The sequence below is a fragment of the Phyllobacterium pellucidum genome (assembly GCF_013327855.1).
GTDB classification, from domain to species: Bacteria; Pseudomonadota; Alphaproteobacteria; order Rhizobiales; family Rhizobiaceae; genus Phyllobacterium; species Phyllobacterium pellucidum.
Genome location: NZ_JABUMX010000003.1, coordinates 559,036 through 668,079 on the forward strand (window position 1 = coordinate 559,036; position 109,044 = coordinate 668,079).

At 60.2% G+C, this 109,044-nt stretch carries 101 protein-coding genes and 2 tRNA genes (1 of these 103 only partly in view); 57 read left to right on the forward strand and 46 right to left on the reverse strand.

The features are described 5' to 3' along the window. The 9 genes from dnaK to HQ945_RS16080 form a co-directional block, all read left to right on the forward strand. A protein-coding gene (gene dnaK, locus HQ945_RS16040) for a molecular chaperone DnaK (RefSeq protein WP_113279893.1) crosses the window boundary here: on the forward strand, nt 1–340 show its 3' end. The gene continues 1,583 nt to the left of window position 1, outside the view; the window shows 340 of its 1,923 coding nt (coding positions 1,584–1,923); the start codon falls outside the window, past its left edge; the stop codon is at nt 338–340. Between the two features lie 227 nt (nt 341–567). Beyond that, entirely contained in the window at nt 568–4,461 is a 3,894-nt protein-coding gene (locus HQ945_RS16045; protein WP_207719711.1) for a GH92 family glycosyl hydrolase, read from the forward strand. 268 nt (nt 4,462–4,729) lie between these two features. After that, complete coding sequence (gene dnaJ / locus HQ945_RS16050; protein WP_027230874.1) at nt 4,730–5,857, forward strand: molecular chaperone DnaJ; 1,128 nt, start codon at nt 4,730–4,732, stop codon at nt 5,855–5,857. A gap of 84 nt (nt 5,858–5,941) precedes the next feature. Next, on the forward strand, nt 5,942–6,538 hold the full coding sequence (gene pmtA / locus HQ945_RS16055; protein ID WP_113279892.1) for a phospholipid N-methyltransferase PmtA: 597 nt from the start codon (nt 5,942–5,944) through the stop codon (nt 6,536–6,538). A gap of 46 nt (nt 6,539–6,584) precedes the next feature. After that, on the forward strand, nt 6,585–7,169 hold the full coding sequence (locus HQ945_RS16060; protein WP_113279891.1) for an NADPH-dependent FMN reductase: 585 nt from the start codon (nt 6,585–6,587) through the stop codon (nt 7,167–7,169). A 91-nt stretch (nt 7,170–7,260) separates the two neighbouring features. After that, complete coding sequence (pyrF, locus tag HQ945_RS16065; RefSeq protein ID WP_113280024.1) at nt 7,261–7,959, forward strand: orotidine-5'-phosphate decarboxylase; 699 nt, start codon at nt 7,261–7,263, stop codon at nt 7,957–7,959. A 23-nt stretch (nt 7,960–7,982) separates the two neighbouring features. After that, nucleotides 7,983–8,279, forward strand: coding sequence for a DUF1330 domain-containing protein (locus HQ945_RS16070; protein WP_113279890.1), 297 nt, complete (start codon nt 7,983–7,985; stop codon nt 8,277–8,279). Nucleotides 8,280–8,443: 164 nt separating this feature from the next. Continuing rightward, nucleotides 8,444–9,724, forward strand: a complete 1,281-nt coding sequence (locus HQ945_RS16075) for a polyhydroxyalkanoate depolymerase (protein ID WP_091920642.1) — start codon at nt 8,444–8,446, stop codon at nt 9,722–9,724. A 318-nt stretch (nt 9,725–10,042) separates the two neighbouring features. Next, on the forward strand, nt 10,043–10,657 hold the full coding sequence (locus HQ945_RS16080; RefSeq protein WP_027230869.1) for a transglutaminase-like cysteine peptidase: 615 nt from the start codon (nt 10,043–10,045) through the stop codon (nt 10,655–10,657). A 184-nt stretch (nt 10,658–10,841) separates the two neighbouring features. On the opposite strand, the gene HQ945_RS16085 is transcribed toward HQ945_RS16080, so the two are convergent. From HQ945_RS16085 to HQ945_RS16105, 5 genes are all read right to left on the reverse strand, one after another. After that, a complete protein-coding gene (locus tag HQ945_RS16085; protein WP_091920640.1) occupies nt 10,842–12,374 on the reverse strand; it encodes a YifB family Mg chelatase-like AAA ATPase in 1,533 nt (510 codons plus the stop codon). Between the two features lie 112 nt (nt 12,375–12,486). After that, nucleotides 12,487–13,428, reverse strand: coding sequence for a glutathione synthase (gshB, locus tag HQ945_RS16090; RefSeq protein ID WP_091920639.1), 942 nt, complete (start codon nt 13,426–13,428; stop codon nt 12,487–12,489). 115 nt (nt 13,429–13,543) lie between these two features. Next, nucleotides 13,544–13,849: a septal ring lytic transglycosylase RlpA family protein gene (locus tag HQ945_RS16095; protein ID WP_051614846.1), complete on the reverse strand. Its 306-nt coding sequence runs from the start codon at nt 13,847–13,849 to the stop codon at nt 13,544–13,546. A 488-nt stretch (nt 13,850–14,337) separates the two neighbouring features. Beyond that, a complete protein-coding gene (uxuA, locus tag HQ945_RS16100; RefSeq protein ID WP_027230865.1) occupies nt 14,338–15,528 on the reverse strand; it encodes a mannonate dehydratase in 1,191 nt (396 codons plus the stop codon). A 34-nt stretch (nt 15,529–15,562) separates the two neighbouring features. Then, nucleotides 15,563–16,333: a GntR family transcriptional regulator gene (locus HQ945_RS16105; RefSeq protein WP_027230864.1), complete on the reverse strand. Its 771-nt coding sequence runs from the start codon at nt 16,331–16,333 to the stop codon at nt 15,563–15,565. Nucleotides 16,334–16,588: 255 nt separating this feature from the next. On the opposite strand from HQ945_RS16105, the gene uxaC reads away from it, so the two are divergent. From uxaC to HQ945_RS16135, 6 genes are all read left to right on the forward strand, one after another. Next, nucleotides 16,589–17,986 carry a glucuronate isomerase gene (gene uxaC / locus HQ945_RS16110; protein WP_174208284.1) on the forward strand — a complete coding sequence of 466 codons (1,398 nt, stop codon included), beginning with the start codon at nt 16,589–16,591 and terminating at the stop codon, nt 17,984–17,986. A gap of 8 nt (nt 17,987–17,994) precedes the next feature. Further along, nucleotides 17,995–19,479: a mannitol dehydrogenase family protein gene (locus HQ945_RS16115; RefSeq protein WP_113280023.1), complete on the forward strand. Its 1,485-nt coding sequence runs from the start codon at nt 17,995–17,997 to the stop codon at nt 19,477–19,479. Nucleotides 19,480–19,596: 117 nt separating this feature from the next. Then, nucleotides 19,597–20,775, forward strand: coding sequence for an extracellular solute-binding protein (locus tag HQ945_RS16120; protein WP_174208296.1), 1,179 nt, complete (start codon nt 19,597–19,599; stop codon nt 20,773–20,775). A gap of 61 nt (nt 20,776–20,836) precedes the next feature. Continuing rightward, on the forward strand, nt 20,837–21,904 hold the full coding sequence (locus HQ945_RS16125; protein ID WP_091920635.1) for an ABC transporter ATP-binding protein: 1,068 nt from the start codon (nt 20,837–20,839) through the stop codon (nt 21,902–21,904). Nucleotides 21,905–21,909: 5 nt separating this feature from the next. After that, nucleotides 21,910–22,821, forward strand: coding sequence for an ABC transporter permease (locus tag HQ945_RS16130; protein WP_027230859.1), 912 nt, complete (start codon nt 21,910–21,912; stop codon nt 22,819–22,821). A gap of 3 nt (nt 22,822–22,824) precedes the next feature. Further along, nucleotides 22,825–23,670 carry an ABC transporter permease gene (locus HQ945_RS16135; RefSeq protein ID WP_027230858.1) on the forward strand — a complete coding sequence of 282 codons (846 nt, stop codon included), beginning with the start codon at nt 22,825–22,827 and terminating at the stop codon, nt 23,668–23,670. 73 nt (nt 23,671–23,743) lie between these two features. On the opposite strand, the gene HQ945_RS16140 is transcribed toward HQ945_RS16135, so the two are convergent. The 3 genes from HQ945_RS16140 to HQ945_RS16150 all read right to left on the reverse strand — a co-directional run bounded on the left by HQ945_RS16140 (nt 23,744) and on the right by HQ945_RS16150 (nt 30,865). Further along, nucleotides 23,744–25,270, reverse strand: coding sequence for a UxaA family hydrolase (locus HQ945_RS16140; protein WP_113279888.1), 1,527 nt, complete (start codon nt 25,268–25,270; stop codon nt 23,744–23,746). Between the two features lie 134 nt (nt 25,271–25,404). Next, a complete protein-coding gene (locus tag HQ945_RS16145) occupies nt 25,405–27,147 on the reverse strand; it encodes a cation:proton antiporter domain-containing protein (protein ID WP_113279887.1) in 1,743 nt (580 codons plus the stop codon). 220 nt (nt 27,148–27,367) lie between these two features. Continuing rightward, complete coding sequence (locus HQ945_RS16150; RefSeq protein ID WP_207719712.1) at nt 27,368–30,865, reverse strand: GH92 family glycosyl hydrolase; 3,498 nt, start codon at nt 30,863–30,865, stop codon at nt 27,368–27,370. Nucleotides 30,866–31,153: 288 nt separating this feature from the next. On the opposite strand from HQ945_RS16150, the gene HQ945_RS16155 reads away from it, so the two are divergent. Together HQ945_RS16155 and HQ945_RS16160 are read left to right on the forward strand one after the other, a co-directional pair. Further along, nucleotides 31,154–32,113 carry an NAD-dependent epimerase/dehydratase family protein gene (locus tag HQ945_RS16155; RefSeq protein WP_113279886.1) on the forward strand — a complete coding sequence of 320 codons (960 nt, stop codon included), beginning with the start codon at nt 31,154–31,156 and terminating at the stop codon, nt 32,111–32,113. Between the two features lie 61 nt (nt 32,114–32,174). Continuing rightward, nucleotides 32,175–32,810 (forward strand): LysE family translocator, encoded by a 636-nt coding sequence (locus tag HQ945_RS16160; protein ID WP_113279885.1) that lies wholly within the window; start codon nt 32,175–32,177, stop codon nt 32,808–32,810. A 4-nt stretch (nt 32,811–32,814) separates the two neighbouring features. Here the strand turns inward: HQ945_RS16160 and HQ945_RS16165 are convergent, their stop codons facing one another. From HQ945_RS16165 to mepA, 8 genes are all read right to left on the reverse strand, one after another. Further along, nucleotides 32,815–33,759, reverse strand: coding sequence for an adenylate/guanylate cyclase domain-containing protein (locus tag HQ945_RS16165; protein ID WP_174208285.1), 945 nt, complete (start codon nt 33,757–33,759; stop codon nt 32,815–32,817). A 213-nt stretch (nt 33,760–33,972) separates the two neighbouring features. Beyond that, a tRNA-Leu gene (locus HQ945_RS16170) sits at nt 33,973–34,057 on the reverse strand. Between the two features lie 156 nt (nt 34,058–34,213). Next, nucleotides 34,214–34,834, reverse strand: a complete 621-nt coding sequence (locus HQ945_RS16175; RefSeq protein ID WP_027230851.1) for a 2,3-bisphosphoglycerate-dependent phosphoglycerate mutase — start codon at nt 34,832–34,834, stop codon at nt 34,214–34,216. A 24-nt stretch (nt 34,835–34,858) separates the two neighbouring features. Then, on the reverse strand, nt 34,859–35,665 hold the full coding sequence (gene dapB, locus HQ945_RS16180) for a 4-hydroxy-tetrahydrodipicolinate reductase (RefSeq protein WP_425500661.1): 807 nt from the start codon (nt 35,663–35,665) through the stop codon (nt 34,859–34,861). Nucleotides 35,666–35,688: 23 nt separating this feature from the next. Next, nucleotides 35,689–37,518, reverse strand: coding sequence for an ABC transporter ATP-binding protein (locus tag HQ945_RS16185; protein ID WP_091920622.1), 1,830 nt, complete (start codon nt 37,516–37,518; stop codon nt 35,689–35,691). A gap of 194 nt (nt 37,519–37,712) precedes the next feature. Beyond that, nucleotides 37,713–38,741 (reverse strand): glucokinase, encoded by a 1,029-nt coding sequence (locus tag HQ945_RS16190; protein ID WP_027230848.1) that lies wholly within the window; start codon nt 38,739–38,741, stop codon nt 37,713–37,715. 79 nt (nt 38,742–38,820) lie between these two features. Continuing rightward, complete coding sequence (locus HQ945_RS16195; RefSeq protein WP_091920620.1) at nt 38,821–39,249, reverse strand: methylglyoxal synthase; 429 nt, start codon at nt 39,247–39,249, stop codon at nt 38,821–38,823. Between the two features lie 116 nt (nt 39,250–39,365). Further along, nucleotides 39,366–40,331 carry a penicillin-insensitive murein endopeptidase gene (gene mepA / locus HQ945_RS16200; RefSeq protein WP_245273413.1) on the reverse strand — a complete coding sequence of 322 codons (966 nt, stop codon included), beginning with the start codon at nt 40,329–40,331 and terminating at the stop codon, nt 39,366–39,368. Between the two features lie 179 nt (nt 40,332–40,510). Here mepA and HQ945_RS16205 point away from each other — a divergent pair, with 179 nt between their 5' ends. Beyond that, nucleotides 40,511–41,551 carry a zinc-dependent alcohol dehydrogenase family protein gene (locus HQ945_RS16205; RefSeq protein WP_091920617.1) on the forward strand — a complete coding sequence of 347 codons (1,041 nt, stop codon included), beginning with the start codon at nt 40,511–40,513 and terminating at the stop codon, nt 41,549–41,551. Nucleotides 41,552–41,560: 9 nt separating this feature from the next. On the opposite strand, the gene HQ945_RS16210 is transcribed toward HQ945_RS16205, so the two are convergent. The 3 genes from HQ945_RS16210 to HQ945_RS16220 are packed head-to-tail and all read right to left on the reverse strand — an operon-like array spanning nt 41,561 to nt 44,313. Continuing rightward, nucleotides 41,561–42,430, reverse strand: coding sequence for an SDR family oxidoreductase (locus HQ945_RS16210; RefSeq protein ID WP_027230844.1), 870 nt, complete (start codon nt 42,428–42,430; stop codon nt 41,561–41,563). After that, a complete protein-coding gene (gene queG / locus HQ945_RS16215; RefSeq protein ID WP_027230843.1) occupies nt 42,430–43,572 on the reverse strand; it encodes a tRNA epoxyqueuosine(34) reductase QueG in 1,143 nt (380 codons plus the stop codon). The genes HQ945_RS16210 and queG overlap by 1 nt, the downstream gene beginning before the upstream one ends. A 48-nt stretch (nt 43,573–43,620) precedes the next feature. Continuing rightward, the gene (locus HQ945_RS16220) at nt 43,621–44,313 is read right to left on the reverse strand and encodes a glutathione S-transferase family protein (RefSeq protein ID WP_027230842.1); all 693 of its coding nucleotides are present in this window, start codon (nt 44,311–44,313) and stop codon (nt 43,621–43,623) included. A gap of 173 nt (nt 44,314–44,486) precedes the next feature. Here HQ945_RS16220 and HQ945_RS16225 point away from each other — a divergent pair, with 173 nt between their 5' ends. After that, nucleotides 44,487–45,293, forward strand: coding sequence for an undecaprenyl-diphosphate phosphatase (locus HQ945_RS16225; RefSeq protein WP_027230841.1), 807 nt, complete (start codon nt 44,487–44,489; stop codon nt 45,291–45,293). A 38-nt stretch (nt 45,294–45,331) separates the two neighbouring features. Here the strand turns inward: HQ945_RS16225 and HQ945_RS16230 are convergent, their stop codons facing one another. Together HQ945_RS16230 and HQ945_RS16235 are read right to left on the reverse strand one after the other, a co-directional pair. Further along, nucleotides 45,332–46,300: a complex I NDUFA9 subunit family protein gene (locus HQ945_RS16230; RefSeq protein WP_113279883.1), complete on the reverse strand. Its 969-nt coding sequence runs from the start codon at nt 46,298–46,300 to the stop codon at nt 45,332–45,334. Between the two features lie 123 nt (nt 46,301–46,423). After that, on the reverse strand, nt 46,424–47,440 hold the full coding sequence (locus HQ945_RS16235; RefSeq protein WP_113279882.1) for a LacI family DNA-binding transcriptional regulator: 1,017 nt from the start codon (nt 47,438–47,440) through the stop codon (nt 46,424–46,426). A gap of 437 nt (nt 47,441–47,877) precedes the next feature. Between HQ945_RS16235 and HQ945_RS16240 the strand changes: the two genes are divergently transcribed. Continuing rightward, entirely contained in the window at nt 47,878–48,465 is a 588-nt protein-coding gene (locus HQ945_RS16240) for a hypothetical protein (RefSeq protein ID WP_091947279.1), read from the forward strand. Between the two features lie 73 nt (nt 48,466–48,538). Here the strand turns inward: HQ945_RS16240 and rpsA are convergent, their stop codons facing one another. The 4 genes from rpsA to aroA all read right to left on the reverse strand — a co-directional run bounded on the left by rpsA (nt 48,539) and on the right by aroA (nt 53,132). Further along, nucleotides 48,539–50,239, reverse strand: coding sequence for a 30S ribosomal protein S1 (gene rpsA / locus HQ945_RS16245; protein ID WP_027230837.1), 1,701 nt, complete (start codon nt 50,237–50,239; stop codon nt 48,539–48,541). Nucleotides 50,240–50,360: 121 nt separating this feature from the next. Then, nucleotides 50,361–50,999, reverse strand: a complete 639-nt coding sequence (gene cmk / locus HQ945_RS16250) for a (d)CMP kinase (protein WP_027230836.1) — start codon at nt 50,997–50,999, stop codon at nt 50,361–50,363. 347 nt (nt 51,000–51,346) lie between these two features. Next, on the reverse strand, nt 51,347–51,691 hold the full coding sequence (locus HQ945_RS16255) for a hypothetical protein (protein WP_091920606.1): 345 nt from the start codon (nt 51,689–51,691) through the stop codon (nt 51,347–51,349). A gap of 85 nt (nt 51,692–51,776) precedes the next feature. Next, nucleotides 51,777–53,132: a 3-phosphoshikimate 1-carboxyvinyltransferase gene (gene aroA, locus HQ945_RS16260; RefSeq protein ID WP_091947273.1), complete on the reverse strand. Its 1,356-nt coding sequence runs from the start codon at nt 53,130–53,132 to the stop codon at nt 51,777–51,779. 235 nt (nt 53,133–53,367) lie between these two features. On the opposite strand from aroA, the gene HQ945_RS16265 reads away from it, so the two are divergent. The 4 genes from HQ945_RS16265 to HQ945_RS16280 all read left to right on the forward strand — a co-directional run bounded on the left by HQ945_RS16265 (nt 53,368) and on the right by HQ945_RS16280 (nt 56,039). Then, nucleotides 53,368–53,757, forward strand: a complete 390-nt coding sequence (locus HQ945_RS16265) for a TIGR02300 family protein (RefSeq protein WP_027230833.1) — start codon at nt 53,368–53,370, stop codon at nt 53,755–53,757. Nucleotides 53,758–53,906: 149 nt separating this feature from the next. After that, nucleotides 53,907–53,982, forward strand: a tRNA-Ala gene (locus HQ945_RS16270). A gap of 152 nt (nt 53,983–54,134) precedes the next feature. Continuing rightward, on the forward strand, nt 54,135–54,686 hold the full coding sequence (locus tag HQ945_RS16275) for a hypothetical protein (protein ID WP_174208286.1): 552 nt from the start codon (nt 54,135–54,137) through the stop codon (nt 54,684–54,686). A 96-nt stretch (nt 54,687–54,782) separates the two neighbouring features. Continuing rightward, nucleotides 54,783–56,039 (forward strand): acyltransferase family protein, encoded by a 1,257-nt coding sequence (locus HQ945_RS16280; protein WP_174208287.1) that lies wholly within the window; start codon nt 54,783–54,785, stop codon nt 56,037–56,039. On the opposite strand, the gene HQ945_RS16285 is transcribed toward HQ945_RS16280, so the two are convergent. Then, nucleotides 55,976–56,734, reverse strand: coding sequence for an NIPSNAP family protein (locus HQ945_RS16285; RefSeq protein WP_174208288.1), 759 nt, complete (start codon nt 56,732–56,734; stop codon nt 55,976–55,978). The genes HQ945_RS16280 and HQ945_RS16285 overlap by 64 nt on opposite strands. A gap of 102 nt (nt 56,735–56,836) precedes the next feature. Between HQ945_RS16285 and HQ945_RS16290 the strand changes: the two genes are divergently transcribed. Next, nucleotides 56,837–57,514 carry a TetR/AcrR family transcriptional regulator gene (locus tag HQ945_RS16290; protein WP_343051245.1) on the forward strand — a complete coding sequence of 226 codons (678 nt, stop codon included), beginning with the start codon at nt 56,837–56,839 and terminating at the stop codon, nt 57,512–57,514. Here HQ945_RS16290 and HQ945_RS16295 read toward each other — a convergent pair. After that, nucleotides 57,511–58,404, reverse strand: coding sequence for a LysR family transcriptional regulator (locus HQ945_RS16295; protein ID WP_174208289.1), 894 nt, complete (start codon nt 58,402–58,404; stop codon nt 57,511–57,513). The two genes, HQ945_RS16290 and HQ945_RS16295, sit on opposite strands and share 4 nt — an antisense overlap. Before the next feature lie 127 nt (nt 58,405–58,531). On the opposite strand from HQ945_RS16295, the gene HQ945_RS16300 reads away from it, so the two are divergent. Further along, nucleotides 58,532–59,272 (forward strand): SDR family oxidoreductase, encoded by a 741-nt coding sequence (locus HQ945_RS16300; protein ID WP_113279876.1) that lies wholly within the window; start codon nt 58,532–58,534, stop codon nt 59,270–59,272. 60 nt (nt 59,273–59,332) lie between these two features. Here HQ945_RS16300 and HQ945_RS16305 read toward each other — a convergent pair whose 3' ends face one another. Next, nucleotides 59,333–61,174: a peptidoglycan L,D-endopeptidase MepK gene (locus tag HQ945_RS16305; RefSeq protein WP_113280019.1), complete on the reverse strand. Its 1,842-nt coding sequence runs from the start codon at nt 61,172–61,174 to the stop codon at nt 59,333–59,335. A gap of 395 nt (nt 61,175–61,569) precedes the next feature. Between HQ945_RS16305 and HQ945_RS16310 the strand changes: the two genes are divergently transcribed. Continuing rightward, nucleotides 61,570–62,535, forward strand: a complete 966-nt coding sequence (locus HQ945_RS16310) for a DMT family transporter (RefSeq protein ID WP_113279875.1) — start codon at nt 61,570–61,572, stop codon at nt 62,533–62,535. Nucleotides 62,536–62,544: 9 nt separating this feature from the next. Here HQ945_RS16310 and HQ945_RS16315 read toward each other — a convergent pair whose 3' ends face one another. The 4 genes from HQ945_RS16315 to HQ945_RS16330 all read right to left on the reverse strand — a co-directional run bounded on the left by HQ945_RS16315 (nt 62,545) and on the right by HQ945_RS16330 (nt 64,116). Further along, on the reverse strand, nt 62,545–63,018 hold the full coding sequence (locus tag HQ945_RS16315; RefSeq protein ID WP_027230824.1) for an SRPBCC family protein: 474 nt from the start codon (nt 63,016–63,018) through the stop codon (nt 62,545–62,547). A gap of 4 nt (nt 63,019–63,022) precedes the next feature. Then, nucleotides 63,023–63,355, reverse strand: a complete 333-nt coding sequence (locus HQ945_RS16320) for an ArsR/SmtB family transcription factor (protein WP_027230823.1) — start codon at nt 63,353–63,355, stop codon at nt 63,023–63,025. Between the two features lie 82 nt (nt 63,356–63,437). Continuing rightward, nucleotides 63,438–63,632, reverse strand: a complete 195-nt coding sequence (locus HQ945_RS16325; protein ID WP_036813545.1) for an eL24 family ribosomal protein — start codon at nt 63,630–63,632, stop codon at nt 63,438–63,440. After that, nucleotides 63,625–64,116, reverse strand: coding sequence for an OsmC family protein (locus HQ945_RS16330; protein WP_113279874.1), 492 nt, complete (start codon nt 64,114–64,116; stop codon nt 63,625–63,627). The genes HQ945_RS16325 and HQ945_RS16330 overlap by 8 nt, the downstream gene beginning before the upstream one ends. Nucleotides 64,117–64,220: 104 nt before the next feature. Here HQ945_RS16330 and HQ945_RS16335 point away from each other — a divergent pair, with 104 nt between their 5' ends. Beyond that, nucleotides 64,221–65,003 (forward strand): SDR family oxidoreductase, encoded by a 783-nt coding sequence (locus HQ945_RS16335; RefSeq protein WP_027230820.1) that lies wholly within the window; start codon nt 64,221–64,223, stop codon nt 65,001–65,003. Here the strand turns inward: HQ945_RS16335 and HQ945_RS16340 are convergent, their stop codons facing one another. Both HQ945_RS16340 and HQ945_RS16345 read right to left on the reverse strand, forming a co-directional pair. Then, nucleotides 65,004–65,690: a response regulator gene (locus tag HQ945_RS16340; protein ID WP_113279873.1), complete on the reverse strand. Its 687-nt coding sequence runs from the start codon at nt 65,688–65,690 to the stop codon at nt 65,004–65,006. It lies immediately after the preceding gene. Beyond that, nucleotides 65,687–68,365: a sensor histidine kinase gene (locus tag HQ945_RS16345; protein ID WP_113280018.1), complete on the reverse strand. Its 2,679-nt coding sequence runs from the start codon at nt 68,363–68,365 to the stop codon at nt 65,687–65,689. Before HQ945_RS16345 ends, HQ945_RS16340 begins: the two co-directional genes overlap by 4 nt. A 180-nt stretch (nt 68,366–68,545) precedes the next feature. Here HQ945_RS16345 and HQ945_RS16350 point away from each other — a divergent pair, with 180 nt between their 5' ends. Then, complete coding sequence (locus HQ945_RS16350) at nt 68,546–68,839, forward strand: Dabb family protein (RefSeq protein ID WP_091920576.1); 294 nt, start codon at nt 68,546–68,548, stop codon at nt 68,837–68,839. Between the two features lie 7 nt (nt 68,840–68,846). Here the strand turns inward: HQ945_RS16350 and cueR are convergent, their stop codons facing one another. The 4 genes from cueR to HQ945_RS16370 all read right to left on the reverse strand — a co-directional run bounded on the left by cueR (nt 68,847) and on the right by HQ945_RS16370 (nt 73,377). Beyond that, nucleotides 68,847–69,236: a Cu(I)-responsive transcriptional regulator gene (gene cueR / locus HQ945_RS16355; RefSeq protein WP_027230816.1), complete on the reverse strand. Its 390-nt coding sequence runs from the start codon at nt 69,234–69,236 to the stop codon at nt 68,847–68,849. Between the two features lie 7 nt (nt 69,237–69,243). Beyond that, nucleotides 69,244–71,745 (reverse strand): heavy metal translocating P-type ATPase, encoded by a 2,502-nt coding sequence (locus tag HQ945_RS16360; protein WP_113279872.1) that lies wholly within the window; start codon nt 71,743–71,745, stop codon nt 69,244–69,246. Nucleotides 71,746–71,882: 137 nt separating this feature from the next. Next, nucleotides 71,883–72,782 carry a methylated-DNA--[protein]-cysteine S-methyltransferase gene (locus tag HQ945_RS16365; RefSeq protein ID WP_113279871.1) on the reverse strand — a complete coding sequence of 300 codons (900 nt, stop codon included), beginning with the start codon at nt 72,780–72,782 and terminating at the stop codon, nt 71,883–71,885. Between the two features lie 88 nt (nt 72,783–72,870). Beyond that, the gene (locus HQ945_RS16370) at nt 72,871–73,377 is read right to left on the reverse strand and encodes a DUF2244 domain-containing protein (RefSeq protein WP_174208290.1); all 507 of its coding nucleotides are present in this window, start codon (nt 73,375–73,377) and stop codon (nt 72,871–72,873) included. 22 nt (nt 73,378–73,399) lie between these two features. Between HQ945_RS16370 and nth the strand changes: the two genes are divergently transcribed. Further along, nucleotides 73,400–74,158 carry an endonuclease III gene (nth, locus tag HQ945_RS16375; protein WP_425500660.1) on the forward strand — a complete coding sequence of 253 codons (759 nt, stop codon included), beginning with the start codon at nt 73,400–73,402 and terminating at the stop codon, nt 74,156–74,158. On the opposite strand, the gene HQ945_RS16380 is transcribed toward nth, so the two are convergent. After that, on the reverse strand, nt 74,151–74,867 hold the full coding sequence (locus HQ945_RS16380; protein ID WP_113279870.1) for a sulfate transporter family protein: 717 nt from the start codon (nt 74,865–74,867) through the stop codon (nt 74,151–74,153). The genes nth and HQ945_RS16380 overlap by 8 nt on opposite strands. A gap of 154 nt (nt 74,868–75,021) precedes the next feature. Here HQ945_RS16380 and HQ945_RS16385 point away from each other — a divergent pair, with 154 nt between their 5' ends. After that, entirely contained in the window at nt 75,022–76,014 is a 993-nt protein-coding gene (locus HQ945_RS16385; protein WP_027230810.1) for an adenosine kinase, read from the forward strand. Here the strand turns inward: HQ945_RS16385 and HQ945_RS16390 are convergent. The 3 genes from HQ945_RS16390 to hrcA form a co-directional block, all read right to left on the reverse strand. After that, nucleotides 75,974–76,654: a trimeric intracellular cation channel family protein gene (locus HQ945_RS16390; protein WP_091920567.1), complete on the reverse strand. Its 681-nt coding sequence runs from the start codon at nt 76,652–76,654 to the stop codon at nt 75,974–75,976. The two genes, HQ945_RS16385 and HQ945_RS16390, sit on opposite strands and share 41 nt — an antisense overlap. 112 nt (nt 76,655–76,766) lie before the next feature. Next, complete coding sequence (grpE, locus tag HQ945_RS16395) at nt 76,767–77,471, reverse strand: nucleotide exchange factor GrpE (RefSeq protein WP_027230809.1); 705 nt, start codon at nt 77,469–77,471, stop codon at nt 76,767–76,769. Nucleotides 77,472–77,537: 66 nt separating this feature from the next. Next, nucleotides 77,538–78,608, reverse strand: coding sequence for a heat-inducible transcriptional repressor HrcA (gene hrcA, locus HQ945_RS16400; RefSeq protein WP_174208291.1), 1,071 nt, complete (start codon nt 78,606–78,608; stop codon nt 77,538–77,540). A gap of 127 nt (nt 78,609–78,735) precedes the next feature. Between hrcA and rph the strand changes: the two genes are divergently transcribed. From rph to HQ945_RS16465, 13 genes are all read left to right on the forward strand, one after another. Beyond that, nucleotides 78,736–79,452, forward strand: coding sequence for a ribonuclease PH (gene rph, locus HQ945_RS16405; protein WP_113279869.1), 717 nt, complete (start codon nt 78,736–78,738; stop codon nt 79,450–79,452). Nucleotides 79,453–79,464: 12 nt separating this feature from the next. Then, nucleotides 79,465–79,872 carry a VOC family protein gene (locus HQ945_RS16410; protein ID WP_027230806.1) on the forward strand — a complete coding sequence of 136 codons (408 nt, stop codon included), beginning with the start codon at nt 79,465–79,467 and terminating at the stop codon, nt 79,870–79,872. After that, nucleotides 79,869–80,516 carry an RdgB/HAM1 family non-canonical purine NTP pyrophosphatase gene (rdgB, locus tag HQ945_RS16415; protein WP_113279868.1) on the forward strand — a complete coding sequence of 216 codons (648 nt, stop codon included), beginning with the start codon at nt 79,869–79,871 and terminating at the stop codon, nt 80,514–80,516. Before HQ945_RS16410 ends, rdgB begins: the two co-directional genes overlap by 4 nt. A 103-nt stretch (nt 80,517–80,619) precedes the next feature. After that, the gene (gene hemW / locus HQ945_RS16420) at nt 80,620–81,867 is read left to right on the forward strand and encodes a radical SAM family heme chaperone HemW (RefSeq protein ID WP_113279867.1); all 1,248 of its coding nucleotides are present in this window, start codon (nt 80,620–80,622) and stop codon (nt 81,865–81,867) included. An 11-nt stretch (nt 81,868–81,878) separates the two neighbouring features. Beyond that, entirely contained in the window at nt 81,879–82,778 is a 900-nt protein-coding gene (gene rsmI, locus HQ945_RS16425) for a 16S rRNA (cytidine(1402)-2'-O)-methyltransferase (RefSeq protein WP_113279866.1), read from the forward strand. Continuing rightward, nucleotides 82,775–83,140 (forward strand): YraN family protein, encoded by a 366-nt coding sequence (locus HQ945_RS16430; RefSeq protein WP_027230802.1) that lies wholly within the window; start codon nt 82,775–82,777, stop codon nt 83,138–83,140. Before rsmI ends, HQ945_RS16430 begins: the two co-directional genes overlap by 4 nt. A gap of 374 nt (nt 83,141–83,514) precedes the next feature. Further along, a complete protein-coding gene (cysG, locus tag HQ945_RS16435; protein WP_113279865.1) occupies nt 83,515–84,966 on the forward strand; it encodes a siroheme synthase CysG in 1,452 nt (483 codons plus the stop codon). A gap of 18 nt (nt 84,967–84,984) precedes the next feature. After that, a complete protein-coding gene (locus HQ945_RS16440) occupies nt 84,985–85,299 on the forward strand; it encodes a DUF2849 domain-containing protein (protein ID WP_027230800.1) in 315 nt (104 codons plus the stop codon). A gap of 19 nt (nt 85,300–85,318) precedes the next feature. Then, on the forward strand, nt 85,319–86,989 hold the full coding sequence (locus HQ945_RS16445) for a nitrite/sulfite reductase (RefSeq protein ID WP_091947219.1): 1,671 nt from the start codon (nt 85,319–85,321) through the stop codon (nt 86,987–86,989). Continuing rightward, the gene (locus HQ945_RS16450) at nt 86,979–87,734 is read left to right on the forward strand and encodes a phosphoadenylyl-sulfate reductase (RefSeq protein ID WP_113279864.1); all 756 of its coding nucleotides are present in this window, start codon (nt 86,979–86,981) and stop codon (nt 87,732–87,734) included. Before HQ945_RS16445 ends, HQ945_RS16450 begins: the two co-directional genes overlap by 11 nt. Nucleotides 87,735–87,739: 5 nt before the next feature. After that, nucleotides 87,740–88,267, forward strand: coding sequence for a DUF934 domain-containing protein (locus HQ945_RS16455; RefSeq protein WP_425500662.1), 528 nt, complete (start codon nt 87,740–87,742; stop codon nt 88,265–88,267). Between the two features lie 31 nt (nt 88,268–88,298). Beyond that, entirely contained in the window at nt 88,299–89,324 is a 1,026-nt protein-coding gene (locus HQ945_RS16460; RefSeq protein ID WP_113279862.1) for an NAD(P)/FAD-dependent oxidoreductase, read from the forward strand. A gap of 5 nt (nt 89,325–89,329) precedes the next feature. Continuing rightward, nucleotides 89,330–89,677 carry a 2Fe-2S iron-sulfur cluster-binding protein gene (locus HQ945_RS16465; protein WP_113279861.1) on the forward strand — a complete coding sequence of 116 codons (348 nt, stop codon included), beginning with the start codon at nt 89,330–89,332 and terminating at the stop codon, nt 89,675–89,677. 3 nt (nt 89,678–89,680) lie between these two features. Here the strand turns inward: HQ945_RS16465 and HQ945_RS16470 are convergent, their stop codons facing one another. Together HQ945_RS16470 and HQ945_RS16475 are read right to left on the reverse strand one after the other, a co-directional pair. Beyond that, nucleotides 89,681–90,244, reverse strand: a complete 564-nt coding sequence (locus HQ945_RS16470) for a L,D-transpeptidase (RefSeq protein ID WP_174208292.1) — start codon at nt 90,242–90,244, stop codon at nt 89,681–89,683. A gap of 141 nt (nt 90,245–90,385) precedes the next feature. Further along, nucleotides 90,386–91,324, reverse strand: coding sequence for a nucleoside hydrolase (locus HQ945_RS16475; RefSeq protein ID WP_113279860.1), 939 nt, complete (start codon nt 91,322–91,324; stop codon nt 90,386–90,388). A gap of 134 nt (nt 91,325–91,458) precedes the next feature. Between HQ945_RS16475 and HQ945_RS16480 the strand changes: the two genes are divergently transcribed. Next, a complete protein-coding gene (locus tag HQ945_RS16480) occupies nt 91,459–91,881 on the forward strand; it encodes an Hsp20 family protein (protein WP_027230792.1) in 423 nt (140 codons plus the stop codon). Between the two features lie 56 nt (nt 91,882–91,937). Then, entirely contained in the window at nt 91,938–92,195 is a 258-nt protein-coding gene (locus tag HQ945_RS16485; RefSeq protein ID WP_051614838.1) for a BQ00720 family protein, read from the forward strand. An 18-nt stretch (nt 92,196–92,213) separates the two neighbouring features. On the opposite strand, the gene pncB is transcribed toward HQ945_RS16485, so the two are convergent. After that, entirely contained in the window at nt 92,214–93,521 is a 1,308-nt protein-coding gene (pncB, locus tag HQ945_RS16490; RefSeq protein ID WP_113279859.1) for a nicotinate phosphoribosyltransferase, read from the reverse strand. 257 nt (nt 93,522–93,778) lie between these two features. On the opposite strand from pncB, the gene HQ945_RS16495 reads away from it, so the two are divergent. The 4 genes from HQ945_RS16495 (at nt 93,779) to preA (ending at nt 101,066) form a co-directional block, all read left to right on the forward strand. Next, complete coding sequence (locus HQ945_RS16495) at nt 93,779–94,942, forward strand: efflux RND transporter periplasmic adaptor subunit (RefSeq protein WP_113279858.1); 1,164 nt, start codon at nt 93,779–93,781, stop codon at nt 94,940–94,942. A gap of 9 nt (nt 94,943–94,951) precedes the next feature. Beyond that, a complete protein-coding gene (locus HQ945_RS16500; RefSeq protein WP_113279857.1) occupies nt 94,952–98,083 on the forward strand; it encodes an efflux RND transporter permease subunit in 3,132 nt (1,043 codons plus the stop codon). Nucleotides 98,084–98,289: 206 nt separating this feature from the next. Then, complete coding sequence (locus tag HQ945_RS16505; protein ID WP_113279856.1) at nt 98,290–99,744, forward strand: NAD(P)-dependent oxidoreductase; 1,455 nt, start codon at nt 98,290–98,292, stop codon at nt 99,742–99,744. An 11-nt stretch (nt 99,745–99,755) separates the two neighbouring features. Beyond that, entirely contained in the window at nt 99,756–101,066 is a 1,311-nt protein-coding gene (preA, locus tag HQ945_RS16510) for an NAD-dependent dihydropyrimidine dehydrogenase subunit PreA (protein ID WP_113279855.1), read from the forward strand. Between the two features lie 4 nt (nt 101,067–101,070). On the opposite strand, the gene rutR is transcribed toward preA, so the two are convergent. Further along, a complete protein-coding gene (gene rutR, locus HQ945_RS16515; protein WP_027230785.1) occupies nt 101,071–101,724 on the reverse strand; it encodes an HTH-type transcriptional regulator RutR in 654 nt (217 codons plus the stop codon). Between the two features lie 216 nt (nt 101,725–101,940). On the opposite strand from rutR, the gene aptA reads away from it, so the two are divergent. From aptA to HQ945_RS16550, 7 genes are read left to right on the forward strand one after another with little or no spacing between them, the layout of a single operon-like run. Then, on the forward strand, nt 101,941–103,266 hold the full coding sequence (gene aptA / locus HQ945_RS16520; protein ID WP_091947194.1) for an omega-aminotransferase AptA: 1,326 nt from the start codon (nt 101,941–101,943) through the stop codon (nt 103,264–103,266). An 11-nt stretch (nt 103,267–103,277) separates the two neighbouring features. Further along, entirely contained in the window at nt 103,278–104,525 is a 1,248-nt protein-coding gene (locus HQ945_RS16525) for a Zn-dependent hydrolase (RefSeq protein ID WP_113279854.1), read from the forward strand. Between the two features lie 3 nt (nt 104,526–104,528). Further along, nucleotides 104,529–104,990: an endonuclease domain-containing protein gene (locus HQ945_RS16530; protein ID WP_113279853.1), complete on the forward strand. Its 462-nt coding sequence runs from the start codon at nt 104,529–104,531 to the stop codon at nt 104,988–104,990. 47 nt (nt 104,991–105,037) lie between these two features. Then, on the forward strand, nt 105,038–106,492 hold the full coding sequence (hydA, locus tag HQ945_RS16535; protein WP_091947185.1) for a dihydropyrimidinase: 1,455 nt from the start codon (nt 105,038–105,040) through the stop codon (nt 106,490–106,492). Further along, on the forward strand, nt 106,492–107,331 hold the full coding sequence (locus HQ945_RS16540) for an ABC transporter ATP-binding protein (protein ID WP_081815795.1): 840 nt from the start codon (nt 106,492–106,494) through the stop codon (nt 107,329–107,331). The genes hydA and HQ945_RS16540 overlap by 1 nt, the downstream gene beginning before the upstream one ends. Then, nucleotides 107,300–107,803, forward strand: coding sequence for a GNAT family N-acetyltransferase (locus HQ945_RS16545; RefSeq protein WP_228017467.1), 504 nt, complete (start codon nt 107,300–107,302; stop codon nt 107,801–107,803). The genes HQ945_RS16540 and HQ945_RS16545 overlap by 32 nt, the downstream gene beginning before the upstream one ends. Next, complete coding sequence (locus HQ945_RS16550; protein ID WP_091920531.1) at nt 107,800–108,675, forward strand: ABC transporter permease; 876 nt, start codon at nt 107,800–107,802, stop codon at nt 108,673–108,675. Before HQ945_RS16545 ends, HQ945_RS16550 begins: the two co-directional genes overlap by 4 nt. Nucleotides 108,676–109,044 lie beyond the last annotated feature (369 nt).

Below are 109,044 nucleotides of genomic sequence, written 5' to 3' on the forward strand. Positions count from 1 at the left end.
CGAGGCGAAGAACCAGGCGGAAGCTCTGGTCCATTCAACCGAAAAGTCGCTGAAGGACTATGGCGACAAGGTTTCGGCTGAGGACAAGGGCGCCATCGAGACCGCGCTTGCCGATCTGAAATCTGTAATCGAAGGCGATGACGCCGAAGTCATCAAGGCAAAGACCCAGACTCTTGCCGAAGCTTCGATGAAGCTTGGCCAGGCAATGTACGAAGCCTCGCAGGCTGCGGAAGCAGCTGAAGGCGCCGCGGGCGCCGAGGCAACGGCCAAGGCCGACGACGATGTGGTCGACGCCGATTTCGAAGAGATCGACGAGGACGGCAAGAAGAAGTCTGCCTGACGCCTTCTAAAGAACACACGGAAAAGCCCGGCCTTCGTGCCGGGCTTTTTGTTTGCCGGGTTAGACTTTCGCTCAATTGAGAGCCGAGGAGAATAGGACTATCACGCCTATTCAATCGGTTGAATTGCTACTGGGAGGGGCAATCGAACCGGGGCCCGTATTTCGGACCCTTGCCCTCCAAGTTATTTCAGCAGGATTCATTGTTGAATCATCGGAGGAAAGTCATTTTGAGAAAGACATTTATCACCGCCCTTCTTGGGTGCACGATGCTCGCTGGCTGCAACAACGGCGACGACAAGGCCACCACCGGGAACGATCAGGGCACATTCACTTCCCAGATCGAGACGCTGAACAACACCAACGCTGCACTGACAGCACAGGTCGGCGAGCTTAAAGCTGCCAATCAAGGTGCCTCGGACGTTGCAGTCGGGTTGTCCGCGCTTGCTGCCGAGGTAAGCGCGCTGAAGGACGCCAACCTCAAGGCTTCGACGGAGATTGCCGGGTTGTCATCGGAGGTAGGTAACCTGCAAAAAGCGGACAAAGTCGCCGACGCTGCGACGAGTGCGCTTGCCGATCAGCTCAACGATCAAAAGAATACCAGTGAGAAGAATGCGAATTCGCTGGCCGAACTGGCTCGCCAGATCAGCGAACTGCAAGCAGGCGGTAAGACGACCACTGCGTCGCTCGCTGATCTTGCAAAGCAGATCGGCGATGTGAAGACGCAGCAATCGACCTCCGTGACGACGATCGCTGCCCTTTCCAAGCAACTCGATGACTTGAAGACTGGAACGGCAGCCACGACCACAAGCGTCAAAGAGTTGCAGGGCGCGCTGTCGTCGCTGTCGCAGATCGTCAAGACCGTGAAGCTTGAGACCATGCAGCCGCACATCGCGGATCTGCAGGCTGAACTCGGCAAGATACCGCCGACGATCGCGACGCTCGGCACGATGACCGACCGGATAGCGGCCGTAAAAGCCCTCACCGAAAAAGCCAACAAGCAGGAAATGTCGGCCGAAGATGTCGCCGCGATAGACGATCACCTAAAGGACCTTGCCAAGCTCGGTGACAATATTGCCAGCGAGAAAACCAGCATTGCCGACAGTCTTGCCAAAGGTGACGGCATCCTGAAATCCATCCGGGAACTGCCCGCAAACGCAACAGTCAACGACGTGGCCGGCATCGATGACAGTATCGGTGCATTGTTGTCGGCGCTCAAGAGCAATAGCAAGCCCCTGCAGGACCGCGTGGCAGGCTATGACAAGGGCATTGGCGACATCAAGATGAAGATCGGGGATCTTACCGGCCAGAACCTCGCGGAATACGTGAACACGATGCGCGGCGCCCAATCGAGCGGCGACTTCACCCGCGGCAACACGTTCCCCGCTACAGCAGTGCCGTTCGGGTTCAACATGTGGAGCCCCGTCAATCAGAGCGATTCAAACTGGTTTTATCAGTTCAAGACCGGGGAAAACGGCAGTCTGATCGACACCGTTCGGGCGTTCGCGGTCGTCCATGAGCCGAGTCCGTGGATCGGCAACAGGCAATCCCTGGGTATCATACCGATCGACAACGAGACGGTGACTAGCCTCGCCTCAGCAGCCCAGAAATTCGACCGCAAGAACGAGATCGCTCAGGCGCACTATTACAGCCTGATCTTTAACAATGGCACCAGGACCGAGATAACGCCGACCGACCACGCGGCTTATTTCCGCTTTAACGTCCCGGCGGATAAAAAGGTCGTAACGCTTCTCTTCGATACGTTGACCGCCAGCGGTGCGTTTTCATATGATTCGGCCACCGGTGCGATATCGGGTTATACGAACCACGGCTCGCCGCAAATGTATTTCTATGCGGTATTCGATGCTCCCGTTACGAAATCAAAGACCGTATATGGAGACACGTCGTGGGTTCAGTTCGATACGACGGGCAATAAGTCGGTCGGCATGAGAATCGCCACGTCTTTCATTAGCGTGGATCAAGCCAAAGCCAATCTTGAGGACGAAATCGGCGGCAAATCCTTCGACCAGATCAAGGATCTCGCCGAGGCTGCATGGTTGAAAAAGCTTGGTCAAATACGCGTCAAGAATGCAACGGCTGACCAAAAGACGATTCTTTATTCCAATATGTATCGCGCATTCCTTTACCCCAACTCCGCTTGGGAAAAGGAAAAGGGGACCGGCAAGCCCATTTATATGAGCCCTTACACCAGCCCCTCGACGCAAAAGGATGGGAAGATCTGGGTCAATAACGGCTTCTGGGACACCTATCGGACGAACTGGCCGCTCTATTCGCTGCTGATACCGACGCAGGCCGGACAGATGATCGACGGCTTCGTCAATGGTTACAAGGATGGTGGCTGGGTCACCCGCTGGTCTGGACCAGGCTACAATGACAGCATGGTGGCCACGAGTTCGGATATCATCATCGCCGATGCCTATATGAAGGGCGTGCGCAATTTCGACGTCGACGCGGCGTATGCGTCGATGTTGCGGAATGCGACGACCTACAGCCCTGACAGCGCCAAGGGGCGCAAGGGCATGGATAAGTCCATTTTCTACGGCTACACGCCTAAGGAAGTGTACATCAACGATCCGGCTCCCGGCCACGTTGCATGGTCGCTGGAAGCCGACTTGAACGACTTCGGCATCGGCCAGATGGCGAAAGTGCTCAAGAAAGACGATGACTACGCCTATTTTTCCAACCGGGCGATCAACTATGCCAATCTGTTCGATGGGACGTCGACAGGAACGTGGGCGAACGGCTGGTTCCGCACCAAGGATCAAGCCGGCAACTGGGCCTCGGGACCAAGCACGCCCCAGAGCTGGGGTTACGGTTACACGGAAGGCAATGCATGGTCCTACGCCTTCCTGGCGCCGCAAGATGGCCAGGGTCTGGCCAATCTCTATGGCGGTCGTGACAAGCTGAAGGCCAAACTGGACAAGTTCTTTACGACTGCTCCGGGCATGGACGGCGGCAGCTACGGCTTTGCGATCCATGAGGTCAAGGAGGCCGCCAAGGTCCATGAACTTGCCAATGTCGGCGAATACCAGCATTCCAACCAGACGGTCCATCACTCCATCTACATGTACAATTTCGCAGGTTCTCCTTCGAGCGGACAAAAGTACCTGCGCGATGTCATGGACAAGCTCTACTTCTCCGGTTTCGACGCCAACGGCAATTCGACAGGTGAAGGCTATATTGGCGACGAGGACAATGGTGAGCAATCGTCGTGGTACCTGTTGAGTTCCATGGGCATCTATCCCGTCAGCATGGGACGCCCCGAATACGCGATCGGTGCGCCCTATTTCAAGGAAATGACGGTAACCCTGGAAAGCGGCAAGAAGATCGTGGTCAAAGCACCGAATGTCAGTTCTTCCAACCGCTACGTCCAAAGCATGAAGCTAAACGGCAAGGATCTTACACGTAACTACCTGTTGCATTCCGAACTTGTTGATGGCGCGACGCTCGACTTCGTCATGGGGCCTAACCCTTCCCAATGGGGTACCGGCACCAACGACCTCCCGACGTCGATCACCCAGGACAGCAAGGTTCCGAACCCGCTGAAATCGCTGTTGCCGGTCGGCAACTACGACGTCACCGCGAGTACAGTAGATAAAAAGGATGCCATTTTCGATCGTACTTCCGGCACCGCATGGACCAGTAAAGGCGCGGGCTGGATCGAGGCGGCGAAAAAAGCGCCGACAATGCTCGATGCCGTATCGCTCTACACCCTGTCGTCATCGACTGATGCGACGAAGGACCCGACGGGATGGATACTGAAAGGTTCGAATGACGGTTTGGTGTGGGTCACGCTCGACACCCGCGAAGGCCAGGGCTTCGCGTGGCGCCGGCAGACCCGTCCGTTCGCGCTGAAGGCGCCGGCTTCCTACGCCAAGTATCGGCTGGAGTTCACCGGAACCAACGACGTCTCGATTGCAGAGCTCGAGTTGCTTGGCGCGACAGACGTTTCGGCCGCCCCGACGACCGCATCAAACGCAGTTCCGACGCCTTCCGTGGCACCCACGCCGCCCTCGACCTCCGGAGGCTCGACCTCGTCTGCCGGAGGCGCGGGTGGGGGGCTCGCCGATTCCGGAAAGCTCGACGGCCGGCCTCTCCGTTGATTTCAACGCGCCATTGCGACGCGGCGAAACTCTTGTGAATGAAACGAGACGAGCCCGGCCATTGCGCCGGGCTTTCTCGCCCTTGCGAAGAAAATCAAAAAGCAAGGGGGAGATCCCGCCACATTCCCGCGATAATCCGCGAATATGCGGCATTTCTTGCGAATCAATGTAAGTTGGCTATGGCATTCATGGCGGCGAACACCTAAATACCGGCATTAAACAAGCTTCTTAAAGAAGCGTACGCGATTTTCACGGAACGAGTGTCTGGATGAAGGCTGACTATTACGAAACCCTCGGCGTCACGAAAGGCGCTGATGAGAAAGAGCTCAAGAGCGCTTTCCGTAAGCTGGCAATGCAATTTCACCCCGACAAGAATCCGGGAGACGCAGCCGCCGAACACCGATTCAAGGAAATTGGCGAGGCCTACGAGACCCTGAAGGACCCGCAGAAGCGGGCAGCCTACGACCGCTTCGGTCATGCGGCCTTCGAGCATGGCGGCATGAATGGCGGTGGTGGCTTCGGCGGCGCCGGTGGTTTTGCCGATATTTTCGAAGATATTTTTGGCGAGATGATGGGCGGTGGACGCCAGCGCCGCTCCGGCGGGCGCGAGCGTGGCGCCGATTTGCGCTACAATATGGAGATCACACTTGAGGAGGCCTATACCGGCAAGACGGCGCAAATCCGCGTTCCAACCTCGATCACCTGCGACGAATGCTCGGGTACCGGTGCAAAAGTCGGCACGTCGCCCGTCACCTGCAGCACCTGCAGCGGTTCTGGCCGCGTGCGCGCTGCTCAAGGGTTCTTCTCGATCGAGCGCACCTGCCCGACATGCCATGGCCGTGGCCAGATCATCAAGGATCCATGCACCAAATGCTCGGGCCAGGGCCGCGTTACCGAAGAACGCGCGCTTTCCGTCAACATTCCAGCCGGCATCGAGGATGGCACCCGCATTCGCCTGACCGGCGAGGGCGAAGCCGGATTGCGCGGCGGACCGGCGGGCGATCTTTATATTTTCCTCTCGCTGAAGCCGCATGAGTTTTTCCAGCGCGACGGTGCCGATCTCTATTGCAAGGTGCCGATTTCGATGACGACTGCCGCGCTTGGCGGGCAGATCGAAGTTGCGACGCTGGACGGTACGCAGACGCGGGTCAAGATTCCCGATGGTACGCAAAATGCCAAGCAGTTCCGCCTTAAGGGCAAGGGCATGCCGGTGCTGCGCCAGCCTGCCATGGGCGATCTCTACATCCAGATGGCCATTGAAACGCCGCAGAATCTCAACAAGCGCCAGCGCGAGTTGCTCGAAGAGTTCGAGCGCATTTCATCTCAGGATAACAGCCCGCAATCGTCAGGCTTCTTTGCCCGCATGAAAGAGTTCTTCGAAAGTCTAAGCGAGTAGTTTTATTGGATCTTTTCCCGTTGGCGGCCTTGCTTCCGTCACGTGTTGCGGCATAAACTTGTCTAACTGCGACGGAGGATGAGCATGTCGAGACCTTTGGGGAAGAAACTGGCCGAGAAGTTCGGCGAGGAAATCCGGTTCTTCAAGGGTTGGATGCATGGTCCCAAGGCGGTGGGTTCGATTCTTCCAACGAGTTCGATCACCGCCCGGCGCATGGCGAGCGTCGTCAATCCGCATTCCGGGCTTCCCGTGCTCGAACTCGGCCCCGGCACCGGGGTAATCACCCGGGCCATTCTCAATCGCGGCGTCGCCCCGACCAACCTTTATAGCGTCGAATATTCGTCGGATTTTGCCGAGCATCTGCGCGAGGATTTCCCTGGCGTCAACATCATCGAAGGCGATGCGTTCGATCTCGACACCACGCTGGGCGAGAAGCGCGACCAGAAATTCGACAGCGTCATCTCTGCGGTTCCACTCTTGAATTTCCCCGTAAGTGACCGCGTTGCCATCGTCGAGGATCTGCTGCGGCGTATTCCGCACGGGCGGCCCGTCGTCCAGATTACCTATGGGCCGCTTTCGCCGGTGCCTGCCGGGCGCGGCAACTACAAGATTGAGCATCTCGATTTCATCATCCGCAACGTGCCCCCGGCACGGCTCTGGGTCTACCGCAGGGTCGATTGACTCAGCTTAATTGCCCTGCGCTGCCATTTCGATATAGAGGGTTTGAATGCTGCCGAAGATTCTGGTGTTCGCCGGGTCGAACCGTACGGGTGCCTACAGCAAGAAGGTAGCAAACGCTGCGGTCAAGACATTGGCCGAACTCGGCGCCGATGTGACGCTTATTGCGCTTTTCGATTATCCCCTGCCGTTGATGGATGAGGATCTCGAAGAGAAACAGGGAATTCCTGACAATGCCATGAAACTTGGCCGGCTCTTTGCGGCTCATGATGGCATGCTGATTGCCTCGCCCGAGTACAATTCTTCCATTCCGCCGCTTCTCAAGAATACCATCGACTGGGTCAGCCGTATTTCGAAGGATGGCGACAAGCCGCTCAGGCCCTATTCCGGCAAGGTCGTTGGACTTTGCTCTTCATCCGAGGGCAATTTCGGCGGTGCGCGCGGGCTCTATCATTTGCGGTCGGTCCTGATGAATGTCGGGACGCAGATCATCACGGAACAATGCTCGGTGATCCATGCCCATGAAGCCTTCGCCGAGGATGGATCGTTTCGCAACGAGCGCACGGCAAAGTCGATGGAACGGGTCTGCCAATCGTTGATCGACCATACGCGCTTTGCCAAATCCCGCGCATAGTCGGCGTTTTGCGGCCGCTCGCGGCAATATCTGTTTTCAATCGGCTGCATCTGTGCCAATGGGATGCGATCAAAGAAAAAGGATGATTGTCATGACGGATGCGGCTTTGCGCGAGCGCCTGATCGTCGGCCTTGACGTGCCGACGCTCGACGTCGCCGAAGAGGTGATCAGCGAACTCGGCGATACGGTTTCATACTACAAGATCGGCTATCAGCTCGCCTTCGCCGGCGGGCTTGGTCTGGCCAGCGAACTTGCCCGTTCCGGCAAGAAAGTCTTTCTCGACATGAAACTTCTCGACATCGACAACACGGTGGCGAAGGCCGTTGAGAATATCGTTAAAATGGGCGTGTCGATGCTGACGCTGCATGCCTATCCGAAAGCCATGCGGGCCGCCGTCGAGGCAGCACGGGGATCCGACCTTTGCTTGCTCGGCGTGACAGTGTTGACCTCGATGGACCAGCAGGATCTCGTCGATGCTGGCTATGAGCACGACCCGCACACGCTGGTGCTGATCCGGGCCGAACAGGCATTCAACGCCGGCATGGGCGGGATCGTTTGCGCGGCGCCGGAGGCCGAGGCTGTGCGCAAGGTCGTCGGCCCAAAGCTTGCCATCGTCACGCCGGGCATTCGCCCGGCAGGTTCCGCCGCAGGCGATCAGAAGCGTGTGATGGCGCCGGCAGACGCCCTGCGCGCCGGGGCGAGCCACCTTGTGGTCAGCCGCCCCATTGTCGGCGCGGGCGATCGCCGTGCGGCAGCGGAAGAGATTCTGGCTGAAATGGCCAAGGCATAATTGGACATCAAAGGAGCGAGAAAATGCCCAAGGGATACTGGATCGCGCGGATGGATGTAAAAGACCCAGAACGCTACAAGGATTATATCGCCACAGCGAAACCTGCGTTCGAGAAATATGGCGCCAATTTCCTGGCGCGCGGCGGCGCCCATCACGTGCTCGAAGGGCAGGCGCGCGGACGCAACGTTGTCATCGAGTTTCCCTCGCTCCAGGCCGCGCTCGATTGCTATAATTCGCCGGAATACCAAGCTGCCAAGGCTATCCGCCTGACAGTCGCCGAGGGTGAGATGCTGCTGGTCGAAGGCGCCGAAGCCGGCTAACTGCGGCTGCGCCTTTCGATGCGAACATTTTTCTGTTCTCTCATACCTTTGTTGCATTGCAATAGCGGTAAAACCAGCTACGGTCACTGACCCGTCAAGAACATTTTCATATGTGGGCGTCATTGTTCTTGAATTGCAGCTGTGGTGATTGATCGGAAAGTGGAATGTTTTACCAACTTTATGAACTCAACCATGCCGCGCTTCAGCCTTACAGGGCTTTCGCCGATGCCACCAAGCTGTTCTACGATAACCCGCTCAATCCATTGTCCCAGACGGTAGTCGGGCGCTCCATCGCGGCGATGTGTGAGCTCTTCGAGCGCACCACCCGTGCCTACGGCAAGCCGGCATTCGGCCTGCCTACCACGGTGGTTGACGGAGTTGAGACCGACGTCAAAGAGAAGATCGTCTGGAAGAAGCCGTTCTGCAACCTCATCCATTTCAAGCGCGCCCTGCCGGCAAAGCGTGCCGCCGATCCGAGGATCCTGATTGTTGCGCCCATGTCCGGCCACTATGCGACGCTGCTGCGCGGTACCGTCGAAGCGCTTCTGCCGCATGCGGAGGTCTATATCACCGATTGGGTGGACGCCCGCACCGTTTCGCTCACTGACGGCAAGTTCGATCTCGACGACTATATCGATTACGTCATCGAGATGTTCCATGCGTTGGGCGAAGATACGCACGTGGTTGCGGTGTGCCAGCCTTCCGTACCGGTGCTTGCCGCCGTTTCGGTCATGGAAGCCAATGGCGACCGTTTCGCGCCTTCGAGCATGACGCTGATGGGTGGGCCAATCGATACCCGCAAGAATCCGACGGTGGTCAACAAACTCGCCGAGGAAAAGGGCATCGACTGGTTCCGCGACAATGTCGTCATGTCGGTTCCCTGGCCGCATGCGGGCTTTATGCGTGAGGTCTATCCCGGTTTCCTGCAGCTTTCAGGCTTCATGAGCATGAATCTCGACCGCCATATCACGGCGCACAAGGAATTCTTCATGCATCTCGTGAAGGAGGATGGCGACTCGGCAGACAAGCACCGCGAATTCTACGATGAATATATGGCGGTGATGGATTTGACGGCCGAGTTCTACCTGCAGACCGTCGATACCGTATTCGTCCGTCACGCCCTGCCAAAGGGCGAGATGACCCACCGCGGCATCCTTGTCGATCCATCCGCCATTCGCAATGTGGCGCTGCTTACGGTGGAAGGCGAAAATGACGATATCTCCGGCGTAGGTCAGACCAAGGCAGCTCAGACCCTCTGCGTGAATATCCCCAAAGAGATGCGCATGCATTACCTGCAGCCGAAGGTTGGGCACTACGGCGTGTTCAACGGTTCGCGCTTCCGTGCCGAAATTGCACCACGAATCGTCAAATTCGTTAACGATCACGCACGCGTGAACCGCCGGACGAGCAACGTTACGCCGATCGGCAAGCGCGCGGCGGGCTAGAACCTTCGGTCTAGCCTCAGGCAGTGGAGACACAGATCGATTAGTCTGTTCCACGGAAAGAGTGCGAGAAATAATTGTTGTTTTTCAGTGGTTTGAGCAGCGGCTTCGGGCTTCGCCCACAAGGTATGTTGCTTCGGAAGTCATAGAGTTTCGCAGCAATTCCACGTCGGCGCATATCAATCGAACGTGGGGATAGGCGGCTTCTCAAATTTTAACCATATATTAACAATGGCAAGACCGTGGCGCCATTGTGATTGACTCATGTCCCGTCCGGCCATTAACGTTTTGTTAACGAAGGCTGCTGGTGTGGAGTAGGGCATGTTCGGAATGGGGCGGGTTTTGAAGTCGATGGGGATCGCGGCAGCGCTCTTCACGGCCGCATTTGGGGCAAACTCCGCCTCGGCGTCTGAAGCGTTCATGACCACCGGTGGCCTCACCTCACAACCAATCGGTCATTACGAGTTGTGCAAGCGTATGCCGGAAGAATGCTCGATCCGTAGCCGCAATATCATGCCCGAAAAGATGAGCCACGATTTCTGGCAGTTGATCGTCAACGTCAACAGCGACGTGAACCAGAAGATCAAACCGCTCACCGACAAGGAAATTTACGGGGTCGAGGAATACTGGGCCTATCCGGACAAGGTCGGCGATTGCGAAGACTATGTGCTCCTGAAGCGCCGCGACCTGATGCAGCAGGGCATCTCGCCCGCCAATCTGCTGATCACCGTTGTCCGCAAGCCTGATGGCGAGGGTCATGCAGTCCTGACCGTGCGCACCGACAAGGGTGATTTCGTTCTCGATAACCTCGTTGACGGTGTGAAGAACTGGTCGGAGACCGAGTACACCTACCTGAAGCGCCAGGCGACCAACAATACCGGGCGCTGGGTCAGCATCGAAGCTCCGTCCAACATCCTCGTCGGTTCGGTCCAGTAACCGGGCGAGTCCGCGAAACTCGAACTGCCGGACCAAGGGTCCGGCAGTTTTCATTTGCGCCGTCCTTACCTAGGATTCTCGCACCAGAAAGGCGCGGCGGTCGCGCCTGATAAACGTTTCCGCATCTTTCGTGCTGACGCAGGCAAGACGCTACCTGGCTACCCTCAGCAATTCTGCCTCGATCTCACGCTGGCTCGCCCATCCTGTCGGCGATCATGCGATAGGAGATTGCTTCGGCAAGGTGAATGCGCCCGACCGTTTCCTGGCCGTCTAGGTCGGCCAGCGTGCGCGCAACCTTCAGCACACGGTGATAGGCGCGGGCCGAGAATCGCATCTGCTCGCTTGCCTGGTGCAGCAGCGCCATGCCGGAAGCATCGGGTGCGGCGACCGTTTCGATAAGCGCGACGGAGGAATGCGCATTCGTCGTGATCGAGGGAGCGCCGAGTTCTTCGTAGCGCCGCTTTTGAACGGCGCGCGCCCGTGCGACCCGCGCCGCCACTGTGACGCTCGCTTCCGACGCAGCCGGGCGGATGAGATCGCTCGCGCTCACTGAAGGCACGTCGATCCTGATGTCGATGCGGTCGAGCAGCGGCCCGGAAAGACGCGCCTGATAGTCCTGGCGGCAGCGCGGGCCACGCGCACATTGATGGCCGGGCTCGCCCGCCATGCCGCAACGGCAGGGATTCATCGCCGCTACCAGCTGGATCTGTGCCGGATAGACGATGCGGTGGTTGGCGCGCGCGATCAGGCATTCGCCGGTCTCCAGGGGCTGGCGCAGCGAATCGAGGACCTGCGGCGTGAATTCCGGGAACTCATCGAGGAAGAGAACGCCGTGATGGGCGAGCGAGACCTCACCGGGCCGGGCACGGACGCCGCCTCCGACCATCGCCGCCATAGAGGCTGAGTGATGCGGGGCGCGGAACGGACGCCGGTCGGTAAGCTTGCCGCCGAGAAGTTCGCCGGCGATCGACGCGATCATCGACACGTCCAGCAGTTCGCGCGGCAGGAGCGGCGGCAGGATCGACGGGAGCCGTTGCGCCAGCATGGATTTGCCGGAACCAGGCGGCCCGGCCATCAGGAGATTGTGCCCTCCAGCCGCCGCGACTTCGAGCGCGCGCCTGGCGCTTTCCTGTCCGCGGATGTCTGCAAGATCGGGCAGGCCGGTCGCGCTCGTCTGCATGGCCGGCTCGGGCCGGGAGAGAACCTGTGTGCCGCGAAAATGGTTGGCGAGGGCAATGAGGCTGCGCGGCGCAAGGATATCGATTTCGGGTCCTGCCCAGGCGGCCTCAGGTCCACACGGGGCCGGGCATATCAGCCCCCGGTCCTGGCGGTTGGCGGCGATGGCCGCAGGGAGAACCCCCGCCACATGCGTGATGGTGCCGTCGAGCGAGAGTTCGCCAAGGACGACATAGGATTGCAGCACATCGGCGGGGATGGCGCCGAGCCCGGCCATCAACCCCACGGCGATGGGAAGATCGTAGTGACTGCCTTCCTTGGGAAGGTCCGCCGGCGCGAGATTGACGGTCACCTTCTTCACCGGCATCGACAACCCGGATGCATGCAAGGCGGCTTGGACCCGCTCACGGCTTTCAGCGACAGCCTTATCCGGGAGGCCGACAATATGCATGCCCATCTTGCCGGGCGCGATCATGACCTGCACATCGACGGGCTGCGCATCGATACCCTGGAAGGCGACCGTCCGAATGCGGGTGACCATGATTTCGTCCTTGAAAATGCGGGCATGAAAAGAGCTGAGTGCAATAACGCAACATCAGCACATTTCATCCCACATCACAAGAACATTAAGTGAACGGTTCAGGCGGGGAGCCTTAATCGCGTTTGGCCTCGACCGCATCCCAGAACAGCGCGGCAATGTCGGCGCCGCCGAAACGCTTCACCTCGCGTACGCCCGTCGGGGAGGTCACATTGATCTCGGTCATGTAGTCGCCGATCACGTCGATGCCGACGAGAATAAAGCCGCGTTCACGCAAAGCCGGTCCGATGCGCGCGCAGATCTCGCGTTCGCGCTCGGTGAGTTCCGTTTTCTCAGCCCGGCCGCCGACATGCATGTTGGATCGCGCATCGCTATCCGACGGGACACGGTTGATTGCGCCCACGGGTTCGCCATCGATAAGAATGATGCGCTTGTCGCCGGCCCGCACGTCCTTCAGGTAGCGCTGGGCGATGATCGGCTCGCGGAACATCTGGCCGAACATTTCGAGCAGCGAGGTGAGATTGCGGTCACCATCGGCAAGGTGGAATACGCCGGCGCCGCCATTGCCATAGAGCGGCTTGAGGATGATGTCGCCGAACTCCTTGCGGAAGGCGACGATCTCCTGAGGATCCTTGGTGATCAGGGTCTCCGGCATCAAATCCGGAAACTCGGTGACGAAGATCTTTTCGGGACTGTTGCGCACCCAGGCGGGATCGTTGACAACGAGCGTCTGCGGATGGATGCGCTCGAGCATATGCGTTGTCGTGATGTAGTTCATGTCGAAGGGCGGATCCTGGCGGAGCAACACCACATCCATCTCCGACAGGTCGCGGCGGATCGGCTCACCAAGGGTGAAGTGGTCGCCTTCGACATCGCGGACGCTGAGGTCCTCGATACGCGCCGACACGACGCCGTCGCGCAGGCTGATCCGGTCGGGCGTGTAGTGGAAGAGAACGTGGCCGCGCTTCTGCGCTTCAAGGCAAAGCGCGAAGGTCGTGTCGCCGCCGATCCGGATCGATTTGATATGGTCCATCTGGACCGCGACTTGGAGTACCATCGAAAGTCCCCTAAACGAGCAGGAAATGCTCACATGGCGATGTCACGTTCGACGGTCAACGTCAATCCCATCATACGCCAACGCCGCTGGCGCATGCTTGCTTCCAGAGGCCTTATCAGAGCTGAGCCATGCAGATGTTGGTGTGTCCCTGCCCGACAAAGCCGAGCCGGTTGGCGGCACCCTTGGAGAGGTCGATCACACGGCCCTTGATGAACGGCCCGCGATCATTGATGCGCACGACAATGGAACGACCATTGCGCTGATTGGTAACCTTGACCTTCGAGCCGAAGGGCAGGGTGCGGTGAGCGGCGGTCAAATCGGATGGGTTCATCCGTTCGCCGGATGCAGTCTTGGAACGCAAGGCATACCAGGATGCGCCGCCGCAGGCTGAGCCTGCATGTGCTGAAACGGCGCCGAGCATGAGGAATAGCACCGATGCCGAAAGGACGGTGCGGATGCTTGCGATAGATACCATGGTGATGTTCGCACTTGTGGTAGCCCGCGGCAGAACTGCCGGACTGAAGACACACGCATTGAAGATTGACCCCCGGGCAAGTAGATCACGGCGTGAGCGAGTAATTGCTTCTATTTTGGAGAAATGTGGCCCTGAGGTGGCCCGCCAAAGCAAGATCGGTCGAGATCAGCGGTAAAGAGCAGCCAAGTTACTAAAAAAGCTTGTCTTAATATGATTCAAAACGTGATCGGAAATGCTTCTCTATAGAAAGGTATTTCTGCCCGTTTGGCAAAATATGGCGATAATGTGATGGATATTCACCGCATTATTGCGCTCTATTTGCCCAGCAGCACAACCAGACTCATGAATATGGTTAAAATGGATTAACTATAAAGAACTAGAACGCCCCGGCTTGGGAAAGCCGGGGCGCAATATTCGGTAAAAAGTGATCGCTTTTAGACGAGAGCTTGTGGATCAAGGGCGTGAATGATGCCGCGAAGTTCGGCAAGGCCGCGCAAGCGACCGATGGCGGGGTAGCCCGGGGTCACTTCCTTGTTGAGATCGTCGAGCATGCGGTGACCATGGTCCGAGCGGAAGATGATGCTGCGCGACTTGTCGCGTTTGCGGTCCTCGGCAAGGAGTTCGCGCAAGACAGCCACCATATCGACGTCGCCTTCGAGATGCGCTGCCTCGTGGAAGGTGCGCCCGTCCCCCTCGCGCGTCGTTGCCCGCAGATGGGCAAAGTGAATGCGGTCGGCAAAGCGCCGGGCGATTGCGGGCAGATCGTTGTCGGCGCGCACGCCAAGGCTGCCCGTACAATAGCACATGCCGTTGGCGGGCGAAGGCACCGCTTCGAACAGCGCGGCATAGTCAGCCTCCGTAGAGGCGATGCGCGGAAGCCCGAACAGCGGGCGCGGCGGATCGTCGGGATGCAGTGTCAGCTTGACACCGAGATCATCGGCGACGGGGGTCACGGCCAGCAGGAACTCGATGAGGTGCTGGCGAAGCTTGTTGGCATCGATACCTGAATAGGCCTCCAGCTTGTCGCGGAACGCCGGAATCGTCAGCGGTTCGGTGGTCGAGCCGGGAAGGGCGCTGGCGATATTGCGGGTAAGATCAGCGATTTCCTGTGCGCCCATGGCGGCATAGAGCTCGGCCGCGATCTCCTGGTCGGCTTGCGAATATTCACTTGCAGCACCCTTGCGTTGCAGGATGTGCAGATCGAACACAGCGAACATGTTGTGGTCGAAACGCATCGCCGTGGACCCGGTCGGCGTGACGTAGTCGAGTTCGGTGCGGCACCAGTCGACAACAGGCATGAAGTTGTAGCAGATGACCTTGATGTCATTGGCCGCCAGAGCTTCCATACTGGCGATCCAGGCGGCAATTTCGTTCTTCGCCATGCCGCCTGTCCGTTTCACGGCGTCTGGAATTGGAATGCTTTCGACCACTGACCAGGTCAGCTGCGAGCGGCCGTCCGGCGTCGATTCGATCATTGACTTGCGCTCTTGAACCTGAGCGGTGGTCCAGGCTTCGCCGATCGGTACGTCGTGCAGCGCGGAGACGATATCGGTCGCCCCGGCCTGACGCACATTATCCAGCGACACGCCCGCCTTCGGGCCAAACCATCGCCATCCCTGACGCATGCATTCCTCCGTAGTGTGTTTTATCTCGTCCGGATCAGATGAATGATTCCGGGTGGCTTTTTCTCAATTCGTCGACATCGGGGATGACGGCGTCGAGGTGCTTCCGCATGGCAGCGCAAGCTGCCGCCACATCATGGGCCTCAATGGCGTTGCGGATGATCCGGTGCTCGGAAAGCACGTGTTCCATGCGCCCCAGAGCGGGAAGGGTCATGCGCCGCGCCCGGTCGATCTGTACCTTCACCGGCTTCAAGTAGCGCCAGATGCCGGGATGTCCCGAAATGGCAGCAATCGCCTCGTGAAAGGCCTCGTCGGCTTCATGGAATGCGCCCATGTTCTGGCGGTCGGCGAAGAATTGCTGCCGCGCCAGAACCTCGTCTAGACGTTCAATGTCCTTAGCGGTCGCTCGCGATGCGGCCCGCTCGACGGTCGCGCCTTCCAGCGCCTGCCGGATGACGACAGCCTCAGGTATAAGCGCAACAGGAATGCGAGCAACAAAGGTTCCGGACTGGGGAAACACGTCGACAAGGCCATCTTCAACGAGGCGGATCAGCGCCTCGCGAACCGGCGTCCGGCTGACACCGAAGCGTTCGGTGAGCACCTTTTCGTTCAGCGGCGTTCCGGGCGTCATCTCCATCGAAACGATGGCTGCATGGAGTTCGCGATAAATGGCTGTCGCCGTGGTGACCCGGGCAACAGGCGCTGCTCCCCCATGCCGAACGGGCCGCACATTGGTAGCGCCGGGCGTGACGATCGTCTCGGACGCCAAAAGGACGACGCTTTTTTCTCCCGCCTGCTTTGCTGCCATTCAAGCGCTCCATTTCCTCATTTTGGATCCTTCAATCCTCAATGATGGAATTCCACCCAAATTCCTAGATGCTCCGATCCGCCGCGAAGTGACTTTCCGCGCGCGATCGGGTGTTGACATACTAATATATTATTCTCTAGTGTTCGCCAAGGCCAATACCGGCAAATCTCTGAAGATAATGGCCTCGCGGGCATCGGTACCAAGCTTTGGTGTCACTGGGTCCCGATATTGTAGATGCAGCAAGGAAGTTGAAGAATGGCCCTCAACCCCGACCGGTTGTTTCCAATCGAGCCTGACGCGCGCGCCATCGCGCGGCGCTTGTTCGAGACCGTGGAGCGGTTGCCGATTGTCTCCCCGCACGGCCATACCGACCCGCGCTGGTACGCGGATGATGAAGCATTTCCCGATCCGGCAAGCCTCTTCGTCAAGCCAGATCATTATATTTTTCGTATGCTTTACTCACAAGGTGTGCGCCTCGAGACGCTTGGCGTTGCGCGAAAGGACGGCGGGGCCGTCGAGACGGACGGACGCACCATCTGGCAGACGTTTGCGCGGCATTTCCACCTGTTCAGGGGAACGCCTTCCCGCCTGTGGTTCGAGCATGCGCTCGAAGCGGTTTTCGGTATAGATGAGCGGCTCAATGAAAAGAATGCGGATACGCTTTACGACCGGATCGCCGAACGCCTGACTGATCCGGCCATGCGCCCGCGCGCGCTTTACAAGCAGTTCGGCATCGAGGTCATTTCAACCACAGACGCGGCAACAGATGATCTTTCCGCACACGATGCGATCCTGCGCTCAGGTTGGGATGGCCGCGTTGTCCCGGCCTACCGCCCCGATGCGGTCGTCGATGCCGCGCAGCCGGCTTTTCGCTCGAATGTGGAAAATTTCGTCGCGCTGGCTGGCGTTAGTCTCGACTATGCCGGCTACCTCGAAGCGCATCGCCTGCGCCGCGCTTATTTCAAGGCGCGGGGCGCGACATCCACTGACCATGGTCACCCGACGGCCCGCACGGCAAATCTTTCGCCGGCGGAGGCCGCGAGCCTGTTCGATCGCGTTTTGCAAGGAGCCTCTGCTGCCGACGCAGAACTCTTCCGTGCGCAGATGCTGACCGAGATGGCGCGCATGAGCGTTGAGGACGGTCTGGTCATGCAGATCCACCCCGGCTCCTTCCGCAATCACAATCCGGATATTTTCGGCCGCTTCGGAGCGGACAAGGGCGCGGACATTCCGCGCGCCACCGGCTACGTGGAAGAGCTGAAGCCCTTGCTCGATGCATTCGGCAACGATCCGCGGCTGACGCTTATTCTGTTCACGCTCGACGAGACCAGCTACAGCCGTGAACTAGCGCCGCTTGCCGGGCATTATCCGGCCGTGCGCCTCGGACCGGCCTGGTGGTTCCACGACAGTCCGGAAGGCATGCGCCGCTTCCGCGAACTGACGACCGAAACCGCCGGTTTCTATAATACCGTGGGCTTTAACGACGACACGCGCGCCTATCTTTCGATCCCCGCCCGCCATGATATGGCGCGCCGCGTCGATTGCGCATTTCTTGCTCGCCTTGTCGCCGATCACCGGCTCGATGAGGACGAGGCGCAGGAGGTGGCGGTCGACCTCTCTTACCGCCTCGCCAAGCAGGCATACAAGCTTTAGGAATGGACATGACCGAGCAAAATCAACTGTCCGCTGCCACGCTGGCTCGCCTCGGCAAGGATGTGCAAAGGCCGGCTTACGATCGAAATCAGATGAATACCGGGATTGTGCACCTTGGTATTGGCGCGTTCCACCGCGCCCATCAGGCAGTCTACACCGATGCCGTGCTGGCGAGCGGCGACAATCGCTGGGGCATCCTCGGGGTTTCGTTGCGCAGTGCCGACACACGAGATGCGCTGCAACCACAGGACGGCCTCTATACGGTTGCCGTGCGTGATGGCAGCGGCGATCGTTTCAGCGTTATTGGCAGCATCACGAGCGTTCTTGTGGCGCCTGAAAATCCGCAAGCCGTTTTGTCGGCAATGGTCGAACCTTCCGTCAAGATCATCTCGCTGACGGTAACGGAAAAGGGCTATTGCTATGCGCCCGCGACCGCTTCACTCGACGAAAGTCACCCGGATATCGTCCACGACCTTGCGCATCCCGCTGCGCCGCGTTCGGCGATTGGTTTCATCGTAGAGGCACTCGCGCGCCGTCGTGAAAACGGGACGGAGCCGTTTACGCTCCTGTCGTGCGACAATCTTCCGGCAAACGGCGAAACCCTCAAGCGGGTCGTCCTGCGCTTTGCCGAATTGCGCGATCCTGATCTGGCGACGTTCATCCGCGAAAGCGTCGCCTTTCCTTCGACGATGGTTGATCGCATTGTTCCGGCGACGACCGATACGGATCGCACAATTGTCGAGCGGGCGACCGGGCTGCGCGATGCCTGGCCGATCATGACCGAGCCGTTTACGCAATGGGTGGTGGAGGACCATTTCCCATCCGGGCGTCCCGCATGGGAGAAAGTCGGCGTCACCTTCGTTGAAGACGTCGATGCGTTCGAATTGATGAAGTTGCGCCTCCTTAACGGCAGTCACTCGACTCTCGCCTATCTCGGCTATCTTGCTGGGCACGAGACAGTATCCGACGTGATGCAGGCGGAAGGCTTTTCTGCCTTCATCGAAGCGATGATGGACGAAGAGATTACGCCGACCCTGCCGCCGCTTTCAGGCTTCGACCTTTCGTCCTATAAGGCGCAGCTGCGCGAGCGCTTCCGCAATCCGGCTCTGCGCCACCGCACATGGCAGATCGCCATGGATGGCTCGCAAAAACTGCCGCAGCGGCTGTTGAACACGATCCGCAAGCGCATCGAACAGGGCAAGCCCTTCAAACGGCTGGCGCTCGGCGTCGCGGGCTGGATGCGCTACGCCACGGGGACAGACGAGCGCGGACAGCCGATCGACGTTCGCGATCCGCTGGCAAACGATTTCCGCGAACGCACGCATGGCAAAACCTCGGCCGCCGACCTTCTCGACGCCTATCTAGGGATGCAGCAGATTTTTGGCAAAGACCTTGCGGACAATGACGAGTTTCGCCGCGCCGTGGGCGGGGCACTGGAACAACTGCTGCGAGATGGCGCCGCTGTGACTGTAGCAAAAGCTGGAAGAGACTAAAGCCTTGCTATCCTGATCTGATAGATTAATATATCAAATCTCAAAACAGGCCGGTCCGGGAACCCGGTCGCAGTCTCAACGCAGGACATTGGGAAATCCAAAGGGAGGAATAATATGATCCGCATTACACGCAGACAGGCCATTGGCGGTCTGGCAGCAGTCGCCGCGCTACCCGCCACGCGGCTCTTTGCTCAGTCGAAGCTGGCATTGCCGACTTCGCCGGTCGCGATCAACGTCGCTGACGTTGCTGGCAACCTCGCATTGACGCAGGCTGCAATCGAGAACTATGCGAAGGCGAAACCGGAACTGGTTTCCAAGATCACCTTTACCAAGGCGCCGGCACCGGAACTGCCCGGCAAGATCAAGGCACAGCAGGCGGCCAATCGGCTCGATATCGATCTCGTGCTCACCGGTACGGACGCGCTCTCCGCTGGCCTCGAACAGGATCTATGGATCAAGCTCCTCCCCGATCACGCCGCATCGCTGCCTGATCTTGCGAAAATCTATCTTGAACCGGCTCATCGCATGCTGGCTCTCGCCAAGGACCATGGCGTCGTCGTTACCTATTATCCCTCGGGGCCGCTGCTTGAATACATGCCGGATCGGGTGAAAAAAGTACCGACCACAGCCGAGGAACTGTTGGCATGGGCCAAGGAAAACCCGAACAAGTTCCTTTATGCGCGTCCGGCAAATTCCGGTCCAGGCCGTACCTTCCTCATGGGCCTGCCCTACCTTCTTGGCGATAGCGATCCGCGCGATCCGGTCAAGGGCTGGGACAAGACGTGGGCTTACCTCAAGGAACTAGGCCAATATATCGAATACTACCCAACAGGCACCGGCGCGCTGATGAAGGAACTCGGCGAAGGTACGCGCGACATGACGGTGTCGACGACCGGCTGGGATATCAACCCGCGCGTCCTCGGCGTTGTTCCGAAGGAAGCTGCAGTCGCCCCGCTCAAGGGCTTCCATTGGGTCGCCGACGCGCATTACATGTGCGTGCCGAAAGGCGTCGCAGATGAGAAGGTTGCGGTACTCCTCGATCTTATGAGCTTCCTGCTGACGCCCGAGCAACAGGCCTACACCTACGACCAGGGCTACTTCTATCCGGGTCCGGCGGTGAAGGACGTGCCACTTTCCATGGCGCCGCAGGAAAGCCAGGACGCGATCGCCGAATTTGGCCGCAAGGAATATGCCGACTGGATTGCCAACAACCCGATCGAGGTTCCGCTCGAGCCATCGTCGATGGTGGTGGCATTCCGGCGCTGGGATGAGGAAGTCGCAGCCAAGAAGTCATAATTTATTGTTTCATCGGCGCGGCCCGGCGATGCCGGACCGCGCACAGCCATGAGGTTTCCAGATGCTGCTTGCATCATCGCCATTTCGCGAAATTCGTCTCGATCAAATGAGCCGTGCCTTCGGTGCGCATAACGCGCTGAAGAGCGTCTCGCTTTCCATTCGCAAGGGGGAATTTATCGCCCTCCTCGGCCCCTCAGGTTGTGGCAAGTCGACGGCGCTCAACTGCATTGCCGGGCTCCTGGCAACCACGGGCGGCGGCATATTCATCGACGACAAGCGCATCGACACCTTGAAGCCCGAGGATCGCGGGTTCGGCATGGTGTTTCAGAACTATGCCCTGTTCCCGCACATGACTGTGCGCCAGAACATTGGCTTCGGCCTGAAGATGCGCAAAGTCGCGAAGGCCGAAATCGACAAGCGGGTCGAAGAGGCACTGAATCTCGTGCGCCTGCAAGGTCAGGGCCACAAGCTGCCGGGCCAGTTGTCGGGCGGCCAGCAGCAGCGCGTTGCCATCGCGCGCGCCATCGTCATCGAACCTCCGCTCGTCCTCATGGACGAGCCATTGTCGAATCTGGATGCCAAACTCCGGCTCGAAATGCGCGCCGAAATACGCCGCATTCACAATCAGCTCGGCGCAACAACGATTTACGTTACCCACGACCAGGATGAGGCCTTGTCCCTGGCTGATCGCGTCGTGGTCCTGCGCGACGGAGAGATCAGGCAGGTTGGCGTTCCAAGCGATCTCTACGAACGCCCCGATCATCTGGATGTCGCCGAATTCATGGGATACCGCAATCGCCTGACCGGCAAGGTCGTCGCCAAGGAAGGCGACCGCGCAACCGTCACCGTCGGCAATGCGACCTTGACCGGCACCGCCCGTTCATCCCTGAAGCCCGGAGATACGGCCGTCATTGCCGCCCGTGCCGACGATGTCGTTGCCGGCGAAAAATCGGCGCAGACTGTCGAGGCCGTGGTCGAGACGATCGAGTATCGCGGCCGCGAATTTGTCGGGACGGCGCGGACCGCTGGCGGTCTAGAACTTGTTTTCCACGCCGGCCAGACCGCGGAACTCGGCAGTTCCATCTGGCTTTCAGTCGATCCGGCGCGTGCGCTGGCTTTTGCGGCGTGACGGCCATGGCAAGCATTACCGCATCCTCCTCTCCGTCCGAGTATCGCCTGCCGCTGCGCCAGCGGCTGGCGGTGCGCGGCATCGACGGCGTTACGCTTTTGGTCCTGCCGGCATTCTTGTTCTTGCTGGCCGTATTCGTTTATCCCTTCATCTATGGCCTGGTGCTTTCCTTCACGCCCAAGGAAGGCGGCCTCTTTGGCAATTATCAGAAGTTTTTCTCCGACCCGTTTCTCTACGACACGATCCTTACCACGCTGTGGCTCGCCGTACCGGTTACGATCATCAGCATCGCCATTGCCATTCCGGTTGCCCTGCGGGTGCGGCTGCTGAAGCATCAGCGGCTATTGACGACAATCCTGGTTCTTCCGGTCACATTGGGCACGGTGCTCGTCGCCGAAGGGCTCCTGAACTATCTCGGCCCGCAAGGCTGGTTCAGCCGCACCCTCATCCAGTTCGGCATGATCGACCGGCCGCTCAAGCTCACCAACAATTACTGGGGCGTGTTCGCGTCGCTGATCATCACCGGCTTCCCGTTCACATTCCTGCTGACGTTGTCCTACGTATCGGGCATCGACCCGGCGCTGGAACAGGCCGCCGCCACCCACGGCGCAAGCAGCTGGCAGCGCTTCCGCCATGTCATGCTGCCGCTTCTGGTTCCCGGCCTTGCCATCGCCTTCTGCCTGTCCTTCGTCCAGGCCTTCGCGGTGTTTCCTTCCGCGGTCTTGCTGGGCGCGCCTGCGGGACCGACCCGCGTCATTTCGATTGCGGCTTACCAAGCGGCGTTCGAGCAGTATGATTATTCGATGGCATCGGCGATCGCCATGATCATGGCGGCTGTGCAGCTGTTGATAGTCGTCGCCATTCTCGTCATTCGCAACATGTTCTATCGCGGCTCGACCGCTGGCGGAAAGGGCTGATCCATGATCCGCGACACAACAATTGCTGCAAAGCTCTGGATCACCGCCGTTTGGGTACTGGTGGGCTTCTTTGTCCTCAATCTCCTCGCGATGATCACTACCGTGATCTTCTCTTCCTTCGCCACCCGTTGGCTCGGCACGTGGCTGCCGGCCGGATGGACCACGAAGTGGTATTTCACCGCCTGGACCGAGTTCCAGCTCGGCGACGTCCTGCTCGTCACCTTCCAGATCGTCTTCGCCGTGGTCGCCTTGTCGGGGATACTTGGCGTGACCGCAGCCTACGCGCTGGCGCGCAGGGATTTTCCCGGCAAGAAACTGGTCATGCTGCTCTTTCTGTTGCCGCTGCTGGTCCCGCCGATCACCTTCGGTATTCCGCTCGCAACAGTGCTTTATCAGGCAGGCGTTGGCGGCACGTTCTGGGGCGTGGTTCTCGCCAATCTCGTGCCGACAGTGCCCTTCGTCATTCTGGTCATGATCCCGTTCATCGAACAGATCGATCCCAAGATCGAAGCCGCCGCACGCGTCTTCGGTGCGGGAACGTTCCAGCTCTTCATCCACGTTCTCCTGCCGATGCTATTGCCGGGTATCCTTGCGGCTCTCCTTCTCGTGCTCGTGCGCACCGTCGCAATGTTCGAGCTGACGTTCCTAACCGCCGGGCCGACGAGCCAGACACTTGTCGTCGCGCTCTACTATTCGGTGTTTGCGTCCGGCGTTCGCGCCGTGCAATCGATCGACGCCATGGCAGTGGTCTACATGATCACGACGCTGGTCTGGCTGCTCATCGCACTGCGCTTCGTCAACCCGACGCAGATCGTGGCGCGTGCCAAGCATCAGCAAACAGCCGCCTGACCGTACAGGCAGGAACGAAAGGAAACGGGAGCCATTGGCTCCCGTTTTTGTTTCAATCTCGAAGCCTTGTTGGCTACATCGTTGCGCCAATCTGCCAAGGCACGAATTCCGCATCGCCATAGCCGAGCTGTTCGGACTTGCTCGGCGCGCCGGAAGCAACCTTCAGAACCCGTTCGAATATTTCCTGGCCCTTCGCCTCGATAGAGACACCGTCGAGAATGTCACCGCAATTGATGTCCATGTCCTCGATCATCTGGTTGTACATCGGCGTATTGGTGGCAAGCTTGATCGAAGGCGTCGGCTTGCAGCCATAGGCCGAGCCGCGCCCTGTGGTAAAGGCAAGTACATTGGCGCCGCCGGCAACCTGTCCTGTCGCTGAAACGGGGTCGTAGCCGGGCGTATCCATGAAGACGAGCCCATGGGAAGTGACGGGCTCGGCATAGCCGTAGACGGCCTCGAGCGGCGACGTGCCCGACTTCGCAACAGCACCAAGCGACTTTTCGAGGATAGTGGTGAGACCACCGGCCTTGTTGCCCGGCGACGGATTATTGTTCATCTCCATCTTGTTGCGGGCGGTATAATCCTCCCACCAGGCAATGATGGATTGCAGCCGCTCGACCGCCTGCGGGTTCGAGGCGCGCTCGATGAGGAGATGCTCGGCGCCGTAGATCTCCGGCGTTTCGGAAAGAATCGCCGTACCGCCATGCTTGACGAGGAGATCAACCGCAGCGCCGAGGGCGGGATTGGCGGTAATGCCGGAATAGCCGTCGGACCCGCCGCACTGCAAAGCGAGCATGAGTTCCGAGGCGGGAATGGTTTCGCGCCGAACGTTCGCGGCGACTGGCAGCATGTCACGTACGGCGGCAACGCCCGCTTCCATCGTCTTGCGGGTGCCGCCGACCTCCTGGATTGTCAGGCTGCGGAACGTGTCGTTCTCAACGATATTATACGTTTCTTTCCAGCGACCGATCTGGAATGCCTCACAGCCGAGCCCGACCATGAGCACAGCGCCGATGTTCGGGTTGGTGGCGTAGCCCCACTGCGTGCGCTTCAGAACTTCGTAGCCTTCGCCGTTCGTATCCATGGCGCAGCCGCCGCCATGGACGAGTGGTATGATGCCATCGATCGTTGGATATTCATCGAGAAGCCCCGACTTGCGCACCGCCTCGGCGATAAATCGCGCCACCGACGCCGAGCAGTTCACCGAGGTAAGGACGCCGATATAGTTGCGCGTACCGGCACGGCCATTGGCGCGGCGGAAGCCCTCAAACGTGGCGCGCTGCGGCAGCGGCAGCAAACCGCTCCCGTGCGGCGCGTGGCCCGCATCCGCCTCACGCACGAAATCGCTGTAGTTCAGATTATGTTCGTGCACCCATTGGCCAGGCTCGATGAGCTTCGATGCCGAGCCGATGATCTGGCCGAACTTGCGCACAGGCTCGCCCTCGGCAATGACTCGCGATGCCAGTTTGTGGCCGCGCGGCACCCGATCGGCAACCGTGACGCCCTCGATTTTTTGCCCGGCCTGAAACGAGTCGACGGCAACGACGACGTTGTCGCTGGCGTGCAGCCGCAAATGACGAGGGGCGGTAAGCGTGTCCATGAAATTCTCCAGGTTGAATTAATATATTAGTTGGAGAGGGTAGCAGTTTCAATGCGTCATGTTAGCGTTGCCCGCATCATAGCACCGCGTGGACCCTTCGGGGTCGAGAACTTGTGGCCACTGCGCGGGCTGGTTCAGGTCACATCGAGTGACTGGTCGTCCCGATTCCGGCGGGAGACGTTCATTTCAGCACGCTCGCGCGCCATGTTGCTCACGGCCTTGCGCAGTGCCGGGTGACGGGACATGAAGACGTTGAAGTCGCGGCGCTCAAGCACGAGGAACGCGCAAAAGTCGACGGCAATAACATCTGCCGTGCGCCTGCCGCCGCTGAGGAGCGCCATCTCGCCAAAAAAAGCGCCGGCGTCCAGCCGGACATTGTCATCCGCCAGTTCAACCTCGACCGCGCCGGAAGCAATGAAATAGAGCCCGTCCGGACGATCGCCCTTGCGCAGGACGCGCTCGCCGGGTGATGCGGATTTCGGCCGGAACAGTAGCAAGAGTTCCTCCTGCGAATTCTCGTCGACCTGGGAGAAAAGCGGAAATGTCTCGCAAAGCTGCTGCATCTCCAGCTGGTGCTGCCGGTTGCGCTCGTCATTGGCGGCGCGGATCTGCTCGACCGCGTGATTAAGCTTTTCAAACTTCACCTTGCCGTACGTCGCATACACTGTTGGCCAGGTTGCCTGCAGCTTCTTCTGGATGGCCTCACCGGCGAGCAATACCAGCGGGTTGAGCGTGATCGACAGAATCGCCCCGGCGAGAATAAGGTCCTGCCCCTCGCGTGGAAGCAAGCCAAGCGTGACGCCGAGCCCGGCAAGGATGAAGGAAAATTCACCGATCTGGGCGAGACCGGTCGATATGCGCACGCCCATGCCCAAGGGGTAGCGCAGCACGAGCACCACCAAAAAGGCGATCAGCGATCTGCCGATGATGATCAACACCAGAACGGCGATCACCGCGATCGGCTCGCGAACGATGATCGAGGGATCGAAGAGCATGCCGACGGAAACAAAGAACAGAACGGCAAACGCATTTTGCAGCGGCAGGGAATCGGCGGCGGCACGGTGGCTGAGGCGCGATTCACTCATGACGACGCCGGCAAAGAAGGCGCCGAGCGCAAAGGAAACGCCGAAGATTGCCGCGGACCCGTAGGCGATGCCGAGGGCGAGGGCGAGCACGGACAAGGTGAACAGCTCCGAGGAGCCGGTGCGGGCAACCAGCGTCAAAAGCCATGGCACGACCTTCGGCCCGACAAAGACGGCGATGCCGGTAAAGGCTGCAACCTTGAGCAAGGTGATGGAAATCGTTGTGGCAATCGAAAGATCGCTGGCCGCATGGGCGACGGCATGGCCGCCCAGGACTTCCGCAAAGGCCGGCAAGAGCACGAGAGCCAGCACCATCGCCAGATCTTCGACAATGAGCCATCCAACGGCCACGCGGCCGCCGACGGATTCGATCAGGTTGCGCTCCTCCAACGCCTTCAGGAGCACGACCGTGCTGGCAACGGACAGGCTGAGACCAAAGACCAGTCCGGCTCCGAGACCCCAGCCCCATAGCGACGCAAGGCCCATGCCGAGCAGGGTTGCAAGTACGATACGGCCAAGCGCGCCCGGCACGGCAATACCGCGCACGGCCAAGAGATCAGCTGCGGAAAAATGCAGGCCCACACCGAACATCAGCAAAATGACGCCCATTTCCGCCAGCTGGCCGGCCAGCGACGCGTCTGCCATGAAACCAGGCGTGTAGGATCCCATTAGGATGCCTGCGACGAGATAACCGACGAGGGGCGGAAGGCGCAGCCTGTCCGCGGCATAGCCGAGGATGGCGGCGAACACGAAGCCAACGGCAACGGTTGCGATCAATGCGACTTCCTGGTGCACCCTCAGCCTTCGATTGTTTGGTGTTTTCCCACGAGACAGGTTGCGGTCGAACAACCGTGCCGCCTCAGGGTACAACCTAACCTTGATGCTTACATGCTGCCATAAAAATTTTCAGATGCGGATAACAGGTACCGGGCTTTCCCACGCCTGAAGCGATCAAGGATGCCGAGACCACGTTACAAGGAAGAAGCGGGGTCGCCGAAACGGCCCCGCCCTGTTCCTATTGGATAAGCTGAACGCCCGGCAGCGGATTGGCTGTCGGCTTCGAGTAGTCGCCGGCCGGGCCCGAAGGCGGCGTCCACTCCGCACCCCATTCGGTGGGAGTGGTGGATAGGTCGAAGTTCAGCTTGCCACCGTCCTTGATCTTGTCGAGCGGAAGCCAGGTGCCCTGATAGGTCGCCCCATTCAGTTTCATCTCCTTGATATATCGGGCGTCTTCAGCGACCGGTGCGGCGTGGCCGAGCATAGCCGGCCGGTCGGTCGAAATGCGCAGCTTCTTCCCATTCCCGAGCCACATCGAGATACCCTTGAACTGTGGAGTGGAAACCGCAAGCCCAGGCTCGGACGGGATGACAGGATAGAGGCCGAGCGTCGCCAGGACGTACCATGCGGATGTGGCGCCCATGTCGTCATTGCCTGGCAAACCGCCTGCGGCCAGCGAGAAGTTTTTTCGCATGATGGTCGGGATGATGTACTGCGCGTATTTCGGTGCGCCTGCCCAATTATATGCCCAAGGCGTCTGGAAGGACGGTTCGTTGCCAATATAGTACGTCGTGCCGCTTTCACTTGCGTTCAGTTGACCACCCTCCGGCTCCTTGCCGAACGGGTTGGCCTTGTCGAGCGCGAACAGGCTGTGCAGCCGCGTCAACGCTGCCTGTTTGCCGCCGAGCTTGTCCATCAGCGAGGCCCAATCGTGGGCGAAGGCCCAGATGTAGTGGGGCTCCGTACCCTCATGGAACACGCCATCCTCCCATACGCCGGCCTTGTTTTTGGCGCGTAGCTTCAACTGACCAGCCGTCGTGTCGAAGATGTTGGACCAGTTCTTCGAGCGCGCATAGAGCTGGGAGATCTGGTCCTTGTCGGTGGATGCTGTCGGCAGCCGCGACAGGAACGATGCGGCAGAGCGATCGGAGGTCACCATCTCGACCGTTGCCGACGATTCCTTCCAGTCCGCGACTGCGTCCGTCGGGATGTAGCCATATTGGAGCCAGTCCGGCAAGGCGGGCTTATCGGCATTACGGCCGACGCTGAGCTTGTCGTTGCACGCGCTCTTGGGGTCGAAAGTCGACTGGATCACATATTTGCGGGCGGTCTCGGTGTCGAATTTCTTGGCGCCGAATACATACGAGCCTGCAACGACATTCAAGCCATGGTCGCCCTGCATCGGGATTGTGTCTTCAGAGCCGTCGACCCAGTGTGGGAACGCTCCACACTGCTGCGCATCGGCGACGAGCGACTGCATCATATCGCTGGCCTCGTCCGGCGCGATGAGAGCGACAAGTTGCGCGGCCGAGCGATAAGTATCCCACATGGAGAAGCCGGAATAGTGGGTCGTATACCCGGCGTCCTTGCCGTCGATCTTGAACCTGTATTTCGACACGTTCTCGACCTCGCGCGCAGGCAGCGACCCGCTCGCAGCTTTGAGATCGGCCTGTTTCATGCTGCGATAGTCGCCATTGAGATCGCTATACACGGTCGGGCCGCTGAAGACCCGATAGAGGGTGGTGTAGAATTTGGTGAGATTGTTGATCGCAGCCTGTTTGAGATCGGCGCTGGCCAGCCTGTCCGCCTCACCCGGCTTGGCGAGATCGATCTGGATCGTGTTCAACCGCTTGTTCCACATATCGAGCGCCTGCTTGCGCATGTCGTCGAACGACCAGGCGGTGTTTTCGCCTTTCAGGTTTTTTGCTGCATCGCCGAGAAGATTGGCCTTGGCATTTTCGATGCTGACCGAAGAGACGCCGATCTTAATCTGCACCGTCTTGTCCGTATCGCTCAGTGCAAACTGCAGCGTTGCCACGTCACTGCCCGCATCGGCCGTGCCACTGGTGAGGGGCTTATCAAAGGTTGCGTAGAAATAAACCGGTTGGTTCCAGGTGCCATCGCAGAACTTGCTGGCGACAGCGTTCCCGGAGATCGTTCTGGCGTCGACATCGACCTTCAGCCCAGCTTGATCCTTAGGCACACCTGAAGACTTGTTCGAGTTGTTCAACAAGGAATTCAGTATGAAGTAGGCCTTCGTGGCATTGGCATAGGTTACCCGCATCATGCCAGTGCGCGTCGTCGCGGCTGTCTCGACGGTGATGTTGTTATCAAACTTGACCTTGTAGTAGCCGGGTTCGGCGCTCTCATTGTTGTGCGAGTACGAAAGACCCGAAGAGAGGCTCTGCGTCGCCGATTCCGCGGGCAGCATCGCCACGGTACCCTGGCCGCGGCAGCCTGGACCATTCAGATGCGTCAAGCTGAAGAACTGAATTGAGGAGTCGCCGTAGTAATAGCCGCCCGAACCGTAACCCCAACCGTCGCCGCTACCTCTCGTGTCAGGCCCGAAGCTGACCATTCCAAATGGAGTTTGTGCGCCGGGATTGACGTTACCGGAGTGTCCGCCTCCGGTGTCGGTCTTGGACGTCCCAATGAAAAGATTGACATACTTCGTCAGCGGGGCGTCGGAGCGCGGGCGCAGGAATTCGAGGCTTTCTTCCCATGGGCCCGAATAGGGCGCCAGGCGCTTGTCGAGCGTTGCCGTGGTATCGGCGATTTTCTTGGCGAGGGTTTCGAGGGTCTTCGGCAGCGCTTCGAGCTCAGCCGAAAGCTTGGCTGCGGTCTCCTTGTCGCCACTGCCAAGAGCAGCGCTGACCTTCTCGGTGAGCAGACGGGCGTCGCTTGTGCCCTTGTCGAATTCGGCGAGCGACGTCTTGAAGTCGTCGTTGATCGATGCCGCCTGCTTGGCGAAATCGGCGATCTTGGCCTTGTCGTCGGCCGAAAGGCTGGACATCGCCTGAACGGCGGCAATATCCTTCATCGTCTGATTGAGGCGCGGCAGCAGCGCCGCGAAAGACTGGCGGGCTGCGTCAGTGGCCTTCAGGCGGTCGGAAGCTGCCGGAAAGTCGATGGTGCTAATCTTGGAGGCCGTGGCGGAAACGGTCAGCTTGTGATCGGCTTGCTGCAGATCGGACAGTGTCGTGAGGCTCGTCTTCAATGCGGCAAGGTCCGATGCCAGCTTGTCGAGCTGTTCCTTGGTGGCTGCCTTCTTTTCGAGCGCGGCAATGTCGGCGCCAAGGGTGGACTTCACCCCGGCGAGGCCGGTGGTGAGCATATCGAGCTGTTGCTTGGTGGCGGATGACTTGTCGAGGGAGGAAAGGGCGGTGGTGAGCGCGTCAAAGCGCTCCTGCAGCAATTTGAACTCACCGGCCAGCGCCCCGCCCTCCGTCTCGCCTGCACTGGCTTTGGCCTGCAAGGTGGCCAGGTCGGTTGTAATTTTCTGCAGATCGCTCTGCAGTTGGCCAACCGTGACGCTCACCGTGGCCGTGCCGGCAGCCGCCGCCTGCAACTCGCCAACCTTGGCATTGAGCTTGGCATTGTCCTGTTTCAGCGCATCGACATCACTGGCGAAAGTGCTCGATCCTGCACCCTCGGCATCTTTCTTGTCATCCGAATCGCACCCGGCAAGCATGGAGCAGCCGAGCAGGCCCGCAAGCACGGTCCGCGTTATGGTCATGAATTCCTCCAAATGAATAGGTAAACGAAAGCCTTGGTTTAAATCGATTTAGAATATGCGTCAGTTTATAGATCCGCAGGCAATGCCACAGAAGTGGATTGCTGTGCTCTTAATGGAATCAAACGTATATGGCTGCGCCTGGGCCTCCCTTCCCACGCATTCCTCCAGAGTTGGCGACAATAGTCGCGCTGTCATAAAAGCGTCAATTATCCCAAAGTCTAACGGCTCTCCTTCGAATCATTGCGAGCGGGGATTGAACATTGCGCGCCGTCAAAGCAGTCTTGTGACATGAATAATCGAGACGAAATTCTGGTAACGGGCGCCGCGGGTTTCGTAGGCCGTGAAACTGTAAGACATCTGCTGGCCAAAGACTGGCACGTCCGTGGGCTGGTACGTTCCGAAGTGCGAAAGGAATCTGCGCCGCACGCCCGTTTGTCGCTGCATAAGGTGGGCGATATCAGCGCTATTTCCAACTGGTCGCTACTTGTGTCCGGTTGCCGGGTCGTCGTCCATCTTGCAGCGCGAGCGCACAAGACAGGCGAATTTCCCGACGCTTCGCAGGCGCTCTTCCGGCGCACCAATGTCGACGCCACGATTGCGCTGGCGCGCGTGGCGCTCGCCGCCAAGGTAAAGCGTTTCGTCTTCGTGAGTTCCGCAGGCGTCATGGGCGATTTTTCGCAACGCCCCTTTACCGAAGCCGATCTGCCGCAACCTGCCAGCGCCTACGCCATGAGCAAATGGCAGGCGGAACAGGCGCTTCAGGATATCTGCCGCCAAGGCGCCATGGAACTTGTGATTCTCCGCCCGGTCCTCGTCTACGGTCCCGGCAATCCCGGCAATCTGGAGCGTCTCATGCGCTTGATTAAGACCGGCATGCCGCTGCCGCTGGCTTCAGTCGACAACCGGCGCAGTCTGCTCAATGTTGGTCACCTGGCGGCGATCATTGCAGAGGCCGCGCAGTTGCCTGCTGCGGCCGGAAAGACCGTGCTTCTCGCCGATGGCAACGACGTATCGACCCCTGAATTGTTGCGCGCTTTTGCCGAGGGCATGGGCGTCAAAGCGAGGCTTTTCCCTATGCCCTCTTCCTTGTTGCTCACCATGGCGCGATTGTTTGGCAGGTCGCGCGATGCGGAGCGCTTGCTCGGATCATTGCAGGTCGATACGAAATTGAAAACCGAGCTTTTTGGTGCATTTCCGCGTGATGCGACAATCCGCGGTCTCATCGAAACCGGACGATCCGAACGGTAGCGGCCTTGACATTTGAATAGGCATGAGAGTGTTTTACCTTACGCCGAAGATGGGGGGATAGATGACACACCTGACAGTCCTGGCATTTGCCGTGGTTGCCTTCATTGGCATTGCGACGCCTGGTCCGACCGTGATCCTCGCCCTGACGAATGGCTCGCGCTTCGGCGCCAGGACCGCCTGTTTTGGCATGGCGGGGGCGGTGCTTTCCGACTTTGCCCTCATCGGCGCGGTGGCGCTTGGCCTTGGCGCTCTACTCGCGGCGTCCGAGTTCTGGTTTTCCGTCGTCAAGTGGATCGGCGTCGCCTATCTCACCTTCCTGGGTGTGATGCTTATCCGATCAAAGGGAACGCTCGAACTATCCAATATGACTGCACATCCCGCGACATCCGTTTCGGTGCGGTCGGTGTTCCTGAAAAGCTTCGCGGTCGCGGTCACCAATCCCAAGGGCTATCTATTCTTCTCGGCCTTCCTGCCCCAGTTCGTTGATCCAGCTTTGCCGCAGCTACCGCAATACATGGTGTTGGCCGCAACATTCGCCGCCATCGATTTCATGGTGATGTTCGGGTATGCGATGCTCGGTTCGCGCGCTGCGCGCTTTCTGCGCAGGTCCGGTGCAATGTGGCTCGATCGCGTATGCGGCGGGGCCATGCTGATGCTGGCGGCTTCGCTGGCATTCTATCGCCGCGCAAATGCCTGAGGGCTTATGAACGGGCTGCACCCTGCCGGCGCATGGCCCATTTGAGCCCGGCAATCACGGCGAGCGCAAACATCGGCCACACGGCCCAGAATGTGCCCGACCACGAGAACAGATTGATGGCCGCAAGGCCAAGCCCGATGACGGCCAATGTGCCGATGCCGCGGTCGATCATCCTTGTCCCGCGCACCCAGATCAGCGCCGCCAACGTGGCGAGGGCAAGGATCGGCCACTGCGCCCAGAATTCACCTTCCCATGTTAGAAGATTGATGCCCGCGAGCATGGCGGCAATCACTGCGAGCACGCCGAAGCTGCGCCGGGGCGCCGATTGTGCCGTGGACGGCTCCCTTAGGACTGACTGCAAGGGCGCTGGCCGGGCATCGCGTCCGTAGGGGCTTTCCGGCTGCCGCGGCGCGTCAGCGTTGCCGGGTCCGCCGATACGCACCGCATAACTCGGCACGCCCTCTTCGATGTTCTTCACATTGAGCGCGCCGAGAAAATCAAAACCGACCGCAACCTTGTTGCGCACCTGATCATAGACGGTATGCGAGATGACGATGCCGCCCGGCCGAGCGCTCCCTTGCAGGCGCGCAGCGATGTTGACGCCGTCGCCATAAATGTCCTCGCCCTCGGCGATGACGTCGCCGAGATTGAGCCCGATGCGAAACAGCATGCGGTCACCTTCGGAGCGGTCACCATTATAGCCGGCAAGCTCGTTCTGGACGTCGATCGCAGCGCGCACGGCCTCGACCACGCTCGGGAACTCGGCGATCACGCCGTCGCCCCAGGTATTGATCACACGCCCGCCATGCAATGCGATGAGGCCAGCCATCGCGTCGCGATATTGCTTCAGCGTATCGAGGGTGCCTTCCTCGTCAGCCTGCATCAGCCGGGTATAATCCTGGACATCGGCGGAAAAGATGGTCGTCAGCTTGCGGCGCGTTTCGGACATCGTTCACTCTCGTTGCGAGCGAGCGACTGAAGCAAGAAGGCTCCGGTCACGCTATGAGATATAGCGATTTAAGATGGCCGGGTAAATGCGCAAACGGTTCAAATAGCCGCGACGGTGCTCGAAGGTGGCTCCGATCGCTTGGGTCAGAAGCCCAACGTCGGCCTTAACGACATCGAACGGCCAAATGTCGAATGAAATTGAAATATTGGGAAATGGTGCCCAGAAGAGGACTCGAACCTCCACGCCTTGCGGCACACGGACCTGAACCGTGCGCGTCTACCAATTCCGCCATCTGGGCAGCGGGGTCTCATGTAAGGGGCAGCTTTGAGTCTGTCAATCCATTTAGAGCGCTTCGCGTTTAAATAGAACGCGTTGTGCAATTTCGCGCCCTTTGAGCCTCGTTGGTGCCGAAAAAGGCCGGCGCCAGCGCCAGCCTTTGCTAATCACAACACGGTCAGCCCGCCAGCACTTCCTTCGAGGCGACCGTCGAGTCCGCATTCAGCTTGTAAACGATTGGAACGCCCGTCGCGAGTTCTTGCGAGACGATCTCTTCGCCCGTCAGGCCGTCAAGCGCCATGATTAGCGCCCGCAGCGAGTTGCCGTGGGCCGCAACGAGAACGGTCTCGCCACGCAGGACATGCGGCTGCACGTCGTGCAGGTAATAGGGCCATACTCGCGCGCCGGTATCGCGCAGGCTCTCGCCTCCGGGAGGCGAGACGTCATAGGAGCGGCGCCAGATGTGAACCTGCTCCTCGCCCCATTTGGCGCGGGCATCATCCTTGTTGAGACCGGAAAGATCGCCGTAGTCGCGCTCGTTCAACGCCTGATTGCGAATGGTCTCGAGGCCCGTCTGTCCGACTTCTTCCAGGATATGGTCGAGCGTCGCCTGCGCGCGCGAAAGAACCGACGTATAGGCGATGTCGAATTGCAGGCCTTTCGCCTTCAGGCGCTTGCCCGCTTCGATCGCTTCCTTATGGCCGAGTTCCGTGAGGCCCGGATCGCGCCAACCGGTGAAAAGGTTCTTCAAATTCCATTCGCTCTGGCCGTGGCGGACAAGGACGAGGGTTCCGGACATGGGATTACTCCTGTGAGACAATCGTTATGGGTTGAGGCCGAGCACGTCGAGCATCGAATAGAGGCCGGGTTTGCGGCCCTTGCCCCAGAGCGCTGCCTTGATGGCGCCGCGGGCGAAAATGCTGCGATCCTCAGCGTGATGCGATAATGTGATGCGTTCGCCTGGTCCGGCGAGGATCACCGAATGGTCGCCGACCACCGAACCGCCGCGAAGGGTGGCAAAGCCGATCGCGCCAGCCTCGCGCGGGCCGGTGTGGCCATCGCGAACCCGCACGCTGTGCTGGCCGAGGCCGATATCGCGGCCATCCGCTGCGGCCTCACCCAGCAGCAGCGCTGTGCCAGATGGCGCGTCGACCTTGTGCTTGTGATGCATCTCCAGGATTTCTATGTCGAAATCGTCCGAGCCGAGGGCCTTTGCCGCCTGCTTGACGAGAACGCTGAGAAGATTGACGCCAAGGCTCATATTGCCGGACTTGATGACGACCGCATGGCGCGCGGCTGCGTGGATCTTGGCATCGTCTTCCGCCGAGCAGCCGGTCGTGCCGATGACGTGGACGATACGCGCCTGGGCCGCCAGCTCGGAAAATTCAACTGTGGCGCCTGGGGTGGTGAAATCGAGGACGGCCTCGACGCCGACAAATACACCCAGCGCATCGTCGGTCACTTCGACGCCAAGGGTCCCCACGCCGGCAATCTCACCGGCGTCGCGGCCGATATGCGGCGAGCCGGCCCGTTCCACTGCGCCGGCGAGAACGGCGCCGGGTGTCTCGTTGATAAGACGGATGAGCGTCTGGCCCATACGGCCGCCGGCGCCGACCACGGCAAGCTTCATCGGCGTGGCGGGCTGTTCGGCACTCATGTGGCGGTTCCTGTGATTTCTGCGGGCTGCAATTCGGTATCGTCGATGATGGGCGACTCTTCCTTGCCTTGCAACTGGTAGAAACGCGCATAGACGCCGTTCGGAATGGCAAGGAGGCTGGCGTGCACGCCCTCCTCGACCACGCGCCCGGCCTCCATGACGACGATGCGGTCAGCATTGACGATTGTCGAAAGCCGATGCGCGATGACGATCGTCGTGCGGCCGCGCATCACATAGTCTAGCGCCTGCTGCACGCGTTTTTCAGATTCATTGTCGAGCGCCGAGGTCGCCTCGTCGAGGAGAAGGATCGAGGCGTTGCGAACGATGGCGCGGGCGATGGAAAGGCGCTGGCGCTGTCCGCCGGAAAGGTTCGCCCCGTTTTCGCCGATCTCGGTGCCGTAGCCTTGCGGCTGACGCCGGATGAACTCGTCGGCATTGGCGAGCTTTGCCGCCTCGATGACTTCGTCGTCTGTGGCATCAGGGCGGCCATAGCGAATATTGTCGGCGATCGTACCCTCGAAGAGATAGGGCTGCTGCGACACATAGGCGATCGATTGCCGCAGCGAACGCTTGCTGACATGGGCGATATCCTGCCCGTCAATGAGGATACGCCCGCCATCTATGTCGTAGAAACGCTCGACAAGCCCGAACAGCGTCGACTTGCCGGCGCCCGAAGCGCCGACGATGGCGGTGGATTTGCCGGCTTCCGCCGTGAAGCTGATCCCGTGCAGGACCGGGATTTCTCCATAGCTGAAGCGGACATTGTCGAACTTGACCTCGCCGGAGGGCACGGTGATCGGTACCGCGCCAATGCTGTCGGCCTGCCGCGGCTCGATGTCGAGGATTTCGTAGATCATGCGCGCATTGACGAGTGCGCGCTCGAGCCCGACCTGGACCCGTGCGAGACGCCGCACCGGATCATAGGCGAGGAGGACCGCGGTCATGAAGCCGAACATTGCGCCGGGTGGCTCCGCATTGAGAACGGCGCGGTAGCCGGTATAGGCGATCATCGAGGCGATCGCGAGGCCGGCTATGAGGTCGGTGATCGGCGTCAGCCGCTCTTCGACGCGTGCGATCTTGTTGGAGCGCTCCTCGGCGCGGTTGATCAGGGTCGTCACCTTGCCGCGCAATTGCTCTTCCATCGTGAAGGCCTTGACGATGGTAATCCCCTGCGTCGCTTCCTGCATGGCGCCGAGAAGATGCGAGTTCAGCGTCACCGACTCGCGGTGGATGCTACGCAGGCGCTTTGTCAGGTACCGGACGGTGAGCAGCACCGGCGGCCCGATCAAAAGGGCAAAGAGCGAGAGCACCGGGTCGAGATAGATCATGCTGCCGACCATCGAGACGAGGGTCGGAATATCCTTGCCGACTGTGGTCACGATCAGCTGCAGAAGGTCGCGCACGCCTGAAATGTTCTGGTTTATCCGCGCTGCAAGCTGCGCCGAACGATTGTCATGGTAGAAATCGAGCCCGAGACGCATAAGCTGGTCGAAGATGCGGCGCTGATAGCGCGCAACGATATTGTTGCCGATCTTCGCCATGTAGACCGAATAGATATAGGTGGCGACACCGCGAATAATGAACGCGGCAAGCACGCCGAGGCTGATCGGGATGATCAGGTCCGCACGTTGCTCGTAGTAGATCTTGTTGATCACATCACGGAAAATGATCGCGACGAAAGCCATGGCGCCGGCTGTCGCCAGCATGGCTGGCACCGCGACCGCATACGACCCGCGCTGTTCATAAAGGTTCTCGCGCAGAACCCTTCCGATGACGCGGCGCGCCTCGTTCATATCGATCTTTTTCTTCTTGGTCTGACCATCCATGCAGGCGTCAACTCGCTGGTACAAAAAGACTTCCCGGCAAGGGAAGACCCTTGCCGCTGAAATTGTCCCTATAGCCTTATTGATCCGCCTTGCCTATCGGTTTTGGGCCTCGACACCGCGTCTGGGCGCCGAGTGTTGCCATTGTGCTGCGGCCTGCGCCTCCCGTGCGGTCGGCGCGAGAGCCACGAGGCGGTTCAGTCGCGGCGCCAGCGGCGTCCTTCGGTCGAGACGCCGAAACGGGTGGGCGTCCGGGAAAAGGCAGAAAGGCCGCTCAACGCCGCCAGGGGATGAGTAATGATATAGACCGGGGTTTCGCGCAGGATTTCGCCGTGCGGCGCCTTATCCTCGAAAGCCTTGCGGAACGAGGGATCCTTTAGCGGCTGCACGATCTTCTGCACGATGCCACCAGCAAGATAGACGCCGCCACGTGCCATGAAGGTCAAGGCGAAATCGCCGGCAAGGCGGCCGAGATAGATGACAAAAAGCGCCAGCGTTTCCTTGGCTTCGGGCGATTCGCCAGAAAGCCCTGCGGCGGTGATTTCCGCCGGCGTCTGCAGCGTCGCGTCAGTGCCGCTTACCTTGCAGATGGCCCGGTAGATATTCTGAAGTCCGCGACCGCAAAGCAATTGCTCGCCGGAAATGCGCCCTTCGATGTGTTCGACATGCGGGAAGATTTCGAGGTCGCGCGCCGTGCGCGGTCCCATGTCCACGTGGCCGCCTTCGCCGGGCACCGGAACCCAGCTATTGCGCGAACGCACCATGCCGGCGACGCCGAGCCCGGTTCCGGGTCCGAGAACAGCCCGGCTGCCATGGGGGTCGCCCGCACCACCGCCGAGCTTTTCGAGGTGCTTCGGCTCGAGGGAGACGACAGCCAGCGCTTGCGCTTCGAAATCGTTGAGCACGGTAATGTCGCTGAGACCGAGGGTTTCCATCATCTGCCGGGGCTTTACGACCCAGGCACAGTTGGTGAGGTCGATCTCGTCGCCTTCTACCGGACCGGCGATGGCAAGCACAGCGGAGCGGGGCTGGATCGAGGTATGATCGAGAATGGCATTCTGGATCGCCTCGTCGATTGTCGGGTAATCCGCGGTCTGGATAATCGGGAATTCCTTGGGTTCGGCATTGGCATCCACCAGTATCGCAAAGCGCGCATTGGTGCCGCCGATATCGCCGACCAGAATCGGAAATTTCATGATGTGGTCGGTATCTGCCTGTGTCACCATATCGCTTTCCTCGCGTCGCCCCTTCTTGAGTATGACCATTGGATCATACGCTCTTAGCCTTGTCGCTGCACGCTTGCGCTCAAGTGGCGCTCGCCGCAGTGATTGTGTTGTCTGCTGCGTCATCACGCAGCAAGCCTCGTTTTTGCACCAGAACCTCGGCTGTAGCCCGGTTCAATGCCATTGGAATGTCGTAAACACTGCCGAGCCGCATCAGGGCCTTGACATCGACGTCGTGCGGCATCGGTGACATCGGGTCGACGAAGAAGATGAGCCCGTCAATTTTCCCTTCGGCAATGAGCGCGCCGATCTGCTGGTCGCCTCCGAGTGGTCCGCTTTTGACGCGGCGGATAGTGAGGGATGGGCACGCTTCCTGGATCAATCCGCCGGTCGTGCCCGTGGCAACGATTTCACACGGCGCCAGCAGCTTTTCGTAAGTGCGGGCAAACGCCACTATGTCGGCCTTTTTCTGGTCGTGAGCGATCAGCGCGAGGCGGAAAGGCTGTGTCATCAAATCTCTAACTTGGGTCCGGGCCCTAAATCGATTGAAACCCTATACTCAATTCATGACAGCATGAAAAGGCCGCAGCGAAAAAAGACCGGCTCGCGGCGGAAAGACGATCCGTCTCAGGGCTTCTGCCCGGGAACCGGTACGTCCTCGGGCAGCGTCTCATCGTCCGGCGCATAGGCGGCAGCAGGAGCGGCAGCCTTGGCTGGCGCAGCGACGGTACCGCCGGCGCCATAAGTAACCTCAGCGGCGGAATTCGGTCCGGGTGCATTGAGCACCTGCGCGCAGACCTTGGGCAGGTCAGAAAGCATCATGACGCGCGGTTTGACCGGCTTGGCCGGCTCGGGCTTTTTCTTCCACGGCTCGTCCGTGAACCACCAGGCGAGCGGCTTGCCGCAACCGTCGTCGATGCCGGTCGGCTCCTGCGGCTTGCAATTGGGCGACCCGGCTTGGCATTTGATGCGGATATGGAAATGGTAGTAGTGCCCCCAATAGGGACGGATCTTTGCCATCCAGCTGCGATCGCCCTGGACGGTGTCGCAGAGCTTCTTCTTGATGCCCGGATGGACGAAAATCCGCTCGACCTCCGGATAGCTCGCCGCACGCTTCAAAAGGGCGGCGCGGGACGCCGACCACTTGTCCGGATCGACGAAGAGCGTGTCGCCCTTGAGCATCGATGTGGCCTCGACAGTTTCGCGCTCCTGGTTGGTGAAACGGCGCTTTGGCATTGGGGTCAACCAGACGTCGGCATCGAGCCCAACCTGATGTGAGGCGTGGCCCGTGAGCATGGGACCGCCGCGCGGCTGGGAAATGTCGCCGACGAGCAGGCCAGACCAACCATCCTTGGCCGCGGCATCGCGCGACAAGCGCTCCAGCAGGCTGATCATTCGTGGATGGCCCCAGCGCCGATTGCGCGACAGGCGCATCACCTGCCAGGTCGGCCCGTCAACCGGGAGGGCTACACCGCCCGCAAGGCATCCCTTGGCATAGAATCCGTCCGATTGCGGCGCACCGAGGGTCGGCAACGGCTGCGCGCCGAACAATTGCTTGGCCGGACCGTCTTCTGCAATCGCCCCCGCTGTCATGCCGAGTGAAACGAGCGCGCCAAATATCAGGCGCAACAGGACTTTGGGTGTCATAATCGCTATCCCACAGGTGATCCCGGTAAATTTGCGTCGAGGATCGGGGCTTTATGATGGCCAGATTCGCCGCCAAGTCGCAATATGCGATCGGATCCACACTCTGATTCGAAGGGGTACTTACTATGCGAGCTGTCATCTTCGAAAAGTTCGGCGAGACGCCGCGCGTTGCAAACGTCGCCGATCCACGCCCGGCGGATTCCGGCGTGGTCATAAAGGTCGAAGCCACGGGTCTTTGCCGCAGCGACTGGCACGGCTGGATGGGGCATGACGCGGACATCGTCCTGCCGCATGTGCCGGGTCACGAACTTGCTGGAACCATTGCGGCAGTCGGCAGGCACGTGAAGCAATGGCAGATCGGCCAGCGCGTAACAGTGCCGTTCGTCGGCGGCTGCGGTCATTGCTTCGAGTGCAATTCCGGCAACCATCAAGTCTGTGAGAACCAGTTCCAGCCGGGATTTACCGCCTGGGGTTCATTTGCAGAGTTTGTCGCTGTCGACTATGCCGATACCAACCTGGTCGGCTTGCCGGATTCTCTCGATTTCGCGACGGCGGCGAGCCTTGGCTGCCGGTTCGTCACCTCGTTTCGCGCAATCGTCGATCAGGCCAGGGTCAAGCCCGGCGAGTGGGTTGCCGTGCACGGCTGCGGCGGCGTCGGGCTGTCGGCGATCATGATCGCCACTGCCATGGGCGCCAATGTCGTCGCGATCGATCTTGCCGACGAGAAGCTCGCTTTTGCGAAGGCGCTGGGTGCTGTCGCCATTGTGAATGGCGCCGAGCGAAGAGACGTCGTTGGCGCCGTCCGTGAAATCACCAAAGGCGGCGCGCACGTCTCGATCGATGCGCTCGGTCATCCATCGACCTGTTTCAACTCCGTCGCCAATCTGCGCCGCCGCGGCCGGCATGTGCAGGTCGGACTGATGCTGGGCGACCATGCCCATGCACCGATCCCGATGGACAAGGTCATCGCGCATGAACTTGAAATATATGGCAGCCACGGCATGCAGGCGTTCCGTTACAAGGCGCTGATGGACATGCTCGAAAACGGCAAGCTCGCGCCGCAGAAGTTGATCGGCAAGGAGATCACGCTCGACGATGCTCCTGCCGCCCTCATGGCCATGGATCGATTTGAGGGCACGGGCATCAATGTGATCACGAAGTTCTAGCAGTCCGCGTCAGCGCCAGCTGTCGCCCCGCCACATGGCTGAAAAGGCGGTTCCATAGTCCGGGTAGCGGAACGTATAGCCCAGCGCCTTGATCCTTGCATTGGAGACGCGTTTGTTCTCGCCGTAGAAGGAACGCGCCATTGGTGTGAGCGGCGCTGTCTCGAAGTCGGATTCCTCGGGCGGTTCTACGCCCATCAATTCGGCCGCGTAGGCGACCACGTCCTGCGGTGGCGCCGGTTCGTCATCCGTGATGTTGAAGATGCCCCCCTCGTTGCGGGTCGCGAGAAAGCGGAGGGCCCCGGCAATATCGTCGACGTGAATACGGTTGAAAACTTGTCCAGTCTTGTTGAGCCGGCGCGCGGTGCCGTTCGAGAGATTGACGAATGCATTGCGGCCCGGCCCATAGATGCCGGACAGACGCAGGATCGCAAGCGGCACTTCCCGCCGGTTCGCGAGCTCCTGCCAGCCTTTCTCCGCATCGACGCGCTCGACAGACCGGGCGGAGACCGGGTGGCACGGCGTCGTTTCATCAACCCACGCGCCGCCATGATTGCCGTATACGCCCACCGTTGAGAGATAGCCTATCCATTGCAGCTTCGGCATCCCGCGTGCAATGGTCGGCGTGAACTGGGCCAGTACCGGATCGCCGCTTTGGCCCGGTGATGTCGAAACGGCGATATGGGTTACGCTCGCCAGCGTATCGACGATTTCCTGCGAGGCATGGGTCCCATGGAAAAGATAGGGCGTTATGCCGTCCTGCTTAAGCGCGGCGAATTTGCTCGCGTCACGCGTCGTCCCGCCGATAAAGTCCGCTTGACCGGCCATGATCCTGGCGAATGCGCGTGCCGAATATCCGGCCCCGAAAAGAAAAATCTGCATTATTGATTTTTCACAGCATTCCGCCATTCGGTCAAGACGTCCAGGTCGTTCTCATGAGCTGCGTGGCGCATTCGCAAGGCCGAAAGTGGTTCCGGTTCCGAGAGTTCGCCGAGCGCCCACACTGCCGCGCCCCGCACCAGCGGCGAAGGGTCGGCGAGATGCGCTTCCACACGTTCGATGAGTTCCGACCTGCCCGAATTGCCGCTGGCGATCAGGACGTTGCGGATGAAACGATCGCGGCCGATGCGCTTGATCGGAGAACCGGTAAAGAGCTCGCGAAATGCCGCGTCATCCAGGCCAAGCAGCGACGCGAGATCAGGCGACTTCAGATCTTCGCGCGCCTTCAACTTCGCCTCGCGCGCACTTTCGGCAAACTTGTTCCAGGGACACACGGCAAGGCAATCGTCGCAGCCATAGATGCGGTTGCCCATCGCCTTGCGGAATTCCGGCGCGATCGGTGCCTTGTGTTCGATCGTAAGATACGAGATGCAGCGGCGCGCATCGAGCTGATAGGGTGCGGGAAAAGCCTGCGTCGGACAGGCATCGAGGCAGGCGCGGCACGACCCGCAATGGTCGGAGTCGGGCTCGTCGGCGGGAAGTTCCGCCGTCGTGAAAATCGTGCCCAGAAACAGCCAGGAGCCGTGGCTCCGGCTGACGAGATTGGTGTGCTTGCCCTGCCAGCCGACGCCCGCGGCTTCGGCGAGCGGCTTTTCCATCACCGGCGCCGTATCGACGAAGACCTTCACGTCCGCGCCTGCCGCGCGCGCAACGAAACGGCTGGCGATGCCCTTGAGCTTGCCTTTGATGATGTCGTGGTAGTCCCGGTTCTGCGCGTAGACAGATATGGCCGCCTTGTTCCGTTCTTGGAGAAGCTCAAGCGGATTGCTGTCGGGCCCGTAATTCATGGCGAGGACGATGACGGAGCGCACCTCGGGCCATAGCGCGTCTGGGCGCGACCGCCTGAGTGCCGTTTCCTCCATCCAATCCATCGTGGCATGGCGGCCGAGCGCCAGATACTGGCGGAGCCGTTCCTCGGCTTGCGGAATGGCGTCGGGACGCGTCACCGCAACGAGATCAAAGCCGTGCGCACGGGCCTCATCGATGATGAACTGTTTCAGCTTATCCGGTTGGCCGGCACGCATGGCAAAGTCCCGTGGACCCTTGAACTCGCTAGCTTGCAGCGGTTTGGCTCAGAAATCCAGATCGCCATAATGCGATGCAGGTGGAAGTCCGCGCACGCGGTCGGAAAGCAGAGGTCGGAACGACGGGCGCGATTTCATGCGCGTGTACCAGTCGCGTGCGGCCTTGTATTCGGCCCATTTGATCTCGCCAAGGTAATCAAGGATCGAAATCGATGCTGCAGCCGCCATGTCGGCATAGCTCGGCGTTGGACCGGCGAGCCAATTGCGCGTCGCCGAAAGCCAGTCGATATATTTCATGTGCTGCGTGATGTTCGAGCGTGCCGCGCGGATGGCGGTGGAGTCGGGAGCGCCGCCGCCCTGTTCGGCCGTCATGTGCAGCTTGAAGATGCGCTCGCGCGCCATGTGGCGCGTTACTTCGTTTTCGAGTTTCGACAGGAACCAGTCGATCAGCCGGCGCACTTCGGCGCGGTTCAGCGAATCTTCCGGAAACAGCCGGCGGCTGCGCTTCAGCGCGCCGCGCGTCTCGTCGATATATTCGGCGATGACGGAGGCCCCGGAGATAGGCACATCGCCTTCGGCGAGGAGCACCGGTAGTGTCCCGGCAGGATTGAGCGCCAGGAATTCCTTGCGTCGCGCCCAACTGTTCTCCTCGATCAGTTCCGCCTCGATGTCATATTCATTGAGGATGAGGCGCGCATAGCGTGAGCCGGTGGACATGGGATGATGGAAGAGCGTCAGCATCGTTGTAAGCGGATCTTTCAAACTGGCATTTTATTCGGCGTCGTCGTATTTCTCGGCACCGCTTTGAGTCTGCGCCCAAAGCTATAGGCGCAAGCGCTGCATGAGACAAGTAAACACGATTTCACCAATAGCCGGTTACCAACCGCTCCCGGCGCCGTCATGAAAGCGATATCATGGAATCACAGACGATTGTCGAAGCCCTTTTCCTTGGTCTGCTGGAAGGGTTAACAGAGTTTATACCGGTCTCGTCAACCGGCCATCTGTTGCTTGCCGGGCATTTCCTCGGCTTTGAATCAAACGGCAAGACCTTTGAAGTTTTGATCCAGCTCGGCGCGATTCTGGCTATCCTCACCGTCTATTTCAGCCGTCTCCTCAAGATCGCACGCGATCTGCCGAGCGATCCGAAGACGCGCCGCTTCGTCGCCGGCGTGCTTATCGCTTTCCTGCCCGCCGTGGTCATCGGCGTTCTCGCGCATGACCTGATCAAGACCGTGCTGTTCGAATCGCCGATGCTCATCTGCGTGATGCTGATTCTTGGCGGCCTGATCCTGCTCTGGGTCGATCGCCTCGACCTGAAGCCGCGCTATACCAACGTCATGGATTATCCACTGTCGCTGTGCTTTAAGATCGGGCTTATCCAGTGTTTCGCCATGATTCCGGGAACGTCGCGTTCGGGCGCCACCATCGTCGGCGCGCTGTTGCTCGGAGCGGACAAGCGTTCGGCGGCGGAATTTTCGTTCTTCCTTGCCATGCCGACCATGGCGGGCGCGTTCGCCTATGACCTCTTCAAAAACCGCCATATCCTGACCTTCAACGATGCATCTCTCATCGTGGTCGGTTTTATCGCAGCCTTCATTTCGGGCGTCTTCGTGGTTCGCTATCTGCTCGACTACGTGTCACGCCACGGTTTCGGCCTGTTCGCCTGGTGGCGTCTTGTCGTTGGAACGCTGGGCCTCGTCGCCCTTATCCTCATGCGCTGAGACGGCGGACCTTCAATGGGTCTCCCGTTGCGGGCGACCTAGGCGGGCTTCTGCGCTGAATACTGCCCGTGGACGCGGAAGCGCCAGAGATAGGATGGCAGGATAATCTCGACTGTTTCCGGCTGAATGCCGAGGCCCTCCAGAGTCCGCCCCTCGGCCTTGGCAGCATGCGACACCACATTATCCTTTTGCAGCAGCAGAACCTGGTCTCGCGTCAGCATCGGGTTGGGGAGCATGCCCATGATACGCCCCTGCAGGCGGGCAACCCAGAAGGGAAGCGAGACGAACCAGCGCTTGCGGCCGATCACGCGCAGGACGATGTCGAGGCACTGCTTGAACGTCAGCACTTCATTGCCGCCGAGTTCATAAGTCTCGCCGGGCTTCAAGGCCCCGTCAACGGAGCGCGCAATAACCTCGGCAACATCGCCGACATAGACCGGCTGAAACTTGGTATGTCCGCCGCCGATCAAAGGCAGGAACGGCGACAACCGCGCCATATTGGCGAACTTGTTGAAGAAATTGTCCTCAGGGCCAAAGACGATCGACGGCCGGACGATCACGGCGTCCGGCAGGATATCGCGCACTGCAGCCTCGGCGCGGCCTTTGGTGCTGGCATAGGCGGAGTGTGACTTCGGGTCGGCGCCGAGGGCCGACATATGGGTCAGCGGAACGCCCGCCGCACGGCAAGCCTCGGCGACGGCACGCGCGCCGAAATCATGCACCGTGCCGAATTTTTGATTGCCGCCTTCGAACAGGAGACCAACGAGATTTATCACATGGTCCGATCCCGCGACTGCACGATCCACCGACCAGCGATAGCGCAGATTGGCCTGGACGGCCTGGATTTGGCCGACGCCGCCGAGCGGCTGCAGGTGAAAGGCGAGTTCCGGATGACGTACCGCGACACGAACCCGGTAGCCGCGCTTCGTCAGCGCCCGCACGACATAACGACCAATAAAGCCGGAGCCTCCGAAAACGGTGACGAGTTTTGGCTTGGTGATTGTCATCGAGCGCTCCTATGGGAATGAAACTGCGGCCGCATATTTCCAAGCTGTTTACTGCCTTTTTGAATGAAGGCAAAGGGTCGTTGCGCCGCATTCTTCGCGGCGCGTTGCCGCGCTCGCATCCCGTCAGGCCGACATGCGCAGCTTGATTTCCGCATTAAGAAGGATGCGCGAATCCACCGGCAGGGGCGTTTTGGAGTCCTGGTTCTCGCCGAGCTTATGGAAGAGCAGTTCGATCGCTAGCCGGCCGATCTCGTTGTAGTTTTGCGCCACCGTCGTCAGCGGCGGACACATATAGCGCGACAGCGGCTGGTCATCGTGGCCGGCGACGCGCAGCTGGCAGTCGGGTCCGCGTCCAACCTTGAGCCCTGCCTGGTATGCAGCGGCCACCACGCCGAACGCGATCCGGTCATTGGCGCAAAATACGGTGTTGGTGGGGAATCCCCCTTCCTTCAGGATACGGGTCGTCCGGTCGAATGCATATTTCTCGAAATCCCAATTGGCATGCTCTTCGATCGGAATGGCGCGGGGCTCGAAATTAAGGTCAGTCATCGCCTCCGTATAGGCGTCGCGCCGCTCCAGTGCATTGTTGTTGACGAGAGCCATCCCGAAATAACAGGGCGGCTCGCCGGAACGCGTCAGATAATCGACGATCAGCTTGAAGCTCTGGCGATTATTGGTGCCGACATAGGCCGAGGTGGCATCGAGCGGTGAATCGACATAAACCAGCGGAATTGAATCGCCAAGCTTGCGCAGCTTTTCGTGATGCGACTGCACGCCGAGAGGGCCGATAATCACGCCCGCGACGTTCATCGACTTGAAAGTCTCGATGGCGCGTTCTTCCAGTTGCGGTTTGCCGTCGGAACTCAAGACAAAGGCAAGGTAGCCCGCCTGTTCGGCAATGCCTTCGATCCGGCGCGTCAAGGCCATATAAAATGGATCGGTCGAATTCGGCACGATGATGCCGAGTATATTGGTGCGGCGGCGATTGAGATTGACCGCAAAGATGTTCGGCCGGAATCCCGACTGCTTGACGGCGGCCTCGATGATGGCGCGGGTGGAACTTCGGACGGAATTCGGATCGTTGAAATATTTCGAAACCGTCGGACGCGACAGGCCGACGAACTCGGAAAAATCTTCCATCGTCTTGATAGGTTTTTTCACCGTCTGGATTCCCTGCTTGCTGTCAGCTTGCTCTCAAAAAAGCCGGTGCGTGCGGAAATTGCCGCCGATCATCACAATGATTTTTTGCTCAAAACTAAGACGGCGCAATACATCACCTGATTGATGGGGCGCGATCAATTTTTCGGAAAGTTGCAGAGAGCCTCACGCGCGTCAAGATCTTAATTACTCCGGATCAATTCCTGGAAAACATTATCATGAAACTAATTCTTGCGAAGAGGGTGAAGCTAATACCTTTGGGCTATAAAGAAATTTTTGAACGCCGCTGTTTTCGCGCGGCAGGCATGAAACCTGACACCTCTGCCGGACTGTGTTTTGGCCCCAGTAGCAATTGCATCAATCTTGCAGTCAGATAGCATAAGTTTCCAGTTCATGGCTGCGACGGGGGAGGATACGCATTGGAAGGCCGCATACCCGATCCGGAAGTCTTCACCCATGTGCGCGTCATCATCGGCATCATCCTCGGCCTGAGCGTCTCGCGACTGCTGACCGGTGTCGCACGTATCATCCAGCATCCTCAACGCAAGAACATATTTGCCGTGCATCTCGGGTGGGTGCTCTTTACCTTTCTGACCGTCGTGCACTTCTGGTGGTTCGAGTTTTACCTGCACGAACTCGTGCAATGGACTTTCGAGGCCTATCTCTTCGTCATCTTCTTCGCGAGCATTCACTTCCTTGCCTGCGCGCTGCTTTTCCCCGACAGCATGGAGGGCTATTCCGGCTATGAAGACTACTTCATGTCGCGAAGGGCGTGGTATTTCGGCATTTTGATCGCGATTTTCGTCGTCGATTTCTTTGATACTGCGATGAAGGGAAAGGCGCATTTTGGCTCGCTCGGCCCTGAATATCCCTTCCGCAATCTGTTCCTGATCGGCATTGCCGGCCTTGGCATTTACCTTCGCCGACCCAACGCGCAAATCGTTCTCGTCTGCCTCGCGCTTATAGTCCAGATCGCCTTCATCCTCGTGCAGTTCGACACGATCTGACGCTGCCAGACGCCCATAGAAAAACCCGCCGGCTTGCACCGGCGGGTAATTGGTTTTCGGCTGGAAGAGACGCTTAGTTCTTTTCCTGCTTCTTCAGCGCAGCGCCGAGAATGTCGCCGAGCGAAGCGCCGGAGTCGGTCGAACCGTACTGTGCGACAGCTTCCTTCTCTTCGGCGATTTCAAGCGCCTTGATCGAGACCTGCAGCTTGCGGGTCTTCTTGTCGAAGGCGATGACGCGGGCGTCAACCTTCTGACCGACCGTGAAGCGTTCCGGACGCTGTTCATCGCGGTCACGCGAGAGGTCAGCGCGACGGATGAAGGTGTCGAGGTCGTGGTCGACCAGACGAACTTCAAGGCCGCCATCGGTGATCCCGGTGACTTCAACGGTTACAACAGCGTTCTTGCGCAGTTCGCCCGAGGAAGCGGCTTCGCCGACCTTGTCGCCGGTAAGCTGCTTGATGCCGAGCGAGATACGCTCCTTCTCGACGTCGACGTCGAGAACCTGAGCCTTGACGACATCACCCTTGTTGTACTCTTCGATGACCTGTTCGCCCGGACGGTTCCAGTCGAGGTCGGAGAGGTGAACCATGCCGTCCACGTCGCCGTCGAGGCCAATGAACAGGCCGAATTCGGTCTTGTTCTTGACTTCGCCTTCGACGATCGTGCCCACCGGGAACTTCTCTGCAAAGGTCGTCCACGGATTGTCGAGCGTCTGCTTGAGGCCGAGGGAGATGCGGCGCTTGACCGGATCCACTTCGAGAACAACGACTTCGACTTCCTGCGTGGTCGAGAGCAACTTGCCGGGATGCACGTTCTTCTTTGTCCAGGACATTTCCGAAACGTGGATCAGGCCTTCGATGCCGGGCTCGATCTCAACGAATGCACCGTAATCGGTGATGTTGGTGACGGTACCGGTGATCTTCTTGCCGATCGGGTACTTGGCACCGATGCCATCCCACGGATCGCTTTCGAGCTGCTTCATGCCGAGCGAAATACGATGGGTTTCCTGGTTGATGCGGATGATCTGGACCTTGACGGTCTGGCCGATCGACAGGATTTCCGACGGATGGTTGACACGGCGCCATGCCATGTCGGTCACATGGAGCAGACCGTCAATGCCGCCGAGATCAACGAACGCACCGTAATCGGTGATGTTCTTGACCACGCCCTCAACGACCTGGCCCTCTTCGAGGTTCTGGACGATTTCGGAGCGCTGCTCAGCGCGGCTCTCTTCAAGAACGGTGCGGCGGGAGACAACGATGTTGCCGCGACGCTTGTCCATCTTGAGTATTTCGAATGGCTGCGGGTTGTGCATGAGCGGGGTGACGTCCCGGATCGGACGGATGTCGACCTGCGAACGCGGCAGGAAGGCAACGGCGCCGTCGAGATCGACGGTAAAGCCACCCTTGACCTGGTTGAAGATGACACCGTCGACGCGCTCGCCGCGATTGAACTTCTCTTCAAGGCGGACCCAGCTCTCTTCGCGGCGTGCTTTTTCACGCGACAGAACGGCTTCGCCGAGAGCGTTTTCGATACGCTCGACATAGACTTCGACGAGATCGCCCGGCTTGAGCGAACCGTCCTTGGCCTTGGCGCCGAATTCCTTCAGCGGAACGCGGCCTTCAACCTTGAGGCCGGCGTCGATGATCGCCATGTCTTTTTCGATGGCGACGATACGGCCCTTTACAACATAACCTTCAGCAAGGTCGTTGGTGGCAAAGGACTCGGCGAGAAGAGCTTCGAAATCTTCGCGCGTTGGATTGGCTTGAGACATACATACTCCTGGCGTGTCCGGAAAATACATCGGACACAGCACCGGTGGTTCGAGTTGCGGTTCATTTGCATGCCAACCCGCCCTTTGAAGGGCAATCCGGTGCATGGGATGGCGGCAAATGTTATCGTTTAGAATGCGTGTTTCGCGCCAAGGCCTGATCGATCAGGGTTTTGGCACTGAGAAACGCGGTCTCTATATCCATTTCTGTCGTATCAAGCAAGTGCGCGTCGCCAGCGGGCTTCAGAGGCGAATCGGTTCGGCCCATGTCGCGCGCGTCGCGGCGTCGCAAATCATTGAGGATATCCTCGTACGTCGCCGAACCGCCATTCAACCTGATCTCGTCGTAGCGGCGCCTGGCGCGCGCCTCGGGCGAGGCAGTTATATAGAGCTTCACCGGCGCATCCGGGCAAACCACCGTGCCGATATCGCGGCCGTCGAGCACCGCGCCCGGCGAGCGTGCCGCAAAACTCTGCTGTGCAGCGACGAGCGTGCGCCGCACCGCCGGCATCACCGCGACACGCGACGCGCCCTCGCCAATATCGTGGGCGGCAAGGACATCCCGGTCGAGCCTCGAAAGATCAACGCTGCGCGCTGCCTTTTCGGCAAGGAACTCGTCGTCGAGCGGCATGTTCTGGTCCATGAGCGATTTCGCCACCGCGCGGTAGGTAAGGCCTGTATCGAGGTGGTGGTAGCCGTAGGCATCAGCGATACGGCGGGCAAGCGTGCCTTTGCCCGAAGCGGCCGGTCCGTCGATCGCAATCGTGAAATGCGTCTGCGGCGGTGCTGCGTCTTCTTTTTCTTCCTTGTCGAAAGCCCATTGCCAGAGCGCAAACAGCGAGTAGGCAGCCGCAAGAACCAGCGTGATGATCGGGGTGATGCCTATCGTCACAAAAGCAAACCCGCCGATGGTCGACAGCATCGATTCCAGCCAGCCGGGCAGTGTGGCGGCAAAATTCTGCAGCATCGTATCGATGAGGAAAATGAGAACGAACTGAAAGATGAAGAGCCAGAAAAGCAGCGCAAACAGGCCGAAGCGGACCCGAAGACCCACGCGTTCGACCGCATAGGGAATGGCGACGATGGCAAATGACGTCAGCAGGAAAAACATCAAGCGACCCTTCTCTTGCCCATGATAAAGCCTATGCCGTAGCCGGCGATCGAACCGAGCGCCGATGGCAAGAGCAGAAACTGATAGGGCATCCAATCGCTGGCGCCTTCAGCCTCTGCATTCACTGCACCGGATGCAGTGTCAGACACATTCCACGCATAAAGGAAGATCAAGAGCAAAGGAAGCGCAACCCACAGGATTGTTCTGGCCGTGCCCGGCCATGGCCGGGGCTCCCTGCTGGCGATCGTGCCGGCATAGGCGCTGCGTCCGGCCCAGACCAGGCAGGGAACGCTCGACATGGCGTAGAGGAAATAGACCGTGAAGGCCGAAAGGAGCGCGCTCATTGTCCGAGGCGCTCCCGGTCTGGCGCACGGCATGCTGATAGTCCTGCGGATTGTTCAGATGCAATCATGCGCAATCGGAACCGATCTAGCCTTGCGCGCCGTCTTCGGAAATCTCCGCGCCCATTCTGGTCATCATCTCCATGAATTCCGGGAAGCTCGTCGCGATCATTGTCGCGTCGTCGACAGTCACCGGCTTTTCGGCGGCAAGCCCCATGACGAGGAAGCTCATGGCGATCCGGTGGTCGAGATGCGTCTCGACGGTACCGCCGCCCAGGCCCTTGCCGTCCGGACGGCCGCGCACACTGAGGCTTTCCGGACCTTCCGTGCAATCGACTCCATTGGTTTTCAGCCCGTTGGCGACAGCCGAGAGACGATCCGATTCCTTGACGCGCAGTTCATCGAGTCCGTGCATGAGCGTCTCGCCCATGGCAAAGCTCGCTGCGACCGCGAGGACGGGATATTCGTCGATCATCGAGGGTGCGCGCTCCGGCGGCACGCTGACGCCCTTGAGTTCGGACGAGCGCACGCGCAGGTCGGCGACGTCTTCGCCGCCGGCAAGACGCGCGTTGAGAACCTCGATATTTGCGCCCATTTCCTGCAATGTCAGGATGAGGCCGGTGCGCGTCGGGTTCATCAGCACGTTGCGAATGGTAATGTCGGAGCCGGGGACGAGCAGCGCCGCGACCAGCGGGAAAGCCGTCGAGGACGGATCGCCGGGCACGTCGATTACCTGTCCGGTAAGCTTGCCCTGGCCCTCGATACGAATATGGCGGACGCCGTCCTTGTCCGTCTCGACCGAAAGATTGGCGCCGAAACCCTGTAGCATCTTCTCGGTGTGATCGCGCGTCATTACCGGCTCGACCACGGTCGTTATGCCCGGAGTGTTAAGGCCGGCGAGAAGCACGGCTGATTTGACCTGCGCTGACGCCATCGGCACGCGATATGTGATCGGGGCCGCCGCCTTGGGACCGCGCAACGTTAACGGCAGGCGGTCGCCATCCGCGGCCGAGACCTGCACGCCCATTTCTCGCAAGGGATTGAGCACGCGGCCCATCGGGCGTTTCGAGAGCGAGGCGTCGCCGATGAACGTCGTCTCCATCGCATAGGTGCCGACGAGACCCATGGTCAAGCGTGCGCCGGTTCCGGCATTGCCGAAGTCAAGCGGAGCCTCCGGCTCGAGAAGGCAGCCATTGCCCGTACCCTGAATGATCCACACATCTCCGTCCTTGGCGATCTTCGCGCCCATGGCCTGCATGGCGCGACCGGTGTTGATCACGTCTTCGCCTTCGAGCAGGCCGGTAATACGGGTTTCGCCGGAGGCAAGGCCGCCAAACATGAAGGAGCGATGCGAGATCGACTTGTCGCCGGGGATGCGGATATCGCCCGAAAGGGCCTTCGAGCGACGGGCGGTAGCGGGGCGGGGCAATGAAGTGTGGGACATGGAGCAATCACAATGAAAAGGGCTGGCAGGGTGCGGCCGCGTTGGTAACACAGCTTGAAGATGCGGTCATCTCGCAAATGCATTCGCGTGTGCGGGCTTTTTTCACTTTGACAAATACGCTGAATTGCGTTTATGGGACCAGAAATCCATTTTTGATGAGCGCTTGCATGCACGGTCGGGTTTAGGGACCTGAATGTTGACCGGATGCGGGCGCAGCCAGAACGCGAGGCAAAACGTGGCAAATCCCAAACTTGGCACCAAGCGAATTGACCCGGAGACCGGGCAGAAGTTCTACGATCTGAACCGCGATCCGATTGTTTCGCCGTATACGGGCAAGAGCTACCCGCTCAGCTATTTCGATTCGACCGCGGCCGCCGCGCGCGAAGAGGAAGAAGAGGTCGAAACCGAAGAACTCGACGTTGCGCTCGAGAAGCCGGAATTCGTTTCGCTCGAGGATGCGGATGCCGACAGCGGCGAGGATGTTCCGGACCTCGGCGATGATGTCGATGTCGAGGTGGAAGATTCCGACGACGACGATACGTTCCTCGCCGAAGACGAGGAAGACGAGGACGACGACGTCACCGATATCCTCGGCGGCGGCATTGGCGACGACGACGAGAATTGATTTCAAATAATCCTGTTCGTCGAAAATAACCGGCGAACAGGACTTGATCTTCCCGGCGGCGGGAGATAAGTACCCGCCCGGGCAAGGCGCCAGACCTTGCCTAACAGTTTGCCGGTTTACCCGGCGCGGCCTTTCCGGCCGATTGGAATGGGGCCATAGCTCAGCTGGGAGAGCGCTTGCATGGCATGCAAGAGGTCAGCGGTTCGATCCCGCTTGGCTCCACCAAATTTCATAAAACAATCCGATCTCTTTTGGGAATCTTGCATCTGCACATCGGGGCCCCGATGAGCAGTTTGGCGTGCCAATGCGATTTGTTAAGAATGCCAGTTTACAACAGGGCGAGTTCTTTCTCCTGAGAAAAACCGCGATCTGTATTTATGACCGACTTCGGCAGGATTGTAACCGTTCTCTCAATGGTCCTGGGGCTGGGGGTGACACGCCTTCTGCTTGGCTTGGTCACTGTGTTCCGTATCCGGCGCGAAAGTCCACTTGACTGGGTGTCGCTCGCATGGGCGGCAATCCTGTTCACTATCCAACTTCAATACTGGTGGGCCATTACCCTGCTGCCATCTGTGAAGCCAACGTTTTCTTTCCCAGATTTTATCTTCCTTGTTCTCCTCACTCTGATGCTCTTCCTATCGGCAGCGCTTATGCTGCCGAGCAGAAGTGAGGATGAAAAAAACGGGCTGCGCGCCTATTTTGAACATGACGGGCGATACGCTCTCCTATCGCTGACTGGTTTCCTCCTGCTCGCTTTCCTCGTGAATATTTTCTTTTTCAAATCGTCGCCTTTGTCTGCATGGGCTTTGACGGACGTTCCAATGATTGTACTGCCCGTCGCAACCTTCTTCGCCAAGTCGCGCAAGGTATACGCAGCGCTGACAATTGCGTATTTGCCGCTTGTGGCTTGGGACGTTTATATATCGTGATCGCTTTACGAGTAGATGTGCCGCCCGCACGGGCGTTGCATCGCTCCGGTTTATGTGCGAATGGCGGGTAAATTCTCCATCGTGGGCCGCTCCTGAATGACCGTTTATGCCATTTGGCCATCATTCGTCGCTATTGGCTTGGTCATGCTGCTCGCTTGCCTGCCGGTCTTCGATCGGGCGGGATTCGGTCCAGCCAGGGGTCGGCGCATCGATGCGGTGGATGGGCTGCGGGGATTTCTGGCACTTGCCGTCGTGCTCCACCATTCCATCATTTACTATGAGTTCATGCGCAATGGCGCCTGGGCAGTGCCACCGTCGCGCTTCTACACCCTGGCCGGACAATTGGGTGTTGCCTATTTTTTCGTGATCACGGGCTATCTGTTCTGGGGCAAGATCGTCAGGGCGAGGGGATCGCTTGATTTTGCCAGTCTCATGCTAGGCCGCCTGTTCAGGCTGGGCCCGGTCTACCTGCTTGTCGCCTCGATCGCCATGGCCATCATGTTCGTCAGGTCCGGCGCGCGGCTGAACGTGCCAGCGCCGCAGTTTTTCATGGAACTCGTCCAAAACCTGTCCCTTGGTATCTTTCCGCTTGTCGAGATAAACGGTGCCCCGGGCATAGGCACCCTGACGGCGGGGGTCACATGGACCTTGCAATATGAATGGCTTTTCTATTTCGCGCTGCCGTTCCTTGCAATTTTTGCGCGGCGTGATCGCCTGCACCTGCCCTTCGCGGTGCTCGCAACGATGCTGGCGCTGATTTTTGCCTTGATCTCGCCGGACCGCCAGTTTGCGCTCTATTCGCTCTTTGGCTTCGGTATGGTGTGCGCATCGCTTGAAGATGAAAGTTTGGTGCTGCGACTGCATCCCGCGTTTGCGTCGATCGGCATTGCGGCGATACTCGCAGTCATAGGAATGAATTATGAAACATCCTATCGCCCGGATGTGTCTGTCTTAATCGGAGCGTCCTTCTACTTGATGTTAAGCGGCGGCACGCTTTTCGGGCTGCTGGTCGCGCGGCCTTCGATCCGGCTCGGAGAAATCAGTTATTGCATTTATCTGATGCAGGGCCTCGCGCTGTTTTCAATCTTCGCCATTCCGCCGTTGCGTGCATTCGCTCTGGCCGCCGACGCATACTATTGGATCATGATATGCGTGGTCATGGTTGTGCTGGTTCTCGCGGCGCTGGCGGCGCACGTTCTGGTCGAGCGGCCTGGCATCGAACTCGGTCGCAGAATTCAGCGCAGGGAACGCGACTCGGTCGCCGCAGCTGGTGAGCGCCAGCCGCAGGTTCAGCGCAACGCGGAGCGGCCCGTCGGCGAAAGCCTTGCTACGATGGAATCCGCGATCAAATAGCTTTCCAGCGCCTCCTGCACGCGCTGCCATGCAGTGTCGTTTGTCAGTCGTCTGTTGAAATCGGCATGGGCGGCAAGATTGTCGAAGCGCGAAAAGACCACGAAAACATTTTCTCCGAGCCGCACGGGAAGCCGAGAAAAAGTGTTTTTACTGTGCTCCGAAGCCAAAATTGCGATGCGTATATCGCCCATCCGGTCCAGAATCGGCTGCAGTTCATTGCGGTGAAATGAGAGAAACGCGTTTTCGGCGGGTTCCTTCAGTCTATATGTCAATGCCTGATAGATTGCCGGGGAGGGCTGCTCGCAGCCATGCCCGGGTCGGGCATCTGGAAACCTGAAGCCTCCCGAATCGCCTGCGGGATGCAGGAGAAACACATCATCGGAATCGAGCATGGTCGCGTTGGCAGCGTCGCGATGTCTTGTCCAGACGGGCCCGTCATAGAATGCTGTCAGCGCAGCATGCCGTTCTCGCATACCGGAAAATCCCCTTAGCCAGACAAATGCATTAGGATCGTCGAGATCACGGAACTGGCCAATGACACGCATGCCGCAGGCTTCCTGGGTTTCAATGAATTCAGCATCGAAGAGTGTGATCAGTTCGTCGCGTCGCCGCGGATGCAGCATATAACGGCGCAGCTCCATGATCGGGCTTTGCGCCGGCTCGCCGTCCGTAGGATGGGCGATTTCAACAGTCATGAACATTCATCCTCCAAAACAAACAGGGCGTCCTGTTTTAATAAAAGACCGGTTGTCCTGTTTTGTCAATCTCGTTATCCTTGATGGAAAGGAGAACTGATTGTGGCCGAGAACGAATTGAAAACGCGCGGTGTGGCGCCGTTGAGCGAAAAGCATCGCCCCGGAGCCCCGGCCGTGGCTGCTACAGGCAAGCCGAAGCGCACCAATAACCCGCAGGCAATGCGGGCCCGAATCCTTGATGTTGGCGCCGACCTTTTCCAGCGGCACGGCTACAACGCGACCAGCATGCATGACGTCGTGCGGGCAGCGGGCACCACCGGAGGTGCGCTGCACCATCATTTTGCGACAAAGAAGTCGCTAGGCCTTGCCGTCATCGCCGAGCGGGTGGCGCCGGAAGTCGAGGCGACCGCCATCCAGCCGGTTTCAAATGCATCATCGGCCGCGTCGGGGATTCGTGCGGTGTTCAACGGTGTTGCTGATACGCTCGAGCATAACCGGGCAGTGACCGGTTGCCCGCTGAACAACCTCGCGCTCGAACTATCCTTGGCCGATCCGGACTTTCGCGAAGCGGTCAACGCCGTCTTCGATCGTTGGCGCGCCGCGCTTTCCTTCCGCTTGCACGCTGATCATCCGGAAATGGACGAAGCACGCGCGCACGATCTCGCTACGCTCGTGGTCGCTAGCTATTCGGGGGCGATGGCGATGGCCAAGACCAGCCAGAGCGCGGCGCCGCTGCGCGCCTGCGCAACCCAACTCGAGACCTTGCTGCGCAGAACCTAGAGCGGCGCCCTGGCGAATATTTCTGTCAGCCAGTCGGCGAAGACGCGCACGCGCGAAGAAAGCTGGCGGTTCTGCGGATAGAGCACCGAAACGATCATTGGCGGTGGCGGGCTCCCGGGGAGAACGACGCGCAGGCTTCCTTCAGCAAGTTCATTCGCGATTCGATAACGTGGCACCTGGATGAGCCCGAGGCCGGCAATTGCGGATGCGGCATAAATATCCGCGCCCGTCACCGAAACGGGTCCCGGCAAGTTCACCAGTCTGAGACCTGTATGCGTGGAGAATTCCAGTGGAAACGGCTTGCCCGTACCGCTTGAAACATAATTGACGGCCAGATGTCCGGCGAGGTCATCCAGGCTCCTTGGCTCGCCATGCCGGGCAAAGTAAGCCGGGCTCGCACAGGTTACCTGCTGCATTTCGGCGATCTTGCGTCCGACCATGGTGGAATCCTGGAGTTCGCCGGCGCGCAGGACGCAGTCGACCCCCTCCTGAACGAGATCGACAAGCCGGTCGCCTTCGCCGATGCTGAGTTCCAGGGCGGCGTAACGATTGAGGAAATCGGGCAGTGCCGGTATCACGAAATGTCGAGCCAGCGTGCCTTGCAAGTTTACCCGCAAAAGACCCTTCGGCGCCGAGTCGCGGAACGATGCTTCCGCTTCCTCCATGTCGGCGAGAAGGCGCAGGCAACGGTCGTAATAGGCTTCGCCGTCGAGTGTCGGGTTGACCTGGCGCGTCGTGCGGTCGAGCAGGCGCGTACCCAGGCGCTCTTCAAGGCGCTGTATGGCGTTGGTCACCGTCGCGCGCGGAATGTGAAGATCGTCGGCCGCATTAGTGAAACTGCGCCGCTCGACGATGCGTACGAAAATCTGCATATCGCGAAAGCGATCCATGCCCGCGCCTACTCTCGTTCAATTGTTATAGATTATCGAATAGTCCTGCCAATTATTTGCTAATTATGCAGAAAGCGATTTGCGGCATAGTGGAGCAAATGTCAACGTGACAGAGGAGTTCCATCGAATGGCACAGACCGATAAACGGATTGCAATCATCACGGGCGCAGCGCGCGGTATTGGTGCGGCGGTTGCAGAGCGGCTCGCAAATGACGGTTTTGCCGTCGTCATCAATTATGCGAACAGCGCCAGGGAAGCTGTGGCGCTTGCGGCTAAGCTCGGCAAGGCGGGCCAAAGGGCGATCGCCGTGCAGGCGGATGTTGCCAAGGCCGAAGAAGTGCGGGGGATGTTCGATCTTGTCGAGGCGGAACTTGGCATGGTCAGCGTTCTCGTCAACAATGCCGGCATCATGAAGGTTCAGCCGCTTGCCGAAACCAGCGACGCGGTTTTCGAACAACAGTTCGCGACGAATGTTCAGGGCACATTCAACACGATGCGCGAGGCTGCCGGCAGGATGGGCGATGGCGGCCGCATCATCAACTTTTCGACCTCGGTGGTCGGGACCAACCTTCCTGGTTACGCCATCTATGCCGGTACCAAGGCGGCGGTCGAAACATTCACCCGCATCTTCGCCAAGGAACTGCGCGGCCGCAACATAACGGTCAATGCCGTTGCGCCGGGGCCGGTTGCGACCGATCTCTTCCTTGCAGGCAAGAGCGATGAACTCGTTCAGCAGCTCAGCAAGGCTGCGCCCATGGAACGCCTTGGACAGCCGGATGATATCGCCCGCGTCGTCTCGTTTCTCGCGGGTCCGGATGGCGGCTGGATCAACGGACAGGTCGTGCGCGCCAATGGTGGGCTGGTCTGAGCCCAAACAGAAAACGGCGGCTGTGAAGCCGCCGTTGCTCGTCTCGGGTTCTTGCAGCCGTTACATGCCGCTGGTCGGCTGGAAGCGCGCAATCTGCATGAAGGTCACGGCCTTGCCGGTAAACTTGTTGGCGTCAGCTACAGGCAGTGCTTGCTGGAAGCCGGCGGTATAGACCGTCGTCGGCGCCTTGCGCATCGAGCTGTTGCGCAGAACCGCCGGCACCACCTCTGGCGCTGTGGCGGCGACCTGTTCGGAGGATAACGCCCTATCCGATAGGTCGGAGGACACCTGGATTGCCTTTGCCGTCTGACCCTGTGCTGCCTGGCGGTGCGGCTTGGCCTTCTTGTTGGTGGTCTTCACGCCGCTGTCGAGCATGGCGACCGGGTCGCCCTTGGCTTCGAGCATTGTGCGACGGAGGGATGTCTGTGGTTGGACTGCCGCCATTTGAACATTCTGCTGCGGCTGCAACCGTCCGCCTGTAGTCCCGCTCGTCGTCGGCATTGGCGCGACAAGGTCGGCGGAATCGTCGTCATGGTCGACATCCGCCTGAGCAATGATGGCCTCCGGGCTAAGACTGTCATCGGGAACGGCGATGATGTCCTGTTCTGCGGCGGCAGGGGCAGGTGCTGCGGCCACGACCGGGCGTTGGCCGGGGACGACCGAAGCAACCTTCATGTCTGGCTGCTTCGGCTTGTCGAAGGGCACGGGAACGAGGGCGTTGGCCATGGCCGGTTGGGACTGATCGGAGGCCTCGGCGGGCTGCTCGATATTTGCTGCGATGAGTTCGCGGATCGCGCTGGCGCTGTCGTCGGGTCGCGTCTCGGGCACGGCGACCGCGGCAGTGTTCTGTGCGAGCGCATTAAGTGTCGAAGGATCGCCCGGCGCGGGTGTCGGCGCGTAGTCTGGACGGCGCAGCGGTACCGGCACTGCAAAGGCGAGAGCGGCATTGTCTTCGGGCGTTATGGCGACGGGCGCCGGTGCTTCCTGGCGCGGCGCGGCCAAAGGCTGCGGAACCCGGGCGGGTAGCTCCGGGGCAGCCGGTGTTGCGGTTGCCGCAGGCGCTGCCGCCGGTTGCGGCTGTGCCGCCACTGCTGGTGCCGCACCGCCATCGTCCGCGTCCTCGCCTGCCGGAGCCTGGGCAACGGCGCGCGAGGGTTTGGCCGTAGAAGCGACCGCGACAGAGCTCTCGCTCGAATCCTCTTCCTCGTCCGCACCGCCGCCAAAGAGCAGGCCGAACAGGGTCTTGCCTTTCCGGCTGGAGCCCGATGACGAGCTTGCAATCTGTATCGAGCTGCCGTTGCGACGGCGGGCTTCATAGGCGGCGACCGCCTGTTCATAGCCGGGCAGCGGCCGTCCGTCGGATGGAACATGGATCGTCTTGCCGTCCGGGAAGACCGCGAGAAGTTCCTTGCGGCTCATGCGCGGCCAGTGGCGGACATTGCCGACGTCGGTGTGAATGAAGGGCGATCCCGAACGAGGATAATAACCGACGCCGCCAGCCTCGTAGCGCAGGGCAGTGGCACGCAGGGTCGCAAGCTTCACGCCGGGCAGGTACCAGTCCATGGCTTTGCCGAGCATGTGCTGGCTCTTGCGGGCGACCCCGCGCGTACGTGAGCGCAGCATGGAATTGGTCGCCGGTGAGCGGTAGGCCGAAACAACGTGGATATAATCGCGCCCGCCGACCCTGTCATAGACCTGCCAGACGAGATCGAACAGGCGGGGGTCCATCTTTGTCGGTTCGTTGCGGCGCCAGTCGCGCAGGAACCGGTTCAACTTGTTGAGGCCGTCCTGCTGATAACGGCCGTTCCGTTTGAAGGTTATTTCGGCGCGTTCGTTGGTGTGGACGAAATAGAGCCGCAATGTGCGGGTCTCGGCAAAGGCCTCGGCGGAGGAAAACAGCATCGACAGGAAAAGGACAAAGGGTCCAAACCAGCGGCCGCTGATCGGGAAAACTGTCTTCGATAGGCCGGTTTTTGCTTCACTCACGCTAGACAATATCGTTCCAATCCTGACCGTTTTCCAAAGCACCGAATAGCTGGACTATCCGATTTATTGGTTAATGACCACTTTATTGATGCACACGAGCATCCGATTTGAATGTTTATGAACGCTTCCCCAGACAAGCTGTCTTCCCTAAAAGGACAAATTCAAGTCGAGATTATGGCTGACATTGCAATTGGTTGGGCTAAATCTGCTTATTTTTGCGCCACATGTGGGCTTTTGGTTGTTTGGGCTGGATTGGCCAAGAAAAATAGCGCAAACCAGCCGGACTAAAAATCTCCCCAGGATAGAACCGAATGTCCGCTCCATCGGATACCCATATTTACGCATCCGCATCGCCTGCAGCCCGCAACGGCGTCGTTTTGATGCTGCTTGGCATGCTTATGTTTTCCCTCAACGATGTGATGGGCAAATGGCTGGTGTCGACCTATTCGGTGGGGCAGGTGGTTTTCATCCGCAGCGTCGCCGCGCTCATCATCCTGGCGCCGTTCATATGGTTCAACGGTCCGGAGAAACTGTTTCAGGTCGATCGCCCGCGCCTGCAGCTGCTGCGCGCGGTTCTCTCGACCGTGGAGGTATTCGCCTTCTATTTCGCCGTGGTCTACCTGCCGCTTGCCGACGTAATGACCTACTGGCTCGCGGCGCCCATCTATGTGGCCGCGGTCTCGCCCTTCATCCTGAAGGAGCCCGTCGGCTGGCGTCGCTGGAGCGCTATCATCATTGGCTTTGTCGGCGTGGTCATCGCGCTCGAACCGTCGTCTCAGGCTTTGACACCGCAGGCGATTATCTCGATTTTAGGCAGCGTGGCGTTTGCCTTCATGCTGCTGCTTGGCCGGTCCTTGCGCGGGACACCTGATACGACGCTGGTTTTCTGGCAGATCGTCGGTGCCGGCGCGGCGGGGCTCGTCGCCATCGTGTTCGACTGGAAGCCGGTGAGCTTGCGCGATCTGCTGCTCCTCGGCCTTCTCGGCGTCGTCGCCATGCTCGCCCATGTCCTTGTCAACCGTGCTCTCAAGCTCGCGGACGCGGCAACCGTAGCGCCGCTGCAGTATACGTTGCTGTTCTGGGCAATTGTCTTCGGCTGGCTGGTGTTCGGTGACGTACCGCGCATGTCGATGTTGATCGGGTCGGGCTTCATCGTGGCTTCCGGCCTCTTCATCTTCTTCCGCGAACAACAGCTGAAGCGTCAGGGGCGGATCAAAACGCTCAATCAGACAGTGGTTGCCGGATCGGGCGATGGCGCCGGACCCGGTAACGGTTAGTTATTTCGCTCAGGCGTTTGCTGGCACGGCTTCAAGGGATGCGCCGAGTGCGTCCAGCAGCGAGTCCATCCCGCCCCGACGCACGGCCGGATCGTCGAACTCGTCTAGGAAGGCGCCCTGTTCGGTCAGGACCAGCCGCGTTCCGGTGCCTTCCGGCTTCAGTTCGAGCGTTGCCAGCGATACGGAGATGCGCTTGCCGTCGAGATGCATCTCGTATGTGTAGATAATGCGCTGGTCCGGCACGATATCCTGGTAGATTGCATCGAAGCGGTGCTGCGGTCCTTCCTTGGGGCCGCCAATGCTGACTTCGCGTCCGCCGACCCTGAAATCTATCTGGTGCTGAGCCGGCCCCCATTCCTCGGGGCCCTTGAACCATTTTGCTTTCGCTTGCGGGTCGCTCAATGCGAAGAACACCCGGGCTGGCGCAGCCGGATAGCTGCGCTCGAGAGTAAAAGTATCATGCGTCACGGATCGCTTGGTCATGCTTTTATCCCTTTGTTTGATCGGCGAGGAAATCGCCGAGCCTGTCGAGGCGCAGTTCCCACGTCCTGCGCCGATCCATCATCCAGTCCTCGGCCGTCTGCAGTGCCACCCAGTCGACACGGCAGGTGCGCACGCGCCCGACCTTTTCAGACCGCACCAGCCCGCTCGCTTCGAGAACCTGCAAATGCTGCACCACGGCTGGCAGCGACATTGTGAGGGGCTTGGCGAGTTCGCTGACCGAGGCTGGTCCCTTGCTCAACCGCTCGATCATGCTGCGTCGGGACGGATCCGCGAGCGCCTGAAACATGAGATCGAGCTTGTCCTGTTTGTTAAGCATATACTTAAGTATCGCAATATGAGCGGGCTGTCAATCGGCGGAGACGTTGGAAATCAGGCGGCTGTTGCTTGTAAGTCCGGTTCTAAGGATTCGCGTGCGCCACGCGCGCTAGCGCCGCTTCGAAATGGTTGACCGCCTTTTCGAACTTGTCGCGGCAGCCGGGGTTGCAAAAGCCAACGACCGCGCCCTTGTAAAGCGTGAGGCTATCTTCCTTGATCGGATCGCCCGACCATGGACAGTTCCTGTTGACCGCGTCGCTAATCCTCAGTTCATGCATCGTATTGTTCCTCCCTGGCGCCTTGAACGGCTTCGACCACGACGTGGGTGAGCACGGAATTGGCGATAAAGCATTGTTCGTGGGCTTCGTGATGGATGCCGGCTTCGGTGTGGCGATCTGGAGCTGCGCCAACGTAGGTTATGTCGGGCTTCAACGTAACCCGACTCACATAAAGCCGTCCGCCTTCATTCTTGGCAAGTTCGCCCTCGGCAGCGTCACGATACTGGCGGACGACAAAGCCTTTCTTCGCTGCAATGGAAAGAAAGAACAGCATGTGGCAACTCGCCAGCGATGCAACGAAGGCTTCTTCGGGGTCGACATTCGCGGGCTCGGAGAAGGGAAGGCGGACAATGTGGGGCGACGACGAAGCCGGAATTTCGGCGCCGCCATCGAACTGCCAGACATGGGCACGGCTATACTTGTTGTCGGTGAAGGGTTCGCTGTCCTGTTTTTCCCAAAGGACTGTCGCGCCGAAAGTGGTCATTGCTGCATTTCCCGGATCTGCCGCTGATTTGATCAACCAGAGCTTGTCAAAGCGGCCAAGAATTGTCGATAACCAGTGCCCGGAAAAGAATCGGCGAGGATGAGATGGATCTTGGTATCAAGGGCAGACGCGCTATCGTTTGTGCAAGTTCGAAGGGGCTGGGGCGCGGCGTAGCAGAAAAGCTTGCTGAGGCGGGTGTCGATCTGACTTTGAACGCGCGCACCGAGTCGACCCTCAAGGCGACCGCGGATGCGATAGCGGGCAAGTACGGCGTGAAGGTTCAGATCGTGGCGGAGGACGTCACTACGGAAGCCGGGCGGCAAGCCTTGCTTCAGGCGGAACCGCAGCCTGACATCCTTATCAACAATGCCGGCGGTCCGCCTCCCGGTGTCTGGTCCGACTGGGGCGAGGAAGAGTGGCTGAAGGCGATCAATAACAACATGCTGACGCCGATCCTGCTCATGAAGGCGATTTTGCCCGGTATGATCGAGCGCAAATGGGGGCGTGTAGTCAACATTACCTCGGGTTCCGTCAAGTCACCGATCGCGCAGCTCGGGCTTTCCAACGCCGCACGCAGCGGTCTTACCGGCTTCGTCGCGGGAACGTCGCGTCAGGTCGCGCGCCATGGCGTCATCATCAACAATCTCCTGCCCGGATCGCATGACACCGACCGAACCAAGGGTTTCATCGAGCGCTCCGCCAAGGAAAAGGGCATATCGATCGAGGAAGCGCGGAAAGAGGCCTATGCCGACAATCCCGCAGGACGCTATGGCACGGCTGAAGAATTCGGCGCGGCCGCGGCATTCCTCTGCAGCCAGTATTCCGGCTTCATCGTCGGCCAGAATCTCCTGCTTGACGGCGGCGCCTTCAACTCGACGCTCGGTTGATCACTCGGCGATGAAGCGGTAGCCGACCCCGGGCTCGGTGCGAATGAACTGCGGGTTGTTCGCATCGTCCTCGATCTTTGCCCGCAACTGCCCGACGAACACACGCAAATATTGCAGATCCTCGACGTGGGCCGCTCCCCAGACAGAAGCGAGCAGCTGGCGATGGGTCACGACCATGCCCGCATGGAGCACAAGGTGGACCAGCAACTGGTACTCCTTGCGCGTCAGGTGCACTTCCTGATCGTTGCGCGTCACGATGCGCTTTGCGGTATCCACGATGAGACCATTCATCTCGAAGCGCGAGGGAACGCTCGCCCCCGCCACCTGGCGGCGCAGGCTGGTGCGGATCCGTGCCAAAAGTTCGCCGATGCCGAAGGGCTTTTCCACATAGTCATTGGCGCCGAGATCGAGCGCGGCGATCTTTTCCGCCTCGCGGTCACGTGCCGAAAGCACAATGATCGGAACATCGGAAAATGCGCGCACAGTCTCGATGACGTCCTTGCCGTCCTTGTCCGGCAGGCCAAGGTCGAGGATGACGAGGTCCGGCGCGCTCGTTGCAACCAGGCGCTCCGCCTCGCCGCCGGTGGCCGCCTGAATGACCTCGTAACCCGACGCCGTCAGTGCCGGATGCAGGAACCGCTGTATTTGCGGCTCATCGTCGACAACGAGGATGCGATGCTGGTTCATTCCTGCGCTCCCGCTGGATTGACGACGGGCAGGCGGATGATGAATCTGGTGCCACGCTTGCGCACTGCAGGGCTTTCCGCCTTGATCGTCCCGCCCATCGACTCGACGAAGCCGCGCGCGATCGAAAGCCCGAGGCCGGTTCCGGGTGCGCGGCCATCGCCTTTGGTACGGCGATAGAACTTGTCGAAAATCTTGTCGAGATCCTTGGGCGGAATACCCTTGCCCTGGTCGGTAACGCTGATGGCCACCGCGCTGTCGTCCTGGCGCGCATAGATGGTAACCGGGCCATCGCCAGCATATTTCGCTGCATTGTCGAGGAGATTGAACAGGACTTGCCCGAGCATCGCGGCATCACCTTTGACCATCGGCAGGTCGGGGGCGACGCTGATATCGACGACAATATCGGGCTTGAGCTTCTTTATGCGATCGATCGAGGCGGTGATGACCTCCGACGCATCGAGCGGCACATTCCTGATCTTCAGGGTGCCGGCCTCGATACGGGTCATGTCGAAGAGATTGGCGACGAAACGCGTAAGGCGTCCGGCCTCTTCCTCAATCGAAAGCAGAAGGTCATCCCGGCTCTCCTGCTTTATGCGATCGCCGAGCTGGCGCAGGGTCGTGATCGCACCGGTGATCGAGGCAAGTGGCGTCTTGAGGTCATGGGAAAGCGATGAAAACAGCGCCGTATGCAGCTGTTCGCTCTCCTGCAGGGCGGTCGTTTTTGCGTTTTCCCTCACAAGTTGTGCGCGATCGATGGCAATGGCCGCCTGATCGAGGATCGCTGTCAGCATGCGGTCCTCGTCCTCGGTCAGAACGTCGCGGTCGTCCATCTGGAGACCAATAACCCCTGCAACGCCATGCGAGGTGAGGATGGGCAGGAATTCCCACCCGATCTGCGGCAATGTCGCAGTGTCGTGGCCAGCCCGCTCGTTCTTCTCAAAAGCCCAGCGCGCTGCGGTCATGTCGGTGCCATCGAGGTTCGAATCCGGCGGCCAGGCCGCCTGCACGCTCAATTCGCCCTCGTCCGGAAGCAGGATGGCTGCGCCTGTCCCGAAGGTCGCGTGCAAGTGCGTCGCCGTCGAGAAAAGCACGTCGTCCAGTCGCGCCGTGCCCGAGAGCTTACGCGAAAATTCGTAAAGTGCCTGCGTGTTCTTCGCCTGTTGGCGAGAGCGGCCCACCTGTTCGCGCAAACGCCCGGTGAGGTCGCCGATCATCAGCGCGACGGCGAGGAATATGATCAGCGACAGCAGTTGGTGCGGCTTGGCGATGCTGAGATCGTGTATAGGTTCGAGAAAGAAGAAATTATAGAAAACAAAGGCAAGGCCAGCCGCGATCACGGCCGAAAGACGCCCGCAGATCATGCCGGAGAGGATGACGGCAACGAGGAATACCATCGACAGATTCTGCGGATGCACGACATTGCTGGCCGTCAGGCCGAGCAGTGTCGTCGCACCCGTCGTTGCCACGGGCACGCCAATGGCGAGGGCAAGTTCCAGCGGCGAGCGCTTGCGCAGTCTGGGCGGCGCGTAGGAAACGTCCTGTTCTTCGCCGGTGACGATATGAACGCCGACATCGGTAAAGCGTTTGATGATTTCATCGGGTAGGGACCGGCGGAACGGATTGGTGAGCCGCCTTGGCTTGGGACGGCCAACGACGATCTGCGTGACGTTCTCACGTCGGGCAATGCGGAAGATTTCCTCGACGAAGTCGTCGGCGATGACGCGCCGTGTTTCTGCGCCGAGACGTTCGGCAAGATCGAGCAGGGCATCGATGCGCTTGCCGGTCTCGCCGCCGAGATCACTGGTCTGCGTCATCGAAACGACAAGCCAGCGCGCATTGAGACCGGAAGCGAGACGACTGGCGGTGCGCACAACCTTGTCGGATAGACTGTCTGGACCGACACAGACGAGGAGGCGCTCGCCCGTCGCCCACGGACCTTCGATCGCCTGCTGGCGCAGGATATCGATCATCTGATCGTCGACGCGATCGGCAGTACGCCGCAACGCAAGCTCGCGCAGGGCAGTGAGGTTTGCAGGCTTGAAGAAGCCTTCGGCCGCCCGCTCCGCATTGCCGGGGAGATAAATCTTGCCCTCTCTCAGGCGTTCGATCAGTTCCGCCGGGGGCAGGTCGACGAGAAGGACATCGTCGGCGCGTTTCAACACCGTGTCGGGGACAATCTCCCGCACAGTAACGCCGGTGATGCTGGATACGATGTCGGATACGCTTTCGAGATGCTGGACGTTCATGGCTGTCCAGACGTCAATGCCGAGCCAGAGCAGTTCCTCGACATCCTGATGACGCTTGGGGTGGCGGCTGCCGGGAACGTTGGTATGGGCGAGCTCATCGACAATAAGCACTTTCGGCTTGCGCGCGATGGCTGCATCGATGTCGAACTCCTCGAGGAGCCGCTCGCGATAGGTCACTTCCTTGCGCGGGATAACGTCCAGCCCCTTGAGCAATTCGGCGGTCTCGGCGCGTCCGTGGGTTTCGGCAATGCCGACGACGATATCCTCGCCCTCTTCCTTGAGGCGGCGGGCGCGCTGCAACATGGCGTAGGTTTTGCCGACACCGGGTGCCGCGCCAAGAAACACCGTGAGCTTGCCACGCGTTTCGCGCGTCGCAAGTTGCAGAAGTCTGTCGGGATCGGGTCTGTTTTTTTGACCGTAATCGGCCATGGATGCCTCAAGCTGTTTTATGCGGCCCATACTCAAATCTCAGGGACAGGCCAGAACGTTTACCCCAGCTTTGTCGGAAAAGCCAAGGCGTGGATCGGCGGGGCTGCGACAGCACATCTATTGACGCAACCGGCCGAGTGTGGAAAGTCCCGCGCAAACTATGCAGCAGGAAGCCTAGCCGTGATCCGTCATATTGTGTTTTTCAGTGCCCGGAACAAGGAAGACGTGGGAGCAATTGTCGAGGGCTTGAAGCGCCTCGGCGAAATTCCGCATTCGCAGGTGTTCGAAGTGATGCAGAACACGAAGACGGATCCGATCTCCGGTGAGATCGATGTCGTGGTCTATGGCGAGTTCAAGGATTCCGAAGCGCTGGCGGCTTACAAGGCGCATCCGATCTATAGCGAGACGACGGCCGTGGTCCGGCCGATGCGCGAACTGCGCATTTCCGCCGACGTTGTTTCGACGCTTGTCTGACCTTCCGTCAGTTCCTTCCTGAAATCGTCTCGAGGATCGGGCAGTCAGGCCGCTGGTCGCCGTGACAATGAGCGACCAGATGTTGCAGCGTGTGCTGCAACTCGCGTAGTTCCAGAATCTTGCGTTCGATCTCGCCGAGCTTCGATTGCGCGATTGCCTTTACGTCGGCGCTGGCGCGCTCCTTGTCCTCATAGAGCGCAAGGAGCTGTCGGCATTCCTCGACGGAAAATCCAAGGCCGCGCGAGCGCTGCAGGAAGCGCAGCTTATGCACATCTGACATGGAATAGTCGCGGTAGCCATTTTCCGCGCGTCCGGGCTTCAGCAGGCCAATATCCTCGTAATAACGGATCGTCTTGGGCGGCAGGCCGGATTTGTCGGAAGCGGTCCCGATATTCATGGCAACCTCACAGTTTGACGGTGCGCAGGCGCAGCGCGTTGGCAATGACCGAAACCGACGAAAGGCTCATTGCTGCGGCGGCAAGCATCGGCGAAAGCAGAAGGCCGAAGACCGGATAGAGCACGCCAGCCGCGACCGGCACGCCGAGCACGTTGTAGATGAAGGCGAAGAAGAGGTTCTGCTTGATATTGCGAAGCGTCGCCTCGGCCAAATGACGCGCACGGACAATGCCGTTGAGGTCGCCCTTGACGAGGGTTATGCCCGCGCTTTCCATGGCGACGTCCGCGCCCGTACCCATGGCGATGCCGACATCGGCTGCGGCGAGGGCCGGCGCGTCGTTGATGCCATCGCCAGCCATCGCAACCCTGGCGCCGCCATGACGCAGTTCATCCACCAGCGCCTTCTTGCTCTCGGGCAGCATATCGGCGCGCACCTCATCGATGCCAAGCTGCGAAGCCACGGCCCGAGCGGTCACGGCGTTATCGCCTGTCGCCATGATGATCTTCAGACCCGCAGCGTGCAGCAGGCGGATCGCCTCAGCGCTCGTCGCCTTGATCGGATCGGCAACCGCAACAATGCCGGCGGCCTTGCCGTCAACGGCGATGAACAGTGCGCTCTTGCCTGCGGCGCGCAACGCGTCGGCGCGCTCCTGAAGCGGCAGAACATCGGCGCCGACATCCTGCATCATGGCGCGGTTGCCGAGCGCGACGGTGCGCCCGCCGACAATACCGGTAACGCCCTTGCCGGTCACGGCTTCGAAACCGGTTGCGTCGGGGACTGTAAGACCGCGATCCCTGGCGCCATCGACGATGGCTTCGGCCAGCGGATGCTCGGAACCTTTTTCGAGGCCTGCGGCGAGTGCCAGGAGTTCGCCGTCATTGAAAGGCGGCTGCGCGATGAGATCGGTCAACCGTGGCTTGCCTTCGGTCAGCGTGCCGGTCTTGTCGACGATCAGCGTATCGACGCGGGCAAAGCGTTCGAGCGCTTCAGCATCCTTGATGAGAACGCCTGCATGGGCGCCACGTCCCGTTGCCGTCATGATCGACATCGGCGTAGCCAGACCAAGCGCGCAGGGGCAGGCAATGATGAGCACCGAGACCGCGGCGACAAGGCCGTGGATCATGCTCGGCTCGGGGCCGAGAAGCGCCCAAGCGGCGAATGCCAGCATGGCGACGAGGACGACGGTTGGAACGAAATAACTCGCAACGCGATCGGCGAGGCCCTGTATCGGCGCGCGCGAACGCTGCGCCGCCGCGACCATGCCGACGATCTGCGACAGCACCGTATCCGCGCCGACCTTCTTGGCCTCGATGAGCAGCGTACCGTTGCGATTGAGCGTCCCACCCGTGACCTGGTCATGCTCGGCTTTCTCGACTGGCAGCGATTCGCCGGTAATCATGGATTCGTCGATCGAGGTGCGCCCCTCAAGCACGATGCCGTCCACAGGAATGCTTTCGCCAGGACGAACACGTAGCTTGTCGCCCACTGCGACCTCGTCGAGCGGAACATCCATCTCTGCGGCGTCCGCACCGACACGCCGTGCCGTCTTCGGCGCAAGGTCGAGCAGGGCGCGAATTGCCGAGCCGGTCCGTTCGCGCGCCTTGAGCTCCAGCACCTGGCCGAGAAAGACGAGGGCAACGATCACCGCGGCGGCTTCGAAATAGACCGGGACCATGCCGCCATGACCACGGAAGGAATGCGGGAAAATATCCGGAAACAGCGTCGCGACGACACTGAACGCGTAGGCCGCGCCAACGCCGATGGCGATGAGCGTCCACATGTTAGGGCTTCGATTGACGAATGAGGCAAAGGCGCGCTCGAAAAAGGGGATAGCCGCCCAGACGACGACCGGCGTCGCCAGCGCAAACTCCATCCATACGGCGAGGCGCTCGCCAAGCCAGTCGCGGAACGGGAGACCGAGCATCGGCCCCATGGTGACGACAAGCAGCGGCACCGAACAGAAGGCGCTGATCCAGAAGCGGCGGGTGAAATCGACGAGCTCCGGATTGGGGCCTTCGTCGCCGGTCGGTATGCCCATAGGTTCGAGGGCCATGCCGCAGATCGGGCAGGCGCCGGGACCGTCCCGAACGACCTCGGGATGCATCGGGCACGTATATTGCGTTCCGGCTGGCATAGGCTTCGGCAGGGGCCGGTCGCCGAGATAATCCTCCGGGGCTTTCTCGAACTTCGCCATGCAGCCCGCCGAACAGAAGTAGTATTTCTCGCCGTCGTGTCGCAGGAAATGCTTGGCGCTGGCCCGATCGACCTTCATGCCGCATACCGGATCCGTCGCCTCGATATAGGCTTCCGGATCCTTGACGAACTTCGCCTGGCAGCCGGCCGAACAGAAATGGAAAACACGCTCGCCATGTTCGGTAGTTGGCTTGCCCGCGTAAGGATCCACCACCATGCCGCATACCGGATCGCGAACGACCTCGGTTGCTACGGATTGATGCCCGCCGCAGCAATTATGGCCGTGGTGCTGGTGGTTCGCGTGTTCGTGCTTCATGGTCCTGCTTTCCGTCCTCAAATAAGTAATGCAGGAAAGGTAATCTTTCCAGTGAGTGGAAGGTCAAGGGCCATGTTGCGATAAGGTGCAACGCAAAAGCCCGGCACGCGGCCGGGCTTTCTGGGAGAAGACGGTTCTCAGCCTGCCTGGCTGTGCGGCGCATCCTGTGCGAGCTGCCCTGCCTCCCAGCCGAGAATGGCGCGCTTGCGGGTGAGGCCCCAATGATATCCGGTCAAGGCTCCCGACTTTCCGACAGCCCGGTGGCAGGGAACAACGAAGGAGACAGGGTTGGCGCCGATCGCCGCACCGACGGCGCGCGAGGCGGTGGGCGAGCCGATGTCAGCGGCGATATCAGAGTAGGCGACGCATTTGCCCATCGGAATCTTGAGCAGCGCTTCCCAGACTCGCAGCTGAAAATCGGTGCCGATCGTCACGACTTTCAATGGCCGGTCGGCGCGCCATTCCGCCGGATTGAAAATCCGCCCGGCATAGGGGGCTGTGGCGGCCAGATCCTCGACATAGGTGGCGTTTGGCCAGCGCGAGGACATGTCGGCGAGCGCTTCTCGCTCCTTGCCGGCGTCCGCAAAGGCGAGGCCGGCGAGACCGCGATCCGTCACCATGATGAGCGCCAGCCCGAACGGCGAAATGAGAAAGCCATATCGGATCGTCAGGCCTGCGCCGCGGCTCTTATAGTCTCCCGGCGACATGCCTTCATGGGTAACGAAGAGATCGTGCAGCCGGCCAGGGCCCGAAAGTCCGGTCTCATAGGCGGTTTCGAGCAGCGGCATGCCCTCGTCAAGCAGCCGGCGCGCATGATCGATCGTTACCGCCTGCAGGAAACCCTTCGGTGAGAGGCCGGCCCAGCGCGTAAAGAGCTTTTGCAGCGCAGTCGGCGAAAGTCCGGTGTCGCGCGCCAGAGTTTCAAGCGAAGGCTGGTCGCGATAATCCTTGCTGATGCGTTCGATGATGTGGCTGACGATGGCATAGTCGTCGCCGGTCGGAGTGATGTCTTTTTGAAGTATGGCGTGCGGTTTCATGAGCTTTTACCTCTTGTGTTGAGGATATATGACCACGCACCCGCCTTCGCCGCCACCCGATTCTTGACGGCCGAACCGGTCGGAAAGATTAGCGTCCCTTCGCCGTCGCAAGCGCTGTCTGAAAGGCCGAGGCAAAGCTTTCGCGGTCGTCGGGATTGAGGAACGAGCCGATGATGACGGCCTTGCCCTGTCCCTCGACGCGCATCGAGGTAATGCCGATCTCGGCATGACGGGCAATGCTGAACCGGGTCCAGTAAGGGTTGAATTCGTGCTGCCTTGCCCGTCCCGAAGGCGCGACCTGACGGATATGCAGGGCAACGCGCGAAATGCTGACTTCTTCGTGTGCTTTCGCTGCAGCGTAGTTCAAGCGAAACGCCACGTAGACGATGACGACGTCCAGCCCGAAAAAGCCGAATACCGGCCAGGCGCCGATCGACAGAAAGAAAAGGCCGGTCATAAAACTGCTGACCCCAAGCGTTCCCATAAGAACAAGAAATCCGAAACGGCCAAGCGATCGATGTGGCACAAGAAGCGCACGGAAGATTTCTTCTTCGTTCATCGCGGCCGGGTCAATCGGGTTTGTTGTTTGGCTCATGGGGCTCAAGTATAGAGGTGTCATGGAAAATCCCAAGCCGAAAATCGATCAGAACGCTGTGACCGCCAGGCCCGCCAAGGCAGGGCGGCGTGTTCCGGGTACGCGCTACACGGCGGCGGAGATCCACGAGATATTTCGCCGGTTTTCGATCCAGCGGCCGGAGCCAAAGGGGGAACTCGAACACGTCAATCCGTTCACCCTGCTTGTCGCCGTGGCGCTTTCGGCGCAGGCAACCGATGTCGGCGTCAACAAGGCGACGCGCGTGCTCTTCAAGGTCGCCGACACGCCGGAAAAGATGGTAGCCCTAGGGGTAGAGAGGCTTGGCGAATATATCCGAACGATCGGGCTGTGGCGCAACAAGGCCAAGAACGTCATCGCGCTGTCGCAAGCACTGGTCGAAAAATACGGCAGCGTCGTTCCCGATGATCGTGACGAACTGGTCAAGCTGCCGGGGGTTGGCCGTAAGACTGCCAATGTCGTCCTCAGCATGGCGTTCGGCCAGGCTACGATGGCGGTGGACACGCACATCTTCCGCATCGGCAACCGCCTTGGCCTTGCGCCCGGCAAGACCCCGGACGAGGTGGAGGCGAAGCTGATGAAAATCATTCCGTCGGAATATCTCTATCATGCGCATCACTGGTTGATCCTGCACGGCCGATATGTGTGCAAGGCGCGCAGGCCGGAATGTCCGGCCTGTGTCATCGCCGATATCTGCAAGGCAGCGGAAAAGACCTCGGAAATCCCGGCGCCGCTGGTGCCACTGCCGCCTCAGGCTATCTGACAGGTACAGCCCGTGCCGCAGGGGCGACGGCCTTATGGAGGTGCACCATGAGCGCTGCGGCAAAGAGCGGCGTCAGGAGGTTGAGCAATGGCACGGCCATGAATGCGGCGATGACGAGGCCCGCGAGGAAGACCGTACCGGCATTCTGCGCGCGCAAGGCCTTTGCCTCGGCTTCGGATCGAAAACGCATCGCGGCGAACTCGAAGAACTCGCGGCCCAGCAGATAGCCATTGACGATGAAGAATGCGATCAGGTTGACGCCGGGGATGAGCAACATCAGCAGCGCGGCAACATTGCCGAGAATGACGACGCCAAAGAAGCGGATCGAAAGGACCATCGAGCGCATGGCAGGCAGCGGCTTTCCGGCCGGGTCGCCAGGGTAGTCTTCCTTTTCGACGACCTCCGCAACATCGTCAAGAAAAAGCCCGGCTACGATGGCGGTAACTGGAGCAATCAGCAACGCCAGTCCCAATGCGAGCCCGATGCTGGCAAAGAGGCCGGCGATGAAGCCGATCCAGCCCGTCCAGGATGGCAAATCCGGCATCATTCCTTCGAAAAAAGGGAGCGCGAGCCATTCGAAGATTTCGCGCAGCCCAAACCATGCGCCGACGAGCAGCAGCAATGTCAGCCCCAGCGATTTCCACAGGACAGCGCGAAATTCCGGACGGAAGAGGTGACTGGCGGCGGCGCGGGCGCTTTCGACGATCATCGGGCATTTTGCTCCATGGCGTAGGTTCCCGACATAAGTGCAACTGACCCTTCGGACAAGGTGTTCGCCCAAGTGGGGGGTGGTCAATTCTGTCGCGACGGGGTAGAGCAGGCAAAACAACGCCAACAGTTTTGCGATCTATCCCGGAGTTTCCATGTCCACTTATGACGTGCTTTGCATAGGCAACGCCATTGTCGATATCATTGCCCGCACCGATGACGATTTCATCATCAAGAACGGCATTATCAAAAATGCAATGAACCTGATCGATGCCGATCGGGCCGAGTTCCTCTACGAGCGAATGGGTCCCGCGATCGAGGCGTCCGGCGGCAGCGCCGGCAATACCGCGGCGGGCGTTGCCAGCCTCGGCGGACGCGCCGCCTATTTCGGCAAGGTAGCGGACGATCAGCTTGGACACGTTTTTACCCATGATATCCGTTCGCAAGGCGTCGCCTTCGACACGCGCGTGCTGGCTTCCCCGCCACCCACCGCTCGTTCGATGATTTTCGTAACGCCCGATGGCGAGCGTTCGATGAACACCTATCTCGGCGCCTGTATCGAGCTCGGGCCGGAGGATGTCGAGAGTTCCAAGGTTTCTCAGGCCAAGGTTACCTATTTCGAGGGCTATCTCTGGGATCCGCCGCGCGCCAAAGAAGCCATCCGCCTGTCGGCAAAGATCGCTCATGAGCACAAGCGGGAAGTCTCGATGACCCTCTCGGATCCGTTCTGCGTCGATCGCTACCGCGAGGAGTTTCTTGATCTGATGCGCTCCGGCACGGTCGACATCGTTTTTGCCAATGAGGCGGAAATGAAATCGCTGTACCAGACGGACAACTTTGAGGAAGGGCTCGAGTTGATCCGCAGGGATTGCAAGCTCGCTGCCGTCACCCGTTCGGAAAAAGGTTCTGTGGTCGTTACCGGCGACGAGACCGTTGCGGTTCCAGCCATCGAGATCGAGGAACTGGTCGATACCACAGGCGCGGGCGATCTTTATGCTGCGGGTTTCCTTTTCGGCTACACCAACGGCCGCTCGCTGACCGATTGCGCCCGCCTTGGCTCGCTGACGGCGGGGCTTGTCATCCAGCAGATCGGTCCGCGTCCGCAGATCAATCTGAAGGCCGCGGCGGAGCGGGCGGGGCTGCTCTGATCAAGCCTTCCCGCTCAAGCTCGTCCGCACTGCGGCCGGGCTTGTGATAGGTCGGCAGATACCAGCCGAAATAGAGCGCGCCGCCTCGGACCGTGAAGGCGGCAAGCGCCGCGACGAGCGCGGAAATCTCCGTCCCGACGGCAAACCGGTGCAGCACGATATAGACAAGTGAGCCGGCGAGCGCCGCCGTGACATAAATTTCGCGGCGCATCACCACTGATGGCTCCCCCGAAATGATATCACGCAGGATACCGCCGAATGTCGCCGTCATGATCCCGGTCACCACCGCAATGGTCGAGTCGAAGCCGAGTGCAAGGCTCTTTGCCGCGCCCATCACGCTATAGGCGGCAAGCCCGACCGCATCGAGCCAGAGGAGAACGCGATAGCGTGATTCAAGCAGATTGGCGGTGAAATAGACAAGGATTGCCGCTGCGGCGCAGACAAGTAGGCTCATCGGATCCTTCACCCAGAAGACGGGAACGCCGAGGATGAGGTCGCGCAACGTCCCGCCGCCGATCCCGGTGACCGCGGCGAGAAAGATGAAAGCCATGATGTCGAGCTGGCGCCGCGAGGCCGCCAGAGCTCCCGTCGCGGCGAAAAGGAAAATTCCGGCATAGTTGAACAGCTGAATCATGGTCACCGGCAGTTTCCCCTCGCCGTTATTTTGTCCCACGATAGAGCATGACCGGAAAATGAAAAGAGCCGCATTCCGGTCAGGGAAATGCGGCTCCTTGGAACGTCGTTACGACCGATCAGGCGTCTTTTTCAGCCTGCGGATTGATCGGGCCGGGTTCCGGCTGAGCTTCGCCGGCGGCCTGCTTGGGTCCGCCCCGCGACACGCCGACAAGCGCCGGCCGCAGCACGCGGTCGCCGATGACAAAGCCAGCCTGCGCAACCTGCACCACCGTATTATGCGGAACATCCGCATTCGGAATTTCGAACATCGCCTGGTGGAAGTTCGGATCGAACTTCTGACCCTGCGGCTCGATTTTCTTGACGCCGTGGCGTTCCATAGCGGTGAGCATGGAGCGTTCCGTCATCTCGACGCCCTCGACGAGACCCTTAAGGCCGGCATCGCCGCCTGCAAGTGCATCGGCGGGAACCGCTTCGATGGCGCGCTTCAGATTGTCGGATACCGCAAGCATGTCGCGGGCGAAGTTGGCAACCGAATAGCTGCGCGCGTCATGGACGTCGCGCGCGGTTCGCTTGCGCAGGTTTTCCATATCTGCGGCAAGGCGCAGCAACTGGTCCTTCAGATCGTTGTTTTCGGCGCGCAGCGCGTCGAGTTCGGCGGTCGTTGCCTGCTCCTGGTCTTCCTCGGCAAGCGCATATTCCTCGGCCTTGCGCGATTTAAGAAAATCATCGGCAGCGCGCTTCAGCGCATCGCGATCGCGCGGATTCTTCAGGTCGCGCTGATCGAGATCCGGGGTGTCGTGAAGTTTCTTGTCTTCAGCCATCTATCCTGTCCGTTCATTTTTCGAAGTTGCGCTGGATATCGACGTTCGGCTCTTGAAAATCAAGTCTTATCGCAAAAGGCGGGATACGAGCTGGGCGGTATAGTCGAGCATCGGCACGATCCGGGCATAGTTGAGCCGGGTCGGGCCGATGACGCCGAGGGCGCCGATGATGCGCTGCTCCGAGTCCCGATAGGGCGCGATCACCAGCGACGAACCCGACAGCGAGAACAGCTTGTTTTCTGACCCGATGAAGATGCGCACGCCGGGTCCCGCCTCGGCGAGGTCGAGAAGCTGCAGCGTTCCTTCCTTGGTTTCGAGATCGTCAAAGAGGTGGCGCAGCCTGTCGAGATCGGCCTCGGCGTTGATCGAATCGAGAAGATTGCCGCGCCCGCGCACGATCAGGCGCGGCGGCTGCCCGCTGCCTGCGCCGCCCCAGACCGCCAGCCCCTGTTGCACCAGATGTTGCGACAAGGCATCGAGTGCCTGCTGGGTCTCGTCCTTGAGCCGGCCGATTTCCTGGCGCGCCTCGCTGATCGTGCGGCCCTGGATATGCGCATTGAGAAAGTTCGAAGCTTCGATGAGCTGTGAGGGCGTCACGCCAACGGGCAAATCGATAACGCGATTTTCGATATCCCCGCTCTGGCTGACAAGAACGGCCAGGGCCTTGGTCGGCTCGAGGCGCACGAACTCGATGTGTTTCAGCGCGCCTTCCGCCTTGGTCGCAAGCACAAGACCGGCGCCGCGCGACATGCCGGAGAGGATTTGGCTCGCCTGCGTCAGCACGGTTTCAGTCGACTGGTCTTCGCTTGAGGCACGAACCTGCGCCTCGATCGAGTTGCGTTCGGCGGCGGAAAGATCGCCGACTTCCATGAAGGCGTCGACGAAGAAGCGCAGCCCGAGCTGCGTCGGCAGGCGTCCGGCCGAAATATGCGGTGCATAGACCAGTCCGAGATGCTCGAGATCGCTCATGACATTGCGGATCGTCGCCGGCGACAGCGACACCGGCAGAATCCGCGAAAGGTTGCGCGAGCCGACCGGTTCGCCGTCGCCGAGATAGCTCTCGACGATGCGCCGGAAAATGTCGCGCGACCGCTGGTCAAGCGACTGATATGCCTCCGGTACCACGGCCCGTTTCATCTTGCCTCGTATGTCTGCTTGTTACAGCCCTGATATAAGCATTGTCCGGGCAATCATCAAAGCCTTTGCTTCGATCTGCCATCACGGCTAAAAGGCCGGACCACAGATTTTCAAAGAGGTCTTTCCAATGCGTCCTTCCAAGCGAGCCCCCGACGAGATGCGCGCCATCTCCTTCGAACGCGGCGTTTCCAAGCATGCCGAGGGCTCGTGCCTTGTCAAATTCGGCGACACCCACGTTTTGTGCACCGCGAGCCTTGAGGAAAAGGTGCCAGGCTGGATGCGCAACACCGGCAAGGGTTGGGTAACGGCCGAATACGGCATGCTGCCGCGCTCGACCGGCGATCGCATGCGCCGCGAGGCATCCTCGGGCAAACAGGGCGGTCGCACGCTGGAGATCCAGCGGCTGATCGCCCGCTCGCTGCGTGCGGTCGTAGACCTCCAAGCGCTTGGTGAAGTGCAGATCACGGTCGACTGCGACGTTATCCAGGCCGATGGCGGCACGCGTACGGCTGCCATCACTGGCGGTTGGGTCGCTCTTCACGAGTGCCTGCGCTGGATGGAAGCACGCCAGATGATCAAGGTCGAAAAAGTGCTGAAGGACCACGTTGCGGCGATCTCATGCGGAATTTCCAACGGCACGCCGGTGATCGACCTCGATTATCAGGAAGATTCGACGGCACAGACGGACGCGAACTTTGTCATGACCGGCAAGGGTGGTATCGTCGAGGTGCAGGGAACCGCCGAAGGCGAGCCCTTTTCTGAGGAAGAACTGCTTGCCCTTATGAGCCTTGCCCGCAACGGCATCGGGCGGCTGGTCAACCTGCAGCAGATGGCTGTGAGCTAAAAGCCCGAGACCATGCGACCATCCGGTATCCTTGAAACGGCGCTTTACGTTACGGACCTTGCGGCCGCCAAGGACTTCTATGCCGGCATTCTTGGGCTCGAGATCATATTGGAGACGCCGAAGCGGTCCATCTTCTTTCGCTGCGGCGCCGGGGTCCTCATCCTGTTCGATCCCGTGCTGATCAACGAACGCCCGCCCGGCAGCCTGCCTATCCCCTCGCATGGGGCAACAGGTCCGGGCCACGTCTGTTTCAAGGCGACACGGGATGAAATCGCCGGATGGAAATCCCATCTTGAGGCAAATGGCATCGAGATCGAAAGCGAGTTCGATTGGCCGAACGGCGCGCGCTCGCTCTACTTCCGCGATCCCGCCGGAAATTCGATCGAATTCGCAGAACCGAAATTATGGAATTTGGAATGAGAAAACTCGAAAAGGGCAAACTGCTCGTCGCAAGTCACAATCAGGGCAAGATCAATGAGATGATCGACCTTCTGGGACCATTCGGCTTTGAAGTGGTTTCCGCTAGCGATCTCGGCCTGCCGGAGCCGGATGAGACCGGAACCACGTTCGAGCAAAATGCCTATATCAAGGCTTATGCGGCTGCGAAGGCGACCGGCCTCGTTGCGCTCTCCGATGATTCTGGCCTTTGCGTCGACGCGCTCGGCGGCGATCCCGGCGTTTACACGGCGAACTGGGCGGAACTTCCCGATGGAAAGCGCGATTTCAGCCACGGTATGGAAAAGGTGGAAAAGGCCTTGCAGGATAAGGGCGCGACAAGCCCCGACGAACGCAGTGGGCGTTTCGTATCCGTCATCTGCCTCGCCTGGCCGGACGGCGAAGCCAATTACTATCGCGGCGAAGTCGAGGGCGAGATCGTCTGGCCGCCGCGCGGCAGCGCTGGCTTCGGTTACGATCCCGTATTCAAGCCGGAAGGCTATGAGGCGACCTTCGGCGAGATGACAGCTGAACAGAAGCATGGCTGGAAGCCGGGTGACGAAAAGGCGCTGTCGCACCGCGCCCGTGCCTTCCAGCATTTCGCCAGGGATTGTCTGGACGCAGGATGACCCGCAACGATCCGATCACACGCCGGAGTTTTGCAGTTTGGCTCCCACCCTTTCCCCGTCTGGGAAGGGTCATTGCTGTTCAACGGGGTAGGGGACGGGTCTGATGGCGTCCTTGCCAGTGATTCCCGCCGCCCCGGACCTGCGGTCCGACCTTCTCCAAGAGTTCGAGGGTAAGGGAGGGCGCACGAAATCGCACCCCGACAAGGGCGAGAGCGGGTTTGGGGTCTATGTGCACTGGCCATTCTGCATGGCAAAGTGTCCCTATTGCGATTTCAATTCGCATGTGCGGCATCAGCCGGTGGACCAGAAGCGCTTCGCCGTTGCCTTTGCCCGCGAGCTCGCGACAATGCGCCAGCGCACCGGCGAGCGCACAGTGTCCAGCATATTTCTCGGCGGGGGGACTCCCTCGCTGATGCACCCCGATACGGTCGGCTCGGTTCTGGATGCGATCGCGCAGAACTGGCACGTGCCCGCGGGCATCGAGATCACCCTCGAAGCCAACCCCACCAGCGTGGAAGCGGATCGGTTTCGCGGCTATCGCGCCGCGGGCGTGAACCGGGTTTCGCTTGGCGTGCAGGCATTGAATGATGCCGATCTGCGCCGCCTCGGCCGCATGCATAGTGTCGATGAGGCACTTGCGGCGATCGGCCTTGCACGCGAAATCTTTCCGCGGCTGTCCTTCGACCTGATCTATGCGCGGCCGGACCAGAGCCTCGAGGCATGGCGGGAAGAACTTGTGCGTGCCATCTCTTTCGCCGCCGATCACCTCTCGCTTTATCAGTTGACCATCGAAGAAGGCACGCCCTTCTACAATCTTTGGAAGGCAGGAAAGCTCGTTACGCCGGATGGCGATCATGCGGCCGCGCTCTATGCCGAAACGCAGGATGTGACTGCAAAGCACGGTCTGCCAGCCTACGAGATTTCCAATCATGCCATTCCCGGCGCCGAGTCGCAGCACAATCTCGTCTACTGGCGCTACGGCGAATATGTCGGTGTGGGACCCGGCGCCCATGGGCGCTTTGTCGAGGACAATATCCGCGCCGTGACGATCACCGAGCGCCATCCTGAAACCTGGGTCGAAAAGGTCGAGGCAGCGGGACACGGCATTATCGAGGAAGAGCGTCTTGATCGCGAGCAGGAAGGCGACGAATTCCTGCTCATGGGCTTGCGGCTTGTCGAGGGGATCGACCTTGCGCGCTACGAACGTCTTACCGGGCACAGCGTCAAGGAGAAGCGGGTAATTTCCCTCGCCGAGCAGGGGCTTATCGAGTATGTCGGCAACAGCCGCATACGCACGACCCCGCAGGGCGCGATCGTTCTCAATGCGGTCATCGCAGATCTCGCGGCTTGAGGGGAAAAACATTGTCCGAAGCTGAAACCGGCGACCGGCATTATCAGATCGGCAGCGCCAGCTTCCGGGCTCGTCCGCTCGAGCCGGCGCTCTACATCGTGGCGACGCCCATCGGCAATCTCGGCGATATGACGATCCGCGGCGTCGAAACCCTTGCCGCCGCCGACATCATTGCCTGCGAGGATACCCGGGTGAGCCGCGTCCTGTTGGAGCGCTATGGCATTTCACGCCGCCCTTTCGCCTATCACGAGCACAATGCCGAAATCGCCGGCCCTAAACTGATCGAGGCGTTGCTTGCCGGTAAGAGCGTTGCGCTCGTCTCTGATGCGGGAACGCCACTCGTCGCCGACCCTGGCGGCAGGCTGGTGCCGGAGGCCAAGGCGGCCGGAATCAGGGTGGTGCCGATCCCCGGCGCCTCATCCGTCCTCGCCGCGCTGACGGCATCGGGCCTCTTCAAGGGCTCATTTTACTTTGCCGGCTTTTTATCGTCGAAACAGGGACAGCGCCGTGCCCGGCTGGCGGAACTCAAGGCGCTCGATGCGGCGCTGGTTTTCTTCGAATCGCCCAACCGGGCTGCCGCGACGCTTGCGGATATGGCCGATATATTCGGGGCGGAACGCCCGGCTTCCCTCTGCCGCGAGTTGACCAAGACCTATGAGACCATCGTGACCCTACCGCTGAAGCAGCTGGCCGAGACGTTCGCGGACGAGGATCGCATCCGCGGCGAGGTGGTTCTCGTCGTCGGTTCTCCCGTCGAGGATGCGAATATTCCCCGCTCCGACGAAGATGTCGACGCGTTGCTGCGCGCGCTTGTCCTCGAAATGTCGCCGGCAAAGGCGGCCGGAGAGGCGGCGCGCATGACCGGGCGGCCCAAGGGCGAGCTCTATCAACGGTTGCTGGCAATGAAATGAGCGCGCGGGGCGGCAGGCGCAAGGCATACCGCCGCGGCCACTCCGCCGAGCGGCTCGCCGCGCTCGCCCTCATGCTGAAGGGCTATCGCATAGTCACCCGCCGGTACCGCACCAAGGTCGGCGAGATCGATCTGATTGCCCGCCGCGGCAATATCGTAGCCATTATCGAGGTGAAGGCACGGGCACGGCTCGACCAGGCGATGGACTCGGTAAACATCCTCGCGCAGCGCCGCATTGAGGCGGCAGCCGATCAATGGCTGGCGCGCCAACCGGATCAGGCGTTGTTGTCCGTGCGGTTCGATCTTGTGGCGATCCTGCCCTGGCGCTGGCCGGTACATGTGCCTGCAATTTTTACAAGCTGAGGGTCGGCTGCAATTCGCCCAGTGTGACCCGGTAGTGGGCTCCAGATTGGATCCATCGCGACGCCGCTCAGAGCGTTGAGAATTTCATGGCACCGAGATGGCAAAGTCGGCCGCGCCAGTTCTACCTAAAAAGGGTGCTTGCATTTTCTGATTAACACTATAAAAGTGGTCGTGTATCGGTTGAAATTGCGCCCGCTTTGTTCCACCCTGAGGTGAGCGGGGCTGCTTGCTGTTTGATTGATAGAACGAGAATCTGCAAGCCCCCGGTTTTTCAGAAATTCCATGCTCCGCCTTCAGTTTCGGCGCATTTCTGTTCCTTATAAACCGCTGACCTTTCATGGATAATCCCTGCAACCATTGGGATTATCGCATTCATGTCCATCAGCAAGACCCAGCTTTCTGTCTTTCCAGCCTTTTTCCGCGTGCGGAATGAAGTGCTTGTGGTCGTGGGCAATGGCGAAGAGGCGCTTAACAAAGCGCGACTGCTCGATCAGACGAATGCGGCAATTCGCGTTGTCGCCGATGCGCCCGAACCGGAACTCGCGGCCTTCCTGCGCGATGGCGGATATGAACATGTCGCGGAAAAATTTGCTCCCAAGCAACTGACCGGTGCAAAACTGGTCTTCATCGCTACCGGCGATGAAGACCAGGATCGAGAGATTGCCGCCGAAGCACGCCGCCAGCACATTCCAGTCAACGTCGTCGACCGTCCCGACCTTTGCGATTTCTTCACGCCTGCCATCGTCAACCGCGCGCCGCTCGCAATCGCCATAGGTTCGGAAGGCACCGGTCCCGTTCTGACCCAGATGATCCGCGCCCGTATCGATGCGGCGTTTTCGCCCCGCCTTGGCGATCTTGCGCGCCTCGCCAACGCCTATCGGCCCGCGGTGGAGCGGCTGGTCATGAAGGGCTTGCCGCGTCGTTTGTTCTGGCGATCATTTTTTTCCGGTGATGTCGCAAGCAGTGTCTACAACAATGATCTTGCCGGCGCCCAAGCGGCGGCGGCGGCGCTGCTGGGCAACCAGGAAACGGGCCAAGGCTATGTCTGGCTGGTCGGCGCAGGCCCGGGCGCGGAGGATCTGCTGACCTTGCGGGCTCATCGCGTCCTCATGGAAGCCGATGTCATCGTTTATGACGCGCTGGTGCCGGACGCGGTTGTCGGCATGGGCCGCCGCGACGCCGCGCGCATTTCCGTCGGCAAGCGCAAGGGCTGCCATTCGAAGAGCCAGGGCGAGATCAATAATCTGCTCGTCGCCCTCGGTCGCGAAGGCAAGCGCGTCGTGCGGTTGAAATCAGGCGATCCGCTCGTCTACGGTCGCGCCGGCGAAGAGATGGCCGCGCTTCGCGATGCCGGAATTTCCTTCGAGATCGTTCCCGGCATCACCTCGGCCTTTGCCGCGGCTGCCGATATGCAACTGCCTTTGACTTTGCGCGGCGTTGCCTCCTCACTCGTCTTCACGACGGGTCACGACATGTCCGGCGAAGTCCTGCCGGATTGGGCCCGCCTTGCCATCTCCGGCGCGACGATCGCAGTCTACATGGGCCGCAGTGTTGCAGCTTCGGTCGCAGAACGGCTGATCGCCGCTGGTCTTCATGCCGATACCGGGGTTGCCGTCATTGAAAATGCCGGCCGGACCGACCGTCGCATGTTCCACGGCACGTTGAACGACCTGCCGTCGCTTGAGCGGCGCGGGGATTTGAGCGGTCCCGTCATGGTCGTCATCGGTGACGCCGTTGCTGGCGCCGCCATCGACAAGGCCGAGGCGCTTTCCGCCCGGAACCAGAATTCCGTGGCGCTGCGCCACCTTGAAACCAATGCTGCCTGAACGCGAAGGATCACGATCATGAGTGTCAAAGTTCTTACCGCAAATCGCCTGACCGACGGTGAAGCCGTCTGGCTCGGCGCCAACGGCGAATGGCTCGAACAGATCGATGGTGCGCTGATCGCCCGTCACGCCGAAGCGGTGACCGCGCTTGAGGAAGCCGGCAAGGCAGCGATCAAGTCCAACCTCGTTATCGACGTCAACGTGATCGATGTTGAAGAGCGCGGCACCAATCTGTATCCGCTGCGTCTGCGCGAGCGTATTCGCCAGCTCGGCCCCACCATCCGCCTCGATCTCGGCAAGCAGGCTGAAAAGCCCAAAGCTTCGGCCGCTTAATTCCTGAAGGTTCGCATTCATGTATCGCTATGACGAGTTTGACCACGCATTCGTTTCTGCCCGCGTGGACCAATTCAAGGATCAGGTGGAGCGCCGTCTCGCCGGCGAATTGACCGAGGACCAGTTCCGGCCGCTGCGGCTGATGAACGGCGTCTATCTGCAGCTGCATGCCTATATGCTGCGCGTCGCCATTCCCTATGGCACGCTGTCGAGCCGCCAGATGCGCAAGCTCGCCCATATCGCCCGCCATTACGATCGAGGCTACGGTCATTTCACGACGCGGCAGAACCTGCAGTACAATTGGCCGGCACTGAAAGACATGCCGAAGGTTCTCGACGAACTGGCATCGGTCGAGATGCATGCGCTGCAGACCTCGGGCAATTGCATTCGCAACGTGACGGCGGACCATTTCGCCGGTGCGGCGGCTGACGAGGTCGCCGACCCGCGTCCCTATGCGGAGATCCTGCGCCAGTGGTCGTCGATGCACCCCGAGTTTTCGTATCTGCCGCGCAAGTTCAAGATCGCGGTGACAGGGGCCGAGCGCGACCGCGCCGCCATCCAGGTGCATGACATCGGCCTCCATCTGAAGAAGAACGAAGCCGGCGACCTTGGCTTTGCCGTCTATGTCGGCGGCGGGCAGGGCCGCACACCAATGGTGGCCAAGAAAATCAGGGATTTCCTCCCGGTAGAGGATCTCCTGACGTATACGACGGCGATCATGCGCGTTTACAATCTCAACGGCCGCCGTGACAACAAATACAAAGCCCGCATCAAGATCCTGGTGCATGAAACCGGGACCGAGGAATTGACCCGCCAGGTCGAGACCGAGTGGCAGGTGCTCAAGGATAGCGACCTTAAGCTGCCGCAGCAGGACGTCGATGCAATCGACAGCTATTTCCGCGCGCCCAACCTGCCACAGCGCCCGGAAGGGTGGTCGGGTCTTGCCGCCGCGCGCAAGGCGGATCATGCCTTTGCGACATGGGTCGACCAGAACGTCACGCCGCACAAAAACCCGGATTATGGCGTCGTAACTATCTCGCTCAAGCCCATCGGCGGCATTCCGGGCGATGCAACCGACGCGCAGATGGACCTCGTTGCCGATATTGCCGAGAAGTTTTCGCAAGATGAGATCCGTGTCAGCCACGAGCAGAACCTTGTTCTCCCGCATGTTGCGATCGCCGATCTGCGCATCGTCTACGACCTGCTTCTGACCGACGGCCTTGCAACGGCCAATGCAGGTCTCATCACCGATATCATCGCGTGCCCCGGCCTCGACTATTGCGCCCTCGCCAATGCCCGCTCGATCCCGGTGGCTCAGCGCATTTCCGAGCGCTTCGGCCAGCCGGATCGCCAGGCGGATATCGGCGAGCTCAAGATCAAGATCTCGGGCTGCATCAACGCCTGCGGCCACCACCATGTTGGCCACATCGGCATTCTCGGCGTCGAGAAGAAGGGCGAGGAGCTCTATCAGATTTCGCTGGGCGGCTCGGGCGACGAGATCTGCACCATCGGCGATATTACCGGCCGCGGCTTCTCGTCTGAAGAGATCGTCGATGCGGTCGAGACCATCGTCGACCGTTATCTTGAAATCCGCACCGACAAGGAAGAGACGTTCCTCGCCGCCTACCGTCGTGTGGGAGCCGCGCCGTTCAAGGATGCGCTCTATAGCGAGGCTGCAAATGCTGCTTGAGTTCAACGAGCAAACGGTGGCGGATGAAGCACGCTCGCTCGAAGCCCGGTACGGCAATCTCGAGCCGCTGGATGTCATCGAACTCGCCATCGACCACCTCTTCAATGAGGAGATCGCGGTTGTCTCTTCGTTCGGGGCGGAATCCTCGGTATTGCTGCACATGATCGCGCAGATCGACCGGGCAACGCCGGTGCTTTTTCTGGAGACAGGCAAGCATTTTCCGGCAACTTTGCGCTATCGCGACCAGCTGGTCAGCGAGCTTGGCTTGACTGACGTACATGATATCCACCCGCTCAAGCACAGCCTGAAGGATGAAGATCCCTTTGGCGCGCTGTCCATGACCAACAAGGACCGCTGCTGCTATATCCGCAAGGTCGAGCCAATGGCGCGCGCGGTTGCGCCCTATCGCGCCTGGATGACGGGCCGCAAGCAGTTCCAGGCCTCCACACGCTCCAGCCTGGCTGTTTTCGAGTCGGTCGGATCGCGCGTCCGTATCAATCCGCTCGCCCACTGGACCTCGGCCGACCTCAAGGCCTATATGAGCGCGCATGAATTGCCGCCGCATCCGCTGGTTGCCGAAGGCTACCGTTCGATCGGCTGCATGCCCTGCACGTCGCCGGTCAAGGACGGCGATGACGACCGGGCTGGGCGCTGGGCCGGGTCGGACAAGACCGAATGCGGTATTCACCTGACTGGCCTTACCGACCAGTTGAGCAATATTTCACTGACGGATTCGAATTTATGAGCGACATTTCCGAAAAGCCCGCCGGCGAGCTCTGGGGCCGCGAAGGATTTCGCGAAGATCTCTATATCACGGCTACGTCTTTGGATGAGGCTGGCGACGCGCCGGCGGTCATCCTGCCGCTCGCCGTCTGGCTTGGTCTTGAGGACGATGTGCGTTTTGCAACGAACCGGCGCATCGGCGTGTCCGTGGCGCCCGGCGAGAACATCGAGCCGCTGCTCGGGCTGCTCGACCGCATTCCGCTGATTGCCCTCGAATTTCCTGCCTTCAATGACGGGCGCTCCTATTCCAAGGCGGAAATGCTGAAAAATCAGCGCCACTTCAAAGGCGAGCTGCGCGCGGTGGGCGATGTTCTGATCGATCAGGTCGCCTATATGCTGCGGACCGGTTTCGATACGCTGAAGGTGTCGCATGCGGTCACGCTGGAGCGGCTTGCCGATCACAACCTTCACGATGTGCCGGTCTATTACCAGCCTGGCAGGGGATCGCATACCGCCCCCGGAACCTATAGCTGGCGCCGCGTCCCGGTCGCCTGAACCCCTTCACGACATCACCTGGAAAGCACTTATGTCCGACACGATTGAAACAGATGTGGTTATTGTTGGCGCGGGTCCCGTGGGCCTTTTTGCTGTGTTCGAGCTCGGCCTGCTCGATCTTCGCGCTCATGTCATCGACATTCTCGACCGCCCGGGCGGCCAGTGCGCCGAGCTCTATCCTGAAAAGCCGATCTATGACATTCCGGGCCTGCCGGAGGTGACCGGGCAGGCGTTGACCGACAATCTCTTGAAGCAGATTGCGCCCTTTGACCCGCAGTTCCATTTCTCGACCATGGTAACCGCGCTGACCAGGCTCGAAGACGGCCGCTTCCGCGTCGAAACCGATGCGGACGAGGTGTTCATCACCAAGGTCATCGTCATTGCCGCCGGCGGTGGCTCCTTCCAGCCGAAGCGTCCGCCCGTGCCCCAGATCGAGCATTATGAGGGAACGAGCGTCCACTATGCGGTTCGCAAGATCGAAGCCTTCCGCGGCCATGACGTCGTTATCGTCGGTGGCGGCGACTCGGCGCTCGACTGGACCCTTAACCTCGAGCCTGTGGCGAAATCGGTAACACTCGTGCATCGCCGCCCGGAATTTCGCGCCGCGCCCGACAGCGTCAACAAGATGTGGGCACTGGAGAAGGAAGGCCGCGTAAGGTTCCGCATGGGCCAGGTCAGCAATCTCGAGGGCGCCGACGGGCAACTGTCCAAGGTTGTCATCAAGGGCGCCGAGGGCGACGAGCATCTGGAAGCTGGCCGCCTGCTGCCGTTCTTCGGCCTGACCATGAAGCTCGGCCCGATCGCCGATTGGGGCCTCAATCTCGATCAGAACCTGATTGCGGTCGACACGGAGAAATTCGAGACCTCCGAACCCGGCATCTTCGCCATTGGCGACATCAATACCTATCCCGGCAAGTTGAAGCTCATCCTCTCGGGCTTCCACGAGGCCGCGCTCATGTCACAGGCGGCAAAGCGGATCGTATCGCCTGGCGAGCGGATCATCTTCCAGTATACGACATCATCCACCTCTCTGCAGAAGAAGCTGAAGGCAGCATAGGGCTGATGAGCGACGACGCCCTCTATATCCACGTCACCGATCAGCACGGCAAACGCCATACGCTCGAGGCCCTCGAAGGCTTTCGTGTGATGGAGGTCATTCGCGATTGGGGACTGGACATCAAGGCCGAGTGCGGCGGCGCCTGCGCCTGCGGCACTTGCCATGTCTATGTCGGCGAGGATTGGACGGAAAAGCTCTACGAGCCACAGGATGACGAAATCGACCAGCTCGACGTGACGTTCCACGTCGAGGAAAATTCGCGCCTGTCCTGCCAGCTGATCATGACGCCGGAACTCAACGGACTTGAAGTCACGCTCGCACCGGACACGCAGCGCGCTAGCGTCGCGGCCTAGCTTCTAGATCACAACGACGCGTGCGCCGAGCGGCACCCGCGCATATAGATCCATCACATGCGCGTTGATCATGCGGATGCAGCCATTGGAAACGGCGCGGCCAATGCTCCAGGGCTCCGTCGTGCCGTGGATGCGATAATAGGTGTCGCGGCCGTTTCGGTAGAGGTAAAGCGCCCGCGCGCCGAGCGGATTGTGCGGTCCGCCCGAGACGCCGCCGGCATAGCGTGCATATTTGTTCGGCTGGCGGCTGATCATGCCCTGGGTCGGTACCCACCGGGGCCATACTTCCTTGCGCCCGATCTTGGCGCTACCGTGAAAGGCGCGTCCGGCGCGGCCGACGCCGACACCGTAGCGGCGCGCTGTAAAACCGTCCTCGACCAGATAGAGAAAACGGCTGCGCGGGTCTATGACGACCGTGCCCGGCGCATAGGACGAATCGAAGGAAACATATTGCGGCTGGAAGACCGGGTTGATGACGAATGGTTTGCGGGCTGGCTTCGCAAGTGCTGCCTGCGGCGCTGCCGCCGCTGCAAGAACACCGGTCAAGAATAAGCGTCGCGTCAGCATCTCATCCCCCAACTTGGCTGCTGTCCGTCAAAGGACACTACACTTTTGGGAGGATTCTGTCCGGAAATTACTGAGCCATGGTTTACGCCGGCTCAACTTTTTGTGATGGAATGGCGGCCGTGAACGACCGCCATCGGAGCGTCAGGAGATACGTCCTATGCGTTCGATCAAAAGGTCGAAGAAGCCTTCATCATCGACGTCACGGATGTAGTAGGCATTTTTTGGCCGGTCGGTAACGCCCCACCAGTCGACCACGGTCATGCCGAGCGTCAGCTCATTGGCTGCCTCCACCGTCACATTGCAGGTGCGGCCGCCATAAAGTTCCGGCTTGAGCAGATAGGCGATCACGTTTGGGTCATGTAGCGGCCCGCCGTCGCTTCCATATTTTTCCTCGTCGAATCGCTCGAAAAATTCGAGGAGCTCGACGCAGGCATCACCGGCGCGCGTTCCCATATTGCGGAAGCGGTCGACCCGCTTTGCCGTCGAAAGCGCCTTGTGCGTCACATCGAGCGGCAGGATAGTGACGGGAACGCCGGATTGCAGCACGATCTGCGCCGCGTGGGGATCGACGTGGATATTGAACTCGGCAGTCGGCGTTATATTGCCGCCTTCGAAGAAGCCGCCGCCCATGAGCACGATCTCGCGGATGCGCGGGGCAAGTTCCGGCGCCCTGATGAGGATCTGCGCCACGTTGGTGAGCGGGCCGAGCGCGCAGATCGTCACGCTGCCTGGTTCCTCGCGGCGCAATGTCTCGATGATGAAATCGACCGCATGCTGCGTCTGGAGTGGCATAGTCGGCACCGGCAGGTCGGGCCCGTCAAGTCCGGTCTTGCCATGAACATGTTCGGCGGTGATCAGGGGGCGCAGCAGCGGCCGATCCGCGCCGGCAAAGACTTTCGCATCCGGGCGACCGGCAAGTTCGCAGATCTTCCGGGCATTGAGCTCGGTCAGCGCCAGCGGCACGTTTCCGGCGACTGCGGTAATGCCAAGCACGTCAAGTTCGGGGCTGGAAAAGGCTAGAAGGATGGCAAGGGCATCATCTTGGCCGGGGTCGGTATCGATTATGATTTTACGCGTCATTTCCTACTTTCTCGCGACCTGAATCCGGCCCTCTCTTGAACTCCGTGATTCGATCGACCATATCATTTGGCAAAGGCGAAATGCTGTCGAACACGGGTTTCGCTTTTAGGTCGCTTTTATCAAGGACTGCACCAATGACACGAATGACGCCATTTTCAAGCCCCTTGCTGCTTGGTTTTGACTCGATGGAAAAGACGCTGGAGCGCATAGCGAAATCCGGCGACGGCTATCCACCCTACAATATCGAGCGCATACGCGGCGCGAACGACCGCGAACAGCTTCGCATCGTTCTGGCAGTGGCCGGTTTCTCCAACGAAGACCTCGAAGTCACGACGGAGGACAACCAGCTGGTCATTCGCGGCAGGCAGGCCGATGAAGGCGAACGGGAATATCTGCATCGCGGTATCGCCGCGCGCCAGTTCCAGCGGATTTTCGTACTTGCCGATGGAATGCGCGTGAGCGCTGCCTCGCTGAAGAATGGGTTGTTGTCGATCGACCTCGATCGGCCGGAACCCGAACGGTTGGTCAAGCGCATAAACATTGCGGTAGAGGACTGACCGTAGCTCTAACAGGACAGGGCTTCGAAATAGACTGTCCGAATATGGAGGCTGACATGCAAAACACTGTTCACAAAAGCCCGTTCTCGGATCTTGAATTTGCACGGCTTGGCGCCGGACAGGTCGCCTATATGCGCAAGGTCAAGACCGACGAGCTCGCCCACAGCTTTCCGGCGCTGCCGCCGATGACGCCGGGTGTCGAGCTCTGGGCCCTCTTTGGCGCCAATGGCGATCCGATCGTCCTCTCCGATGAGCGCGACAATGTCCTCGTCGGCGCCCAGGAACATGAACTGCGCACCGTAATGCTGCAGTAAAAACCGGATAAGCGTGGTTCAGACCTTGACGGTCTGTTCCACGCGGTCCTCCGCCCCGAATACTTCCAGATAGCGCTTAATTTCCGCCGGATCGCCCGTCGCCTTCTTCGGGTTGTCCGAAAGCTTGACCGCCGGCCGACCATTGGTTTCGCTGACCTTGCAAACCAGCGAGATGGCATTGAGGCGGTCATTGTAGCGCGGCGCGCAATCCTCGAAATCATTGGTGAGGTTGGTGCCCCAGCCAAAGCTCATGCGCACCTTGCCGCGAAAATGGTGATAGGTCTCCTCAATCGTATCGACATCGAGACCATCGGAGAAGACCAGCAGTTTCTGGCGCGGGTCCTTTCCCTTCGACCGCCACCAGGCGAGGATCTTTTCGCCGCCCTCGATCGGGGGCGCGCTGTCAGGGCGAAAACCAGTCCAGTCAGCGACCCAGTCCGGCGCATCGCGCAGGAAGGCCGCGGTGCCGAATGCATCGGGGAGCACAATCAGCAGGTTGCCACCATAGTAGCGGTTCCAATCCTGCAGGACCTTGTAGGGCGATTTGAGCAGCTCCGCCCTCGTCGTGCTGAGCGCCGCAAGCACCATCGGCAACTCGTGGGCATTGGTGCCGAGAGCCTCGAGATCATTGTCCATCGCCATCAGAACATTGCTCGTGCCGGTGAAAGCAGGGCCGATCCCTTCCTTCAGCGCCTCGACGCACCAGCGCTGCCATAGAAACGAATGGCGCCGCCGCGTGCCGAAATCGGAAATCCTGATATCGGGGAGCGCGCGCAGCCGTTCGACCTTCGACCACATCTTGGCCTTGGCGCGGGCATAGGTGACGTCGAGTTCGAAGCGCCCCATCTGTTTCATGGCGGCGCGCGAGCGCAACTCGTTGATGATCGTCAGCGCCGGGATCTCCCACATCGTCGTATACATCCAAGGCCCATAGAAATTCAGGACGTATTGCCCGTCCTGCCGCGTCAGCTCATATTCGGGCAATTGGAAATTCGTCAGCCATTCGAGGAAATCCGGCTCGAAGATCTGCCGCTTGCCGTAGAACGTATTACCGCCGAGCCAGATCATTTCCTTCTTGCTGAAGCGCACCGTCCGCGCGTGGTCGAGCTGGGCCCGGAGTTCCTGCTCGTCGATTTCGTCGGCAAGCCGGACGCGCGTCGTCCGGTTGATCAGGGTGAAGGTGGCATCGACCTTGGGATAGAGCCCCCAGATCATCTGCAGCATCAGAAGCTTGTAGAAATCCGTGTCGAGCAGGCTGCGGACGATGGGATCGAGCTTCCATGTGTGGTTGAACACACGCCGTGCGATGTCGGTCTTGGTCGCCATATGGCCGCTCTCCTTCCGAATATTCCGCCAGTCATGTTGCACGGCAACTATCCGCCTTCAAGCGGAGCTGGCTAAATTCAGCGAAGCGGCTCTTCCATTAAATATTTGTAACCTCACCGAATTGTCATTAACGGTTCAGGCAAAGCACCCTATCTTTCGCTCCACATTCGCCTGTTCGCGCTCGATGACGCGTTGAGGTATAATCAATTTAGGCGCTGGCTCTGCTTTGACGCGGGACCGGCGTTTTGGAGTGACGTATGAAGGTTTGGAAACAACTGGCTCTGGCTTTGGTAATCCTTGGTGCTGCCGGGGCAGGCTGGCTGTACCTCTTTCCTGGCGCAAGTGATTTCCTGAAGAAGGCCGGCATCGATCGCGGCGCAACCACGGCGGCGACCGCGCCGGCTGGCGGACAAAAGCAGAAGCGCAGCGGACAGCCCTTGCCGCTCGTCACGGTTCGTGCGGCCGCCGATGCGAAGATCAATGACCGGCTGACGGCGATCGGAACGGGCAAGGCCAAGAGCTCCGTCTCCGTAACGCCCTATGCCGCCGGCCGTCTTACCGAAATACTCGTTACCTCCGGCAGCCACGTGCAGAATGGCGACGTCATTGCCCGGCTCGATTCTGAATCGGAAAGCATTCTCGCGGACAAGGCGCGGACGGCTCTCAAGGATGCAGAGACCAAGCTGAAGCGCGCACAGAATCTCTCGACGACCAACACCGTCTCGGCGGTCCAGGTATCCGACGCCGAACTCGTCGTTGAAAATGCAAGGCTGAACCTGCGCGAAGCCGAACTTGCCTTGGATCGCCGCGCCATCCGGGCGCCGATCGGCGGCACCGTCGGCATCTTCCCGATCAATGCCGGCAACTACGTCGTCACCACCACGCAGGTCGCCTCGATCGACGACCGGTCGGAACTCCTTGTCGATTTCTGGGTGCCGGAACGCTTTGCACCGGCCGTGACGATTGGTGCCGAGGTTTCGGCAAGCTCGATTGCCCGCCCTGGAGAATCCTTCAAGGGCGCAGTCAGTGCCATCGACAACCGGGTCGATCCGACGAGCCGCACGCTTCACGTCCAGGCGAAGATCACCAACCCGAAGGATACGCTGCGCGAGGGCATGGCATTCCAGGTGTCGCTCGGTTTTCCGGGCGAGACCTATCCGACGGTGGATCCGCTGGCGATCCAGTGGGGGACGGATGGCGCCTATGTCTGGCGCATTGTCGACAGCAAGGCATCCCGGGTGCCGGTGCGGATCGTCCAGCGCAACACCACCAACGTACTCGTCGACGCCGATATCAAGCCGGGCGACCAGATCGTCGCCGAAGGCGTGCAGTCGGTGCGGCAGGACGGTCTCGTCCAAATTCAGGGCCAGCCCGCTCCTGACCAGGCAAGTCCCTTGGCTTCCGTCGGCGAACAGGGCTGAGGCAGCGCCATGAGCAGCTCGAAAGGCCAGGCCGACTTTACCGCCCTTTTCATTCGCCGTCCGGTCCTGTCGCTGGTGTTGAACGCCCTGATCGTCGTTGCCGGACTGGCGGCGTTTTACGGCGTCGATGTCCGTGAACTGCCCGACGTCGACCGTCCTGTGGTGACCGTCAGTACGGATTTCACCTCTGCGGCAGCAGAAACAGTCGATCGCGAACTGACATCCGCCATCGAAGGCGCTGTTTCCCGCGTTTCGGGCGTCAAGTCCATTTCGTCGAGCTCGTCCTTCGGCAATAGCCGCGTGACGGTCGAGTTCAACGACAATGTCGACCTCAATGTCGCCGCCGCCGATATGCGCGATGCGATCAGCCGCATCTCCAACACGCTGCCCGACGAAGCCGACCCGCCGCGCATCGTCAAGGCGGATGCAAATTCCGACGCTGTCATGCGCCTCGCGGTCACGTCCGACACAATGGCGGTGGAGGACATGACGGTACTCGTCGAAGACCAGATCGAAGACGTGCTGGCCTCGGTGCCCGGCGTCGCCGATGTTCAGATCAACGGCAACCGCAGCAAGATTTTCCGCATCGATATCGACCAGGGCAAGCTTTCCGGTCTCGGCATGAACATTGCCGATATCCGCAACGCGCTGAACACCATGGCCTTCGACACACCGGCAGGCCAGCTCAACAGCAATGACCAGAGCATTGTCGTGCGTGCGCAGGCACCGGTGACGACGCCCGAAGATTTCGAGAACATCATCATCAAGAACCAGACGCGCATCCGCGACGTCGCCACCGTCACGCTCGGGCCCGATATCGGCACCTCGTCGCTACGCGCCAACGGCAAGACCGGCATCGGCCTTGGCATCATTCGTCAGGCGCAGTCGAATACGCTCGACATCTCGAAGGGCGTACGCGCCGCAGTGGAGGAACTGCAAAAGACGCTGCCGAAGGGCGTCGACATTCGGGTGACCAGCGATGATGCCGACTTCATCAACGGCGCCGTGCACGAGGTCGAGATCGCGCTTGGCGCGTCTGTCCTCATCATCATCCTGATCATCTATCTCTTCCTTTGGGATTTCAAGGCGACCCTGATCCCGGCAGTCAGCATGCCGGTCGCGCTGATCGGCACAATTTCGGCGATATATCTAGCTGGTTTTTCCATCAACATTCTGACGCTGCTCGCTCTCGTTCTCGCAACCGGCCTCGTCGTGGACGATGCCATCGTCGTCCTTGAAAATATCGTTCGCCGCCGCAACCAGGGCATGGGGCCGCGGGCCGCGGCGGTGCTCGGCACGCAGGAAGTGTTCTTTGCCGTCATCGCCACCACGGTCACCTTGGCGGCGGTGTTCGTGCCGCTCTCCTTCCTCCCCGGCCAGACCGGCGGGCTTTTCCGCGAGTTCGGCTTCGTGCTCGCCATCTGCGTACTGCTCTCGGCCGTTGTCGCCCTGACGCTTTGCCCCATGCTTGCTTCGCGGCTCTTGAGCGCCAGCGAGCGGCGGCATGAGGAAGTTGCTCACGCGCCCGGTGTTGTCGGCCGCATTGGCAGCTGGTTCGGCGGCCTCTATGCGCGCATGCTGCATGCCTGCCTCGCCGCCCCGTGGATCGTCGTCATTGTCTCGGTCCTGTTTGCCGGCGCCGCCTTCGGCGCATTTTCGCTGCTCAAGCAGGAACTGACACCCACCGAGGATCGGGCCGCAGCCTTCCTGCGCATAACCGCACCGCAGGGCGTGAGCCTCGAATATCTCGGCGATGAAATGCGCAAGATCGAGGCGCTGATCCAGCCGTTGCGCGATGCCGGCGAGATCGAGAACACCTTCTCCATCGCCGGGCAGAACGGCAACACCAATCGCGGTTTCATGGTGCTGAGCCTTGCCAAGTGGAAGGAACGCCACCGCAGCCAGCAGGAAATCGTCGCCGACGTTTCGCGCCTTGTGCGCGATATTCCCGGCATCCAGGTCTTTGCGGCGCAGCCCAATTCGCTTGGCATTCGCGGGGCAGGCAATGGTCTGCAATTTGCCGTCGTCGGCAGCAGCTATTCGGACCTTGGGACCACCGCGGCGAAGATCGTCTCCGAACTGGAGAAAGACCCTCGCTTCGACCGGCCGCGCCTGACCAACGAGCCGACGCAGCCCCAACTCGCCGTATCGATCGACCGCGAGCGCGCCTCCGATCTTCGCATCGATATCAGCGGGCTGGCTGAAGCGCTGCAGTCGGTCCTTGATGGCTACAAGGTGGGCTCAGTCTATATCGAGGATCGAAGCTTCGACGTGAAGCTCGTCGCGACCATCAATCCGATCAACGATCCGACCGATCTGGAGAACGTGTTCCTGCGCACCGGCGATGGTCGTTTCGTGCCCATGTCGACAATCGCCAAGCTCACCGAGGTGGCAGTCCCGCCTGCACTTACCCGCGAACAGCAGATGCGTTCGGTCGCGGTCACCGCCGGGCTGCGTGCCGATTTTGCCCTTGGCGATGCCTATAAGGTGGCGCAACAGGTGGCTGCGCCGTTGCTGCCGCCCGGCTACCGTCTCATTCCGCTTGCTGAAGCGGCGACGCTCGGCGAAAATTCGGCAAGCATGATGGTGACCTTCGGCTTCGCCCTCTTGATCATTCTGCTTGTGCTTGCAGCGCAGTTCGAAGGCTTCATCAGCGCTATCATCGTCATGGCGACAGTGCCGCTCGGTCTTGCCTGTGCCGTCTTCGCCATGGTGATGACGGGCACCAGCATGAACGTCTACAGCCAGATCGGCCTGGTGCTGCTCGTCGGTATCATGGCCAAGAACGGTATTCTTATCGTCGAGTTCGCCAATCATCTGCGCGACCAAGGCAAAGGCGTGCGCGAGGCCATCGAAGAGGCGTCGAACATCCGCTTGCGTCCCGTCGTCATGACGATGCTCTGCGCGATCCTCGGCGGCGTTCCGCTCGTCCTTGCCAGCGGCGCCGGCGCTGAAGCGCGCATCGCGCTCGGCTGGGTGATTGTCGGCGGGCTGGGTCTCGCCACCGCTTCGACGCTGTTCCTGACGCCGGTCGCCTATCTGCTGCTCGCGGGCTTCTCCAAGCCGAAGATCGAGGAAGAGGCGCGTCTCAACCGCGAATTGCTCGAAGTCGATTCGCGACCCCGCCTCGCCGCCGAATAGCCTTCTCCGCAACATTCCAACGCCTGTCTCGACGCAGACGGGCGTTGGTTGCAATCTGCTCGGCAAAATATTGACCGTTTGATAAAAAATTTGACCTTCTGTCAAAATATGGCATTCTTCCCTTAGAGGAGCCGGACGAACCGGCCCACGAAAATGGCAGCGATCCCTGGGAACCGGACGCGGCCGGAAAGAGGAGATGCGATTTTATGGGATCGATCGATTCTGCAATCCGTGACGTCAGGACCGGACGTCTTCCAGCCGAAGACTATGCGGATGTATTTTCCGACCTCCATCCGCCGCTGACACGGCACGAGGCTTTCGTCGAATCCGATCGCTGCTATTTTTGCTACGACGCTCCTTGCATGAATGCCTGCCCGACCGGCATCGACATTCCGCTCTTCATCCGCGAGATCAACGCGGACAATCCGACCGGATCGGCCAAGACCATTCTATCGGAGAATATTCTCGGTGGAATGTGCGCCCGCGTCTGCCCGACCGAAACCCTTTGCGAGCAGGCCTGCGTGCGTGAAATCGCTGAAGGCAAGCCGGTCAAGATCGGCCTGTTGCAGCGTTATGCGACCGACCACCTGATGGCGAACGGTAAACATCCCTTCCAGCGCGCAGAACCGTCCGGCAAATCCGTGGCGGTAGTCGGGGCAGGACCGGCAGGGTTGTCTGCAGCGCATCGCCTGGCGATGCGCGGCCATGACGTGACGATCTTCGAGGCGCGACCCAAGGCCGGCGGTCTGAACGAATATGGTATCGCCGCCTATAAGACACCGGATGACTTTGCCCAGAAGGAACTCGATTTCATCCTCGAGATCGGCGGCATTACCATTCAGAACGATAAGGCGCTTGGACGCGATGTAAGCCTCGATGCATTGCATGCCGGCTTCGATGCCGTCTTTCTTGGCATCGGCCTGCCGTCCGTCAACGAACTCGGGCTCGAAGGCGAAGATGCGGCCGGCTGTATCGACGCGGTCGACTACATCTCGGTGCTGCGCCAGAGCGACGACCTTTCGGAAATTGCCGTCGGTCGCGATGTGGTCGTCATTGGCGGCGGCATGACGGCTATCGACGTCGCCGTGCAGACCAAGCTGCTTGGCGCCGAAAATGTCATTATCGCTTACCGCCGCGGCCCGGAGCATATGAATGCCAGCGCCTTCGAACAGGAACTGGCGCTGAAGAACGGGGTCATCATCCGCCATTGGCTGCAGCCCCGGGAACTTACTCGCAACGAACATGGCGAAGTCTGCGGCATTACCCTGGATTACACCGCCATCACGGATGGCCGTCTCAGCGTGACAGGCGAAAGCATCACGCTCGCCAGCGACCAGATTTTCAAGGCTATCGGCCAGGCTCCGGCCGCCACCCTTCTGGCAGAGGCAGGCATTGCGCTGTCGCGCGGCCGTATCAGCGTCGATGAGGAAGGCAGAACCTCGATCCCGGGAATCTGGGCCGGCGGCGACTGCGTTGCCGATGGCGAGGATCTGACCGTTGCGGCGGTGCAGGACGGCAAGATTGCCGCCGAATCCATTCATCGCGCCTTGATGCAGAAGCCGGAAAAGGTCGCGGGTTTTGTCGAGGCCGTCATGGCCGACAATGCCAGGGCGACCGACAGCGCGCACAAACCCAGTCACCCACGCCACGTGGCGGGCTGAAGGAGATCGACATGGCTGATCTATCGACGAATTTCCTCGGCATCAAATCGCCCAATCCGTTCTGGCTGGCTTCGGCCCCACCGACCGACAAGGCCTATAATGTGGAGCGCGCCTTCAAGGCCGGCTGGGGCGGCGTCGTCTGGAAGACCCTAGGTGAGGAGGGCCCGCCGGTCGTCAATGTCAATGGCCCGCGCTATGGCGCCATACACGGGCCGGATCGCCGACTGCTGGGCTTCAACAATATCGAGCTCATCACCGACCGTCCGCTTGAAGTAAATCTCCGCGAAATGACAGAGGTGAAAAAGACGTGGCCCGATCGCGCCTTGATCGCGTCGATCATGGTGCCGTGCGAAGAGCAGGCGTGGAAGGCGATCCTGCCGCTCGTCGAAGCAACGGGCGCTGATGGCATCGAGCTGAATTTCGGCTGCCCGCATGGCATGTCCGAGCGCGGCATGGGATCTGCCGTCGGCCAGGTGCCGGAATATATCGAAATGGTCGTGCGCTGGTGCAAGCAGTACACCCGCATGCCGGTTATCACCAAGCTGACCCCAAATATTGCTGATATCCGCAAGCCCGCGCGCGCGGCGAATGCGGGTGGAACGGATGCCGTGTCGTTGATCAATACGATCAATTCCATCGTCTCCGTCGATCTCGATAATTTCGCCCCGGTCCCGTCCATCGACGGGCGCGGCTCGCATGGCGGCTACTGCGGCCCGGCGGTAAAGCCGATTGCACTCAACATGGTGGCGGAGATCGCCCGCGATGGCGAAACCCGGGGCCTGCCCATTTCCGGCATCGGCGGCATAACCACCTGGCGCGACGCGGCGGAATATATTGCCCTCGGTTGCGGCAATGTGCAGGTATGCACGGCGGCCATGACCTACGGCTTCAAGATCGTGCAGGAGATGATCTCCGGTCTTTCCGACTGGATGGATTCGCGCGGCTTCAAGACAATCGAGGATTTCCGCGGCCTTGCGGTCCCGAACGTATCGGACTGGCAGTACCTCAACCTCAACTACATTACCAAGGCGCGGATCGACCAGGACCTCTGCATCAAGTGCGGCCGCTGCTATATCGCCTGCGAGGATACCTCGCACCAGGCCATCACCTCCATGGTCGACGGCGCGCGGCACTTCGAAGTGATCGATGAGGAGTGCGTCGGCTGCAATCTGTGCGTCAATGTTTGCCCGGTCGACAATTGCATCAGCATGGTGCCGATGACGGCAGGTGTCGATCCGCGCACGAAGCAGCCGATCAAGCCGGACTATGCCAACTGGACGACCCATCCGAACAATCCGATGGCAAAGGTCGCCGCGGAGTAGGGAGCTAGCCCCGCGGCTTTATCCCATTGAGGATGATGCTGAGCACCGCCTGCGCCGTCTGTTCGCGAAAGCCCGGACGGCCGACCTGGCTGCCCATGATCGCCCGGACCTGGACATCGAAATCAGCGTAATGCTGCGTGGTCGCCCAGATCATGAAGATCAGGTGGTAGGGATCGACCGGGGCAAGCTTGCCTTCGCCGACCCAACGGCGAATGACTGCCGCCTTCTCGTCGACGAGCGGCTTCAGATGCGTGGTCAGAAACTCGCTGATCGCCGGCGCGCCATGCAACACTTCGTTGGCAAACAGCCGCGACGCCGCCGGATGGCTTTCCGACATGCTGATCTTGAGCGTGATGTACTTGCGCAATTGCTCGATCGGATCGCCGTCTGGATCGATGTCGGCGAGCGGCGCCAGCCACTCCGCCAGCGTCTCTTCGAGAAGGGTCACATAGATGTTCTGCTTGCGCGGAAAATAATAGAGGAGGTTCGGTTTCGACATGCCGGCTTTCTCGGCAATCTGGTCGATCGTGGTGCCGCGAAAGCCATAGGTGGAAAAAGCGTCGAGCGCGGCGTCGAGGATGAGGCGGCGATTGATTTCCTGTATGCGCGTCGTCTTTTCAGGAACCGCGCCTGCGCTGGTTTTGGCCGCTCTCCCCATGCACCCGCTCTCCTTTCAGACCGCGACAAGATGACAGTTCTGTTGCCGGCCGCCACGGCCGGAAAAACCGACAAAGCGCTTGACCGCTTTCCTATGCTCTTCTAGCCTGCATTTTGACCAACTAGTCAAGTTTTTGATTGTGCCAGACGCACAGTCATCCGGGAACAAAAAACAATCGGCCCCAAACGGGCCATCTGCGATCAGGAGGCGAGTCACATGTCCAAGGCGGCAATGGGGACCAATAATCTCGACGCGTTCTGGATGCCGTTCACGGCAAACCGCCAGTTCAAGCAGGACCCGCGTCTGCTCGTCAGTGCCAAGGACATGCATTTCAAATCGCATGACGGCCGCGAGATTCTCGACGGCACAGCGGGCCTCTGGTGCTGCAATGCCGGTCACGCCCGGCCGAAGATTGTCGAAGCGGTGCAGAAGCAGGTTGCAGAACTCGACTACGCGCCCGCCTTCCAGATGGGCCATCCCAAGGTTTTCGAGCTTGCAGCACGCCTCGCGGCCATGCTGCCGTCGCCGATCGACCATGTGTTTTTCACCAATTCGGGTTCTGAGGCGGTCGATACTGCGCTCAAGATCGCAATCGCCTATCACCGCGCCAAGGGCAACGGCACCAAGGTCAAGCTGATCGGCCGCGAACGCGGCTATCATGGCGTCGGCTTCGGCGGCATTTCCGTCGGCGGCATATCCGGCAATCGCAAGACGTTCGGCAATGCGCTCGGCGGCATCGATCATATCCGCCACACGCATGATCCGGCACGCAATGCTTTTACGCGCGGCGAGCCCGAATACGGCGTCGAATTTGCCGATGATCTCGAACGGGTCATCGCGCTTCACGATGCCTCCAATATCGCCGCGGTCATTGTCGAGCCGGTGGCTGGCTCAACCGGCGTCCTTATACCGCCAAAGGGATACCTGAAGCGCCTGCGTGAAATCTGCACCAAGCACGATATTCTTCTGATTTTCGACGAGGTTATTACCGGTTTCGGCCGGCTCGGTGCGCCCTTTGCCGTGGATTATTTCGGCGTCATTCCGGATCTCGTCACAACTGCGAAAGGCATCACCAGCGGTGTCATCCCGATGGGCGCGGTCTTTGCCACGCGGCAAATTTACGAGGCCTTCATGACGGGCCCGGAAAACATGATCGAGCTTTTCCACGGCTACACCTATTCCGGCCACCCCGTCGCCTGCGCCGCTGCGCTCGCAACCCTCGATACCTATGAGGACGAGGGCCTGATGACGCGCGCGGCTGATCTTGCCGATTACTGGGCCGACGCGCTGCATGCCTTGAAAGGCCTGCCGCATGTCGTCGATATCCGCAATCTCGGATTGATCGGCGCCGTCGAACTCGAGCCGATCGACGGCGCGCCGACGAAGCGCGCCTTCCAGGCGTTCCTCGATTCCTACGAAAAAGGCCTGCTCATCCGCACGACCGGCGATATCATCGCCCTGTCGCCGCCGCTGATCATCAGCAAGGGGCAGATCGAACACCTCTTCGATACGCTGGCCGACGTTCTGAAAAATCTCGCATAGAGGCACGCCCGATGACGCTCACTGGAAATCTCAGGATCAATGGCGACCGTCTCTGGGACAGCCTGATGGAAATGGCGAAGATCGGGCCGGGCCTGCGCGGCGGCAACAACCGCCAGACCCTGACAGATGAGGACGGCGAAGGCCGGCGCCTGTTCCAGGGGTGGTGCGAAAAAGCCGGCCTGTCGATGGGTGTCGATACGATGGGCAACATGTTCTTCATGCGCCCGGGAACTGACCCCGACGCTCTGCCTGTCTATGTCGGCAGTCATCTCGACACGCAGCCGACGGGCGGCAAGTTCGATGGCGTTCTCGGCGTGCTTGGCGGGCTCGAACTCGTCCGCACGCTGAACGATCTCAATATCCGGACCAAGCACCCGATTGTCGTCGTCAACTGGACCAACGAGGAAGGCACGCGCTTCGCTCCGGCCATGCTGGCGTCCGGGGTCTTTGCCGGCGTGCTCGACCAGGATTGGGCCTATCAGCGCGAGGATGCCAAGGGCAAGAAATTCGGCGACGAGCTGGAGCGGATCGGCTGGAAGGGCGACGAGAAGGTCGGCGGGCGCAAGATGCATGCGCTGTTCGAATTGCACATCGAGCAGGGTCCGATCCTGGAGGCCGAGGGCAAGGACATCGGCGTCGTCACCCACGGGCAGGGCCTGTGGTGGCTGCAGATTACCCTGACCGGCAAGGAAAGCCATACCGGCTCGACGCCCATGCCTATGCGCAAGAATGCCGGGCTCGGCATGGCGCGCATCACCGAGCTTGTCCATGAGGTCGCAATGGCGCACCAGCCGAGCGCCGTCGGTGCTATCGGCCATGTCGACGTCTATCCGAACTCGCGCAACGTGATCCCGGGAAAAGTCGTCTTTACCGTCGATATCCGCTCGCCCAATATTGCCACGCTTAACGCCATGAAGGCAGAAATCGAGGCGAAGGCAGCCGGAATCGCCAAGGAACTCGGCCTGGGCATCGAGATCGAGGAAGAGGGCCACTTCGATCCGGTCGCGTTCGACGCCGGTTGTGTGACGGCGGTGCGCAACGCCGTTGAGCGGCTCGGCTACAGCCATCGCAACATCGTCTCCGGCGCTGGCCACGATGCTTGTTGGATCAACCGCGTGGCGCCGACGGCAATGGTCATGTGCCCTTGCGTCGACGGTCTCAGCCACAACGAGGACGAGGACATCAAGAAGGAGTGGGCGACAGCCGGCGCCGACGTGCTGCTGCATGCTGTGCTGGAGACCGCGGAGGTTGTCAGCTAAACCATGATTTTGTCGGTGCTGCCCCCCTCATCCGGCCCGGTCAACAAACGCCGGCCCGGTGCCACTCAAAAGGCGAGATTTCTTCGGCGGAGCGAAACAGAGCCCGAATTTCGCTTGTGGAGCGACCTGCGCAACCGGCTGCTGAACGAGTACAGGTTCTCGCGCCAGGTCCCATTGGGACCCTACGTCTGCGACTTTGTTTGCCGCGCTAGGCGGCTTATTGTCGAACTGGATGGCGCTCAGTATGCCGATAGCCTGCATGACCACAAACGCACGCAGTGGCTGAACGCTAAAGGCTACTCACTGCTCCGGTTCTGGAATCACGAAATCCTGACCGAGCGCCGGCAGGTGCTGGATACAATCCTGGCAGCGCTTGAAGGACATTATTCGGCTCGATGTGAAATCCTGCGTTTCTATCCCGCGAACAAAACGGCCAACGGGGTTTCGCATGAGGGTGATTTGTAAGATCCAGGCAGGATTGTTCGGAAAAAACCAAAAAGGGGAACGGACACATGGCGACGAAAGTGATCAAGGGCGGTACCATCATCGCCGCGGATCGCACCTATAAGGCGGATGTGCTGATCGATGGCGATACCATCGCGGCGATTGGGCCTGACCTTTCGGGCGATGAGGTTATCGACGCCACCGGCTGCTATCTGATGCCGGGCGGCATTGACCCGCACACGCACCTCGAAATGCCGTTCATGGGTACCCATTCCTCCGATGATTTCGACACCGGCACGGCGGCGGCCCTTGCGGGCGGCACAACGATGGTGGTCGATTTCGTTCTGCCCGGGGCCGATGGTCTGCTCGCAGCACTGCAGGACTGGTTCCAGAAGGCGGGCAAGGCGCGCACCGACTATTCCTTCCACATGGCGATCACGGGCTGGAACAAGCAGGTTTTCGATGAAATGCCGAAGGTGGTCGAGCGCGGCATCAATACCTTCAAACACTTCATGGCCTATAAGGGCGCGCTGATGGTGGACGATGACGAGATGTTTGCCTCGTTCACGCGCTGCGCCGAGATCGGCGCTATGCCGCTGGTCCACGCCGAGAATGGCGACGTCGTCGCCCAGCTCCAGCAGAAGCTCCTGGCAGAAGGCAACAACGGACCCGAGGCGCATGCCTATTCGCGCCCGCCGGAAGTCGAAGGCGAGGCAGCCAACCGGGCCATTATGATCGCAGACCAGGCTGGTGTTCCGCTATATATCGTCCACGTCTCCTGTGAGCAGGCACACGAAGCGATTCGCCGCGCCCGCCAGAAGGGAATGCGTGTCTACGGCGAACCCCTCATCCAGCATCTCGTCCTTGATGAAAGCGAGTACAAGAACGAGGATTGGGACTATGCGGCGCGGCGCGTCATGTCGCCGCCGTTCCGCGACAAGATCAACCAGAACGGGCTCTGGGCCGGGCTCGCATCAGGCAGCCTGCAGGTCGTTGCGACCGATCATTGCGCCTTCACCACCGAGCAGAAGCGTTTCGGCGTCGGCGATTTCACCAAGATTCCGAACGGTACCGGCGGACTTGAGGATCGCATGCCGGTGTTGTGGACGCGCGGCGTCCGCACCGGCCGGCTGACACCCAACGAGTTCGTCGCCGTCACCTCGACCAATATTGCGCAGATTCTCAACATCTATCCGCGTAAGGGCGCAATCCTTCCCGGTTCCGACGCGGACATCGTCATCTGGGATCCCGAGGCCAGCAAAGTCATTTCCGCCGCGTCGCAGAAGTCCGCCATCGATTACAATGTGTTCGAGGGCTTCGAGGTCACGGGTCTGCCGCGCATGACCCTGTCGCGCGGGCGCATCGCCTATAAGGACGGCGAAGTTGTTGCCCCGACGGGCAGCGGCCGTTTCGTCGAGCGCGAGGCCAACGCGCCTGCCAACCGCGCACTTTCCACTTGGAAGGAGTTGATGGCGCCGCGTAAGGTGGATCGCGATCCGAAGAACATTCCGGCGGGCGTCTGATGACAGTCGTCGCCCTTAGGCCCAAGGCGAAGACGATGTCCGAAGCGGCACCCAAGAATGTCATTGACGTCAAGGACCTGTCGCTGGTCTTCGAGACCAATGACGGCCCCGTAAATGCGCTCTCCCATATCGATCTTACGGTCAATGCCGGCGAGTTCGTGTCCTTCATCGGTCCGTCCGGCTGCGGCAAGACCACGCTTCTGCGTGTAATCGCCGATCTTGAGCAGCCGACATCGGGCAGCATAACCGTCAATGGCATGTCGCCTTCAGAAGCCCGCCAGAAGCGCGCCTATGGCTATGTATTCCAGGCGGCGGCGCTTTATCCCTGGCGCACCATCGGCGGCAATGTTTCGTTGCCGCTGGAAGTGATGGGCGTGCCGCGCGAGGAGCGCAGGCAGCGTATCGCCAAGAATCTCGACCTCGTGAATTTATCCGGCTTTGAGAAGAAGTTTCCCTGGCAATTATCGGGCGGCATGCAGCAGCGCGCTTCCATCGCCCGCGCCCTGTCTTTCGATCCGCATCTGCTTTTGATGGACGAACCCTTCGGCGCGCTCGACGAAATCGTCCGCGACCACCTCAACGAGGAGCTTCTCAAGCTGTGGGCGAAGACGCAGAAGACCGTCATCTTCGTTACCCATTCGATTCCCGAGGCAGTGTTCCTCTCGACGAAGATCGTCGTCATGAGCCCGCGCCCCGGCCGGATCCATGAGATAATCGATTGCGACCTCGGCAGCGAGCGTACGCTCGACATTCGCGAGACGCCGAAATTCCTCGAGATTGCCCACCGGGTACGGGAGGGACTGCGCCATGGCCATTCCTACGACGAGGCGCATCTATGACGAGGGTCGCCTGATGATCATCCGGGCGGCCAGATTGCGCGACATGCCGGCCTGCGCGGATATCGTCAACACATGGATCGATGCGACCGACTGGATGCCGCGCGTGCATTCGCCTGATGAGGTGGCCGAATTCTATCGGGATACGGTTTTCGAACGCTTCGAGGTTTTCGTGGCCGACCGCGACGAACAAATCGCCGGCATGGTTGCGCTGGCGCCGGACAACATGGTGAGCGCGCTCTATGTCCACGCGGATGCGCGCCGGCAGGGCGTCGGCAAGGCACTGCTCGACCGCGCCAAGCGTGAGGCGACAGGTCCCGTGCAGCTCTGGACCTTCGTCGCCAACCGGGCAGCCCAGGCGTTCTACAAGCACGAAGGATTTACGGAAGTGCGGCGCACGGAGGGCGACAACGAGGAGCAGCTTCCCGATATCCTCTATGTCTGCCGTGAGGACGGGGTGAGAGCTACGCCATGAATTTCATCCGCAACAGTGTCATTCCGGTCTCGACGGTCCTCTTCGCCATTCTGGTGCTCTGGTACGTATTCGCAGTCATTCTCAATGCGCCATTCGAGCGCGATCAGGCGGCGCGTGCCAATACGACCCTTTCGACGCAGCAACTCATCGCCAATACCATGGCGCAGGAGCGGCCCGTGCTGCCCGCGCCGCATCAGGTGGCGGCGGAAATACGCAAGACCGTCTTCGACATCAGTCCGACCTCGAAGCGCAGCCTCGTCTACCATGGCTGGATTACGCTTTCTTCGACCCTGCTCGGCTTCGCGCTCGGCACGCTGCTTGGCATCCTGCTGGCCATCGCCATCGTCCACTCGCGGACCCTCGACAAGAGCCTGATGCCGTGGATCATCACCTCGCAGACCGTGCCAATTCTCGCAATTGCGCCGATGATCATTGTGGTTCTCAATGCGGTCAACATTACCGGCCTGCTGCCCAAGGCGATGATCTCGACTTACCTGTCGTTCTTTCCCGTCGCTGTCGGCATGGTGAAGGGTTTGCGCTCGCCGGAGATCATGCACCTCGACCTGATGCGCACCTATAACGCCTCGAAAATGCAGGTTTTCTGGAAACTCCGCTGGCCGGCTTCGATGCCCTACCTCTTCACCTCCATGAAGATCGCCGTCGCCATCAGCCTCGTTGGTGCAATCGTCGGTGAATTGCCCACGGGGGCCGTCGCCGGTATCGGCGCGAGGCTCCTGGCCGGCTCCTATTACGGGCAAACGGTGCAAATCTGGGCGGCATTGATTGCGGCGGCGCTGATGGCAGCAGTGCTTGTCAGCCTGATCGGCCTGATAGCCACCCTGGTCAACCGGCGCATGGGGGTGCGGGCATGAGACTGGGCAGGACAAGCATTGGATCGTTGCGCGGCACGGCTTTCATCCGGCCCCATTGCGGTCAGGGTCGCCGCGCTGCGGCGGCGAGGGTGGCTCTGCGGCGATCGGCGGTCGATCATTGGTTGGGCCTTTCCCCCCACCCCGGATCTTCGATCCGACCCTCCCCACGCTGGGGGAGGGTGGGGCTGCCGCCTTGCTTCCAAACTCAAGGTGTAAACCTCGCTCCGGACGAAACAATCCACCCATCATCGGCGGGCACCGTTCTTACCCTCCCCCGACGTGGGGAGGGTCGCCGCGCAGCGGCGGGGTGGGGGGCTCTGCGGCGATCGTCGGTTGATTATTGGTTGGGCCTTTCCCCCCACCCCGGAT

Coding starts and splice junctions, on each gene's coding strand:
- HQ945_RS16330 (WP_113279874.1), bottom strand. CDS start 64,116: ATGACCACTTTCGGCGCGACAGTCCTTTGGGAAAAACAGGACAGCGAA.
- HQ945_RS16325 (WP_036813545.1), bottom strand. CDS start 63,632: ATGCATGAACTGAGGATTAGCGACGCGGTCAACAGGAACTGTCCATGG.
- HQ945_RS16370 (WP_174208290.1), bottom strand. CDS start 73,377: ATGAGCCAAACAACAAACCCGATTGACCCGGCCGCGATGAACGAAGAA.
- HQ945_RS16305 (WP_113280019.1), bottom strand. CDS start 61,174: ATGCTGTTTTCCTCCGCCGAGGCCTTTGCCGAGACCCGCACATTGCGG.
- dnaJ (WP_027230874.1), top strand. CDS start 4,730: ATGAAGGCTGACTATTACGAAACCCTCGGCGTCACGAAAGGCGCTGAT.
- hydA (WP_091947185.1), top strand. CDS start 105,038: ATGGCGACGAAAGTGATCAAGGGCGGTACCATCATCGCCGCGGATCGC.
- HQ945_RS16195 (WP_091920620.1), bottom strand. CDS start 39,249: ATGACACAGCCTTTCCGCCTCGCGCTGATCGCTCACGACCAGAAAAAG.
- mepA (WP_245273413.1), bottom strand. CDS start 40,331: ATGACAGCGGGGGCGATTGCAGAAGACGGTCCGGCCAAGCAATTGTTC.
- HQ945_RS16345 (WP_113280018.1), bottom strand. CDS start 68,365: ATGGCCGATTACGGTCAAAAAAACAGACCCGATCCCGACAGACTTCTG.
- HQ945_RS16190 (WP_027230848.1), bottom strand. CDS start 38,741: ATGGTGACACAGGCAGATACCGACCACATCATGAAATTTCCGATTCTG.
- rph (WP_113279869.1), top strand. CDS start 78,736: ATGCGTCCTTCCAAGCGAGCCCCCGACGAGATGCGCGCCATCTCCTTC.
- aroA (WP_091947273.1), bottom strand. CDS start 53,132: ATGTCCCACACTTCATTGCCCCGCCCCGCTACCGCCCGTCGCTCGAAG.
- HQ945_RS16185 (WP_091920622.1), bottom strand. CDS start 37,518: ATGGATGGTCAGACCAAGAAGAAAAAGATCGATATGAACGAGGCGCGC.
- HQ945_RS16165 (WP_174208285.1), bottom strand. CDS start 33,759: ATGTCCGAAACGCGCCGCAAGCTGACGACCATCTTTTCCGCCGATGTC.
- HQ945_RS16140 (WP_113279888.1), bottom strand. CDS start 25,270: ATGGACACGCTTACCGCCCCTCGTCATTTGCGGCTGCACGCCAGCGAC.
- HQ945_RS16545 (WP_228017467.1), top strand. CDS start 107,300: ATGGCCATTCCTACGACGAGGCGCATCTATGACGAGGGTCGCCTGATG.
- HQ945_RS16125 (WP_091920635.1), top strand. CDS start 20,837: ATGCTGCTTGCATCATCGCCATTTCGCGAAATTCGTCTCGATCAAATG.
- HQ945_RS16285 (WP_174208288.1), bottom strand. CDS start 56,734: ATGACTGTTGAAATCGCCCATCCTACGGACGGCGAGCCGGCGCAAAGC.
- cueR (WP_027230816.1), bottom strand. CDS start 69,236: ATGAATATCGGGACCGCTTCCGACAAATCCGGCCTGCCGCCCAAGACG.
- gshB (WP_091920639.1), bottom strand. CDS start 13,428: ATGGTACTCCAAGTCGCGGTCCAGATGGACCATATCAAATCGATCCGG.
- HQ945_RS16060 (WP_113279891.1), top strand. CDS start 6,585: ATGCTGCCGAAGATTCTGGTGTTCGCCGGGTCGAACCGTACGGGTGCC.
- HQ945_RS16230 (WP_113279883.1), bottom strand. CDS start 46,300: ATGACAATCACCAAGCCAAAACTCGTCACCGTTTTCGGAGGCTCCGGC.
- HQ945_RS16135 (WP_027230858.1), top strand. CDS start 22,825: ATGATCCGCGACACAACAATTGCTGCAAAGCTCTGGATCACCGCCGTT.
- HQ945_RS16445 (WP_091947219.1), top strand. CDS start 85,319: ATGTATCGCTATGACGAGTTTGACCACGCATTCGTTTCTGCCCGCGTG.
- pyrF (WP_113280024.1), top strand. CDS start 7,261: ATGACGGATGCGGCTTTGCGCGAGCGCCTGATCGTCGGCCTTGACGTG.
- HQ945_RS16440 (WP_027230800.1), top strand. CDS start 84,985: ATGAGTGTCAAAGTTCTTACCGCAAATCGCCTGACCGACGGTGAAGCC.
- HQ945_RS16470 (WP_174208292.1), bottom strand. CDS start 90,244: ATGCTGACGCGACGCTTATTCTTGACCGGTGTTCTTGCAGCGGCGGCA.
- HQ945_RS16315 (WP_027230824.1), bottom strand. CDS start 63,018: ATGACCAAGCGATCCGTGACGCATGATACTTTTACTCTCGAGCGCAGC.
- HQ945_RS16530 (WP_113279853.1), top strand. CDS start 104,529: ATGATTTTGTCGGTGCTGCCCCCCTCATCCGGCCCGGTCAACAAACGC.
- HQ945_RS16310 (WP_113279875.1), top strand. CDS start 61,570: ATGTCCGCTCCATCGGATACCCATATTTACGCATCCGCATCGCCTGCA.
- dapB (WP_425500661.1), bottom strand. CDS start 35,665: ATGAAGCTTGCCGTGGTCGGCGCCGGCGGCCGTATGGGCCAGACGCTC.
- HQ945_RS16085 (WP_091920640.1), bottom strand. CDS start 12,374: ATGGTCACCCGCATTCGGACGGTCGCCTTCCAGGGTATCGATGCGCAG.
- HQ945_RS16430 (WP_027230802.1), top strand. CDS start 82,775: ATGAGCGCGCGGGGCGGCAGGCGCAAGGCATACCGCCGCGGCCACTCC.
- rpsA (WP_027230837.1), bottom strand. CDS start 50,239: ATGTCTCAAGCCAATCCAACGCGCGAAGATTTCGAAGCTCTTCTCGCC.
- HQ945_RS16450 (WP_113279864.1), top strand. CDS start 86,979: ATGCTGCTTGAGTTCAACGAGCAAACGGTGGCGGATGAAGCACGCTCG.
- HQ945_RS16235 (WP_113279882.1), bottom strand. CDS start 47,440: ATGGAAGATTTTTCCGAGTTCGTCGGCCTGTCGCGTCCGACGGTTTCG.
- HQ945_RS16095 (WP_051614846.1), bottom strand. CDS start 13,849: ATGCTCGGCGCCGTTTCAGCACATGCAGGCTCAGCCTGCGGCGGCGCA.
- HQ945_RS16540 (WP_081815795.1), top strand. CDS start 106,492: ATGACAGTCGTCGCCCTTAGGCCCAAGGCGAAGACGATGTCCGAAGCG.
- HQ945_RS16460 (WP_113279862.1), top strand. CDS start 88,299: ATGTCCGACACGATTGAAACAGATGTGGTTATTGTTGGCGCGGGTCCC.
- rdgB (WP_113279868.1), top strand. CDS start 79,869: ATGAGAAAACTCGAAAAGGGCAAACTGCTCGTCGCAAGTCACAATCAG.
- HQ945_RS16410 (WP_027230806.1), top strand. CDS start 79,465: ATGCGACCATCCGGTATCCTTGAAACGGCGCTTTACGTTACGGACCTT.
- HQ945_RS16525 (WP_113279854.1), top strand. CDS start 103,278: ATGACGCTCACTGGAAATCTCAGGATCAATGGCGACCGTCTCTGGGAC.
- HQ945_RS16385 (WP_027230810.1), top strand. CDS start 75,022: ATGTCCACTTATGACGTGCTTTGCATAGGCAACGCCATTGTCGATATC.
- HQ945_RS16475 (WP_113279860.1), bottom strand. CDS start 91,324: ATGACGCGTAAAATCATAATCGATACCGACCCCGGCCAAGATGATGCC.
- HQ945_RS16225 (WP_027230841.1), top strand. CDS start 44,487: ATGGAATCACAGACGATTGTCGAAGCCCTTTTCCTTGGTCTGCTGGAA.
- uxaC (WP_174208284.1), top strand. CDS start 16,589: ATGGCCCTCAACCCCGACCGGTTGTTTCCAATCGAGCCTGACGCGCGC.
- HQ945_RS16300 (WP_113279876.1), top strand. CDS start 58,532: ATGGCACAGACCGATAAACGGATTGCAATCATCACGGGCGCAGCGCGC.
- hrcA (WP_174208291.1), bottom strand. CDS start 78,608: ATGAAACGGGCCGTGGTACCGGAGGCATATCAGTCGCTTGACCAGCGG.
- HQ945_RS16360 (WP_113279872.1), bottom strand. CDS start 71,745: ATGAAGCACGAACACGCGAACCACCAGCACCACGGCCATAATTGCTGC.
- HQ945_RS16070 (WP_113279890.1), top strand. CDS start 7,983: ATGCCCAAGGGATACTGGATCGCGCGGATGGATGTAAAAGACCCAGAA.
- HQ945_RS16255 (WP_091920606.1), bottom strand. CDS start 51,691: ATGAGCGCGCTCCTTTCGGCCTTCACGGTCTATTTCCTCTACGCCATG.
- HQ945_RS16175 (WP_027230851.1), bottom strand. CDS start 34,834: ATGTCCGGAACCCTCGTCCTTGTCCGCCACGGCCAGAGCGAATGGAAT.
- HQ945_RS16320 (WP_027230823.1), bottom strand. CDS start 63,355: ATGCTTAACAAACAGGACAAGCTCGATCTCATGTTTCAGGCGCTCGCG.
- HQ945_RS16500 (WP_113279857.1), top strand. CDS start 94,952: ATGAGCAGCTCGAAAGGCCAGGCCGACTTTACCGCCCTTTTCATTCGC.
- preA (WP_113279855.1), top strand. CDS start 99,756: ATGGCTGATCTATCGACGAATTTCCTCGGCATCAAATCGCCCAATCCG.
- grpE (WP_027230809.1), bottom strand. CDS start 77,471: ATGGCTGAAGACAAGAAACTTCACGACACCCCGGATCTCGATCAGCGC.
- uxuA (WP_027230865.1), bottom strand. CDS start 15,528: ATGCGTCAGGGATGGCGATGGTTTGGCCCGAAGGCGGGCGTGTCGCTG.
- HQ945_RS16280 (WP_174208287.1), top strand. CDS start 54,783: ATGACCGTTTATGCCATTTGGCCATCATTCGTCGCTATTGGCTTGGTC.
- aptA (WP_091947194.1), top strand. CDS start 101,941: ATGTCCAAGGCGGCAATGGGGACCAATAATCTCGACGCGTTCTGGATG.
- hemW (WP_113279867.1), top strand. CDS start 80,620: ATGGCGTCCTTGCCAGTGATTCCCGCCGCCCCGGACCTGCGGTCCGAC.
- HQ945_RS16365 (WP_113279871.1), bottom strand. CDS start 72,782: ATGAAACCGCACGCCATACTTCAAAAAGACATCACTCCGACCGGCGAC.
- pncB (WP_113279859.1), bottom strand. CDS start 93,521: ATGGCGACCAAGACCGACATCGCACGGCGTGTGTTCAACCACACATGG.
- HQ945_RS16080 (WP_027230869.1), top strand. CDS start 10,043: ATGTTCGGAATGGGGCGGGTTTTGAAGTCGATGGGGATCGCGGCAGCG.
- HQ945_RS16105 (WP_027230864.1), bottom strand. CDS start 16,333: ATGGCAGCAAAGCAGGCGGGAGAAAAAAGCGTCGTCCTTTTGGCGTCC.
- cysG (WP_113279865.1), top strand. CDS start 83,515: ATGTCCATCAGCAAGACCCAGCTTTCTGTCTTTCCAGCCTTTTTCCGC.
- pmtA (WP_113279892.1), top strand. CDS start 5,942: ATGTCGAGACCTTTGGGGAAGAAACTGGCCGAGAAGTTCGGCGAGGAA.
- HQ945_RS16340 (WP_113279873.1), bottom strand. CDS start 65,690: ATGAACCAGCATCGCATCCTCGTTGTCGACGATGAGCCGCAAATACAG.
- HQ945_RS16130 (WP_027230859.1), top strand. CDS start 21,910: ATGGCAAGCATTACCGCATCCTCCTCTCCGTCCGAGTATCGCCTGCCG.
- HQ945_RS16505 (WP_113279856.1), top strand. CDS start 98,290: ATGGGATCGATCGATTCTGCAATCCGTGACGTCAGGACCGGACGTCTT.
- HQ945_RS16150 (WP_207719712.1), bottom strand. CDS start 30,865: ATGACCATAACGCGGACCGTGCTTGCGGGCCTGCTCGGCTGCTCCATG.
- HQ945_RS16275 (WP_174208286.1), top strand. CDS start 54,135: ATGACCGACTTCGGCAGGATTGTAACCGTTCTCTCAATGGTCCTGGGG.
- HQ945_RS16335 (WP_027230820.1), top strand. CDS start 64,221: ATGGATCTTGGTATCAAGGGCAGACGCGCTATCGTTTGTGCAAGTTCG.
- queG (WP_027230843.1), bottom strand. CDS start 43,572: ATGCGTGCCGGCCAACCGGATAAGCTGAAACAGTTCATCATCGATGAG.
- HQ945_RS16115 (WP_113280023.1), top strand. CDS start 17,995: ATGACCGAGCAAAATCAACTGTCCGCTGCCACGCTGGCTCGCCTCGGC.
- nth (WP_425500660.1), top strand. CDS start 73,400: ATGGAAAATCCCAAGCCGAAAATCGATCAGAACGCTGTGACCGCCAGG.
- HQ945_RS16155 (WP_113279886.1), top strand. CDS start 31,154: ATGAATAATCGAGACGAAATTCTGGTAACGGGCGCCGCGGGTTTCGTA.
- HQ945_RS16550 (WP_091920531.1), top strand. CDS start 107,800: ATGAATTTCATCCGCAACAGTGTCATTCCGGTCTCGACGGTCCTCTTC.
- HQ945_RS16160 (WP_113279885.1), top strand. CDS start 32,175: ATGACACACCTGACAGTCCTGGCATTTGCCGTGGTTGCCTTCATTGGC.
- HQ945_RS16465 (WP_113279861.1), top strand. CDS start 89,330: ATGAGCGACGACGCCCTCTATATCCACGTCACCGATCAGCACGGCAAA.
- HQ945_RS16210 (WP_027230844.1), bottom strand. CDS start 42,430: ATGCAGATTTTTCTTTTCGGGGCCGGATATTCGGCACGCGCATTCGCC.
- HQ945_RS16480 (WP_027230792.1), top strand. CDS start 91,459: ATGACACGAATGACGCCATTTTCAAGCCCCTTGCTGCTTGGTTTTGAC.
- HQ945_RS16295 (WP_174208289.1), bottom strand. CDS start 58,404: ATGGATCGCTTTCGCGATATGCAGATTTTCGTACGCATCGTCGAGCGG.
- HQ945_RS16205 (WP_091920617.1), top strand. CDS start 40,511: ATGCGAGCTGTCATCTTCGAAAAGTTCGGCGAGACGCCGCGCGTTGCA.
- HQ945_RS16220 (WP_027230842.1), bottom strand. CDS start 44,313: ATGCTGACGCTCTTCCATCATCCCATGTCCACCGGCTCACGCTATGCG.
- HQ945_RS16380 (WP_113279870.1), bottom strand. CDS start 74,867: ATGATCGTCGAAAGCGCCCGCGCCGCCGCCAGTCACCTCTTCCGTCCG.
- rutR (WP_027230785.1), bottom strand. CDS start 101,724: ATGGGGAGAGCGGCCAAAACCAGCGCAGGCGCGGTTCCTGAAAAGACG.
- HQ945_RS16485 (WP_051614838.1), top strand. CDS start 91,938: ATGCAAAACACTGTTCACAAAAGCCCGTTCTCGGATCTTGAATTTGCA.
- HQ945_RS16075 (WP_091920642.1), top strand. CDS start 8,444: ATGTTTTACCAACTTTATGAACTCAACCATGCCGCGCTTCAGCCTTAC.
- HQ945_RS16495 (WP_113279858.1), top strand. CDS start 93,779: ATGAAGGTTTGGAAACAACTGGCTCTGGCTTTGGTAATCCTTGGTGCT.